Origin of the sequence: Rhodonellum sp. (assembly GCF_030656585.1) — a bacterium.
GTDB lineage: Bacteria > Bacteroidota > Bacteroidia > Cytophagales > Cyclobacteriaceae > Rhodonellum > Rhodonellum psychrophilum.
The window spans coordinates 57672-141489 of record NZ_JAUSPP010000042.1 but is presented as its reverse complement, the minus strand read 5'-3'; the positions used below and the strand labels follow the sequence as shown (position 1 = coordinate 141489).

At 40.5% G+C, this 83818-nt stretch carries 80 protein-coding genes (1 of these 80 running past the window's edge); 44 read left to right on the top strand and 36 right to left on the bottom strand.

Annotated features, from left to right (window positions below; translation table 11 throughout):
* From Q7J63_RS11370 to mgrA, 4 genes are all read left to right on the top strand, one after another.
* Positions 1 to 1202, top strand: a 1202-nt coding sequence (locus Q7J63_RS11370; RefSeq protein ID WP_304886214.1) for a topoisomerase C-terminal repeat-containing protein, incomplete at its 5' end; no start/stop codon positions are given.
* Positions 1203 to 1428: 226 nt separating this feature from the next.
* Entirely contained in the window at positions 1429 to 2121 is a 693-nt protein-coding gene (locus Q7J63_RS11365; protein WP_304886212.1) for an NAD-dependent deacylase, read from the top strand.
* A 102-nt stretch (positions 2122 to 2223) separates the two neighbouring features.
* Positions 2224 to 3555, top strand: coding sequence for a YfcC family protein (locus Q7J63_RS11360; RefSeq protein ID WP_304886210.1), 1332 nt, complete (start codon positions 2224 to 2226; stop codon positions 3553 to 3555).
* A 78-nt stretch (positions 3556 to 3633) separates the two neighbouring features.
* The gene (gene mgrA, locus Q7J63_RS11355) at positions 3634 to 4653 is read left to right on the top strand and encodes an L-glyceraldehyde 3-phosphate reductase (protein WP_304886208.1); all 1020 of its coding nucleotides are present in this window, start codon (positions 3634 to 3636) and stop codon (positions 4651 to 4653) included.
* A 79-nt stretch (positions 4654 to 4732) separates the two neighbouring features.
* Here mgrA and Q7J63_RS11350 read toward each other — a convergent pair whose 3' ends face one another.
* Positions 4733 to 5524 carry a hypothetical protein gene (locus Q7J63_RS11350; RefSeq protein ID WP_304886206.1) on the bottom strand — a complete coding sequence of 264 codons (792 nt, stop codon included), beginning with the start codon at positions 5522 to 5524 and terminating at the stop codon, positions 4733 to 4735.
* Positions 5525 to 5752: 228 nt separating this feature from the next.
* On the opposite strand from Q7J63_RS11350, the gene Q7J63_RS11345 reads away from it, so the two are divergent.
* Entirely contained in the window at positions 5753 to 6877 is a 1125-nt protein-coding gene (locus Q7J63_RS11345; protein WP_304886205.1) for a histidinol-phosphate transaminase, read from the top strand.
* A 54-nt stretch (positions 6878 to 6931) separates the two neighbouring features.
* On the top strand, positions 6932 to 7450 hold the full coding sequence (locus tag Q7J63_RS11340; protein WP_304886204.1) for a GNAT family N-acetyltransferase: 519 nt from the start codon (positions 6932 to 6934) through the stop codon (positions 7448 to 7450).
* A gap of 106 nt (positions 7451 to 7556) precedes the next feature.
* On the opposite strand, the gene Q7J63_RS11335 is transcribed toward Q7J63_RS11340, so the two are convergent.
* Positions 7557 to 8897: a Gfo/Idh/MocA family protein gene (locus Q7J63_RS11335; protein ID WP_304886202.1), complete on the bottom strand. Its 1341-nt coding sequence runs from the start codon at positions 8895 to 8897 to the stop codon at positions 7557 to 7559.
* Between the two features lie 279 nt (positions 8898 to 9176).
* Here Q7J63_RS11335 and Q7J63_RS11330 point away from each other — a divergent pair, with 279 nt between their 5' ends.
* Together Q7J63_RS11330 and Q7J63_RS11325 are read left to right on the top strand one after the other, a co-directional pair.
* Entirely contained in the window at positions 9177 to 9725 is a 549-nt protein-coding gene (locus Q7J63_RS11330; RefSeq protein ID WP_019598719.1) for a ferritin, read from the top strand.
* 204 nt (positions 9726 to 9929) lie between these two features.
* Complete coding sequence (locus Q7J63_RS11325) at positions 9930 to 10499, top strand: hypothetical protein (protein ID WP_304886200.1); 570 nt, start codon at positions 9930 to 9932, stop codon at positions 10497 to 10499.
* Between the two features lie 399 nt (positions 10500 to 10898).
* Here Q7J63_RS11325 and Q7J63_RS11320 read toward each other — a convergent pair whose 3' ends face one another.
* The gene (locus Q7J63_RS11320) at positions 10899 to 11837 is read right to left on the bottom strand and encodes a succinylglutamate desuccinylase/aspartoacylase family protein (protein ID WP_304886216.1); all 939 of its coding nucleotides are present in this window, start codon (positions 11835 to 11837) and stop codon (positions 10899 to 10901) included.
* Between the two features lie 87 nt (positions 11838 to 11924).
* Here Q7J63_RS11320 and murB point away from each other — a divergent pair, with 87 nt between their 5' ends.
* The gene (gene murB / locus Q7J63_RS11315; protein ID WP_304886198.1) at positions 11925 to 12938 is read left to right on the top strand and encodes a UDP-N-acetylmuramate dehydrogenase; all 1014 of its coding nucleotides are present in this window, start codon (positions 11925 to 11927) and stop codon (positions 12936 to 12938) included.
* On the opposite strand, the gene Q7J63_RS11310 is transcribed toward murB, so the two are convergent.
* On the bottom strand, positions 12935 to 13417 hold the full coding sequence (locus Q7J63_RS11310) for a dCMP deaminase family protein (RefSeq protein WP_019598723.1): 483 nt from the start codon (positions 13415 to 13417) through the stop codon (positions 12935 to 12937). The genes murB and Q7J63_RS11310 overlap by 4 nt on opposite strands.
* Positions 13418 to 13652: 235 nt before the next feature.
* On the opposite strand from Q7J63_RS11310, the gene Q7J63_RS11305 reads away from it, so the two are divergent.
* The 4 genes from Q7J63_RS11305 (at position 13653) to Q7J63_RS11290 (ending at position 16282) form a co-directional block, all read left to right on the top strand.
* Positions 13653 to 13934, top strand: a complete 282-nt coding sequence (locus Q7J63_RS11305; protein ID WP_019598724.1) for a YidH family protein — start codon at positions 13653 to 13655, stop codon at positions 13932 to 13934.
* 139 nt (positions 13935 to 14073) lie between these two features.
* Entirely contained in the window at positions 14074 to 15063 is a 990-nt protein-coding gene (locus tag Q7J63_RS11300) for a TerC family protein (RefSeq protein ID WP_304886195.1), read from the top strand.
* Positions 15064 to 15107: 44 nt separating this feature from the next.
* A complete protein-coding gene (locus Q7J63_RS11295) occupies positions 15108 to 15317 on the top strand; it encodes a hypothetical protein (protein ID WP_304886193.1) in 210 nt (69 codons plus the stop codon).
* Between the two features lie 77 nt (positions 15318 to 15394).
* Positions 15395 to 16282, top strand: coding sequence for a Ppx/GppA phosphatase family protein (locus tag Q7J63_RS11290; protein ID WP_304886191.1), 888 nt, complete (start codon positions 15395 to 15397; stop codon positions 16280 to 16282).
* A 20-nt stretch (positions 16283 to 16302) separates the two neighbouring features.
* Here Q7J63_RS11290 and ppk1 read toward each other — a convergent pair whose 3' ends face one another.
* Together ppk1 and gyrB are read right to left on the bottom strand one after the other, a co-directional pair.
* Positions 16303 to 18423 (bottom strand): polyphosphate kinase 1, encoded by a 2121-nt coding sequence (gene ppk1 / locus Q7J63_RS11285; protein ID WP_019598728.1) that lies wholly within the window; start codon positions 18421 to 18423, stop codon positions 16303 to 16305.
* Positions 18424 to 18549: 126 nt separating this feature from the next.
* Positions 18550 to 20508 carry a DNA topoisomerase (ATP-hydrolyzing) subunit B gene (gyrB, locus tag Q7J63_RS11280; RefSeq protein ID WP_019598729.1) on the bottom strand — a complete coding sequence of 653 codons (1959 nt, stop codon included), beginning with the start codon at positions 20506 to 20508 and terminating at the stop codon, positions 18550 to 18552.
* A gap of 377 nt (positions 20509 to 20885) precedes the next feature.
* Here gyrB and Q7J63_RS11275 point away from each other — a divergent pair, with 377 nt between their 5' ends.
* From Q7J63_RS11275 to Q7J63_RS11265, 3 genes are all read left to right on the top strand, one after another.
* Complete coding sequence (locus tag Q7J63_RS11275; protein WP_019598730.1) at positions 20886 to 21632, top strand: bacteriorhodopsin; 747 nt, start codon at positions 20886 to 20888, stop codon at positions 21630 to 21632.
* 65 nt (positions 21633 to 21697) lie between these two features.
* On the top strand, positions 21698 to 22846 hold the full coding sequence (locus Q7J63_RS11270) for a lycopene cyclase family protein (protein WP_304886186.1): 1149 nt from the start codon (positions 21698 to 21700) through the stop codon (positions 22844 to 22846).
* The gene (locus Q7J63_RS11265; protein ID WP_304886184.1) at positions 22833 to 23705 is read left to right on the top strand and encodes a Brp/Blh family beta-carotene 15,15'-dioxygenase; all 873 of its coding nucleotides are present in this window, start codon (positions 22833 to 22835) and stop codon (positions 23703 to 23705) included. The genes Q7J63_RS11270 and Q7J63_RS11265 overlap by 14 nt, the downstream gene beginning before the upstream one ends.
* Here Q7J63_RS11265 and Q7J63_RS11260 read toward each other — a convergent pair.
* The 3 genes from Q7J63_RS11260 to Q7J63_RS11250 are packed head-to-tail and all read right to left on the bottom strand — an operon-like array spanning position 23702 to position 25858.
* Positions 23702 to 24067, bottom strand: a complete 366-nt coding sequence (locus Q7J63_RS11260) for a CoA-binding protein (protein ID WP_304886182.1) — start codon at positions 24065 to 24067, stop codon at positions 23702 to 23704. The genes Q7J63_RS11265 and Q7J63_RS11260 overlap by 4 nt on opposite strands.
* Before the next feature lie 9 nt (positions 24068 to 24076).
* Complete coding sequence (locus tag Q7J63_RS11255) at positions 24077 to 25030, bottom strand: GNAT family N-acetyltransferase (protein ID WP_304886180.1); 954 nt, start codon at positions 25028 to 25030, stop codon at positions 24077 to 24079.
* Between the two features lie 12 nt (positions 25031 to 25042).
* Positions 25043 to 25858 carry a 1-acyl-sn-glycerol-3-phosphate acyltransferase gene (locus Q7J63_RS11250; RefSeq protein WP_304886178.1) on the bottom strand — a complete coding sequence of 272 codons (816 nt, stop codon included), beginning with the start codon at positions 25856 to 25858 and terminating at the stop codon, positions 25043 to 25045.
* Between the two features lie 251 nt (positions 25859 to 26109).
* On the opposite strand from Q7J63_RS11250, the gene Q7J63_RS11245 reads away from it, so the two are divergent.
* Positions 26110 to 26952: an SDR family NAD(P)-dependent oxidoreductase gene (locus Q7J63_RS11245; protein WP_304886176.1), complete on the top strand. Its 843-nt coding sequence runs from the start codon at positions 26110 to 26112 to the stop codon at positions 26950 to 26952.
* A 17-nt stretch (positions 26953 to 26969) separates the two neighbouring features.
* Here the strand turns inward: Q7J63_RS11245 and Q7J63_RS11240 are convergent, their stop codons facing one another.
* Positions 26970 to 27635: a hypothetical protein gene (locus Q7J63_RS11240; protein ID WP_304886174.1), complete on the bottom strand. Its 666-nt coding sequence runs from the start codon at positions 27633 to 27635 to the stop codon at positions 26970 to 26972.
* Between the two features lie 130 nt (positions 27636 to 27765).
* Between Q7J63_RS11240 and Q7J63_RS11235 the strand changes: the two genes are divergently transcribed.
* From Q7J63_RS11235 to msrB, 4 genes are all read left to right on the top strand, one after another.
* On the top strand, positions 27766 to 28662 hold the full coding sequence (locus Q7J63_RS11235; RefSeq protein WP_019598777.1) for a class I SAM-dependent methyltransferase: 897 nt from the start codon (positions 27766 to 27768) through the stop codon (positions 28660 to 28662).
* 31 nt (positions 28663 to 28693) lie between these two features.
* The gene (locus tag Q7J63_RS11230; RefSeq protein ID WP_304886171.1) at positions 28694 to 29872 is read left to right on the top strand and encodes an aspartate aminotransferase family protein; all 1179 of its coding nucleotides are present in this window, start codon (positions 28694 to 28696) and stop codon (positions 29870 to 29872) included.
* 261 nt (positions 29873 to 30133) lie between these two features.
* A complete protein-coding gene (locus Q7J63_RS11225) occupies positions 30134 to 32524 on the top strand; it encodes a penicillin acylase family protein (protein ID WP_304886169.1) in 2391 nt (796 codons plus the stop codon).
* A 146-nt stretch (positions 32525 to 32670) separates the two neighbouring features.
* A complete protein-coding gene (msrB, locus tag Q7J63_RS11220; RefSeq protein WP_019598780.1) occupies positions 32671 to 33087 on the top strand; it encodes a peptide-methionine (R)-S-oxide reductase MsrB in 417 nt (138 codons plus the stop codon).
* A 154-nt stretch (positions 33088 to 33241) separates the two neighbouring features.
* On the opposite strand, the gene Q7J63_RS11215 is transcribed toward msrB, so the two are convergent.
* The 4 genes from Q7J63_RS11215 to Q7J63_RS11200 all read right to left on the bottom strand — a co-directional run bounded on the left by Q7J63_RS11215 (position 33242) and on the right by Q7J63_RS11200 (position 36058).
* The gene (locus Q7J63_RS11215; protein WP_304886167.1) at positions 33242 to 34186 is read right to left on the bottom strand and encodes a DUF4097 family beta strand repeat-containing protein; all 945 of its coding nucleotides are present in this window, start codon (positions 34184 to 34186) and stop codon (positions 33242 to 33244) included.
* Positions 34179 to 34568 (bottom strand): TM2 domain-containing protein, encoded by a 390-nt coding sequence (locus tag Q7J63_RS11210; RefSeq protein WP_019598782.1) that lies wholly within the window; start codon positions 34566 to 34568, stop codon positions 34179 to 34181. The genes Q7J63_RS11215 and Q7J63_RS11210 overlap by 8 nt, the downstream gene beginning before the upstream one ends.
* Positions 34561 to 34866 (bottom strand): DUF2752 domain-containing protein, encoded by a 306-nt coding sequence (locus Q7J63_RS11205; RefSeq protein ID WP_304886165.1) that lies wholly within the window; start codon positions 34864 to 34866, stop codon positions 34561 to 34563. Before Q7J63_RS11205 ends, Q7J63_RS11210 begins: the two co-directional genes overlap by 8 nt.
* Positions 34867 to 34975: 109 nt before the next feature.
* Positions 34976 to 36058: an oxygenase MpaB family protein gene (locus Q7J63_RS11200; RefSeq protein WP_304886163.1), complete on the bottom strand. Its 1083-nt coding sequence runs from the start codon at positions 36056 to 36058 to the stop codon at positions 34976 to 34978.
* A gap of 52 nt (positions 36059 to 36110) precedes the next feature.
* Here Q7J63_RS11200 and Q7J63_RS11195 point away from each other — a divergent pair, with 52 nt between their 5' ends.
* Positions 36111 to 37004 carry a hypothetical protein gene (locus Q7J63_RS11195; RefSeq protein ID WP_304886161.1) on the top strand — a complete coding sequence of 298 codons (894 nt, stop codon included), beginning with the start codon at positions 36111 to 36113 and terminating at the stop codon, positions 37002 to 37004.
* A gap of 236 nt (positions 37005 to 37240) precedes the next feature.
* On the top strand, positions 37241 to 38098 hold the full coding sequence (locus tag Q7J63_RS11190; protein ID WP_304886160.1) for an SMP-30/gluconolactonase/LRE family protein: 858 nt from the start codon (positions 37241 to 37243) through the stop codon (positions 38096 to 38098).
* 129 nt (positions 38099 to 38227) lie between these two features.
* Here Q7J63_RS11190 and Q7J63_RS11185 read toward each other — a convergent pair whose 3' ends face one another.
* Entirely contained in the window at positions 38228 to 38866 is a 639-nt protein-coding gene (locus tag Q7J63_RS11185) for a DsbA family protein (protein WP_370691894.1), read from the bottom strand.
* 304 nt (positions 38867 to 39170) lie between these two features.
* On the opposite strand from Q7J63_RS11185, the gene Q7J63_RS11180 reads away from it, so the two are divergent.
* The 10 genes from Q7J63_RS11180 to argH all read left to right on the top strand — a co-directional run bounded on the left by Q7J63_RS11180 (position 39171) and on the right by argH (position 49361).
* Positions 39171 to 40436, top strand: coding sequence for an aminotransferase class V-fold PLP-dependent enzyme (locus Q7J63_RS11180; protein WP_304886158.1), 1266 nt, complete (start codon positions 39171 to 39173; stop codon positions 40434 to 40436).
* Positions 40437 to 40596: 160 nt separating this feature from the next.
* The gene (locus tag Q7J63_RS11175; RefSeq protein WP_019598791.1) at positions 40597 to 40728 is read left to right on the top strand and encodes a hypothetical protein; all 132 of its coding nucleotides are present in this window, start codon (positions 40597 to 40599) and stop codon (positions 40726 to 40728) included.
* Positions 40729 to 40846: 118 nt separating this feature from the next.
* Positions 40847 to 41527 (top strand): N-acetyltransferase, encoded by a 681-nt coding sequence (locus Q7J63_RS11170; protein WP_019598792.1) that lies wholly within the window; start codon positions 40847 to 40849, stop codon positions 41525 to 41527.
* Positions 41528 to 41563: 36 nt separating this feature from the next.
* Positions 41564 to 42763, top strand: coding sequence for an argininosuccinate synthase (locus Q7J63_RS11165; RefSeq protein WP_019598793.1), 1200 nt, complete (start codon positions 41564 to 41566; stop codon positions 42761 to 42763).
* Positions 42750 to 43718 carry an N-acetyl-gamma-glutamyl-phosphate reductase gene (argC, locus tag Q7J63_RS11160; protein ID WP_019598794.1) on the top strand — a complete coding sequence of 323 codons (969 nt, stop codon included), beginning with the start codon at positions 42750 to 42752 and terminating at the stop codon, positions 43716 to 43718. Before Q7J63_RS11165 ends, argC begins: the two co-directional genes overlap by 14 nt.
* A 10-nt stretch (positions 43719 to 43728) precedes the next feature.
* Entirely contained in the window at positions 43729 to 44859 is a 1131-nt protein-coding gene (locus Q7J63_RS11155; protein ID WP_304886154.1) for an aspartate aminotransferase family protein, read from the top strand.
* Between the two features lie 162 nt (positions 44860 to 45021).
* Positions 45022 to 45966: an acetylornithine carbamoyltransferase gene (locus Q7J63_RS11150; RefSeq protein WP_022582221.1), complete on the top strand. Its 945-nt coding sequence runs from the start codon at positions 45022 to 45024 to the stop codon at positions 45964 to 45966.
* Positions 45967 to 45993: 27 nt separating this feature from the next.
* Entirely contained in the window at positions 45994 to 46794 is an 801-nt protein-coding gene (gene argB, locus Q7J63_RS11145) for an acetylglutamate kinase (protein WP_019598797.1), read from the top strand.
* 90 nt (positions 46795 to 46884) lie between these two features.
* A complete protein-coding gene (locus Q7J63_RS11140; RefSeq protein ID WP_304886151.1) occupies positions 46885 to 47976 on the top strand; it encodes a M20 family metallo-hydrolase in 1092 nt (363 codons plus the stop codon).
* Between the two features lie 47 nt (positions 47977 to 48023).
* On the top strand, positions 48024 to 49361 hold the full coding sequence (argH, locus tag Q7J63_RS11135; protein ID WP_304886149.1) for an argininosuccinate lyase: 1338 nt from the start codon (positions 48024 to 48026) through the stop codon (positions 49359 to 49361).
* A 127-nt stretch (positions 49362 to 49488) separates the two neighbouring features.
* Here the strand turns inward: argH and Q7J63_RS11130 are convergent, their stop codons facing one another.
* From Q7J63_RS11130 to Q7J63_RS11120, 3 genes are all read right to left on the bottom strand, one after another.
* The gene (locus tag Q7J63_RS11130; RefSeq protein ID WP_304886147.1) at positions 49489 to 49773 is read right to left on the bottom strand and encodes a hypothetical protein; all 285 of its coding nucleotides are present in this window, start codon (positions 49771 to 49773) and stop codon (positions 49489 to 49491) included.
* 10 nt (positions 49774 to 49783) lie between these two features.
* On the bottom strand, positions 49784 to 50299 hold the full coding sequence (locus Q7J63_RS11125; RefSeq protein WP_304886145.1) for a hypothetical protein: 516 nt from the start codon (positions 50297 to 50299) through the stop codon (positions 49784 to 49786).
* A 129-nt stretch (positions 50300 to 50428) separates the two neighbouring features.
* Positions 50429 to 50794: a hypothetical protein gene (locus Q7J63_RS11120; RefSeq protein ID WP_019598803.1), complete on the bottom strand. Its 366-nt coding sequence runs from the start codon at positions 50792 to 50794 to the stop codon at positions 50429 to 50431.
* Between the two features lie 295 nt (positions 50795 to 51089).
* On the opposite strand from Q7J63_RS11120, the gene Q7J63_RS11115 reads away from it, so the two are divergent.
* A complete protein-coding gene (locus tag Q7J63_RS11115) occupies positions 51090 to 51704 on the top strand; it encodes a sigma factor-like helix-turn-helix DNA-binding protein (protein ID WP_304886143.1) in 615 nt (204 codons plus the stop codon).
* Positions 51701 to 52420, top strand: a complete 720-nt coding sequence (locus Q7J63_RS11110) for a DUF3307 domain-containing protein (protein WP_304886141.1) — start codon at positions 51701 to 51703, stop codon at positions 52418 to 52420. The genes Q7J63_RS11115 and Q7J63_RS11110 overlap by 4 nt, the downstream gene beginning before the upstream one ends.
* A 13-nt stretch (positions 52421 to 52433) precedes the next feature.
* Here the strand turns inward: Q7J63_RS11110 and Q7J63_RS11105 are convergent, their stop codons facing one another.
* From Q7J63_RS11105 to Q7J63_RS11085, 5 genes are all read right to left on the bottom strand, one after another.
* Positions 52434 to 52955: a hypothetical protein gene (locus Q7J63_RS11105; RefSeq protein WP_026333738.1), complete on the bottom strand. Its 522-nt coding sequence runs from the start codon at positions 52953 to 52955 to the stop codon at positions 52434 to 52436.
* A gap of 11 nt (positions 52956 to 52966) precedes the next feature.
* Positions 52967 to 54265 carry a hypothetical protein gene (locus Q7J63_RS11100; protein ID WP_304886138.1) on the bottom strand — a complete coding sequence of 433 codons (1299 nt, stop codon included), beginning with the start codon at positions 54263 to 54265 and terminating at the stop codon, positions 52967 to 52969.
* A gap of 9 nt (positions 54266 to 54274) precedes the next feature.
* Complete coding sequence (locus Q7J63_RS11095; RefSeq protein ID WP_019598809.1) at positions 54275 to 54850, bottom strand: YceI family protein; 576 nt, start codon at positions 54848 to 54850, stop codon at positions 54275 to 54277.
* Positions 54851 to 55037: 187 nt separating this feature from the next.
* Complete coding sequence (locus Q7J63_RS11090) at positions 55038 to 56705, bottom strand: hypothetical protein (protein WP_304886135.1); 1668 nt, start codon at positions 56703 to 56705, stop codon at positions 55038 to 55040.
* A gap of 232 nt (positions 56706 to 56937) precedes the next feature.
* A complete protein-coding gene (locus Q7J63_RS11085) occupies positions 56938 to 57462 on the bottom strand; it encodes a DinB family protein (RefSeq protein ID WP_304886133.1) in 525 nt (174 codons plus the stop codon).
* A gap of 68 nt (positions 57463 to 57530) precedes the next feature.
* Here Q7J63_RS11085 and Q7J63_RS11080 point away from each other — a divergent pair, with 68 nt between their 5' ends.
* Positions 57531 to 58880 (top strand): M28 family metallopeptidase, encoded by a 1350-nt coding sequence (locus Q7J63_RS11080; protein WP_304886131.1) that lies wholly within the window; start codon positions 57531 to 57533, stop codon positions 58878 to 58880.
* 494 nt (positions 58881 to 59374) lie between these two features.
* Here Q7J63_RS11080 and Q7J63_RS11075 read toward each other — a convergent pair whose 3' ends face one another.
* The 10 genes from Q7J63_RS11075 to Q7J63_RS11030 all read right to left on the bottom strand — a co-directional run bounded on the left by Q7J63_RS11075 (position 59375) and on the right by Q7J63_RS11030 (position 74509).
* Positions 59375 to 61096: a sodium:solute symporter gene (locus Q7J63_RS11075; protein ID WP_304886130.1), complete on the bottom strand. Its 1722-nt coding sequence runs from the start codon at positions 61094 to 61096 to the stop codon at positions 59375 to 59377.
* Positions 61097 to 61183: 87 nt separating this feature from the next.
* Complete coding sequence (locus Q7J63_RS11070) at positions 61184 to 63646, bottom strand: PIG-L family deacetylase (RefSeq protein WP_304886128.1); 2463 nt, start codon at positions 63644 to 63646, stop codon at positions 61184 to 61186.
* A gap of 424 nt (positions 63647 to 64070) precedes the next feature.
* Positions 64071 to 65696, bottom strand: a complete 1626-nt coding sequence (locus tag Q7J63_RS11065; RefSeq protein ID WP_304886126.1) for an NADP-dependent glyceraldehyde-3-phosphate dehydrogenase — start codon at positions 65694 to 65696, stop codon at positions 64071 to 64073.
* Positions 65697 to 65892: 196 nt separating this feature from the next.
* Entirely contained in the window at positions 65893 to 67107 is a 1215-nt protein-coding gene (locus Q7J63_RS11060) for a lipopolysaccharide assembly protein LapB (RefSeq protein WP_026333741.1), read from the bottom strand.
* An 18-nt stretch (positions 67108 to 67125) separates the two neighbouring features.
* Positions 67126 to 69681, bottom strand: a complete 2556-nt coding sequence (gyrA, locus tag Q7J63_RS11055) for a DNA gyrase subunit A (protein ID WP_304886124.1) — start codon at positions 69679 to 69681, stop codon at positions 67126 to 67128.
* A 93-nt stretch (positions 69682 to 69774) separates the two neighbouring features.
* Positions 69775 to 70752, bottom strand: a complete 978-nt coding sequence (locus tag Q7J63_RS11050; protein ID WP_304886123.1) for a hypothetical protein — start codon at positions 70750 to 70752, stop codon at positions 69775 to 69777.
* Positions 70753 to 70853: 101 nt separating this feature from the next.
* Positions 70854 to 71369, bottom strand: a complete 516-nt coding sequence (locus Q7J63_RS11045) for a hypothetical protein (protein ID WP_019598821.1) — start codon at positions 71367 to 71369, stop codon at positions 70854 to 70856.
* A gap of 147 nt (positions 71370 to 71516) precedes the next feature.
* The gene (gene rpe / locus Q7J63_RS11040) at positions 71517 to 72173 is read right to left on the bottom strand and encodes a ribulose-phosphate 3-epimerase (protein WP_304886120.1); all 657 of its coding nucleotides are present in this window, start codon (positions 72171 to 72173) and stop codon (positions 71517 to 71519) included.
* Positions 72174 to 72228: 55 nt separating this feature from the next.
* Positions 72229 to 73875, bottom strand: a complete 1647-nt coding sequence (locus Q7J63_RS11035) for a S8 family serine peptidase (protein WP_304886118.1) — start codon at positions 73873 to 73875, stop codon at positions 72229 to 72231.
* On the bottom strand, positions 73862 to 74509 hold the full coding sequence (locus Q7J63_RS11030) for a hypothetical protein (protein ID WP_304886117.1): 648 nt from the start codon (positions 74507 to 74509) through the stop codon (positions 73862 to 73864). The genes Q7J63_RS11035 and Q7J63_RS11030 overlap by 14 nt, the downstream gene beginning before the upstream one ends.
* 122 nt (positions 74510 to 74631) lie before the next feature.
* Here Q7J63_RS11030 and Q7J63_RS11025 point away from each other — a divergent pair, with 122 nt between their 5' ends.
* From Q7J63_RS11025 to Q7J63_RS11015, 3 genes are all read left to right on the top strand, one after another.
* Positions 74632 to 75258, top strand: coding sequence for a phosphoribosylanthranilate isomerase (locus Q7J63_RS11025; protein ID WP_304886115.1), 627 nt, complete (start codon positions 74632 to 74634; stop codon positions 75256 to 75258).
* An 86-nt stretch (positions 75259 to 75344) separates the two neighbouring features.
* The gene (gene hemF, locus Q7J63_RS11020; RefSeq protein WP_019598826.1) at positions 75345 to 76250 is read left to right on the top strand and encodes an oxygen-dependent coproporphyrinogen oxidase; all 906 of its coding nucleotides are present in this window, start codon (positions 75345 to 75347) and stop codon (positions 76248 to 76250) included.
* A gap of 5 nt (positions 76251 to 76255) precedes the next feature.
* A complete protein-coding gene (locus tag Q7J63_RS11015) occupies positions 76256 to 76861 on the top strand; it encodes a phosphatase PAP2 family protein (protein ID WP_304886113.1) in 606 nt (201 codons plus the stop codon).
* Here the strand turns inward: Q7J63_RS11015 and Q7J63_RS11010 are convergent.
* Positions 76849 to 77442 (bottom strand): riboflavin synthase, encoded by a 594-nt coding sequence (locus Q7J63_RS11010; protein WP_019598828.1) that lies wholly within the window; start codon positions 77440 to 77442, stop codon positions 76849 to 76851. The genes Q7J63_RS11015 and Q7J63_RS11010 overlap by 13 nt on opposite strands.
* A gap of 132 nt (positions 77443 to 77574) precedes the next feature.
* Here Q7J63_RS11010 and Q7J63_RS11005 point away from each other — a divergent pair, with 132 nt between their 5' ends.
* The 5 genes from Q7J63_RS11005 to Q7J63_RS10985 all read left to right on the top strand — a co-directional run bounded on the left by Q7J63_RS11005 (position 77575) and on the right by Q7J63_RS10985 (position 81012).
* Positions 77575 to 78231, top strand: coding sequence for a protein-L-isoaspartate(D-aspartate) O-methyltransferase (locus Q7J63_RS11005; protein WP_304886111.1), 657 nt, complete (start codon positions 77575 to 77577; stop codon positions 78229 to 78231).
* An 82-nt stretch (positions 78232 to 78313) separates the two neighbouring features.
* Positions 78314 to 78850: an acyl-CoA thioesterase gene (locus tag Q7J63_RS11000; RefSeq protein WP_019598830.1), complete on the top strand. Its 537-nt coding sequence runs from the start codon at positions 78314 to 78316 to the stop codon at positions 78848 to 78850.
* A gap of 183 nt (positions 78851 to 79033) precedes the next feature.
* On the top strand, positions 79034 to 79591 hold the full coding sequence (locus tag Q7J63_RS10995; protein ID WP_304886108.1) for a hypothetical protein: 558 nt from the start codon (positions 79034 to 79036) through the stop codon (positions 79589 to 79591).
* Positions 79592 to 79655: 64 nt separating this feature from the next.
* Positions 79656 to 79979, top strand: a complete 324-nt coding sequence (locus Q7J63_RS10990) for a DUF3817 domain-containing protein (protein WP_304886106.1) — start codon at positions 79656 to 79658, stop codon at positions 79977 to 79979.
* A gap of 10 nt (positions 79980 to 79989) precedes the next feature.
* Positions 79990 to 81012, top strand: a complete 1023-nt coding sequence (locus Q7J63_RS10985; RefSeq protein ID WP_304886104.1) for a hypothetical protein — start codon at positions 79990 to 79992, stop codon at positions 81010 to 81012.
* Between the two features lie 94 nt (positions 81013 to 81106).
* Here Q7J63_RS10985 and Q7J63_RS10980 read toward each other — a convergent pair whose 3' ends face one another.
* Positions 81107 to 83554, bottom strand: coding sequence for a leucine-rich repeat domain-containing protein (locus Q7J63_RS10980; RefSeq protein WP_304886102.1), 2448 nt, complete (start codon positions 83552 to 83554; stop codon positions 81107 to 81109).
* On the bottom strand, positions 83541 to 83818 hold the 3' end of the coding sequence (locus Q7J63_RS10975; RefSeq protein ID WP_304886101.1) for a hypothetical protein. 562 nt of this gene lie beyond the right edge of the window; the window shows 278 of its 840 coding nt (coding positions 563-840); its start codon lies beyond the right edge, outside the window; its stop codon occupies positions 83541 to 83543. Before Q7J63_RS10975 ends, Q7J63_RS10980 begins: the two co-directional genes overlap by 14 nt.

Below are 83818 nucleotides of genomic sequence, written 5' to 3'. Positions count from 1 at the left end.
CCATTGGGATTTCAACCATTCCCCAAACCCTATCTGCAAGTGGGGAAGTCATCAAATTCGAGGGTTTTTTGAAGGTGTATATCGAAAGTACGGATGATGAACCAGAGGATGAGGAAAACGGAAACAAGGGATTGCTTCCTCCGTTGACTATAGGTCAAATGTTGGACTTGATCGAGATGAAGGCCAAGGAAACTTTCACCAGACCTGCCCCGAGATATACTGAGGCATCTTTGGTGAAAAAACTGGAAGAAATGGGCATAGGAAGACCTTCTACCTATGCACCAACCATTTCCACCATTCAAAAAAGAGATTACGTAGTCAAAGAGTCCAGGGACGGTAAAGACAGAAAATACGTGGAGATGAAAATTGTCGATGGACAATTCAACAAAGAATCCAAAACTGAAATTGCGGGAGCGGATAAGAATAAATTGTTTCCCACCAACGTGGCCATGGTGGTCAATGATTTCCTTGTGGAGCATTTCCCCAATGTGATTGACTTTACTTTCACTGCCCGAGTGGAGAAAGAATTTGATCAGATCGCACAGGGAACCCAAAATTGGGAAGATATGCTCGAAAATTTCTACGGAAAATTCCATGCAAGGGTAGAAGAAACAGCAAATGTCTCCCGCGCAGATGTGAACAGCTCCAGGGAATTGGGAATTGATCCCAAGACCAATAAACCCGTTATCGTCAGATTGGGAAAATTTGGTCCTTTGGTTCAGATCGGAGATCAGGAAGACGAGGAGAAGAAATTTGCAAGTCTTAAAAAAGGACAGTTTATAGAAAATATCACCATGGAGGATGCCATGGAGTTATTCAAACTGCCAAGGGAAGTCGGACTTTTTGAAGAAAAAAGTATAGTCGCAGCTCTTGGTCGATTTGGACCTTACATCAAACACGATGATAAATTTGTGTCATTGGGTAAGGAACAGGATCCCTTAAGTATCACAGAAGAAGAAGCCATTCAACTGATCAAGGATAAGAGAGAGGCGGATGAAAAGAAGTATATCAAAGCTTTTGATGAAAACCCAGAAATCCAACTTTTAAACGGACGTTGGGGGCCTTACATTAAATTCGGTAAAAACAATTTCAAGATTCCAAAAGACAAAATCGCAGAAGACTTAACGTATGCGGAGACATTGGAAATCATTGAAAATCAACCCGAAAAGAAAAGAGGTAAATTCACTAAAAAGAAAGCCTAATCAGAAGCCAGAGATCAATTCTCTGGCTTTTTTTATGCTGTGAAACCAATATATTATACGCAAAACCAAAATTCGAAAAGATAAGCAAACGTTTTCTTATCCAAAGACCTATCAATGCTTCCAATGTCCAATCATACAATATGATGTATTCAAATTTTTGGGTAATCAAGCGTTGGATTTGAAATAATGGGTGATTGCATTTAAATTACCTTCTTATTAGACTTGGATGAAAAAACTAGTTGTATTGACAGGAGCGGGAATTTCTGCAGAGAGTGGAATTCGTACTTTTAGAGACAGTGATGGACTTTGGGAAGGACATGATGTGATGGAAGTTGCATCACCTGAGGGTTGGAGGAAAAACAAAACCTTGGTTTTGGATTTTTATAACCAAAGAAGGAAGCAAGCATTGGCGGTAAAACCCAATGCCGGGCATTTGGAATTGGCTAGATTGGAAAAATACTTTGATGTCAGCATCGTGACCCAAAATGTAGACAACCTCCATGAGCGGGCTGGGTCAAGTAAGGTCATCCACCTTCACGGTGAATTGTTTAAATCACAAAGCACTTTAGACCCTTCCCTAGTTTATGAAATGACTTCATGGGAAATCAAATTAGGTGATACCTGTAAAAAAGGAAGTCAATTAAGACCATTTATTGTGTGGTTCGGAGAAATGGTCCCCATGATGGATAAAGCGATAGAAATTTGCAGCAATGCGGATATCTTTGCGGTCGTAGGGACTTCACTTATGGTCTATCCTGCTGCCGGATTATTGCAATACGCCCCAAAAGAAATCCCAAAATACATCGTGGATGTATCCATTCCAGCTACTGGAGGGATTGAAAACCTCCATGCAATCCAAGCTCCCGCTACCATTGGTGTTGCCCAAATGGCTAAAGAAATTCTTTCCCAATTCACCTAAAATATCTGATAGGAGTAAAATGGGATTGATTCCCTTTCATGCCATTCTTTGACAAAAACCCTTCACCATTTTAAGCCAATCACCCCAAATCTAACCTCTTTTATGAAAATCGCTTTTCCCCATCCTATGATCATTATGCTGGCCTTTGTTGGCTTGGCCACTATTATGACTTATTTGATTCCTGCCGGATTGTTTGACAGGAAATTGGATGAAAGTACGGGAAGGGAGGTCGTGATTCAGGGCAGTTATAAAACGATTGAAAATCGGCCTGTCAGCATCGGCAATATGTTCCTGAGTGTTCCCCAGGGAATCGTTGAAGGCGCTGAAGTGGTGGTTTTGATTTTGATCATTGGTGGTGCCTTCTATGTTGTGGACAAAACCGGGGCATTCCAATCTGGCCTGGAAAGCCTAATTCATAAATTCAAAAATGCCAAGGCCTTTTTGTTGGTCATTGTGGGGCTCCTATTTGCCACTGCAGGAGCATTGAATGGGTTACAGGAAGAGATAATTGCCATGGTCCCCTTGCTGATGTTGTTGAGCAATAAGATTGGTTATAAGAAAACCGCAGTTGTTGCCATCAGTTTGGGTTCTGCCTTGATAGGTGGTTCCTTTGGTCCGACAAATCCATTTTCAGTAATCATTGCCCAGAATATTGCGGAGGTGCCGCTATTCTCGGGAGGTGTTTTTAGGATGGTATTTCTAGGAATCGCCTTGATTTTTTGGATTGTCTATGTGATCCGAACCGGAAAAGACCAAGAGAACCAAGAAGAAATCCATCCTGAAATTCCCGGTAAAATATCCGTTTCCCATACGTTTATTTTACTTTTGGTAGCCTTGACTTTTGTCATCATGATCTATGGACTCACCAATTGGTCTTGGGATTACAATGAGATGTCCGCAATCTTCTTTGCCATGGGTTTGTTGGCTGGAATTATTGGAAAGTTAGGAATAAATGGAACCGCTAAAGCCTATTCAGAAGGATTTTCCGAAATGGTTTTTGCAGGGATCATCGTTGGTTTGGCAAGGAGCATTTACCTCATCCTTCAAGAAGGATTGGTTATCGACACCATTATTTACGCTTTGTTTAATCCTTTGGAAAATCTCCCTCTGGGCTTATCGGCCGTTGGCATGATGCTCTCACAAGCCATATTGCATATACCTGTTCCCAGCACATCTGGCCAAGCTGTCTTGACTATGCCCCTACTGACGCCCATTGCTGACCTGATCGGGATGTCCCGGCAAGTGGTCGTGCTTGCGTATCAGTATGGGGCGGGCATTATGGATTTGGTCACACCGAGCAATGGTGGTTTGATGGCAATACTGGCAGCAGCACGGATTTCATACAAAGAATGGATCCAATATGCATGGAAACCCATATTGGTAGTTTTTATCATTGCAGCCGTTTCTGTTGTTTCAGGTATATTCTTTCTCTAAAAAGATGGAGCCTTGTGAATGAAATTATTATAAGACCAAAAAAATCCAGTTATTTGAATACAACAAACCTAAAAAACCATGCAAATCAACGATCACAATCCTTTACCTCCGTATTTACCCAATCCTTCTCGGTACAGTGAGATGCCTTTCCGAAGATGTGGAAACAGCGGAATATTATTGCCATTGATCTCTCTGGGATTATGGCATAATTTCGGACACAATGCCGACTTCAAAAATGCCAGAACCATCCTTCGAAAAGCCTTTGATTCTGGAATTACACATTTCGATCTTGCCAATAATTACGGACCGCCATTTGGTTCTGCAGAAGAGACTTTTGGACGCATCATGGAGAAGGATTTTGAATCCTACAGAGACGAATTGATTATTTCCACAAAAGCCGGATGGGATATGTGGCCTGGTCCATACGGCAATCATGGATCAAAAAAATACCTGATTGCGTCTCTTGACCAGAGTTTAAAAAGAATGGGTTTGGAGTATGTGGATATATTTTATCACCACAGGCCTGATCCAGATACCCCGATGGAAGAAACCATGGGCGCTTTGGACCAAATCGTAAGACAGGGAAAAGCATTGTATGTGGGCATCTCGCAATACAGCGCTGAGGAAACTTTCAAAGCATCAAAAATCCTCAAGGAATTGGGTACTCCTTGCCTGATCCATCAACCTCGATACAGCATGTTTGACAGATGGGTGGAAAATGGATTGCTTGATGTGATTGAAAAAGAGGGAATCGGATCTATTGCTTTCTCTCCTTTGGAGCAAGGAATGCTCACGGATAAATACATAAAAGGGATACCGGAAGACAGCCGCATTGCCAAAGATGGAAGATACCTGAAAGAAGGAAACATCACCGAAGAGATACTCAAGAAAGTAAAAGCCTTGAATCTGATTGCTTTGGGCCGCGGTCAATCCTTAGCACAGATGGCCATCTCTTGGTTGTTGAAAGACCCGAGAATAACCACTGTTTTGGTTGGTGTAAGCAAACCAGAACAGTTGGAAGACAATATTAAAGCTGTTCAAAATTTTGTTTTTTCAAAGGACGAACTAAATGATATTGAAAAAATTCTTCAGGGTTAATCTGGAATTTATCTAAATCAGAAAAGCCACGGCATTATAAAACTGTGGCTTTTCTGATTCTAAATAAAAATTGCCAGTATTATCTAATCAAGTTCTCCAGCGTGGCGAGATATACCCATTTTTGATCTCTGGATTTCAATCCTTTTTCTTCCGCAGCCCTTTGTTCTGCGGTGGACTCCAAATCCTCAAATTCCTGTGCATTGAAAAACTGCAGATAATCCTTGTATAGATTTATTGTCAAATGTGTCGATTTGGCTTCACTGCCGAAAGGCAGTGCGGTTCGCAATAAGCTCCAGCTTCCCATCAATCCTCTATTGATACGCTTTTGATGAATTGGAAGAAAAACTTCCCTCTCGGCCTTTTCATATTCATCGAAGCGTCCTTCCACCGCCTTCATCAGGTCGAATGAAGCCAAGACACCTTTGCTCATTTTAAAATTATCCTTTGTGGTCGCGATTTCTGCCATGTACGATCGTTGGGCAAGGTCCCTGCTGAGCAATGACCGGCCATACAAATCCCGGATTTGCTTGTCTCCGAGATGTGGATAGGCAATCATGGCATATTTTACCAGATCATCATCAGAAATCCCATTCATCATCGATACTGGATCTTTGTAATATGTGATGGTAATGTATTGAAACTCTCCACTGTCTGCCCCGGATTGCAAAGACCAAAAATCCCAACCGGTAATTTTTTTGTCGTTTACAGCAACTTGATAGACTTTTCCCATAAAGTCCTTGTGCTCAATAAAATCATACATTTGACCAGTCTCCACCTTGATGAATTCAATGACCAAATATCGTGGTTCTTGAGCCTGAGCCCAACTGAGCATGAACAACACAATAATCAAAGTAATCGATAACTTTTTCATGGCTTATTTTTTCTGGGTCTAAGATTAATAAATAAGTATATCATAAAATTTAAGAATTTAATTTTTAAATTGATAATTATACAGTATTTATTTTGCGATAATTTATTGATTTGACAAAACATGCCGTCAAACCTAGGTTTTTATGGGTTTAAATTCCAAACAGAATAAATTGTTTGGATAGAATTCTTAAACTTATTACCTTTTCTAGGTCAAAATAAACCACAACCTATGACGATTTCAAGAAGACAATGGCTCAAAAATGCCTCGATTACTAGTGGTTTTGCAATGCTTGCTGGAGTTGGAGGGATCTCTGGCCTTTCAGCAGCAGAAAAAAATAAATTTAATCCAAGACCTTTTGATGGACAGATCAGGTTGGGATCCAATGAAAACCCCTACGGGCCTTCACAAAAAGTTAGATTGGCCATGGAAGCTGCTTTCGATCTTGGCTGTCGCTACCCTTGGTCCTACAACGGGGAACTTCAGGAGATGATTGCCAAAAAAGAAGGAGTTCCAGCAGACCACATCGTTTTGGTTGCAGGATCCACTGAAGGATTGAAAATAGCGGGAATCACTTTCGCTGGACCCGGTGATGAGATACTCTCCGGTTTGCCGACATTTTTGTCCATGATGACCTACGCTGAAATTTGGGGTGCGGATATCAATTGGGTCCCTTTGGATAGGGAAATGAATTATGATCTGAATGAAATTGAAAAAAGAGTGAGCGCCAAAACCAAATTGGTCTTCCTATGCAATCCAAATAACCCAACCGGGAAATTGCTCCCTGCCAAGCAGGTGCTGGACTTTTGTGACTCGGTTAGCCAAAAAGCAATTGTATTCAGTGACGAAGCCTATTGTGATTATATTGAAGAGCCCAATTATCCCTCAATGGTACAATTGGTGAAACAAGGCAAAAATGTGATTGTGTCCAAAACTTTGTCCAAGGTTTATGGTTTAGCAGGCATCAGGTTGGGATACTTGGTGGCAAAGCCTGAATTGGCAGCAAAATTATCGGAACGGGTAGTGGCCAATACCAATATCATGGCAATCGAGGCTGGAAAAGCAGCCTTAAAAGATGTGGAATTTTACAATTTTAGCCTTCAAAAAAACAAAGAAGCCAGAAATTTAATCACAAATACACTTGATCAATTGAAACTTGAGCATTTACCATCCCAAGCGAATTTTGTGTTTTTCCATGCAAATAGGGATGTGAAAATACTTGCCAATCAAATGCTTGAAAAAAACATCATTATCGGCAGACCCTTTCCGCCTTTTCAGGATTGGTGCAGGGTAAGTACTGGCACGATAGAAGAAGTACAATTTTTCAACAAAGCACTTTTAGAAATAATGGGCTAGTCCCCTACGACCTTGATAGATTTTAATTTAACTATTGAAAATGATAATGTCCTCTTGCGCCCGCTGGTACAGGAAGATCTTGTTGAACTGCTACCTTTGACAGGCGCACCCAATATGTGGATGTTTTATACCCATGATCTTTCCACCATCACGGGGATAACCGAATGGGCCCAGCCGGCTTTTCGAAAGGAAAGACTACAATTTGTGATCATCGATAAGAACACGGATTTATTGATAGGATCTTCAGCCTTTGGCAATATTTCTTCGAGGGATTCAAGACTGGAAATCGGATGGACATGGCTGGGACAGCAGTTTCAGGGTATCGGAATCAATCACCAAATCAAGCAACTCATGTTGAGCCATTGTTTTGAAGTGTTGGACTTGGAAAGAGTGGAATTCAAAACCGATGTTTTGAATAGACAGGCAAGAAAAGCCCTGCGGAATATCGGAGCCATTGAAGAAGGGGTGCTGAGAAGCCATACGCTGATGACCAAAAACAGAAGGAGAGATACGCTTTATTTCAGTATTTTGAAAAATGAATGGCCACAATTGAAAAGAGAAAATGATTGGTAATCAGGAATATCCGATTTTACGGAAAGTGGATTAAAAAAGCCACCAAATCACGATGCACATACGCATGGGATTTGGTGGTTTTTAGTTAACTCAATCTCTATGAATCTTAAACAACGGGTAGCTTCCAGCCATTTTGGTAATTGGCTTTGATCAGTTCATTGGCTTGAGGATCTGTGAAAAGACCTTTATCGGCATCCCAATATATCTTTTTACCCAATTTATAAGCAATGTTTCCCATTTGCGCATTGATGGCAGCGATACTTCCGGTTTCAATACCACAGGTAAGCAATGAAGCATCATTCTGGGTGATTGCATTTACGAAACCAACGGTATGCAACTCTAGGGCATTCCCATTTGGTCCTCTATGCGGTACCTCCTCAACTTTCGGTGATCTTTGGCCATCTTTTGTCTCGGTTTCAGGAATCACTTTCCATCCTCCCCTATTGACCACCAAAGTCCCATTGTTTCCAATGAATGCAATTCCTTCAGTCGTACCATAATTTCCTCCATCTATACCCGTAGCATGTTCCCAGAGCAAGTTGAATCCTTCAAATTCGTAGACTGTTTGGAGGGTATCTGGTGTTTCGGATGCATCATCTGGATATGCGAGTTTTCCTCCTGAGGCCATGACGGATTTTGGAGCGGTCACTCCCATGGCATAAAGAGCGATATCAATTTCATGGACGCCCCAATCCGTCATCAGCCCACCAGCATAATCCCAAAACCACCTGAAGTTGAAATGAAAACGATTTGGATTGAAAGGTCTTTTTGGTGCAGGTCCCAGCCACATGTCATAATCCACACCTGCTGGTACAGGCCCATCTGGCAAGACAGGTACAGGTTTCATCCATCCTTGATAGGCCCAGCATTTGACCAGTCTGATTTGTCCCAGTTTTCCGGATTTAACATAATCAATGGCTTCGGCATATTGAGAACCACTTCGCTGCCATTGGCCCACTTGGACCATCTTTCCGTAGCGTTGTTGGGCCTTGACCATCAGATTGCATTCTTCAATGGTATTGGCAATGGGCTTTTCCACGTAAACGTGTTTCCCAGCAGACAAACTATCGATCATGTTTAGACAATGCCAATGGTCAGGTGTACCGATGATAATGACGTCTATATCTTTGTCTTCAAGCATTTTCCTGTAATCTGAATATAGTTTTGGCTTTTTGCCTCTCAGCTTGAAAACATCCTCTGCCCTTTGGTTCAAGACGCTCTGATCAATATCCGCAAGCGCCACACAATTTACTTGGGGTATTTTAAGATGGGCGCTCATATCAGACCAACCCATTCCTTTGCAGCCAATCAATCCAAAATTAAGTTGATCGGAAGGCGATATTTTCCTTGCCATTGTGTGCAATTCTTCCGCCGAAACGAAGGTGGGAATACTTAGCCCAGCTGTCGCCAGCAGGCTATTTTGAATAAATCTTCTTCTTGAGTTCATGGTAAAATGATTTGGTTAATGGGTTTGGTTTTTTATTGATTCCACTGGAAATTCAAAATCCCAATATAACCCCTATTTCAGGCAAAATAAATAGAAAAGGAAAATATGAGGGGAATTGAATTCAAATCAAACAGCATGAGTCAATTTGACTCCTGTCCTTGATTTCGGATGGGAGGGATCAAAACTGTATCTTTTGTCTTTACTTAATTCAATTCTAAATTTCAGAAAAACAAAATTTTAATGAAGTGATCGATTTTAAATTTGGTTAAGTTTGTATATATGAAAAAGGATATGAAACCAAAAGAAATAGTAACGCTTAGACGTTCATTATTGCACGATACAGAAAAACTACTGAACCAGCAGATCGAAATGGAGGGACAGTCTTCAGCTTATTATCTTTCAATGGCATCTTGGTGCCACATGATGGGTTATGCAAATGCTGCACAATACCTCTACACCCATGCCGATGAAGAAAGGATGCATATGTTGAAAATCTTTCATTATATCAATGAGGCTGGAGGGCATTCCATTCAACCCGAAATCACAGGGATCCGACAACACTTCAATTCCCTAAGAGAGATTTTTGAGTTGATCTTAGAGCATGAAATCAAGGTGACCAAGTCCATCAACGCCATTGTGGACCATTCTTTTGGTGTGAAGGATTTTGCTACTTTTAGTTTCATGCAATGGTATGTGACCGAACAAAGAGAGGAAGAAACTTTGGCAAGAAGAGCGCTGGAGTTATTTGAAATCATTGGGGAAGAAGGTATTGGCCTTTGGACAATCGATATGGAATTGGGAAAACTTCATGATTCCACCAAGGCTTGATTTTTCAGAAATTTCTTTGAGAATTGAATCTTTTAAAACAGAAAACCGATGGTCCACTCATCGGTTTTCTGTTTTACATACCTCTTGGCAAACGTTCTCCGTTTTTGGGTGGGTATTCAAAAATCTATTTTCTTGATTTTTCAGAAACACCATTCCGAAATTCACGTAAAATCAGCATCTTTCGGGCTAAATCAAATCCATGAAATGAAGATCATTAAAAATATTCTATTGCTTGCCATTCTCTTGATTGTTTTGACATCCTGTAAAGACGATGATCCAAGACCTGATTATTATTACAGATTCAAGGTCAATGGTGTACAAAAAGAATTTAGGGCAAATAAGGATTCTGGTATTGTTTTCCTTGATGCACCCAATAGCATCAACAAAATCATATTTTTCACGATGGTGACCGGGGCTGATCCAGAAAAAAATGCGATCGTAATTTCTCTAAGAAGCACAGAGGAAGCGGAATCCGGTATTGAATACAAAATGCAGGAACCACTCACTGTTAACAATACAATAGTACCCAGAATCAGTATTGTTTATTTTGATGAAAATGGCAAGACCTTTGGGGCCACTTTACTCCAAAGTTTAAATCCCGGAGCACGTGATGACGCTAGATTGAAATTTACTCAAATAACCACCGAAGGCAGTTATGGCGAATTTCAGGCCATTGCTTTCGATATGTCTGCAACGGGTGATTTGGGTTCTCGACAGGAGTTGTTGATTACCGATGGGGAATTTTTCATGCCCAATTTCGTGTCGCTGCTCTAAAAATTCAGCAATATTGAACCAAAATAAACGAGGCGGAATCTGATGGTTCCGCCTCGTTTATTTTACAATACGAATATCCATAATATTTACAGTAACTACCAAATTTCAGAAGTTCCCTGCCAGAAATCCTAATGGAACCCGAAATATGCATTAGATGGCGCTACAACTAAAAGAAAATCAGACTTTTTGGAGAACAATGTATATTCCAAAATGGTGGAGTCAAAAACAGTAAACAACCAACTGATCATTAGGTGATTTCAGAACGGAATAGAATTGGTAATGCATAAAACGGGTTGAAGGATTCTTCCCGAAAGCCATAATGTCTATCAGGGGTATCCCACTCTTTTCATTGAAATATATTTTCCTGGCGCAATATCAGATCACTATATTTAATTGAGATTAAGTCCTTCCTACATGGATCAAAGCGTCCCCTGCATTCACAACCGGATTGTTGTTTAGCCCAACCACAAATCCATTCGTGGTGCTTTTGACCGGTACTTTAACTTGTCCGTATGGATCTGATATTTTTGCCAAAATCTGTCCTTTCCTAACGGCATCCCCCAATTGAATAGAGGAATTAAAAATACCTGATACTTTGGCTCTTATCCAAGAACTTTCCTTGATCACGGTACTTTCTTTTTGAGAGGATTCTCCTTCCATCATTCCAAGATGAACCAAAAGCCTTTTTGTACCCGCAACAGCTTCTTCTACCGCATAGTCATCGAGTCTCATGGATTCTCCACCCTCGTAAACCAAGATATGCTTTCTTCTTTTGTAAGCTTCCTTTCGGAAGGACCTATCGATATGGGGTGCATTCAAGATAAATTGAGATCCAAAAGCATGTGCGAGCTCCATTCCTTTTTTATCCTTGAAATCCACCCTGATTTGCGGGTAATTGGAAAGCATCCTTCCCCCTGTATGAATATCGACGCCATAGTCTATCAAGGGAATGATTTCATTGCTGAGAATAAATGCAATTTGGGATGCCAATGAACCTTTTCTGCTACCCGGAAAAGTTCTATTCAAATCCCTACCATCCGGAAAAGTCCTCGAACTGCTCAAAAATCCATAAATATTGACCAACGGAATAAAAATGAGGGTTCCTTTCAGTGGTGTGAATTGATCTTCTTCCAACATTCGTCTCACTGCTACGATGCCATTGATCTCATCCCCGTGGACTCCGCCAGAAAGAAGAACCACAGGCCCTTCTTCTTTTGCTCTTTTGATAAAAATAGGCAAATCGATCAACGTGTGGGAAGGAAGACGGGCAATCGCAATCGCTATATTCAAAGACTGCCCAGGCCTAATCCTGATGCCATTAATGACCATTTCTACCATAACTTTCCTTATCGCAATTTTACTCAATTGCTATCCTGTTTTCTTATTGTTTAAAATCTTGCTTACTTCGCATTCCATTTCTACGACATGAAGATACAAGAAAACATTTCTTTAAAAGCATTCAATACCTTTGGAATAGACAAAAAAGCCTATTTTTTCGGAATTGCAAAATCCATTGATGATTTGAAAGAAGGTATTCAAAAAGCCAAAGAAAAGGGAATTCCTTTGGTAATTTTGGGAGGGGGAAGCAATATTCTTCTGACAAAAGACCTCAATGCACTGGTTTTGAAAATTGAAATCAAAGGGATTAAATTAATTAAAGAAAGTGAAACTGAAGTCATCGTAGAAGTAGGAGCTGGAGAAGACTGGCATTCTTTGGTCCTTCATTGTATTGCAAAAGGCTGGGGTGGAGTAGAAAATCTATCCCTCATTCCAGGTACAGTGGGTGCCTCCCCTATGCAAAACATCGGCGCTTATGGGGTGGAAATAAAGGATGTTTTTCAGGAATTGAAAGCAATCCACCGAGAAAGTCTGGAAAAAAAAATCTTTCAATGGCAAGATTGTAAGTTTGGGTACAGAGAAAGTGTATTTAAAAACGACTTGAAAGGTCAATTTATCATCACACACGTTGTTTTTAAATTCCAAAAAAAACCAATCTTTCATGTCGAGTACGGCGCAATTGGTAAGACACTTTCAGAAATGGGCATAACGGATCTAAGCTTGGAAGCCATCAGCAATGCAGTGATGCATATCCGAAAAAGTAAACTCCCTGACCCTAAAATAATCGGGAATGCCGGTAGTTTTTTTAAAAATCCAACCATTTCCAAGGTTCAGTTTGAAATAATAAAAAGTAAACACCCCGAAATCCCAGGTTTCCCAACGGAATCGGGTGTCAAAATCCCAGCAGCCTGGTTGATTGAACAAGCAGGTTGGAAAGGAAAAACTTTTGGAAACATTGGCGTCCACAAATTACAACCCTTGGTGTTGGTCAATTATGGTGATGGTGATGGCAAGCAGATAAAGGAATTAAGCCAAAAAATTCAGGATTCCATTCTGGAGAAATTCAACATACTGCTTCAGCCTGAAGTCAATTTTCTTTAAATCAAATTGTCCTCAAATTGGATTTTATTTCCGTATTTGGCCACTTCCACGCCGAATTTGGTCAGGAAATCCAAACCTTCATCCGAAGGCAAACCTTTATATTCTGCATAGGAATACATATAAATCACTTTTACGATCCCAAGGGAGAAAATAATCCGCGCACAAGCCAAACAAGGGGCCAAAGTGACATAAAGGGTAGATCCCTCTACCCCAGTGTTGTTTTTCACTGCGTATAGAATCGCATTTTGTTCTGCATGAAGTGCTAAACTACAACTCCCCTTGCTGTCTCTAGCACAGCCTTTTTCCGCAAATTCTTCATCACAGTTGTGCGTTCCGGAAGGCGGTCCGTTGTATCCAATGGAAATAATCCTGGTTTCTTTTGTCAACACGGCGCCGACATGTTTTTTGATGCAGTGGGATCGTTTGGCAAGGTTAACCGCCAACTCCATGAAAATATCGTCAAAATTAGGTTTGCTCATTGATGCTTATCTTCCTTAGGATTGAAATTTATGTCTAGCCTTTTAACTTTCCGAAAACTCCCTATTCGGAAATTCCATTATTGGAAAAGGAAGGCGGCCTCTTCAGGCCACAAAAGTAATGAAACTCGATATTTAAATGGGATAATTCTAAAAAATTGTATTGGCAGCAGCTTTTTATTCTCTTTTAATTTGTGAAATTTGATCTTTTATTAAATGAACTTTAATTTTGCCAACAATGAACAAAGAGAACTTTTCCGAAGATCAACTTATTGTCAGGGATTTTTTGGCCAGGCAAAGAACAACATTGGCCAATGAGCGAACTTTGCTTTCATATATCCGAACGGCCTTATACTTCCTGGTGAGTGGGACAGCATTGATGGAAGTCAACGTATTGAGTCATATCAGGGAATTGGGATACCTGGGATTTGGGCTAAGCATTTTACTGGTCGTCTTGGGATTTTTCAATTATTTCAAAATAAGAAGATTGCTCCGAAAAGGATTTTACCAAAACATGTAATCCGAAACAATCCTTCGCCCCAAACTTCACAAATTAGCATTGCTTCTCATTGCCATACTCGAAAAATGTTTCCTTTATGGGTTTTGAATAATCGTTTGGAAAGCATTGCAGAACTACAAATTTAAATATCCTATACACATTGAATTATTTACAAGAAGAGGGCTATATCCTTATTGGCTTTGCGATACTTATTTTTGGGCTTTTGGCCGTTGATTTATATGTTTTCAACAAAGAAGCCCACAAAGTTTCGACGAAAGAAGCCCTTATTTGGTCAGTGATTTGGATTGGTCTAGGCGTTCTTTTTGGGGTGTATATTTATATAGATTTTGGGGTTGAAAAGGCTTCTCAGTATTATTCCGCTTTTTTGATTGAAAAAGCCCTGAGCGTTGACAATCTATTTGTCTTCATCCTCGTTTTTAAATATTTTAAAGTCCCTGATAAATTCCAACACAAGGTTCTTTTTTATGGGATTTTAGGCGCGATCATAATGCGCGCGATCTTTATCTTTTCCGGTGTCACCTTGATCGAAAAGACTTACCTGCCTGAATTTTTCTGGATGGAAAGGGCATTCAACATCAATGTCGTCATGACGCTTTTTGGCTTGTTTCTACTGTATGCAGGAATCAAGGCTTGGTCAAGCCACGATTCGGATGGAGATGAAGGGAAAGATTTTTCCAAATCGCTTGGCACACGTTTGATTCATAAATTATTCAGGGTGGATGCCAACTACCACGGCGGGGATTTTTTCACGATAATCAATGGCAAGAAATATGCAACCCAGCTTTTGGTTGTGGTCGCGGTGATAGAGTTTACGGATTTATTGTTTGCTGTTGATTCCATTCCCGCTATTTTTGCCATCTCAAACGACCCAATAATTCTCTACACTTCCAATATATTTGCTATTTTGGGACTCAGGGCACTCTATTTTCTTCTGGCCAATAGTTTTGATATGTTTTATTATCTTCAGCATGGCCTGTCCTTTATCCTGGTTTTCATCGGGATAAAGATGATTGTTTCTTCGACATGGCATATTCCCTCAACCTTTTCACTTCTGATCGTCTTTGGCATTTTAGCGATAAGTATTTTAAGTTCTCTAAAAAGATTTAAGTCAATTGACTCCACAAAATGAAATTTGGCAAGTATCTTGTATCTTGATTTTTAAACCCCACACATATGAAAGCATTAGGAATTATATTGATAGTAGTAGGAATCGCCATGTTCTTCTTTTCCGGATTCAGTTTCAATACCCAAAAGAACATAATAGATGCGGGTCCCATTCAAGTCAACAAGACTGAAAAAAATGTTGTCAATTGGCCAACCTATGCCGGAGGAATCAGCGTGGTTGCTGGTTTGATTATTTTGGTAATGGACAGGAAGAAGTAATTTCCGATGTAAAAGGTCAAACCAATTTTGATTTTTTCGGAAGCATTTAAAATTCGTTCTTATTTAAAAGTAAAGCGTTGAAATTAGCTGCAGTTGACATTGGATCCAATGCGATAAGATTACAGATTACCAATGTGACCCTTTACGAAGGAATGGTCAATTTCAAAAAATTGGAATATCTCCGTTTTCCGCTAAGATTGGGAAAGGATGTTTTTCACGATCAGAAAATCAGTGAAAAAAACCGTCGAAAATTTTTAAAGCTGATGAAGGCTTTCAAACTTTTGATTGATCTCTATGAGGTAGATGATTTTATGGTTGTGGCAACTTCAGCCATGCGGGAATCCTTAAATGGAAAGGAAATCGTGGAAGAAGTCAGGCAGGATGTTGGATTGAAAATCCATGTGATCGATGGAAATCGGGAAGCGGAATTGATCAATTTGGCCCTGTGGAACTTCATCGATGACAAGTCCTATTTGCACATTGATGTAGGAGGCGGAAGCACCGAGTTGAATATCTACTTGAAAAAGGTGAAGGTGGCCTCCAGAAGCTTCAAAATAGGCTCTGTTAGATCCTTGGACGATGACAAAACTCCAGCGACGGTTTGGAAAAGTATGAACAAATTCATTACCGATCACATCTCGAAAAAAGACCTCATTACCTGTATCGGAACTGGTGGCAACATCAACAAAATCTTTGAAATGTCGAAGCCCAGCAAGACTAAGAGATACCTTGATATTGCCAAGATAAAGGAAATTCAACTGTATTTGGAATCTTTTTCCTATGAGGATCGGGTGAACAAATTGAATCTGAATCCTGACAGGGCCGATGTTATCATTCCCGCTTCAAGGATATACCTTGCAGCAATGATTGCGGCGGAATCCAAGAAAATGATCGTGCCGGACGTTGGTCTCAAAGATGGATTGATGAATGTATTGTACGAAAGGAATAAATCAAAAAAGCCCTGAATCCAGGGCTTTTTTTGATTTTAAACGAGCTTAACTTTCATCACATCCTCAATATGAAGATTGAAAAATTCTTTGTGAATGTTGAATTCTTCTGCTCCTTCTTCTGGTATTTTCGGAACATAGGTACCATCCTCTTGCATCCTATAAGTGTTCACATTGTCTTTTAAGTTGAAAGCAAGGATATTCATCAGTTGCTTTTCCAAAAGTGGATCTTCTACTCTAAACAAAGATTCCAATCGCTTGTCAAAGCTCCTGACCATTAGATCCGCACTTCCAGCGTATGTCCTGGTCTGACCGTTATTGTGAAAATGATAAATTCTTGAATGTTCAAGAAAATCACCCACGATGGAAAGCACTTCAATGTTTTCACTCAAACCCGCACGACCCGGTCTCAAGCAGCAAATCCCTCTGATGATCAACTTGATGGTCACATTGGACTGTGATGCCCGGTACAATGCAAAAATCACCTCAGAATCTTCCAATGAATTCACCTTGATGAAAATACCGCTGGGTAAACCATTTCGTGCATTTTCGGCTTCCTGCTCGATGAATTCTATCAATTGGTTTCTCATGTCCCGGGGGGCAGTAAGTAGATTTTGATAGGTTGTCGGCATGCTGTGACCGGTGATGACATTGAAAAACTCCGAAACGTCGTTGGCCAAAACCTCGTTGGTGGTCAATAATCCGATATCTGTGTAAAGCCTTGCTGTGTCTTCATTGTAATTACCCGTTCCCAAATGAACATATCGCGTGACCTTGTTGTCATCTTTTTTGACGATCAACATCAATTTTGTATGGGTTTTCACATTACTGATGCCATAAATCACAAAACAACCTGCCTTTTGGAGTTTTTTGGCCTCCCTTATATTGTTCTCCTCATCAAACCTCGCCTTGACTTCAAACAAGACCGAAACGTGTTTTCCGTTTTCTGCGGCTCTCAACAAAGCTTTGGTAATCCTTGAATCCTTGGCCAACCTGTAAATGGTCATTTTAATCGCCATCACGTTGGGATCCTCAGATGCCTTTTCGATCAATTCCAAAATGGGATCGATATTGTTGTAGGGATGGTGCAGCAATATATCCCTGGTTTTCAAGACCTGGAAGATATCATCCGTTCCTTCGACAGGATAAGAAATCGGCAGGACCGGCGCCGGGATTTGAGGGATTTTATCCTTGAAACGTCTGTTGCCAATCACTTGCCATAAACCAGTGAAATCCAACATACTAGATCTCTCCACCTTGAAAATACTATCATCTTGGATGGTCCAACGCTCCTTGAGCAAATTGATCATCCATTTGCTGTAGCCTTCCTCTATTTCCAAACGAACTACCCGGCCTGTTTTCCTCTCATTCAATTTTCGTTTTACCTCTTCCAAAAAATTGGCATCCATGTCCTCACTTTCTTCCAAAGTAAAATCTCCGTTCCTGGTAATCCTAAAAAGGTTGATGGATTCAATGCCTACGTTCCTGAAAAGAGAAACGATGTTTTCACGAATGACCTCTTCTATAGGAATATAGATGACAACATCTTCCCGCTCAATCTCGAAAAAACGAGGGATATTGGAAGGTATCTGAACAAATGAAAGTTTTCTGTTTTCTTTTTTTTCACCATGTGCCAGTGTCACCACCCCGAACACCAACAATTTGTTCATTAGGATTGGAAAAGTACGGTAACCGTCATAGACCATCGGCGTCAACATTGGGTAGACTGCCTTGATGAAATATGATTTGATATATTCCTGCTCGTCTGGCTCCAAATTTTTGACATTGCTCAAAATAAATCCCGAGTCCGACATGTTGGGAAGCAGGTTTTTGAGGAAATGCTCTTGCTGGTCTTTGTGGAATTTCTGGCATTCGAGTAGTAACCTCAACTTGAAGGGGTCTTCTCTTAATCCAGAATAATCCACACGTTCCTTGTCATAATCGAGATAATTATAGAGCGATCCAACCCTGATCATAAAAAATTCATCCAAATTGGATGCAGTGATGGCTAGGAATTTCAGTTTTTCAAAAATCGTTCGCGTTTCTTTTTTGGATTGATCCAAAACCCTTTCATTGAATTTAAGCCAACTCAGATCCCTACTGATCAGATCGCTGCTGTAAATGATATTCTCGAACTTGTCTTTTGTTGCTACTTTCATGAGATTCTAATAACTAACAAATCTAATAACTTGGGCAATAATATTATACATTCCAAAATTAACAATTCATTAAATGAAAAAAAAAGGGGCGAAATGCCCCCTTTATAATAGTGGTTTAACTTGAAATTAGATGTCTATTTTCGCGTATTTGGCATTTTTCTCAATAAAATCCCTTCTCGGTGGAACTTCATCACCCATCAACATACTGAACAGGTGATCTGCTTCTGCTGCTGATTCTATCTGAACCAATTTAAGGGTTCTTGTATTTGGATCCATGGTAGTACTCCAAAGTTGCTCAGGATTCATTTCTCCAAGACCTTTATATCTTTGGATATTGATGCTGTCTTCTTTTCCTTCTCCAGCCATTTCCCGCATCAAAATCTTCCTTTCTGCCTCAGTCCAGCAGTATCTTTCGTCTTTCCCTTTCTTCAAAAGGTACAATGGTGGTTGAGCGATATATACATATCCTTTTTCAATCAGCGCTCTCATGTACCTGAAAAACAATGTCAAAATCAATGTCCTAATGTGGGATCCATCGATGTCAGCATCCGTCATGATGATGATTTTGTGGTATCTCAAATGGGAAAGATCAAGTTCCTTGTCATCATGGGCAGTACCGAACTTCACACCGAGTGCTGTCAGGATATTCTTTATTTCTTCGTTGTCGTAGATTTTATGCTCATGGGCTTTTTCCACATTCAGGATTTTACCTTTCAAAGGCAAAATTGCCTGGAAATCCCTTTCTCTTCCCTGCTTGGCTGATCCACCAGCAGAATCCCCTTCGACAAGATACAATTCACAAACCGCAGGATCCGAATTGGCACAATCGGCCAACTTTCCAGGAAGTCCTCCTCCTCCGAGTACGTTCTTCCTCTGAACCATCTCTCTCGCTTTCCTCGCCGCATGGCGCGCCTGGGCTGCAAGAATCACTTTTCCGACGATGATCTTCGCTTCTTTTGGATGTTCTTCCAACCAAACCTGAAGGGTTTCCGAAACCGAGCTGTCAACTGCACCGACAACATCGGAGTTTCCCAGCTTTGTCTTGGTCTGCCCCTCAAATTGAGGTTCCTGGACTTTTACGGAAATTACCGCAGTTAATCCTTCCCTAAAGTCATCACCTGAAACCTCTAGTTTCAACTTATCAAGCATACCGGACTTGTCCGCATAACTTTTTAAAGTTCTCGTCAATGCCCTTCTGAAACCGGAAACGTGAGTACCCCCCTCATAGGTATTGATGGTATTCACATAAGAAACCACATTTTCAGAATAGGAAGAATTGTAGCTCATGGCCACCTGAACAGGCACGCCATTTTTTTCAGATTCTATATAAATTGGTTCAGAGATTATTTTTTCTTTGGTTTCATCCAAATATTGAACGAATTCGACCAATCCACCCTCAGAATAAAACTCATCTGATTTTGGTTTGCCATCATCCTCCAAATCCCTCATGTCAGAGAGATATATGCGAATGCCGGCATTAAGAAATGACATTTCTCTCATGCGGTTGGCAATCGTTTCGTATTTAAATTCTGTGTGAGTGAAAATACTGGCGTCAGGCCTGAAAAATATCGTTGTCCCTCTTTTGTCAGTGGTTCCGATTTCTCTCACATCATACTGCGGAATACCAATTGCATATTCCTGCTCATATACTTTTCCATCTCGATGAACTGTTGCTCTCAATGTGGTAGACAGGGCGTTCACACAAGAAACCCCTACCCCGTGAAGTCCACCGGAAACTTTATAGGTATCCTTATCAAATTTTCCTCCGGCATGCAGGACAGTCATTACAACCTCCAAAGCAGATTTCTGCTCTTTTTCGTGCATGTCGATCGGGATACCCCTACCGTTATCCGATACCGTTACAGAATTGTCTTCGTGGATGGTCACATAAATTGTATCACAATGACCCGCTAATGCTTCATCAATTGAGTTATCGACCACCTCCCATATCAGGTGATGCAATCCCCTTGTTCCAATATCCCCGATATACATCGCGGGTCTTTTTCTTACTGCTTCTAATCCTTCTAAAACCTGGATATTAACTGCTGAATAATTCTTCAGATCTACTTCTTTTTTTTCGCTCATAACTGGTTCAAAACGCCTTCTTTTTATCAAAAAAAGAGATTTTTTAATCTTTCAATCAAGCCGTAATAATACGAAAAAAAACTGACAGTACATATTCCAAAACTACCTTTAATTCAACTCTTCAAAGGCAAAAATGAAATGAACACATTCCTGAATACGAATACTGAAACTCCTTGAAATGTGTGTTTTATCTTGGCGATTGCAATTTCCAGAAGTACCAATTTAAAGTCAATTGACTTGTTTTTTAAGTAGTTTATGTACGTTTGTTTAATTTGTTTAACGATAGGTTAAACAAACTATAAGTTTTTCATCTTATGGATGCATATCTTAAACAATACATTTTATTCCAAACCCTTACCAACTTAAATTAATATTTCATGAAAACCCTCCTAGCCGCAGATCTTATAGGTCTTGACAAAATTATCAACAGTGATCCTGTTGCCATCACATTCTTTATTGGATATATGGCAATGTTTGCATCGGCTGTTTTCTTTTTCGCAGAAAGAAGCAGTGTAGATGGAAAATGGAAAACCTCCTTATTGGTTTCAGGTCTGATCACAGGTATTGCCGCAGTCCATTATTACTACATGAGGGATTTTTACCTCCAGACAGGTACCAGCCCAACAGCATTCAGGTATGTTGACTGGACTTTAACGGTTCCTTTGATGTGCGTGGAATTTTATTTACTCACAAAACCATTTGGTGCGAAAGGTAGTACTTTAACGAAATTGATCATCGCTTCCTTGGTCATGTTGATTACAGGTTATATCGGTGAGACTTCTGGTATTGATAACAATGTGATGTGGGGAATATTTTCTACCCTAGGTTATCTGTACATCGTGTATGAAGTATTTGCTGGTGATATTGCTAAACTTTCCAAGTCGTCAAACAGCCCTGCTTTGGCAAGTGCAATGTTCTTGTTGAAGATCTTCATCACCTTGGGATGGTCTATCTATCCACTTGGTTACATGGTATTGCCAGGAAACCTATTGTCTGGCATGTTTGAAGTAAGCAGTATTGACTTGTTCTACAACCTTGCTGATGCGATCAACAAAATAGGTTTTGGTTTGGTGATCTACTCTGTAGCAATTGCTGAAACTGCAAAAAGTAGAAAAGTAGCATAACCCCAATAAAAATACAAAGGCTATCTGCACATGCAGGTGGCCTTTTGTTTTCTAATCCACCCAAGATGACTTACGATTTCATTGTTACTGGACTTGGTTGTGCTGGAATGAGTTTTATGTATTATTTGCTGGACAGTGAATTGAAACATAAAAAAATCCTTCTGATTGACAATTCCAAAAAAATTGAAAATGACAGAACATGGTGTTATTGGGCAGAAAATCCACTGGAAATTCACCCTAAAAATTCCCCTCTTATTTTTTGGGATCTCATCAACATCATCCATAAAAATGAGGTCTGTCAAAAGTCTCTTGGCCCCTTGAAATATTACCACATACAATCCTCTGACTTTTATTTTGAGGTTCTGGAAAAAATAAAGGGTTTCACCAATGTAACCATCGTGCAGGATAAAGTGGTGGAATTTGAGGAAAATGAGAAGGACCAGGTCACTGTTAAAACCTTAAATTCAGGTAATTTTATTGGCAAGAAAATTCTGAATTCAATTCTTCCTTTCTCCGAAAATAAGGGCGAGTTGATGCTAAAACAAGTTTTTTTGGGTTGGAAAATTAAAAGCCCAAAGAATGCTTTTGACCATCGGTCAGCTACCTTAATGGATTTTCCTGCCAGTGATTCCAGTCAAACAGAATTCTTCTATATTCTACCGTTCAGTGAAACCGAGGCGCTCGTAGAATACACAATTTATACACAAAATAGCATTGAGACTTCTGTAATGGAAGCAAAACTTACCCAGTATATTCAGCAGCATTTGGGAATCGATCAATTTGAGACTGTTTTCAAGGAACAGGGAATAATCCCCATGACGACGAATAAACTTTCCAAAGCAAAATTCCAAAACATCATTCCCATTGGAACCCTCGCGGGATGTACAAAGCCTTCCACAGGATTTACTTTCTATGACATCCAAAAGCACTGTAAGGATATCGTACTGCAGTTGGTAAGAAATCAATCGAATTTAAAGTTTGATTGGAAGAGAAAAAACCGATTTACATTCTACGACAATATTCTACTCAACATCGCTGTGAAATGGCCGAAAGAGTTACCTTCTATTTTCAAGGAAATGTTCGAAAAGAACAATGGGGAATCAATCCTCTACTTTTTGAATGAGGAAAGTACTTTTTTGAATGAAGTTAAAATCTTGGGTAGCTTGAAATTCAAAATATTCATCAAATCAGTGCTGCAATATGAAAGACATTGAAAATCTTGGGAAAATATTGGGGTTATTGATTTCAATCCTCTATTTGGTGTTTTTCCAAGGCAACCTTACCTACCAGTGGGTTTGTTTTTTATTGATTTTGGTGACCATTGGAATTCCTCATGGCGCGATTGACCATCTTTTGGAAAGACCAAGATTAGATCCGAAATTCTTGACTTTTTTTATATTGAAGTATTTATTGATCATAGGCTCCTATCTCATTCTTTGGGTTTTTGTCCCCCTGTTCTCCTTGATCGCTTTTATTTTGATGTCAGCGTACCATTTTGGTCAAAGCCATTTTATTCACTCTCCCATAGAAAAACACAAAACCTTCACCTATCTAGCCATAGGCGGATTTTACCTGAGCGTTATCCTTTGGGGTGATTTTGAGGCGACCTCCAGCATTGTGGGAAGTGTCATCTCCTTAGAAAATTTTGAGATTTTTGGAAAGTACCTCATCGGTTCCCTTTTTGTTTTGACCGGAATTTTGATTTGGATAAACAAAAAAAATACTTTTTGGATATGGGTCACCGAAATGTTGGTTATTGGTGGCGTCCTTTTTTCCCTTCCACTGTTGTTGGGATTTATCCTTTATTTTGGTTTTTGGCATGCCCTTCCAAGCATGGCTTTTGAATTCAAAACGCTAAAAATCCGCCTTGGAATCTCAGGATTCAAACCCTTCATTAAAATGCTCCTCCCCTTTAGTACCATCAGCATTTTGGGTATATTTTTGATACTTTGGTTTGTACAAGGCAAAATGGGACAAGAGCAATTGATATTGTTGTTTTTTGTGCTTGTATCCTTGATTTCAGCTCCCCATATTTGGTTTATGAACCGTTTTATTGAACGGTCCCAAAACTAAAATTGACCTGTACTCAACATGACCAAGTTGCATGCTTGCATGACGGCAATATTCTTTTTCCGAGCAAGGTCCATTAATTCCGGATTTTCAGTACCCGGATTGAAAATGATACGCTTTGGATTCAGGGATAAAATATAATCCACCCACTCTTTTTGATTTTCGGGTCCAATGTACAGTGTGATCGTATCCACATCATCAATGACAGGCTTTTCTCTCAAATCCAGTATGGGTTGACCAAACAGAACCCCTTTTTTGATCCCTACGGGCACGAAGGGAAATCCTCTTTCATAAAACATTGATGCTGCCGAATAGGCATATCTGGATGGATTGGTGGATGCTCCTAAAATCACTGTCTTTTTCATGAAATTTTCTTATCTACTTCCAAAAACCCTGTCTCTTTCAAAGCTTTCCATGTGCCTGTGTTTTTTACTTTCGTAAATATCCGCAATGGTAATCAGTATTCCAGTTTCCTCAACAGCCCCGAATTCATTGTTCAGCGCTGTACCGAAGTTCTTCATGGTCGGGGAAAGGTTCATATAGGTATTGATCAATGGTGGAATGTTTTCACCATAAGCCCTGATCTTACTGTTCAGCACCTTATATCCCTCTTTGTAATCCAAGTCCTTAAAAAGCATTTTGTACTCGGAAATATCCGTCACATAATCCAAGGCCAATTTGTCCAAGGGCCTCACCAGTTCCTCTGGATCCGGAAAATAATGATTCATAAAATACAGCAATAAGTCCCTTGCTTCACGGTTGTAATGGGGATACATCGTAACCTTACCAAAAAGATATTTGACATCAGGGTTCAGCATGACAATGGCTCCAAGACCGTCCCAGAGATTGTCCAAGGAAAACAGTCCTTTTCGATTGTCAACATTCGGTTGATATTTTGGCTGAACGAAAGACCTTCCCAATTCAATGGTAAAAGGTATAAACTCTTTGATAAATTTATCTGAAAACCTGAATAAGTGCGCCGTGGAAAGGTTGATTTCCCCATCCACGCTAAATCCAGCGCTTTTGCAATGGATAAGTCTGTATCCGGCTACGATTTCCTCATCTTCTGGATTCCAAGTGATCAACTGCTGATAACAGTTTTCACTAGTATCATTCTCATCGATATCAGTGGGGAGACCGGTTCCGCCGCCCGCACCTCTAAAAGTCAGTTCTCTCAACCTGCCGATTTCAGATACGACATTTGGGGCATTATGGTAATCAACCAAATAAATATGGTTGTTCCCATTATTGGTATATCTCAAGAAACGATCCTTTGTCAATTCACTTTTCAGGAGCCCTCTGTCTACTGCAGGTATTATTTCTTGCATAAATAACTTCTTTTAGACCAATTGGTAAACCATTTGTTTAACTTCATCGGCCCACTGTTTTTCATTTTTCGTTCGGTCAAAATACTGGTAAGAAATTGGTTTTCCTATATGAACTGTGACTTTTTTGCCCTTTTGGGAAAACATTTCATCAGCGAGGTAAAACATCTCCAGATTTGCCTTGATACCCAGTTTTTCACGGATTTGCGCAAAATTGTAAAAGAAGTTCGAGTTACGACCTTCTATATACACAGGGACAATATCTTTTTTATATTTTTTGGATTTTGAAATAAAACTCTTCTTCCATTCCAAATCCATAATGCCATGGGCTTGTTTGCGGGAAACCAATCCTGCCGGAAATACCAAAACTGCGTGTTCTCCGGAATAGGTTTGTTCGATTAATTGGGTGACTTCCCTACTGTTTGCGCCGTGCTTGTTCACAGGAACGAACATGGGTTCAAAGTTTTTGATATTGGTTAGGATATCATTGACCAAAAACCTGATATCTGTCCGGTATTTTCCCAATGCATACATAAAGGCGATTCCGTCCAATCCTCCTAGGGGATGGTTGGATGCAAAAATCACCGGCCGATCCATGGGGATATTCTCTGCACCTTTTAACTCCACCTCGACGCCAAATTCCTTAATCAAGGCATTCACAAAATCAATCCCTTGCAGGTGACCATTGTTTCGCATCACCTGGTTGATATCCTTTTCGTGCGCAATTCTTTTGATGTAGGCCAACACAAAACCAGGCAACCAGCGCTGCAACTTTGGATTTTTGTCTTTTATGACTTTTTCTATATCGATGAATGGCTCCTTGGCTTCCAATTTTAACTTTCGCGAAGAGCCTTCTTGCTTTGCCTTTGGTGATAATCCTCTGATTTACATAGTCATTGGATTCCCAAAAAGATGCAATAGTTCCTCTTTTATTAATATTTTAAAATTTTTGAAGCCTAAAAATACAAATTTTAAATTATATGTAAGCTATTTTTGCCTTAACAGAATATTATTTTTGGAGGATCCATAAATTGCTTTTAACAAAGCTTGGTTTTTCTGGGTTAATTTAAAAAAAAATGAAAATGAAGAGTATAGCGATCACAGGACCCACCTCTGGAATAGGTGCAGAGACAGTTAAAGGACTGGTTTTAAGCTTTGATAAAATCTACTTAATGGCGCGGAGCGAAGCAAAGGCAAAAGCAATGATCGATACTTTTCCTGAAAAGGACAGGTCAAAATTTTCCTTTATCCATTTAGACCTTGCAGATATGGACTCTGTGAAATTAGCCGCACAAACCTTGAGTGGAATGGAGACGGCTCTGGATGTTCTGATCAACAATGCCGGAGGAATTTTCGGGGAAAAAATCGTCACCAAAGATGGTTTTGAACTGACCTTTTCGGCCAATCACCTGGGACATTTTCTCCTTACCGAACTACTTTTGCCCATTTTGCTGAAAAGTGGACATTCAAGGATTATCAATGTGAGTTCAGAAGCCCATCGCACAGCCAAAGTCAATTTTGAAGATCTGCAATATCAACAAAAATCTTACAATTCATTTATCGCTTACTCCAATGCCAAGTTGTTCAATATTCTTTTCACAAAATCCCTTGTGGAAAAATATGAAGAAAAGGGATTGAAAAGTTTTTCCCTACACCCAGGCGTTGTCAAGACCAATTTTGCCAAGGAGAATGCCGGAATATTTGGTTTTTTCTGGATTTTGGGATCTCCATTTATGATTACGCCAGCACAGGGTGCGCAAACGTCCATCTTTTTGGCGAAAATAAATTCCAAGGAAATTCCCAATGGTGGCTATTTCAAAAAATCCAAGGCAGTGAAACCTTCTACGGCTGGCAATTCCAAAAGAATGAGAGATATTTTGTGGCAAAAAAGTGAGGAGTTGCTGAAACCTTGGCTGAAAATCTGATCTTGAATCCAGGTCAACTACTTTGCGGTTTCAAGAAAGATAAAAATGCGCCGGAGATCTTGAGGTTCCTCCGGCTTCAATTTCTCCAGCTTTATAAATTCCTTTAATTCTTCAAAACGATTCCCCGCAATGGATTTTAATCCAGCATTATTCAGCTTGAGCTCCTCTGATCGAACAGCTTCCATCTTGTAAAATTGAACGTTGTGCCGATAGGTATCGTATTGCGGTCCTGAATAACCATCCCTGACAATTTCATTTTTGACGAGGGTTTTGCTGTGTATGGCGATGATTTTGACCTTGTCCTTTTCATAGATCAGTTCCACTACCCTGGCTTGCCCGCCTACTGTTTCCGTTTTGAAGGTTCTTGGATTATCTTCCAGAGTTTCTATCCAATCCCATTTTTTAACCACCATTGGAGGGTTGTCCTCCCCTCCCATTTGGATGTAAACTTCATTTTTTTCCAACAGGATATTGAAGGGAATCTCTTCATACACTTTTCCTCCCGGCAATGAAATCTTTCCCAATCGGGTGACCTCAAAAAGAAAAGGAGTGCCTTTAACCCCATCGCTTTTTGCATTGAGCCGGAAGGAACCCGGTAAAGAGTATATTTTATTCTGGTTTTGAAGATCCTGAGCCATTGACCAATAAAAACTGCCAAAGACAATGGCAAAACAAAGGAGCATTTTATGGATTTTGGATGGCATTTGGGTTTTTATGGGATTCGAAGAGATAATTTACCCAAAAAATACTGATTTATGAAACCTTCCCCTTCAGGATTTATCGGTCCTAAAATTATATGTTTACTTTTGCATCATGAATGAAACGATTTTGTCATTATCCCCACAGCATTGGGAAGATTATGAATTGATTGACACCGGTGGTTTTGAGAAATTGGAACGCTTTGGTGCATTTATTTTGAGCCGACCTGAGCCACAGGCAATCTGGGACAAAAGCATGAGCGACCAGGAATGGAAAGATTTGGCTTCAGCGCATTTCTCCAAAGAAAAAAACAATCCTGAAAAAGGCCAATGGAATGAGTACAAAAAAATCCCACACAATTGGCAGATCAAGTATCAGAATCCAGATGGATTGAAGATGACGCTTAATCTCGCCATGACCTCTTTCAAACACATCGGGCTGTTTCCCGAACAGGCAGTCAATTGGGATTACATCACGGATACGCTGAAAAAGCTTCCGGTCAAAAACCCAAAAGTCTTGAACCTTTTTGCCTATACGGGAGCATCCAGTGTTGCGGCAAAAGCCGCCGGAGCGGAGGTTTCCCATCTTGACTCGGTTAAGCAGGTAGTCACTTGGTCCAAGCACAACATGGAATCTTCGGGCCAGGATGGCATCAGATGGATCGTGGACGATGCCATGAAATTCATCAAGAGAGAAGTAAGGAGAGGCAATAAATACCATGGAATCATCTTGGATCCACCTGCTTACGGAAGAGGTCCTGAAGGCGAAAAATGGATATTGGAAGAACAAATCAATGAAATGTTGAAACTTTGTGCGGAACTATTGGAGCCGGAACATCATTTTCTTATTCTCAATATGTATTCTTTGAGCTTCAGCTCTCTGATTGCTGCCAATTTGATCAATTCCAGTTTCAAGGAAGTAAACAATGCAGAGCATGGTGAGCTTTATCTAATCGATCGGTTCAAGAAGAAATTACCCTTGGGAATATTCTTTCGATTCAGAAAATTATAAAACTCACCCAAATGTTCTTTAGGAATCAAAAATGAACAACAGACAGATTTTTCTTACCCATCAAGCCCAAACTACCGACTTTCCTTTGATGATTGAAATCGAGCGGGCAGAAGGGGTTTATATGTATGGGCCTGAAGGGAAATCTTACATCGATTTGATCTCCGGCATCGGTGTGAGCAACGTGGGCCACAGACATCCCAAAGTAATAGAGGCCATCCAAAATCAGTTGGACAAGTATCTTCATCTGATGGTGTATGGAGAATATATCCAAAGTCCCCAAACCCAATTGGCCAAGGCAATTGTGGAAACCCTCCCTCCCTCTTTGGACAATGTGTATTTCGTCAATAGTGGTAGTGAGGCTGTTGAAGGCGCTTTGAAATTGGCAAAAAGATACACGAACAGAGCCCAAATTATTTCATGTGTCAATGCCTATCATGGCTCTTCCCAAGGAGCACTTTCAGTGGGTGGAAATGAGATTTTCAAAAGAGCCTACCGTCCTCTTCTTCCTGGGATCACCAATGTTGTATATGGAAGTTTCACCCAGCTTTCGCTAATAACTGAAAATACCGCAGCGGTGATCATGGAAACCATTCAGGGTGAAGCGGGCATCATGGTGGCTTGTAAAGAATATTTTAAGGCACTCCGAAACCGCTGTGATGAAACCGGAACCTTGCTCATTTTGGACGAAATTCAAGCGGGTTTTGGTAGGACTGGAAAATTCTGGGCCTTTGAGCATTTTGGAATCGTACCTGATATCCTCGTTTGTGCAAAAGGAATGGGTGGTGGCATGCCAATAGGTGCTTTTATCGCAAACAAAGAAGTGATGGGCGTTTTCAAAGACAATCCACTTTTGGGACATATCACCACTTTTGGTGGACATCCTGTGAGTGCTGTGGCTTCGTTGGCCACCATTCGGGTGATTCAGGAAGAAAATCTCCTTGAAAAAGTGGAACAAAAAGCAGATTTGATCAAAAAACTTTTGGTACATCCCAAGATCAAGGGTATCCGAAACAAAGGCTTGATGATGGCCGTCCAGTTTGAGTCTTTTGAGGTTCTGAAACCAATCATCGACAAAGCCATTGAATTGGGCGTGATTACCGATTGGTTTTTGTTTTGCGACGATTCCATGCGCATAGCCCCTCCATTGGTTATTTCGGAAGCTGAGATTGAACAAGCCTGCGAAATTATATTGGAAGCAATCAACAGTTGATACAACCCGTTTTACGCATTACCATTTCTAGACCATCCTGTAATTGCTTCATAATCAGTCTTTGTTCATTACTTTTGACTTCCCCATATCGAAACGATCTCTTGCCCTTCAAATAGTCTGATTTTCTCACAGTTTCAATCCCAAATAGGTAGCCGAATGCACAATTCGGGTTTAAGGATTGATTTAGGTATATTTTGGATTATTACTTATTTTTCAAGATTCTTTTAAGAGAAATTCATTCCAAAATAACCCGAAAAAATCATGAAAAAACTGGTATTGGTTTTACTTTTTATGCTTATCCTTGGAACGGTAGGCTATCAAATCGTCAAATTTAATTTTGGCCCCAAATACAATGGAGAAATCAATTTGGAAGGATTGAATGCTGAGACGGAGGTCTTTTTCGATGATTTTGGTGTACCCCACATCTATGCCTCCTCAGCCGAAGATGCCTACCAAACTTTGGGCTATGTCCACGCCCAAGATCGACTTTTCCAGATGGAAATGATGAGACGGGTGGGGACCGGCACTTTGGCCGAACTCCTCGGAGAAGATCTATTGGACGTGGACAAATTCTTCCGGACTTTGGGAATCCCCCAACATGCGCAAATGAGTACTGCCACTTGGCATTCCGAAGGCGATTCCGAATGGAAATCAGCTACTGAAGCTTATATAAAAGGCGTCAATCAATTTATCCTTGAGGGCAAAATACCGATTGAATATACCCTACTGGGAAGTAAACCGAGGGATTTCACCATCAATGACGTCCATGCAGTCGTCGGATATATGTCCTTTACTTTTGCCATGGCTGTCAAGACTGATCCCTTGATCACGAAAATGTCCAGACAACTTGGGCCGGACTATATGAAGGCATTGTCTGTCCACACGCTGCCCGAGCACCATATCATCCCAAACAATTACCCAAAAAGAGATTCCGTTTCACTTCAAATTAAAACCAATAACAGTTTGGTTAGCTTGTTGGAAAAACTTCCCGTCCCCCTTTTTATGGGCAGTAATGCCTGGGTAATCGCACCCAGTAGGACAGCATCCGGTGAGGTGATTTTCTGCAATGACACCCATATTGGCTTTTCCCAACCCTCTGTTTGGTACGAAGCCCATTTGGAATATCCCGGATTCAGTTATTATGGCAATCACTTGGCAGGAGTTCCTTTCGGTTTGGTCGGTCACACACGTACGCACAGCATTGGATTGACCATGTTCGAAAATGATGATCAGGATTTTTTTGAAGAAAAACTCAATCCCAACAATCCCAATGAAACCATTTATGGAACCGGTTTCTCTCCGATCAAATCTCGGATGGATACCATAAAAATAAAGGATAAAGATCCTGTTCTATTTGAAATCCGGGAAACCAACCATGGACCGATCCTGAATGCTGTTGTCCCGGAAATCGCAGGCATGACCGATAATCCAGTCGCTTCCTGGTGGGTTTATGTACTGGAACCCACGCGTGCAATTGAGGCCACTTGGAAGATGGGGCATGCCAAAAACATACAGGAAGTTGAAGATGGTGCACGACTAATCCATGCGCCTGGCATGAATATTATGTACGGTGACAAAACCGGCAATATCGCCTGGTGGGCCAGCGCCAAGCTTCCGATCAGGCCTGCACATGTCAATAGCAAGATTTTCCTCGATGGTACCAATCCACTGGATGAGCATACTGGTTGGATTCCCTTTGAGGAAAACCCCATGAGCATCAACCCCGAATCCGGATTTGTGGCAACGTCCAATAACCAACCCGATACCTTGAGCAATGGCATGTACTATCCTGGATATTATTATCCGGGAGACCGATGGGATAGGATCTCCAAAACCATCATGTCCAGAAATGATTGGACACAAGAAGGCATCAAAACTCTTCAGTTGGAATCCATAAACGAAACCCAACCCAAAAATGCAAAACTCCTTTTGAGTGAAATTTCAAAAACCGATTTTCCAGAGGATGAGGCCATTCTAAATGCTTTGGGAGATTGGTCGGGTGAACATGGCTTGGAGGAAATAGCCCCAACACTTTACTACAAATGGATTTACCATATCCTTTATGAAATGATGGTGGATGAGTTGGGCGAAGAGGATTTTGAAAATTACCTTGGAACGTTCATGGCTGTCAGGAGCACACCCCTACTCCTTCAGTCAGAAAATTCCCCTTGGTGGGACAACAAAAACACGCTTAAAATCGAAAACCGAAAAGAAATCATCAACAAAGCATTGTCAAAATCCCTCACAGAACTCCATGCTCAACATGGTTCCAACTCCCGCAAATGGCAATGGAGAAAATCGATCCTTTCAGAACATCCCCATCCTTTGGGTGCAAAAAAACCATTGGACAGAATTTTCAACGTATCCACCAAACCTATGGCAGCCAATGAGGAATCCGTCAATAAACTTGCCTTTACGCTCAACGGAGAAGGGATTTACAAAGTGAACAGTGGCCCAGCCATGCGCATCATCTTGGATTTTGCCAATGTGGATGCCTCAGAGAGCATTTTACCAACCGGTCAGAGTGGAAACCTATTCAGCCCTTGGTACAAAGACCAAGCAGCCATGTTTGTGGAAGGACACTATAGGCAGCAATTGATGAAAGAAGAAGTCATCAAAGGAACTTATAGGAAGAAATTGGTTTTCAAGTAAAAAGATTGAATCCGGCTCTTCATTGGGTCAGAAAGAAAAAAACAGAATTGGGAGAAGACAGTTAACTATTCGAGGATATTTTGTGAAAATATCTTTCTTTGTTCAACCCCAATTGCAACTTGAATGATTGATTAAAAATTGAAATTATGAAATCCAAAGACGAAAAGGCATACGAAGTACAGAAGAACGAGGAAGAGTGGAAGGAAAAACTCGACGCGGATTCCTACCATGTATTGAGAAAAAAGGGAACTGAGAGACCCTTTACGGGAAAATACAATCTCAATAAAGAAACCGGAATATACGAATGCAAGGCTTGCGGAAATGAAATCTTCCATTCTTCGGCGAAATATGACAGTGGTTGTGGATGGCCGTCCTTCACCGAACCTGTCCGACCTGAAGCCATTGACGTCCATATGGACTATTCGGCATTTATGGTCCGAGAAGAAATCCTTTGTGGCAAATGCGGAGGACATCTTGGCCATCGCTTTCCCGATGGTCCAAAAGCAAAGGGCGGCATCCGTTATTGCATCAATTCTGTAAGTATGGATTTTAAAGAGGGATGATATTGAGTTGCTTGGGACAATCTCACGATTTTCTCCCCTAAAATATCCCCAATGAAAAAAGGAAGGTATGACCAAAGCGAGCTTGCTTTTCTGTCATTGCCTTCCTTTATTTTTGATAATCCTTTTAGGTTATCCCGTCTGTAATTTTGTTACATCAATTCCAGATTTTGATACTGCCGCTACTCGCTTTTCCAGTGATCGTATGGGCTGAATTGTTGTCGATATTCAAACTTTTGCTGGAGGAATTCTCCCCTACTTTGACGGAACCGCTGTTGGCGCTGAGGTCGTAGTTGAATGCACTTAAGTCCGAGTTGGTTTGAATATTGATGCTGCCGGAATTGGCCTTAAGCGTTGTCTTGGCACTCAAACCTGAATTTTCTGCCTTGATGCTTCCTGAACTTGCACTCAATTCTCCCAGCTGGGAAACGTTTATGAATTTGAGGGATCCAGAATTCACTTGGGCGTTGACCAAGCCTTCTATGTTTTCAAATTTCAGGCTGCCCGAAGATGCTTTGGCGCTAATATTCCCTTCCACTTCCAGAAAGCTGGCTGAACCTGAGTTTACCTGAGCATTTACCATCCCTGTCAATCCCTCTCCCTTGATGCTGCCCGAAGAAGCTGTCAAATTGATCTGATCTGCAATTATTCCCAATGACTTGATACTTCCCGAATTGACTTTCAAGTCTATCACGTCGTGAACAACATGCATCACATCGATGGAACCTGAGCCATTGACCAAATTCAATTTGATGTTTTCTGGCCCTGTCAGGCTAATATAGCCGGTAACCTGATTTCCAAAATTCCAGCCACCAACCAAATCCCCTACTACCTCAATCCGGAGTGTGGAGCCTGATTTGCGGTAAGTGATTTCCATACCTGAGCTTTCGGGAGCTTCCAAGAAACCATTGAGGAATACTTCGGTATCCTTTTCATTTCCTTCATAGGAAACCTCCAGGAACTTCCCTTCCAAAACGATCTCCTTGATCCCGGTAAACGTTTCCTCATAGTCCTTGGTGATGGTTTTCTCGGGTGCAAAACAAGAGGCAAAGACAAAACCGCTCCCAAAAAGCAAGGTCATAAGCAAAGTGATTTTACGCATTGTCATTGGTGTTGATGGTTGGGAAGAAATTCGAATTGTTGGACATCATGGACAAAGTCTCATGTGCTACCTTGATGTTGTACTCATAGGCCAAGCTTTTGTAATTGACCAGATCCACAATGGTTCCGATAAAACAAAGTCCAAGGGTGAGAACATAAAGGATTCCGAGCCCAATCTGTCCCAGAATAAAACGATGCAGGCCTGCAAATCCAAAGAATCCCAACAGGCAAAGGATCAACACCATTTGATTGTCTTTTCTTCGGGCACGGTACACCTGTGCAAAAAGATTTGCTTGTTCATCATCCATGTTTTTCAAGATTCCCTGAATGTAACCCAATTCCATTCCTTCCAATTCCGGAAGATGTCTCAATACATTAGCCATAGTTTTTGATAGTTTTTATGTTTCGAATCAATTCAACAATACGATAAGCAATCACGGCAAAAGCGAACATGGCCAAAGGATGCATGGACCAAGAAGCCTGAATATCACCTTTGGTCAGAAGGCTCATGGCCCTTCCCAATCCACATCCAGAGCACCAGGTAAACCCAAGATTGTCCAAGGGACAAAGGGTAAAGTGCTGTTGTCCGTAGGGATCGATCAGAAGGATGCCAATCATGGCTCCTATCCAAAATACCAGTTCCAAAGGAATACGTCTGATTTGTGAGATTATCTTATTCATTTGAACAGTAAAGTACGAAAACAATGCCATACACAAAATAGGCTCTAAAACGAGCATAACGGCTATTTTCGGTTTTATACTGACCGCTGACGAAACAAAAAGTGTACGATTATGGACGTTTTATTGCCGGAATATTTAGGGCTACAGGTGAACCGAATTGGACTTTGTTTTGCTCCAAGAAGATTTTACGGATTTTGGCATAGCTGCTGTTGATTCCGTTTTGTTTCAAAAAATTCAATTTGAGGATCAGTCCAACTGCATTATCTGGTAAAGCTATCGTTTCTTTAATACCCAAAACATCCGCAATTTCTTTCCCCACAAAAAAGGCGACCAATGTTTCCGTAAGCTTGGACATGGAAGGATCCGGAATGACCGATATATAATAATTCAACAAGGACTGTATCAATATTCGTCCAGCCTCTGATGATTTTGCGTGCCGCTTTCTGATCAATTTTTCCAGTTCGAATGCTTCTTTTGAAGTATCCGGTAATACATCGGCCTCAATACCCAGGTAATGCCCAACTATTTTCCAATAATGAAGCACTGATTCATGGATCTCTTTCCCTGGAAATTGATTCATTTTTTCCATGCCTCTCATCACCATAAGACTGAAGGCCAAATTCGTGCCGATCAAATCTTCCTGATTGACTGGGATTCCCCAATCGTCATTCCAGTCTTTCGCATATTTCCGCACGAAAAACCTACTGAAAGCATGGATCAACCTCACTTTGGCGATACTGAGCAAGGCCCGATCGTCGGTCAAAAACGTTCCTGGACGATAGGTATCCAAGAGAAAGAGTGCTGTTTCGGAAAGCCTTTTGCCAGCTTCTTCGGTAATCCTTTTGGATCGGACCAGTACCTGGGCACCATCTGCAAATGCATAACTATATGGCAAGGAGTAAAACCCAAGCATGGCCATGTATAGATTCCCTTCCTTCTCGAAATAATCTTGGGAAATCTTGACCCTCTTGTTGTTGATAAAAGAAGGTCTCTGGTGGAAAAAAGAAAAAAATTGTACAAGCGAATCAGGAAAGGATTCTGGCAGTTCCAATGGTATTTCGGACCAAGAATTGATTTGTGTTGTTAGCCCTGGATTTTCAATAAGATCAGCAATCACCCTATCGGCCAAAGGATCACCTTTTTGCCTTAAGGCTTGAAATTGTTCACCGGTATATAAATTTAATTTTCCCACCTATTTCTAACTTGCATTATGTAATTTAGTTTTTGGCTTTCAAATAATAAACATGATCCTTAAGAAAATCATCCTGTTAATTTACATTTCGATTGTTTCGCATGCGGTAGAATCCCAAACATCTTATGATCTGATTGCTGTCGATATCAAGAAATCCGGGTCCAAGATAGCGATTATCGAAGGCACCGAATTGAAAATCACGGATAGAAAAGAATATGACAACCAACCTGATTTTATCAATGAAAAACAATTGGCATTCTCTGCAGCGGATGAAAATGGAAACCATGACATCATCATTTATAATTTTGAATCGGGAAAATTCACCAACCTGACCAAAACTCCCAACCAAAGCGAATATTCCCCTTCCATTACAGATTGTGGTTTGTTTGTCTCGGCGATCACTGTGGAGCAAGATGGAAAACAACGGCTCTGGCTCTATCCGACCAACTTCGGCGAACCGGAATTGTTGTATGACGATATTTTACCGGTTGGCTATTATGATTGGTATGACAACAAAGCCGCCATGTTTGTCCTAGGCCAACCCAATCAATTTGTCTATCCGTATAGCAAATCAGAGATATTGACTATCAGTCAAAACATTGGTAGATCTATTCAAAAAAGGCCAAAAAGCAGTATTGTGGCCTTCGTGGATAAAAACGACACCAAGGAGATCGCTGGAGAAAAAGCATTTGCAATCAAGGGTTTTGACCTCGAAAAAAGAATCTTCGAAAATTACGGGTATACTTTACCCGGAGCCGAGGACTTTATTTGGTTGGACAAAAATCTGCTGCTTATGGGAAAAGGAAATGCGCTGTTTGTCAGAAAAGCGAACCAAGAGGATTGGGAATCCAGCGGTTTTCTCCAAATCAAGGATTACCAAAATATCAGTCGTATGGCATTTTCCGCAAAACTGAAAAAACTGGTGGTCGTGATGGAAAGGAAATGATAAAACTTAAGGTTTTATCCAATCTTGGTAAACAAGAAATTAAACCCTTTAAATTTTAAAAGATCTGCATTTTCAGAAATGTGGTCTTTTCCCAAAGAAACAATATCTTTGGTCAACTTAGCCCATTGAAAATCATTGAAATTCCATGGTGAATATGGAAATATCATCTTAAATAATCAAAACCCATGAAGAAATCAGTATTCATTGCTTTCATTTTAATCTTTAATTCCACCCTTATGAGCCAGGCACAAATCGTTGATAAAAGAGGGATTGTCGCAAAAAAAGCTACTTTGGAAAAAGTTGCAGATGGTTTTTCCTTCACTGAGGGACCGGCTGTGAACAGGGCCGGGGATGTTTATTTCACGGATCAGCCCAATGATCGTATTATCAAATGGTCTTTTTTCACAGGAGAAACCAGCGTGTTTATGGAGAATGCAGGAAGATCCAATGGAATGTTTTTTGACCGAATGGGAAATCTCATTAGCTGTGCAGATATGGAAAATGAGCTTTGGGAAATCGATGCCAAAGGAAACAAAAAAGTTCTGATTGAGAATTATCAAGGAAAAAAACTGAACGGACCTAATGATCTTTGGGTAGCCCCAAACGGCGGGATTTACATCACTGATCCTTTGTACAAAAGAGATTATTGGACAAGAAACCCGGAAATGCTACAGGATGGAGAACATCTATATTACCTCAGCCCGGACAGAGTACAGTTCTTCAGGGTAGATGAAAAACTTGTCAAACCCAATGGGATCATTGGCACACCAGATGGCAAAAAATTATATGTCGCAGACATTGGGGACAATAAAACCTATGTGTATGACATTGAAGAAGACGGATATCTTCGCAACAGGAAACTGTTTGTGGAAATGGGATCAGACGGAATGACAATTGATCACCGCGGAAATCTCTACCTCACCGGAAAAGGAGTGACTGTTTTCAACCAAAAAGGGGAACAAATCGCCCATATCCCAATAGATGCGAATTGGACTGCAAATGTGACTTTTGGAGGTCCCCAACGCAAAACCCTTTTCATCACCGCAATGGATGCTTTTTATTCTCTTGAAATGAATGTAAGGGGAACACATTGATCCTCTTCAATTAAAACAGAAAGACGCTCGCCAAAATCATTGAATTCTTTTGGGAAATTTTATCCAAACAGAAATCTTGATTTCGGCGAGCGTTTATTTTTTGTGTGGTTAAGGAAATTTCAAATTTGATCAATCACAATTTCCATCCACATCGCAAGCGGTACCCTCTTGATTTTTTGCCACCTGAAGAATCGGGTTTTCCATTACAAAACCCTCCCAAGCCTTTTGAATGTTTTGGTCAAACATTGATTTGGGTTGCGCGCCTGAAATCCCGAATTTTCTATCGAGCACAAAAAAGGGCACTCCCCTCACGCCCAGCTGTCTGGATTCTTCTATATCCCGATCAACTTTGTCCATAAATTCGTTGGATTCAAGAGTGGCCAAAACCCGATCTTTCTCAAGACCAACCTCCAATGCCAATTTCAACAATGCAGATGTATCGTCGATGTTGGCGCCTTCCGTGAAGTAGGCTTTCAGCAAACGTTCCTTCATTAGATCTCCCTTGCCCAAGGTTTTTGACAATTGAAGCAATCTGTGGGCATTCTTTGCATTGGCAACCACTGTTTTGTCCATGTGGTAAGTCAATCCTTCTTCTTTTGCCATTTCTTCAACCTGGGAAATCATCTGTTGGGTTTGTTCCATACTCCAACCCTTGGTTTCGGAAAGGTATTCCACTGTACTCTTGGATGTATCCGTAACCATGTCTGGATTCAGAAGGAAACTCTTCCATTCAATTTGGACACGATCCGAATATTCAAAATCGGCCAAAGCGGATTCTAACCTTCACTTGCCGATATAACAAAATGGACACATGATGTCCGACCAGATTTCTATTTTCATGATTTTAAATTTAACTTACCACAACAATCAATTTTGACCCTTTTGAGTTCTAAAAAAGCCGTGAAATTAAAAGAATGTCCCTCCTGCGCCATGAATGTGGATGAAAAAGCCGTAAAATGTCCCATTTGTGCCTTTGATTTTCCAAAACGAAACCCAATTTATCAATGGGTCGCCATCTTGCTGGCAATTGTATTTATTCTGTCTTTCATTCTGTAATTGAAAATCCAAGCCCATGAATAAAAGGAGTTTTCTGAAAAATCTGGCAGTTACGGGAATCGCTGCATCAACCCCCTTTCGCTCAATTTCCGAAATTTTGGCACCTTACCAGCATTTGGCTCCCGAAGAGTTGGCCAGTGAAGATGTATTCTGGAACCAAATTAGAGAAGGGTATCGGCTAAAGCCGGATTACATCAATCTTGAAAATGGGTATTACTGTTTTTTACCCCAGGATACCTTGGAGCAATATATCCAACACATCCGCGAAATCAATTATCAAGGATCCTATTATATGCGCACGGTTCAATGGGAAAACAGAGCCAAAAATGCATCTCGGTTGGCTGATTTTTTTGGAGCAAGTCCCGAAGAATTGGCCATCACCCGAAATACCACTGAATCTTTGGATCTTATCATCGCAGGTTTTCCATGGCAAAAAGGGGACGAAGCCATCATGGCCGAACAGGATTATGGAAGCATGCTCAACATGTTCACATTGGTTGCCAGACGGCATGGCATCGTCAATAAAATTATTTCTGTCCCAAACCATCCCACTTCGGATGAGGAAATCGTTAAATTGTATGAGGCTGCGATCACGCCAAAAACCAAACTAATAATGGTCAGCCACATGATAAATATCACAGGCCAAATTCTTCCCATTAAAAAAATATGCCAAATGGCACACCGCCACGGTGTAGAAGTAATGGTAGACGGAGCCCATGCAATCGCACATTTCAAATTCAGAATTGACGATTTGGAATGTGATTATTATGGATCCAGTTTGCACAAATGGCTCAGCGTACCCTTGGGAGCAGGATTGCTTTATGTAAACAAAAATAAAATCAATAAAATAGAACCGCTGTTGGCTCCTTTTGAATTAGATCAGGGAACGATTTCAAACCTTAACCAAATTGGTACACATCCAGTCGCTACTGATTTGGCGATTTCAAATGCCTTGGATTTTTATGAAAAAATAGGTGTGGAAAGAAAGGAAGCAAGGTTGCGGTATTTGCAGCGGTATTGGAGCGATGCTGTAAGGAATGTTCCAGGAATACAGATGAATACGCCAGAAGCACCCAAGCGCTCCTGTGCCATTGCGAATGTCGGAATCAAAGGGATGGACCCCTCGGTTATGGCAAAGACATTGATGGAAAAATATAAAATCTTTACTGTAGCCATCGATGGTGCAAATGTTCGTGGCTGTCGCATCACTCCGAATGTGTATACCACTACAAATGAATTGAATGTATTTATTGAAGCACTGAAACAAATGGCGAAAGTTTAATTGTTATTATTTCAAAATTCCATATAATTTATTGAATTTAAAATAATTTACCCTTGACTTCTTTTCCATTTGATCTTTAATGTGTTTTTTTATTGCATTTAATGAAACGATTGCTTGGATTTTATTTCAATACTTGTAACCTTTGTGTATAAATTAAAAAATGACAAAGATTATCGACATATCCATGCTTACAACCGAAGCCAAACCAATGGTTTTGGGAGGATTGGCTATGTTTTATTTTTCTTCCTTGAGGAGTTTTAGGAACAGTTTTAGGGCAAAGTCCCTCTACTAATTTTTAGTTTCCTACGTGGACAACTGCCAACAGCCATTCAAAACTCTTGTTCAATCCCCCAAAGCGCTTAATTTCAATTTGTTAAGTGCTTCCAATTTATTTCCCCAATTTGATAATAATGGATAATATTTCATTTATCATTCAGCCAGCCACCGAGCAGCACAGTAAGTTTGCCGAAACCATCACTGATGAAATGGAGCAATCTGCCAAGGCGCGTGGGACCGGTATCGCTAAAAGATCTCCCGAATACATCAAAATGAAAATGATGGAAGGAAAGGCAGTAATCGCCTTGACCAAGGAGGGAGAATGGGCAGGGTTTTGCTATATAGAGGCTTGGGGTCACGGTAAATTTGTCGCAAACTCGGGGCTGATCGTAGCGCCAAAATTCAGAAAATTTGGACTTGCCCGACTGATCAAAAAAGAAATTTTCAAATTGAGCAGAGCCAAATACCCGGATTCCAAAATCTTCGGACTCACCACCGGTGCTGCAGTCATGAAAATCAATTCCGAATTGGGCTATATACCCGTTTCTTATGGGGACCTCACCGATGATGAGCAATTTTGGAAGGGATGCCAAAGCTGTATCAATTACGAAATCCTGAAAAGCAAAGAAAAACAGAATTGCTTATGTACAGCGATGTTGTATGAACCAAAAGCGATAAAGGACACTCACGAGGATTTGGCTTTGAGAACGGATTTCAAGAAAAATATCAAGCTGTTTGAGCGATGGACGAGACTGAAAAAATTCGTCATGCTCAATCTCAAAAAGACAAAGAACAAAACGTTTGGCTTATTTTAAACTTAAGAACCTAACTGTTAATTAAAACCCATAAAAATGAAAAAAGTAGTATTGGCATATAGCGGAGGATTGGACACCACTTTTTGTGCATTGCATTTATCCAAAGATTTGGGATATGAAGTGCATGCTGTTTTGATCAATACCGGTGGATTTTCCCAAGCCGAACTTGAAGAAACCGAAGAAAGAGCAAATAGCCTTGGAATCGCTTCCTTTACGGTCTTGGAAGTGACAAAAGCGTATTACGAGGAAGTTATCAAATTTTTGGTTTTTGGGAACGTGTTGAAAAATCAGACCTATCCCCTATCCGTGAGTGCCGAGAGGATTCTCCAAGCAAAAACCTTAGCGGAATACGCAAAAAAAATAGGCGCAAAAAGTGTCGCCCATGGCAGTACCGGAGCTGGGAATGACCAGGTTCGATTTGACATGATTTTTCAGACGATCGTTCCGGACATTGAAATCATCACGCCCATCCGTGACCTCAAACTCAGCAGACAGGACGAGATTCTGTACTTACAAAAACATGGGGTATCGATGAATTTCGAAAAAGCCGCCTATTCCATCAACAAAGGAATATGGGGAACATCGGTAGGAGGAAAAGAAACCTTGACTTCAAGTCAAACCCTACCAGAAGAAGCTTGGCCTACTCAGATTAGCAAAGTTGGTTCAGAAGAAATAAGCATCACCTTCGAAAAGGGGGAAATTAAGGCCGTCAACGAAATTGAATATGATAACCCAGTGGACGCCATCCTGAAAATTCAAGAAATTGCTGCCCCTTACGGAATTGGCAGGGATATCCACGTCGGAGATACCATTATAGGAATCAAGGGTAGAGTCGGCTTTGAAGCTGCCGCACCTTTGGTTATCATCAAAAGCCATCAGCTTTTGGAAAAACATACCTTGACCAAATGGCAAACCTTCTGGAAAAACCAATTGTCCGAATTTTATGGCACCCATTTGCATGAAGGTCATTATTTGGATCCCGTGATGCGGAATTTGGAAGCCTTCTTGGCTGACACGCAGGATTTCGTTTCCGGCACGGTAAAAGTAGCTTTGTTTCCGTACCGATTCCAGTTGATAGGCATTGAATCCGAACATGATTTGATGGCTTCCAAATTTGGGAGTTATGGGGAAATAAACAAGGGCTACACGGCAGAAGATGTAAAAGGGTTCACCCGAATCCTCGGGAATCAAACTGCCATCTTCCACCAAGTAAACCACGCTGATGAAGAAAATTAAAACCGCCATTATCGGGGCCGCTGGCTATACTGGAGGAGAATTGATCAGGATTTTGGTCAATCATCCCAACTGTGAATTGGTCTATGTGCACAGCAATAGCCAAAAAGGAAAAAAAGTCAGCCAGGTTCACCCCGATTTGATTGGAGATACCGATTTGGTATTTACCGACGTCGTGAGTGGAGAAGGTATTGAAGCAATATTCCTTGGATTGCCACATGGAGAAACGAAAGGCTTCTTGGAAAAACATGATTTTGATACCGATACCGTAATCATTGATTTGAGCACCGATTTTCGGGACGAAAGCAATGGATTCGTGTATGGCTTGCCTGAAGTGAACAGAGAGAGAATCCAGCATGCCAAAAAAATTGCAAACCCTGGTTGTTTCGCAACCACCATCCAATTGGCACTTGCCCCGGCCGTCGCAAAAGGTTGGGTCAAAGATGCTGTCCATATTTCTGGGATCACAGGAAGCACAGGTGCAGGTAAAAAGCTAAGTGACACTTCCCATTTCAGTTACAGGACAAATAATCTTTCTGTCTATAAATTATTCACACACCAGCATCTTCAGGAGATCAAAAAGACTTTTGCTGAACTCCAACCAGGATTTGATGAAGCTCTCCATTTTGTACCCTATAGAGGGAATTTTTCCAGGGGTATTTGGGTGACCGCTTATTTCCCATTTGAGGGAAGCATCGAAGAGGCTGTCAAATCCTATCAAGAATTCTATAAAAATGCAGCCTTCACCCATGTTTCGGAAGCAGATATCGACCTGAAGCAAGTCGTCAACACCAATAAATGCATCCTACATCTCCAGAAGGAAATGGGTCAGTTGGTCATTTATTCTGCGATAGACAATCTGGTCAAAGGAGCTTCCGGACAAGCCGTTCAGAACTTCAATCTGGCTTTTGGCTTGGAAGAGACTACAGGATTGAAACTCAAAAGTATTGCCTTTTAACTTCATGAAAATGAACATATTTGATGTATATCCTTTGATCAACGTGACGCCGGTAAAGGCTTTGGGATCAAATCTTTGGGATGATCAAGGTATCGAATACCTAGATCTTTACGGTGGTCATGCAGTGATCTCTGTGGGACACAGTCATCCGCATTTCAACGAAAGGCTAAAAACACAACTGGATCAAATCACCTTTTACTCCAATTCGGTTCAGATTCCGATCCAAAAAGAATTGGCGGAAAAACTGGGAGAAATGTCTGGTTATCCTAATTTCCAATTATTCCTTTGCAACTCCGGCGCAGAAGCGAATGAAAATGCTTTGAAATTGGCCTCTTTTGTCACTGGAAAATCAGGTTTCATTTCCTTTTCAGGTGCTTTTCACGGAAGAACTTCAGGAGCAGTAGTCCTTACCGACAATCCCAAAATCATTGCTCCCTTCAATCAAAGGAATGATGTACATATTCTTCCTTGGGGAAATATCCAAGCTGTGGAGGACAAATTGAAAGAAGGAAACATCGCAGGAATCATTATTGAAGGAATCCAGGGTGTTGGCGGGATTCACGTTCCCGACCCTAGATTTCTGAAGGAGATTTCAAATTTGACAAAAAAACACGGATCAAAACTAATCCTTGACGAAGTACAATCGGGCTATGGAAGAACCGGCAGATTCTTTGCCCATCAATGGGTGGAGGGGTTAGTACCCGATCTGATCACCATGGCCAAAGGAATGGGAAATGGATTTCCCATCGGTGGGGTTTTGATTCATCCAGACATCAAAGCCTCCCATGGTTTGTTGGGAACCACTTTTGGAGGAAATCATCTGGCCTGCGCAGCTGGTTTGGCCGTATTGGAAATTCTGGAATCCGAAAACCTCATGAAGCATGCCGAAAAAATGGGCACATTTCTGTTGGAGGAATTGCCAAAGATCCAAGGGGTTAAAGAGGTTCGTGGAAAAGGCTTGATGATTGGGTTGGATTTGGATCGTGAAGCAGGTCCCGTTCGTTCTGAATTGGTTGCGAAATACAAAATATTCACAGGCAGTTCAGCAGGAAAACATACCATTCGTTTGCTTCCTCCTTTAAATATTAAAATAAATCAGCTAACTTCGTTTTTGGATAGTTTAAAGAAAATTTTGATTTAAGCCTTACAAAAGAGGATAAATAAGGCTTAAGACCAGATATGCCTTGCTCATAGAAAAAGAATGTGGAGAGAAAAGTCTCCTTATTCATTTTCACAATGGATTCGATACAACTACGAATAAAATTACAGAGAGATCTTAAGATCCACTTTGGAGAAAAACAACATGATGCATTTTACAAATTTCGAAAATAAGGAAATTGCTGACCAGCTTATTCAAAAGGCTTTGTTCTATAAAGCTGACCCAAGGAAAGATCTTTCCAAAGGTTTGGGAAAAAGAGTGGGTTGTATTTTCCTGAATCCGTCCCTAAGAACAAGGGCCAGCACGCAAATTGCGGCCCAGAATCTGGGAATGGAATCCATCGTACTCAACATGGACAAGGAAGGTTGGGCTTTGGAAATGCAAGACGGTGCGGTAATGAACAAAGGCACAGTAGAACACATCAAAGATGCAGCTGCAGTTTTGGGAACGTACTTTGATGTTTTGGCCATTCGGGCATTCCCCTCCCTTTCAAACAAACAAGAAGATACAGAGGATTTTGTTTTCAATCAGTTTGTGAAGTATTCAGGAAAACCAGTTATCAGTCTAGAGAGTGCCATTCGGCATCCCTTGCAAAGCCTAGCCGACATGATTACCATTCAGGAAAATCAAATTGCCGGAAAAAGCCCAAAAATTGTCCTTACTTGGGCGCCACACATCAAAGCCATTCCTCATGCCGTAGCCAATTCTTTTGCAGAATGGGCAATTGGTTGTGGACATGACTTGACGATTGCACACCCGGAAGGATACGAACTGGATGTTGAATTTACCAAAGGGGCAAAAATAGAATATGACCAGAAAACAGCCCTTGAAGGCGCAGATTTTGTTTATGTCAAAAACTGGTCTGGATTCAACGAGTATGGAAAAATCCTGAGTACGGACGATTCATGGATGTTGACAGAAAAGCATTTTGAATTTGCCAATAACGCTAAAGTCATGCATTGCCTCCCTGTCAGAAGAAACGTGGAACTTTCGGATGAAATCCTGGATGGGCCCAGAAGCTTGATTCAACAGCAAGCTGCCAACAGGATATATGCTGCTCAGGCGGTTTTGAGTAAGATTATTGAATAAAGAAATTCAGCCAAATCCATATCACCCATGAATATCAGCATCATTAAAATCGGAGGAAATGTCATTGATTATCCCGAAAAATTGAATGAATTTCTTTATCTTTTTTCAAGGTTTCCAGGGAATAAGATATTGATCCACGGAGGAGGCATCATGGCTTCCAAATTTGGCGAAAGCTTGGGTGTTATGCCCGAAATGGTAGATGGAAGAAGGATCACCGACAAAGATACCCTGGACGTTGTCACCATGGTGTATGCGGGATTGATCAACAAACAGATTGTGGCCAAACTTCAACATCTCAAGCAAAACGCCTTGGGAATGACTGGTGCCGACGGCAATTTGATAAGGTCCATCAAAAGACCCGTGAAGACCATAGACTATGGATTTGTTGGGGATATCAAGGAGATCAACATTGATTTGTTGGAAACTATGTTATCGGGAAACTTGCTCCCCGTTGTGTGTGCGATCACCCATGATAAAAAGGGCCAATTGCTGAATACCAATGCGGATACCATCGCCTCAGTCATGGCTACGTCTTTGGCCACAAAACACAATGTCAACCTTTATTTTTGTTTTGACAAAGCAGGCGTTTTGATCGATGAAAAAAACGACAATTCCATTATTCCTTTGATCAATGAAGAGATTTATTCCGAACTCAAAAAGGAAAATGTAATCCATTCAGGAATGATCCCCAAACTGGACAATGCTTTTTCGGCTCTCAATAAGGGGGTAAACCATGTTTGGATAGGAAAAGCGGAAAACCTATTGCTCGCTGCCAAAGGAAAACTCTCTGGCACGACGATTGAAAAACATAAATACGATCTTTATTAGAAGCAATTCATTGGAAGTATCGCTTCCAATGAATTGTGTGAAATCCGTACGTTTTCATCCGTTCGGAAAAAAAATACAGGTATCCAAAAAATGAATTCATCAAACAATTTAACATTTTCAAATTTGGGTGAAGAAGCCATAGCCTTACTGAAATCATTGATTGAGACCGTTTCTTTCAGTAAGGAAGAAGAAAAATCCGCAGACTTGATACAGGATTTTTTTGAGCAGAGAGGAATCATTACCAAGCGAGAAAACAACAATGTGATCGTTTTCAATAAGTTTTTTGATCCGTTAAAACCCTCCATCCTACTCAATTCCCACCACGACACCGTGAAGCCAAATGCCGGCTATACAAAAGATCCTTTCAAAGCGATTGTTGAAGATGGTAAATTATTCGGTTTGGGCAGCAATGATGCTAGCGGTTGTCTTGTCAGTTTGATAGCCGCATTTTTAGTTTATTATGACCAAGATTTGCCTTACAACTTGGTGATGGCAGCAACAGCGGAGGAAGAAATTTCAGGACAAAATGGAATCGAATCCATCTTGTCCCAACTGCCTGAATTTGAACTTGCCATCGTAGGGGAACCTACTTTGCTACAAATGGCTGTGGCCGAAAAGGGACTTATGGTGATTGATGCCGAAGTAAAGGGCATGGCGGGCCATGCCGCAAGAAATGAAGGTGACAATGCCATATACAAGGCCTTGGATGATTTGAATTTGATCAGATCCTACAAATTCCAAAAGATTTCCCCGTATTTGGGAGAAACCAAAGTCACTGCCACCATCCTTCAGGCAGGTAGCCAACACAATGTTGTTCCGGATATTTGCCGCTATACATTGGATGTTAGGATTACGGACAGCTACACGCTTGAAGAAATATTGGCTGAATTGAAACAAAATCTAAGCGCCACATTGACACCCAGGTCCATGCGGTTAAAATCCTCTCACATTCCTGAGAATCACCCCATTTTAGCCGTTGGGAAATCCATGAACATGGACCAGTATGGAAGCCCTACCCTTTCCGATCAAGCGCTTATCCCTTACCCATCTGTCAAAATAGGACCAGGTGATTCCGCCCGGTCGCATAGTCCGGACGAATTTATTTTTTTGGAGGAAATCCAAAATGGGATCAAAGTCTATGTGGAATTATTGGATAGGTACATGCATACCGAAAAATCATAAATCAAATCACCATTTAGGGTACAGATTACCTTATTAATATCAAAAAAATGAAACTCTGGCAAAAAGACACCAACAGCAAAAAAGAAGTTGAAGCATTCACCATCGGGCGTGATCCTGAATTTGACATTATTTTGGCACCCTTCGATGTTTTGGGATCGGTTGCCCACGCGGTCATGTTGGAAGAAATCGGCCTGTTGACTTCCGATGAATTGGCCACACTTAAAAAAGGGCTGAAGGAAATTTACCTCGAAATCGAAAAAGGCCAATTCCGAATCGAAGAGGGTGTGGAAGACGTCCATTCACAAGTGGAATTTTTGCTTACCCAGCGCTTCGGAGATGTGGGCAAAAAACTGCACAGTGGCCGATCCAGAAACGATCAGGTTTTGGTGGATCTCAAACTGTATTACAGGGCTGCACTGCGGGAACTGGTAGAAGCTACGGAAGAACTTTTCAGCTTGCTTCAAGACCTTTCGGAAAAACACAATAAGGACTTGATGCCAGGTTACACGCATACACAATTGGCCATGCCTTCCTCCTTCGGGCTTTGGTTTGGCTCCTTTGCGGAAAGCTTGACGGAAGACATGGATCTTTTGCTAGCCGCTTACCAATTGTCAAACAAAAATCCTTTGGGATCTGCGGCGGGATACGGCTCTTCCTTTCCACTGAACCGAAGTTTGACTACCCAATTATTGGGATTTGCTGACCTTCATCACAATGTCATCAATGCCCAGAACAGCCGTGGAAAAACAGAGAAATACATTTCATTTGCCTTGTCTGGTTTGTCCGGTACGCTGAATAAATTGGCAGCAGATATTTGCCTTTTCATGAACCAACATTTTGGATTCATCACTTTTCCCGATGAACTCACCACGGGAAGCAGCATCATGCCACACAAGAAAAACCCCGATGTATTTGAGCTTATCCGGGCCAAGACCAATCAGATTCAGGCACTTCCACAAACCATTGCCTTGCTGCTGACAAATATGACCACCGGTTACCATCGTGATTTACAGTTGCTGAAAGAATCGATCTTCCCTGGGATGGAATCCACTTTGGATTGCATCAAGATGACCATTTTCATGTTGAAGGAAATCAAGGTGAAAGAAAACATCCTGAAGGATCCATTCTACAAGCACGTATTTAGTGTTGAGGAAGTCAATCATTTGGTCCTGCAGGGAGTTCCTTTTCGCGATGCCTATAAAAAGGTGGGATATGCAATTGAGGCAGATGATTTTAAGCCCGATCAGGAAAAATTAAAACATAGCCATGAGGGAAGCATTGGTAATCTTTGCACAAAAGAAATCAAGGCCAAAATGGATCGAAAGCTTGCTGCTTTTGAGTTTGAGAAAATGAATAAGGCCTTAGAGCAATTGATCCTGAATTGACATCAATTGATTTGTTCACAGCATCAGTGAACAAATTAAATTGAGAGATTATCATCCAAGAGAGGTGCCTTGATCCTCGGATTTTGGGTATTGAAAAAGAGGCCTGAAAATTCAGGCCTCTTTTTGATTAGAATGCAATTTGAAGGATTGCGATGATGGGGATAAACAAGGCACCTTTGAGACAGATGCTTTCTTCTGTCACCGCCCAGATGGTTGTTTCCACCATTGCGGGATTACCCAATTCGTTTACAAAGATAATCTTCACTTTGGTGTGGTCTACATTGCCCAAAACCCGAGCATGATTGAGGTCGGTCAATCGGAGCTTTTGTTGTGCTGCTCCCTGTATAACATCCACCTTGGAAAAATGAAAATCAGAAAGTTGCTCTTTGTTGATGATTTTGACGGTTTCCATATTTTTTGATTTAAACTGCGCTAACCAATTCTTTTATTTTCAAGTTGGACTGAAGAAGGGATTGCCAGTTTCTGATCAATGGCAATTCCCCGTTCAAATCCGAGAATTTTTCAGCATCATAAAACTCCAATGTGACCTGCCTCCTTTGAGGATTTCTTGTGTGAAAAGTCAAATCCAGGTTATCAGTGACCTTTCTTTTTTCCTTTTCACCACCAATTTCATGGGTTTTTTCATGAATTTCGATCGATTGAATTTGATCAAGGTCAATTTCTATTACCACGGGAACTTCCTCAAAATGTACATACACCAGCTTTTTAAGCTGGGTATCCAAACCCAACATATAGCGATTCCTCCAGATTTCTTTGTGGGAGAAATGAAGTCCTTTTTCTTTGGCCAGAGCGGCAAGAAATTGATTTTCAGTTTCCTCTATTTTTTTGTTTTTTCTGTGATTCAGGTACAGAGGGGTCATAAATGCCACGGATAAAACCACGGCAAAGCCAATTGTGATATAATCTATTTCGAACATTTTGTTTCAGATTGATAAGCAGGCCGCTAATGGAATGAATGGTGACATTCGCATTTTTCAACCCGCGGATTTATATATTGATTTGGTAATGAGGCATATAGCCTCCTTGCATTCTAAAAAATATACGTATTACCAAAAATAGGCAAAAGGAAAAATAAGGGTAGAAATGGTTAAATTGACTGACACCAGTCTGGACAAAGCAAGTATTTTTGATACTTCTCCGTCGTGTTTCCATTGGATTGTAAAGGAACTGAAATAATAAAACAGAGTGTTTTTTACATCAATTCTTATGGTATTGAAATCATTTTTGTCTGCATCCAACAAATAAGCCAATCCATCTGCAAGATCTAAACTCGAATTTTGAAAAGTTGATTTAATCTCCGAATCTGCCTGCTTGTCAATTTTACTCGATTCAAAAAAAGGCAAACCCGTACTGATAAAAGCCATGATGGCTATCAGTAGTATGGAGATTGCTTTTTTAGGACTTTTATTCACAATACAAATCTAAATAGAATACCAGTTCGATTTACAAATTTAACCATCAATATTTTTCCCTTTTCAATGATTTTTTTTGAAATCTATAAAGCCAAAATAAACTTCCATTTGGATCTCAACGTGACCAAATGGATTCGGGTTTTTGGGGAGGCAGTTTAGCGATTTTCATATCTGTCCGGAAACAGATATTTTAATTTATCTGCTCATAGGCAGATAATACAATATATCTGGTTATAGGCGGATATTTTTGCATATCTGCTAAAAAACAGATATTTTTGATCAAACATGTTTATTTATGGTCAGCATCATTACAGGTGATATCATCAATTCCAGAAAAATCGAGCCAACCCTTTGGATGGTTCCTCTTAAGGAGATTTTAAATGGACAAGGAAACGAACCCAAAGCCTGGGAGATTTTCAGGGGAGATCATTTCCAATTGGAAGTAAAGCCACCCGAGGAAAGTCTTTTGACTGCCATCAAGATCAAAGCAAATATCAGATCCATCAAAGGAGTCGATGTCCGGATGGCCATTGGAATAGGCGAGAAAACGCATGACGCCCCAAAAATCAGTGAATCCAATGGTAGTGCCTTCATCCACTCTGGAGAATCCTTTGAAAAACTCAAGGACCAAACCCTGTCGCTCAAAACACCATGGTCAGAGATCGATGAGGAAATGAATCTTGCCATCAGCTTGGCATTGATGACCATGGATGGTTGGACCCCTGCAGGTGCCGAAATCGTAAAAATGAGGTTAGAGCATCCAAAAGCCAATCAAAATGAGTTGGCGGAAATCTTGAATATTAGCCAAGGGAGAGTAAGCGAGCGGCTAAAAAGAGCGGGTTGGGAGCAAATCCAAAAATTGGAGACACGTTTCAGACAATTAATCAACAATCAAATTAAGCTTAAATGATACTGTTTTTTAAATTTTTACTGGCGCATTTACTTGGGGATTTTGTATTTCAACCTTATTCTTGGGTTAAAGACAAAGAGAAAAAAGGCTACAAATCCCGAAAGCTATATTTTCATTTGGGGGTTCACGCTTTATTACTTGCCACGGTCTTGTTTTTTGACATTTCTTTTTGGTTGGGATTTTTATTGATCTTGATCAGTCATTATGGAATTGACTTGATCAAAATCTATTGGACCAACGAGAAAAATGAACGTTTGCTGTTTTTTTTGGACCAAATGCTCCATTTGGTTTCATTGGCTTTGATCAGCCAAATGTATGAACCCATGAAGATCGACTGGCAATTTCTAGGCTCGGCAGAACTGGGCTATTTTTTATTGGCATTGGTGATGGTGACCTTTGTCGGGGCCATTTTGATCAAGGTAATCATCTCTCCCTGGAGTCCGAAAACAGAAGAGAAGGATGGGGATTCCTTGGCAAAGGCGGGAAGATACATCGGGATGTTGGAACGTTTGTTCATCTTTGGATTTGTTCTGCTGGACTTTTTGGGTGGAATAGGATTTTTGCTTGCTGCAAAATCAATTTTCAGATTTGGGGACCTGAGGTTGGCAAGGGATAGAAAATTGACAGAATATATATTGATAGGAACTTTGCTGAGCTTTGGGCTCGCGATTCTGATTGGTTTCCTGTTTAAAAAATTGGTACTGGGGCAAGTTTGAAATTGGAGAGATTCTAATATCCCAGTTTGATTTCAAGGGCAAGTGACTCATCAACTTTAATGAGTCCACCCATTTTTTTTGGAGCTTCCAATTCAAGTTGGTCAAAGCTCAAAATTAAATCAGCCTTGAGTTCTCTGTTTTTGTTTTGGAGCGCGAGTGCTTTGAATTCCAATTTTTTTCCTGCTAAGTCAACCGACAAGTCGCAGGTATAATGCATTCCTCTGGATTTTAAGTTACTGACCCTTATTCTTGCATAGGGATAATGCTCTGCTTTGATGGTTTTTCTGAAATCTTTGTTCAAAATAAAATTGCCACAGGAAAACTCTTTCACCAAAATATCAAAAATCAAATCTCCATTTTTTTGGACACCATTAATAACAAGCGTGTCCCCTATACTTTTATCGCAATAATCACAAGTGAAGCCACCCAGTGAAGTATTTCCTGTCACAGAGATTGTTTTCTCGTTGACGATCAAATCCTTTTCTTTGGGACCCAAATGGATCATAAGAACGATAAAAGCAAGTAGGACACGCATGTTTTTATGATTTAGAAACCGATTACACCTTCAATCATCAAGCCATTGAATTTACCACCATTTCTGATGTCAGATGCGGCAAAGTCGTTGTAATTTTGGCTTACATATTCAATTTTAGCAAGGATGTTTTTGGTTACAAACCATCCCCCACCAATCTGAACCCTATCAATGCTTACGTCTATAGCTGGACCAGTTTGAGTAGGAGCCAAAGGTCCACTGACTTTGTTATATCTGGCCGCCAAGTAGAATTTTTCCTGTAACCCAAATCTGTAAACTCCATCAAGACCTACCTGATTCCAAGTTCTCTCATCTGCTTCATTTGCAGCTTTCCCCTTGGATCTTTCCAGATTACCAAAGAACTCAAATCCATGTATTTTAACGAATGGATTGAGGACCATGGCCGTAATATTATCCGTTTGTCCAGGATTGATTCTTCCTGAAGTGAAAGCGGAAGCAGCTGCAATATTTTCCATAACTGTGTAATATCTTGAACCTGCTCTGTCACCGCCATAAAGCGTATTTCTTGAGGAACCTTCTGTAGTATACACAGAGCCGGTCAATCTAACACGGACATTTTCGTTCAGATTCCTATCGAAACCCAATTTACCAATAAAACTTGGTTTTCTTCTGGAAGGATTCGTGACACCTCCTTGGATTTCACCGCCTGTGACAGAACCCATTGCCAAGAAGCCATTGCTTTGGAAATAAAGCTCACCACCTACTTCGGTTGTAAAAGCATCCATGATGTAATTTCCTATGAAAGGATTGTACATGGCATTTCCATTGTCGGATCTTCTATAGTGTGCATCACCGTAATTGATCTCCATGTGTCCGACTCTTAAAGTCACTTTTTCAAATATTTTATCCATAATTGGACTATTTAGGAAGGCGACTTTGTCCACTTGAATATATCCACCTTTTACCCAAGACTCGGAGTGGTGTCTGGAAGAAAGATAAGTAACAAGGTTCAATCGAATACCATCTGCCAAAGCGACGTCAATGTTCAGGTTGGCTGTGGCAAGGTTAGTCCCAGCTCCGATTTCAATCAATTGATTCGCATTAGCACCATTTACCAATCTTTCGGTTGCGGTATTGCTGTGGCTGAGGTTTTGCCACTGTTGAGTGAAATGCCCTCCAATTCTGACTTTCATCCCTTCGAACCCGACGGAATCTATTTTCCCGGTTTCGAAAACATTCAAGCCTCTTTGATCATAGGATCTCCAATATTGCATATCGCGTTGGAGACCTTGGGCCATTAGGGACATAGATATGCCTCCCAAGGCAACCATAGTTAAGATGTACTTTTTCATAATGTTAATTTATTTTGTAGGTTGGAATGTTACATTGAAATGGATACTTACTTCATTTCCGGTTTTGACTGTACCAAACAGGGCTGTTGGAGGATCAATATTGAAATCAGTAAGTTTAAAGGGATGTGAGCCTTTGAAATTGATTTTATCTCCGGTTTTGGAAAAGGTAACAGGTAAACTCACTGTTTTTGTCACGCCAGATATCGTGAAATCACCAACAGCTTCGTATCCGTTGCCTTTTTGGACAAAGCTTTTTAACGCAAATTTGACCTGCTTGTGATCCTTGGTTTTCAAAGCAGCATAGGCATTTTTATCCATCGCGCTCTTTCCGCTTTTTATACTTTCTGCGGGCATCTCAATGGTCGCCATTTTAACATCTGACAGTTTTCCGCCTTCAAGAACAAACTCGGCTTTTCCCGAAGCGGTATTCGAGACCATATCCCAATCATGAAGACTCGACGTCCCTGATATTTTCAGTTCTGCTCCAGGAGCCATGGTATAATTTACTTGAGCGAAAGCTGGGAGACTAAGCGCTATCAATCCGATCAGGATTATTTGTAACCTGCAAAATTTTAGAATATTCATAACAATCTGTGATTTGATTATGAATCAAAGGTAGATCGCTAATAATGGGGAAAACATGAGGAAAATCATACAATCGCATGATAGTATTCACTCTTGGGATTGTTGAAAAAAAACCAATCCCCATAAAAAAATGAATCTCTGCATGTTACGTGCAGAGATTCTGATAATCAAATAAATGGCTCTTTTTTCAAGAAAAGATTCTTTCAAGGATTCTATGCGTAATCAGGTAAGTGGGTCTAACGCCATCCATCCCCAAAGCACCTGATGCAAGTGTACCCCCTGTTTCCAAAGGATTGTCTGATGCATAATAAGCATAAAACACCTTGACATTTTTACGGATACTGTGGCGAATTTTACTTGCTGCCTGAATGGCTTTTTGGTAATGGGCACCTTCCATTTCCAATCCTATGGCTTTCCAAGAAGAATCCATGAAGTAGGCCAAAACATCCTTGTTTTGAAGCGAGGTTCCCAAGACCGTGATCATTGGACCTTCATACACTCCCAATCCAAATCCTTCAAAGTCTTCTTTTTTAAATTCATTCTTGAAGGGATAATTGTCCGCAGTTCCTTCAAAAACATGGCTTGTTGGAATCATCAAATCACCTTTGGTTCCTTTGAGGATTCCTGCTTTGCCCATAATAGAAGCAGTGACAATATCCAAAGGGGTGGAAATGGATCCTTTTTCATAAGGCTTGAGCAGCTCATCAAAACATTCATAGGCTTGCTCTCCAAAGGCATAATCCATCACCAATATGACTGGCTTCTTTTTATCTTCTTTAGGGAGCATTATGCCCGGCAAAATCGAATCCTTTGACATCTTGGCCGTGTCAAAAATCTGCACCCCGATGTTCGTTCCCGAAAGATCAGGCAGATCTATAAACCCATTTTTTGAAGCATAGTTATGGATGTCCTTCGCCTTGTTGCTTTTTGAACCCACACTGATATCCAAAGCGATTTGTTCTATTTCCTCAAATGAATTCAAACCAAAAGCTTGGAATCCATAAATGGTATTGAGTACACTATGGAGATTCGCAGAGATCACATGGATCGGCCTTTCCAAAAGCCCTTCTTCATCCAAAACTGCCTTTATCCTATTGGCCCAAAGTTCACCGTAAACGTGATGTCCTACCCTTTCTCTTAAAGTGGCAGAAAATGATATTTCCCTGTCTTTTTCCTCATAAAACTCATCCATTGCCAATTTTCCAAGGTGATAGACGATGGAGAAAAGGCTATTTGAATTGGATGACGCTTTGAATTTATCGACCGACTGTTGTGTCTCATCAAATGTCCTTCCGGTAATGTGGCTCAGATAAGAACAGGCTGCTTGTTGGTCAAATTCTTCACCCAAGGATTCCTTTTTAACTATTTTTGCCAGCATTTCCCAATTCAAGTTGATTTTCCCTTTGTGGTCAGTGCTGTTCAACCTTATTTTCTCAGCTTCCATGTAGAGGAAAGTAAGGTGGGTAAGAATATCATAGATATCAGATTTGCCACGGGTCATTTCCACAAACATTTGGTCTTGGTCCACACGGTAACAATTTCTTTTTCTTCTGTTGGGTACCAAAGTCGGGAAATTGGCACTTTCATACCCTTCCCTACTGATCAATTGGACATATCTGCATTCCTCTATCCCTCTTGGAAGTCTTTCCATTACATAAAGCAAACCCTCCAGTTCAATTTTTTCAGTGTCTGTCACCAAGCCATATATTTCCGGACTCAATACCAAGAGTGAACTCACCAAGGACTCACCAGAAACTCCCATGGGTTTATATGAACCTCTCATAAAGAGGTGACGCATGGTAATATAAAGCCTCTCAATGGCCGCGCGTGATTCCTGTGCTCTTGTTCTTTTCATTTTTATACTATTTTTCTAATGGATAAATTCAACAAATTTACTATTTTTTTCTTAATCTCAATCTAATTTTTTAGTACAATTGGTTTTTTATTTCTTTTTCCATTATATATTTTTCTGATTCCAAAGGTGGCTTACCCTCTCGACAAAAAACACCCATTTAAAATCAATATCAAAAGCAGGCTCTTAATTTGATTTTTTTTTAATCTCAATCGGTGAAAAAAAAACCATGGTGCTATCCACGTGCATAAAGCGTCTTCAAAATATGCAAATGGTGCTCGGCATGTCCTGGGATAATATTGAACAAAGCGCGAACGCTTACGCCGAATCCATTGGCGTTTCCAATGTTGAGCATTGCGTCATTCGGAATGGTTTTCATCAACGCAACCAGAGCATGCCTCGATTTCTCGAAATCATCCAAGAGCTCTACCAAAGGAACGGCATTGAATTTTGCCCGAACCACATATTCATCTTGGTCAAAACCTGGCATCAATGCTTTTTCACCCCTTGCAAAACACAATGCCCTAAAGGTCATGATCCTATCAGTGTCTGTAACGTGTCCCAAAACCTCCTTTTGAGACCATTTACCGGATGCGTAAGCAAGCTTGGAATTCTCCTCTCCGACTTTTTCGAAATGTTCTTTTATTGCATTGATTTGTCCAAGCAAAATTTTCGGTAGGTCTTGGCCAATGACCAAAGAAATATATCCGGCATAAAAAGGTGCATATTCACCTTCTTTGGGTCTCATAAGATCGTTCATGTAATTATTATTTGGAAGTAAACTATAGATAGGTAAATTTAATTGTTTAACATTCATCCTATTGCAAAATGAAAAAAATATTAATCCTGATCGCTTATTTCACCGTCCATTTGACCATCGGCCAAACACAAATCATCCATAGGAATGCTGAAATCCAACAGATGGTCTCGGAAATTTCCGCCGAAAGCCTTGAGGGATATGTCAGAGCCCTGGCTGCTTTTCGGACCAGGCATACCTTGAGCAAAAATGATCCTAAGGAAGGAATTCTTGCTTCCCAAAACTATGTTTTGGATCATTTTAAATCCTTTGAGGCGGCTTCAGGTGGAAGGTTGACTTCTGAATTAGACATCTTTACCATTCCTGCTGATGGAAGAAGGATTCCTTCGGACAGCCAATTGGGAAATGTAATGGCCACATTAAAAGGTACAGATCCGAACGATGATCGGATTTTTATTATTTCTGCTCATATCGACAGTCGAGCATTGGACATCATGAATACTGAAATAGATGCTCCGGGCGCCAATGATGACGGCTCAGGAGTCGCTGCCATCATAGAATTGACGAAAATCATGTCCAAAAAAGCATTCCAGGCTACAATTGTATTTGTTGTAGTCAGTGGAGAAGAACAAGGACTTAAGGGTGCCGAATACCTCGCCAAAAAAGCAAAAAGTGAGAATTGGAACTTGGTTGCCATGCTCAACAATGACATGATCGGCAACAGCAATTCCTCCCAAACCAATATCAATGACAATACCCGTGTCAGGATTTTTTCTGAAGGTGTGCCAGCTGTGGAAACAGAGCAAATGACCGCCATTCGCCGGTATACCAATGCCGAAAACGACAGCAAATCCAGGCAATTGGCCCGTTTTATCAAAGAAACCGGTGAGCGCTATGTAGACCAATTGGAAGTGAAATTGGTGTATAGAAATGACCGATTCCTCCGTGGTGGCGACCATACACCCTTCGCCAAAGAAGGGTTTACTGCCATCCGGGTATGCGAGATGAACGAAAATTATTACCACCAACATGAAAATGTGCGTGTGGAAGACGGTATCCAATACGGGGATCTCCCGGAATTTGTGGATTTTGAATACATGCGAAAAATCACGGGAATCAACCTGGCTTCCTTGGCTGTATTGGCCGCTGCACCATCGGAGCCTCAAAGCGTGGGAATAGATGTCCGTAAGCTAAGCAATACCTCGACACTCAGATGGGATGCTCCCAAAACCGGTAAGGCAAAGGGCTATTATGTCCTGATGCGTGAAACGGATTCTTCCATGTGGGAAAAGAAGTTTTATACGGAGGAGAATACGCTGACCATCCCCTATTCAAAGGATAATTTTTTCTTTGGCGTTCAGGCCGTTGGTCAAAATGGGCATGAAAGCATGGCAGTCTTTCCCCAGCCGATTACCCGATAATCACGCGATTTTCTATCCGATACATCCACATCCAACTTATGATATAAATTAAAATAAAGGGCAATACGTACAAAATTTGTGCGTATTGCCCTTTATTGTTTTTAAAACTACCTTGTTAAACCCGAATTCCAAGACATTGAGAAAGCAAAGTAAAGCAGCTAACTTGAGGTAAGGTAGATGGAATATTCATCAGGCTTCCTGAAGTAGTTGAAACCATGCGAAAATCATATTACTTTGAGAACAAGGCATGTTACAGATAGGGTTAAGTCAAAAATCTCATGCAAAGATTGATTATTTTTTGATTTCAGACTGAAATAGAATTCGCAATGTAACATTAGGGACAGTATTCACAGGATCCGTAAGAATCGAGATTAAGTGTTTTGGATGATCGTGAAATATTAATGGCTGTAAGAAGTCCGAATATTAATTTTCCAAAAATCAATCAAATCCAATTTACAAATCAGGTTTTTCCCCAAAATGAATCGCTAAAACAATTATTTAACTTCCTCCAACTTTTTACCGAAAATTCCCTGAATGACCATGGCAAAAAACATCACCAACAAACATCCAATGGCATTGTACCAAAGAAACCCGATGTTGATGTCTATTTCAAATACAGTCTCCCCATTTTTCCAATGAATCAATAGAATAACGGCCTCTGCCATTAAAGCAGCCAGAAAGACAGCATTTCCCCTGATCCATTTCATGTAAAATCCCACCAGGAAAATCCCCAAAATGGTACCGTAAAAAAGAGATCCCAAAAGATTTACAGCTTGGATCAAATTTTCAAATAAGGTCGCATAAGTGGCAAAGAGAATGGCAAAGACTCCCCAAATGGCCGTAAACCACTTCGAAGAGTGCATATAGTGGACTTTACTCGCTTTGGTATTCACTGACCTCTTGTAGAGATCTATCGTTGTCGTGGATCCCAAAGCGTTCAATTCGGAGGCGGTAGAAGACATGGCCGCACTGAAAATCACCGCAAACAACAAGCCTATGATTCCTTGGGGCAGATAGTCCATCACAAATCTCATGAATACATAATCCGTGTCACGGGTTTCTGCATTCGCATTGTTTTTCACAATCAACCCTTTCACTTCTTCTCGAATGGATTCTTGTTTGGCATCCTGTTCCTGGATTTTTCCTTTGGCCACAGCAATGCCGTTTTCGTCATCTTTTTCTACTGCGGCCAAAAGTGCGGTGATCTCCACAGATTTTTGTGCAAAGGCAGTAGAAAATTTTTCCTGAAGCAAACCATATTCTTCCTTGTAGGCACTGTTTTCCAATTGCTCGGTCTGCACTTTATTGAAGACCACGGGAGGTTGGAAAAACTGATAGAATACAAATACCATCACGCCAATAAAAAGAATGACAAATTGCATCGGTACTTTCAAAAGCCCATTCATAATCAAGCCCTTCCTGCTTTGTGCCAATGATTTGCCATTAAGGTAGCGCTGTACTTGTGATTGATCCGTTCCAAAATAAGAAAGAAACAAAAAGACCGCAGCGGTCATTCCTGACCAAAAATTATAACGATCTGCAAAGTCAAATTCAAAGTTGACAATATTCAATTTCTCCATTTTACCGGCAACATGGAGGGCTTCCGTAAACTTTACCGGCAACATATAAATCACCAAGATTCCAGCCAGAATCATCCCCCCCATCATTACGCCCATCTGTTGTTTTTGGGTAATTGACACTGCTTTGGTTCCTCCGGACACGGTGTAAATGATGACCAAAATCCCAATGAAAATACAGGTCCAATTAAGGTTCCAACCCAAAAGTGTCGAAAGAATAATTGCCGGGGCGTAAATGGTAATCCCGGCTGCCAATCCCCTTTGGACCAAAAAAAGCAGTGCTGCCAAGGTCCGCGTTTTCATGTCAAAGCGATTTTCCAAATACTCATATGCCGTAAAAACCTTGAGTTTGTAGAAAATTGGAATGAAAGTGACGGAAAGAATAATCATGGCCACGGGTAAACCAAAATAAAACTGGATAAACCGCATTCCATCTTCATAGGCTTGGCCAGGCGTACTCAAAAAGGTAATGGCCGAAGCTTGCGTAGCCATTATGGACAAGCCAATCGTCCACCAATTCATATCGCTGTCTCCCCTTAGATAGCTGTCCATGTCCTTTGGACCATAGGTTTTATAAACCCCATAGGCCACTATCAAAAACAAGGTACCAAACAGGACAACCCAATCCAGAATACTCATGAGAAATGATTAGAGAGCCAGTAGAACAAGAGAATCAGGATACCCAATACGGCTATCAGTGCAAAATACCATCTATTCCAGTTGATTTTATCTTCCACTTCCCTGTTCGATTAGGTTTACAAATATCTTTACTGCTCCAGGCACCCCTGCCGGCAATTGTCTAAACCAAGAAATTCCCGAATACGTATAGGTTCCTTTTCCATATTGGGTAAAAAGCAAACTTCCTTGGGATGGATCTTCACCCGGATCCTGTAGGGTAAGTGGTGAACTATAATTCTTATCCCAATCTGTCAAAAAATAGAGCCCTCTTTCCTGTACCCAACCTTTAAAATCAGACATTTTGATTTGGTTTGGAGAACTGAATATTGGATGAGTAAAATCTGCTTTTACGGGAGAATCTTCCACGGCGACTCGATCTCGAGAGATGGAAAATGGATAGGGTCCCAGGTTTTTGGTCAACAATGGTGAGTTTGTATTGTATTGAACAATCAAATTCCCACCCTGTTTCACATACTCCATCAAAAGTGAATGATTGTCCGCAAGGGCTTGATTGACATTAAATGCCCTGATCCCAACGATTATCGTTGCAAATTCAGATAACTTACCCTGATTGAAATCACCATTTTCTATTAAGGAAACCTGGTAACCAAGGTTTTTCAAAACCCCCGGGACATCATCCCCAGCACCATTGATATAACCAATTTTCTGACCGGAAATTTTTAAATCCATTTTAACCAAGCCTACTGTAGATGTCGTGAAATAGGTCAAGTTTGGGATGTGCTTATAAAGAATTCGTTTCATGTTTTGATTAAAGGTCCTGCCATCTTCCGTGATGTAAGAAATCAAAACAGTTTTCTTTTCCATGTCAGATTTTTCAAAAACCAGATCATAGACTATCCTTTTCCTTAAATCATCTTTTTGTTCCCCAACAATTTTATAATCCCCTGCATTCAAACCTTTTAAACTTAGGTTTCCGGCTAAAATTTGGTTTCTGAATGAAACTTCTACTTTAAGGCTATGGTCAGCTCCCGGCACCAAAAAAACATCATTTTTATCCAAGCTCACATTTACCTCTGGTACAAGGGTGAATGGTTGTTTAATTTCCCCGTCTACTTGGTCATTGTATTTGTACATCAATGGCAGTTCAAGCAATATTTTTTGGCCTGAAATGGAGAGAGACAAATTCCCTTTTATACTGTAACCATTGATGGCAGGGCCGATTTTATGCTGCTCTCTAATATCAAAAAGGCTATTGTCCAATGGGTTTTCAAGCCAAAAGGGTTGCGAAACAGGATAATCTTTCGGAATGCTGATTTCCACGTTTTTGGTGATGGTTTGATTACTTTTTGCCTCTTGATTCAATTCCATATTCATCAAGGGACTTTCAAAAGCCAAAACCTGAATTGGAATTCTACTCGGATTATTGAAAACCAAATCACCGGTAATTTTTTCTCCTGGATAGGCGATTTCCTTCCGGACTGTAAATTCGGATTGGACACCCAAATTTCCTAAAATGATTTTGTCGATAAGCTCCTTTTTTTCTTGGAACCAAACCGCATCGGATTTTTCCTCTGCCATCATTTTTTTGATTTCAATCAGCCTTGGTAGGTTGTTTTCCGTGTTGGTAAAATCAAAATTGTCCATGGCTTTTTGAATCTCCGATTCAATTTGCTTTCCATTCCCTATTTGCTCCCATCTGTTTGGGATATTCTCAAAAGGATTTTTTTCAAATGCTTCTCCCTTGATCAATTCCACAAAATCATTTCCGGAGCCAATCTGGGCAGTAGAGCCAAACCCTTGAGACTTGTGCATGGTTCTGCTATCCGCCGCAATCTTGGAGTAAGTTGCGCCCAAAAGCGGGTTATATTCCCCTACCGAAAATTGGTAATAGACTTTCCCTTCTTCTGGCTCATATTGGCCACCCCAATTGTAGGCATTCCAAAAAATCCGCTTTGCTTGCCAAATCCCAGTATTTTTAAGTTGCTCGGGAAAAGCTTTTTTATCAGCTGCTTTTGAAAAAGCCTCCGTTGAAAGTATCGCAGAAGTGGTATGTTGACCGTGAGTGGTTCCAGGAATGGAATTGAATCGGTTGATGATGATATCAGGTTGGAAGCTTCGAATGATCCAAACCACATCGGAAAGGAGTTTTTCCTTGTCCCAATTATTGAGAGTTTCATCTGGGTCCTTGCTGTACCCAAAATCCAAAGCCCTTGAGAAAAATTGTCTTCCCCCATCTGTTTCTCTAGCCTTAAGCAATTCATGTGTCCTGATAAGGCCAAGTTCTATCCCCAATTCTTTCCCAATGAGATTTTGACCTCCATCCCCTCTTGTTAAGGATAAATAGGCGACTTCTGCGTGTTCTCCATTTGCCAGATAGGAAATCAATCTTGTGTTTTCATCATCTGGATGAGCCGCTACAAAGAGAATCCTCTTGGTTTCCTTTAACTTAAGAAGCTCGTGGTATAGCTTTGAAGAAGGCTGGTTTTGGGCAAAGTTGGGATGAACGATTAAACTGAAAAGGCAAATCAATATCCAATTGGATCTTGTCATATTTTTTTGGGCTTTAATCCGAAAATTTAGCTGAACCTTTCATTAAATAAAAACAGTTTTTTATCAAAGGCCCCAGCAGTATGTTAAAATTACTTAATTCCTGATTTTTGAAGTTAAAAAACCAAAAGTAGTTTACCGAAAGTCCTTTGGAATCCTTTGGGTTTTTCCAAATCAGATAAATCTTAAGAAATAAACTGAAATAGGAAGAAGCGGACGGGAGTCCCTAGTTCCACTTCTAAACCTACACCGATCAAAATTTTGAAAAATCCATTTGAATTTTTGTGAAAAAAATGTTTAAAAATCGTTTTGATCCAAAGCCCAACCGATTTGTTGAAACTTTCTTGCTTTCAAATCCACCCAATTGTTTTTCAACAAGACATAAAAAGGAAAAAGGCAACCAGATGGCTGCCTTTTTCCTTTTTATTTAGAAAATGAATTTAGTGCTAAGGAAATTCGATTGTTGACCGTTGATGATTTCATTGAGCAGATACTTGTTTTGGTCAGTGAGTTTGGCTGCTACCAATGACCGAATGCTAAAGGAACGAAGTGCATCCGATACGGACAAAGTCCCCTCTGCGCTGTCTTTTCTTCCTGTGAAAGGGAAAACATCCGGGCCTCTTTGACACTGTGAGTTGACATTCACCCTGCTGACCTCATTGACCAAGGGATCTATCAATCTCCCCAATTCTTCCGGATCGTTACTGAAAAGACTTACTTGTTGTCCATGTGGAGAATCGATCAAATATTGGATAGGTTCTTCAATGTCTTTAAAGGACAAGACCGGGATCACGGGTCCAAATTGCTCTTCCCTGTATAGCTTCATTTTTTCATTGACTGGAAAAACAACAGCTGGAAAGAAAAACGATTCATTGATTTGACCTGCATTTTCATTGATGATCCTCGCACCGTGAAAGACTGCATCATCCAAACATTCCCTAAGGTACGCAGGCTTATCCGGCTCAGGAAGTGGGGTGATATTGACACCAGGCTCCCAAGGCATACCCAACTTCAATTTGCCTACTGCATCGGAAAGTTTTTCAAGGAACTTTTCAGTCAAACTTTCATGGACAAAGACAATTTTGATTGCAGTGCACCTTTGACCGTTGAATGACAAAGCTCCAGCGATAGTCTCCTTTACAGCAAGGTCCAAATCGGCATTTGCCGTAATGATGGCTGCATTTTTTGCATCCAATCCCAGAATCGCCCTTAGACGGTTGATCTTTGGATGGAGTTTTTTGAGTTTATCGGCAACTTTGCTTGATCCGATCAGCGTCAACACATTGATTCTACCGGATTGCATCAGTGGCGGAATGATATCCGCGCCCCTGCCGTATATGGTATTGACAACACCTTTGGGAAAGCAGGTTGAAAATGCCTCCAACAAAGGGTAATGCAACAAAGAACCGTGTTTCGGCGGTTTGAAAAGTATGGTATTCCCCATGATCAATGCAGGAATCAAGGTGGTGAAGGTCTCATTCAAGGGGTAATTGAAAGGCCCCATACAAAGCACCACGCCGAGTGGCGATCGTCTGATTTGGGCTGCAATACCATCTACGATTTGGAATCCAGAGGATTGACGATCAAGATCCTTCAAGGCATCAACCGTGGCACTGATATATTCGACTGTTCTGTCAAATTCCTTAACGGATTCGGTGTAGGCTTTTCCAATTTCCCACATAATGAGCTTGGTCACCAGATCTTTTTTGGCTAACATTTCGTGTACAAATTTCTCCACACACTTGATTCTGTCAGCGACACTCATGGTTGGCCATTCGCCTCTTCCATTGTCATAGGCAATTTCTGCTGCATTGAGTGCATCAAAGGCTTCCTTTTCGGTGCATACCGGATAGGATCCTATATACACTCTTTTTGGTCCATCCTCAGTCTCAATGCAAACCGGAGAATAGACATCATGTGATTTTCCATTCCAAGGAAGCATTTGCCCGTCACAGAGAAATTCTTTCTGATGGATTTCCTCTTTTAACTTAAAGTTTTCTGGAATTTCTGCCTCCCGAGGAAATTTCATGGAAGCTAATGTTTCTACTTTCATTTAAATTGGCGTTAATAGGTTTTCAAAGTATTTTATTTTACTTATTAAACGCCAAAATTATGATTAATTCTTACAAAAGCCATTTATTAAATGGATTCATGTTCCAAAATAAAGAAATAAAAAATGGGATTTCCTTAAAAGCAAAAAGCTACCCTTTTGGGGTAGCTTTTTTATCAAATCGACAAAACTTCAATTTTTATCTTTCTCTTTCCATCCAGTTTTCACCAAGAAGAGCGGTTAGTTTTTGGTTGTAATTTTCAGCGTCAGCTGTATTTTTCAATCTTGAATGAATCTGAAAAAGAATTTCCATTATGTCTGTGTTTTCAGGTTTCAATTCAGATGCCTTGGTGAAGTAAGGGATTGCTTCTTTGTACAAACCATCTGCTTCTTTTGCCATGGATTCAGATTTTTTCTCCCACTCATCATCAGAGAGGTTGTTTACATCGGCAAGGATTGCTCTTGCTCTATCCAAATATATGGCTCCTGTGTAATAATTTCCTTCATAAAATTCAGGATCAGCTTCCACAGATTTTCTATATTGAACCAAAGCTCCATCTATATCACCTGATTGCTCTTTTAAATAACCATATCTTAAAAGAATACCAGCATTATTCGGATCACTTTTCAGCGCTTCTTCAATCGAAGCCATTGCTTCATCCATCTTGTTCAATTGTAGCAACAATTGAATTTCGAATTCCGCCAAGGTTTTATCATCAGCATAATCTTTTCTTGCCTTATTGACAATTTCGTAAGCTGCTTCAGGATCCTGATCAACACCACTTGCAATTTGAATCAAGAAATAATAAGTGTTTAGCTTATCATAACCATCAATTTCCAATAACCTATTGAAATACATTTTCGCTTCCTCTGTCTTACCCAAGTCATTGGCCAAGAAACCAGCATTAAAGTTTAATGTGGTATCTTTTGGATCGATGTCTGAGGCTAGAGCAAAGAATTGATAAGCCATCTCAAAATCATCTTCTTCATAGGTTGTGATCGCCTTGTTAAAAGCTGAACCTTTTAAAGCCATTAAGGAATATGGTTTTAGATTTTCAGGCATACCTGGAAGATCTTCTTTATAAATTTCCTTGCCAATTTTGCTGTTCGCATCATTACCAACCATTTCCAAGGTTTTGGTAAATGTGCCAAAAGCTTGGCGTCCTTTTTCAACTGTTGAAGCAGCAAAGTCTTCATCCAAGTCAAACATTTTGGTTTGAATTTGTGCCTTCAGCAAATAAGTCGCAGGATCCTCCATTGTTTCAGGATCCGAAGTAGCGCCTTCAACCTCAGTAAGCGCTATCTCAAGGTCTCCTTTTTTGAAGTTTTTCTCCGCAGATTTTACAACTTTTTTTTGTGCAAAAGCCATGGTCGTAAAACCGACTAAAGCTAATGATAAGATCAACTTTTTCATTTGTTTTCGTTTGTTTTCTTAAGGGTTTGGTTCTTCAGTATTTGTATTTTCTGAGTCTTCATCTGGAATTGAATTGTCTGTTCCAAGATCTAGATCGTCAGTTGCCTCAATTTCAAGAACGATTGATTCTTCATTTTTGATTTTCTCAACAGAGGATATTTCATCGTTCTCTCCAAGTTTGATCAATCTCACTCCTTGTGTTGCACGTCCCATAATCCTCAATTCCGAAACTGGAGTCCTTATGGTAATGCCGGATTTGTTGATGATCATCAGATCGTCTGAATCCATCACTTGTTTGATTGCAACAAGACTTCCTGTTTTTTCAGTAACGTTCATGGCTTTGACACCTTTTCCTCCCCGGTTGGTAATTCTATATTCTCCGAGCGGCGATCTTTTGCCATAACCTTTTTCAGAAACGACCAAAAGGCTTGTTTCATGGCTATCAGCACATACCATGCCAATTACATAATCATTAACATCACTTAATTTTATTGCTTTTACGCCTGTCGCGGTACGACCCATTGGTCTTACTTTGGATTCATGAAAATGGATGGCACGACCAGATTTGGCGGCAATCAATATGTGTGAATCGCCGTTGGTCATCTCTACTTGGATCAGTTGATCATCCTCTCTGATATTGAGTGCAATAATGCCATTTGATCTAGGTCTTGAGTATTGCTCAAGCGTGGTTTTTTTGATAATCCCTTGTTTGGTGACCATCACCAAGAAATTATTATTGATATAATCCGCATCATTTAGATTCCCGACCTGTATGATAGAACGGATTTTATCGTTCGATTCAATTTGTATCAGGTTTTGGATTGGTCTTCCCCTAGATGCCTTGGCTCCTTCAGGAATAGCATAGGTTTTTAACCAGAATAATTTCCCAAGATCCGTGAAGATCAACAGATAATTGTGGGTAGATGCAGTAAAAAGATACTCAGTCCAATCATCAAGTTTGGTTGTAGCTCCTTTTGAACCAACGCCTCCCCTGCCCTGGGTTTTGTATTCTGTCAAGGCAGTTCTCTTCACATAACCTTCATGCGAAACGGTGATGACGACTTCCTCATTTGGAATCATGTCTTCATAATTAAAATCTTCTGCATTGTGCTCGATTTCCGTTCTACGGGCATCTGCATAACGCGTCCTGATTTCAGTCAATTCATCCTTGATGATCTGCATTCTTTTTTCTTCACTGGCGAGAATGGCGTTATACTCCTCGATCATGGACATGATCTCGTTGTATTCGTCCTGGATTTTATCCCTCTCCATTCCAGTCAATCGCTGCAACCTCATGTCGAGGATCGCACGAGCCTGAATTTCGCTCAATTCAAAACGCTCCATCAAGCCATTCCTGGCAGTTTCTGGATCTTTTGAACTTCTGATCAAGGAAATCACTTCATCCAAATGATCCAACGCGATAAGATATCCTTCAAGGATATGCGCCCTTTTTTGGGCTTCCCTGAGTTCGTATTCGGTTCTTCTGATGACTACCTCATGTCTGTGATTGACATAATGGAAGATCATGTCCTTCAGGTTGAGTGTGTATGGTCTTCCCTTTACCAGAGCGACGTTGTTGACACTGAAGGAGGTTTGAAGTTGTGTTTGCCTGTAAAGATTATTCAGGATAACACTTGGCATTGCATCTTTTTTCAATTCGTAAACGATGCGCATTCCCGTCCTATCGGATTCATCCCGAATCGCGGATATTCCGTCAATTTTCTTTTCAGTGATAAGTTGGGCGGTCTTCTCGATCATATTGGCCTTATTGACCAAATAAGGAATTTCGGTGATGATAATCATCTCCCTGCCATTCTCTTTCACTTCGATATTGGACTTTCCTCTTATGATCACACGGCCTCGGCCGGTTTCGAAAGCAGCCTTGACCCCATTGTAACCATAGATGGTACCGCCTGTTGGGAAATCAGGAGCAATTATAAATTGCATCAGTTCTTCTACAGTGATATCTCTGTTGTCAATGAAGGCATGAATCCCGTCCACGATCTCTCCTAGATTATGGGGAGCCATGTTTGTCGCCATTCCCACAGCAATACCAGAGGCACCGTTAAGCAACAAGGCTGGGATTTTTGCAGGTAAGACTATGGGCTCCTTGAGGGAGTCATCAAAGTTCAACTGAAAATCAACAGTTTCTTTGTTGATATCAATCAACAATTCCTCTGCTATTCTTTTAAGTCTTGCTTCGGTATAACGCATCGCAGCTGGATTATCTCCATCCACAGATCCAAAGTTACCTTGTCCGTCAACCAATGGGTATCTCAGGGACCAGGGTTGGGCCATTCTAACCATCGTCTCATAGACGGCAGAATCACCATGGGGATGGTACTTACCCAAGACTTCACCGACGATTCTGGCAGATTTCTTGTGGGATTTGTTGTGCAGTACCCCCAGTTCTTGCATTCCAAAAAGGATTCTTCTGTGAACTGGTTTTAGTCCATCTCGGACATCTGGAAGTGCTCTGGAAACAATAACCGACATCGAATAATCGATGTAGGCGCCACGCATTTCGTCCTCAATGTTAATCGGTATGATATTCTCGTTTTCTCCTTGAGCCATAATTGTAATTTCTCAATCAAGCTTGCAAGATAGTAAAAAGATAACGGTTTTAAAATTTAATAAACTTGACAAAACACGATATTTGGGCTTGGTTTAGTACCATTGGCCGACTTTCCTGTTTTGGAAATTGAAGATGGAACTCCCTCTATGTTCAACACCATTGTGTAAGTGCTTCATTACCACGCCGCAGCCTTGGATTCTGCACCTTTTGGTCCCAGGAAGCCTAAGTGCAAATCCGATTTGAGCTCCAAACAGCGTTTGTTTAATGTTTTGAAAATCTGTGATTTCAGAAGATTGATAGATAAAACTCCTGACTTCCGCCCCTGTTTTGATAAAAAGCTTGGTGTATTCCGACAAATCCCTTTCCATTCTTAGAGCGATTCCATAATAAGGATCTTGACTTACCAATAAATTGGAGTCGTAGGATTTCCTTATTTTCATTGTTCCATACTCTCCTTCCAAAATAAACCTCCAAGGATATTGTTGCCTGATTCTTTGATTTTTTTCGGATTGCATATAGATATTTTGCGATCCATATTTTCGGTATTTCCAAGAAAGATACTTTGCCCTTTTCTTCGCATCATACAACACAATCCCTACCGTTCCATAGAATTTGTCAAAGGTATATTTACCGCTTTCAAAACTGAGTTCTTGGTCTTCACCTCTCATGCTGGACATGTTCCCAAATTCTCTTCCATATCCGCCCCCAATAGTAAGTAGGCTAAATAAATTGATCCGAACACCCAAATTGACTGGATAAGCATAGTTGTTCCCCTTCAAACTCAAAGTATCTTCTAGACTGAGTTCCCGAGGGTTTTCAAAATTTTGAAATTGTGCAATGGGATATCGAGAAGGCATTTGGGAAGAAAAGTCTGTTTCATTCAAATGGTAATTTCCCCCGGCAGAAAACTCAAAACTGAAGTTGCTCACTGCATTTCGAAAAGCATTTCCCACAGCACTTTCACTTTTTTGGGATTTGGATTTGGTGGAGAGACCGAAAATATCTTCCTGTGCAATTGCAGCATGAAAAGTAAAGAAGACAAGCAGTAAGATTGGAATAAGTTTTTTCATATTGTCATTAACGAATTCAAATTTAAAAAATATACAGCATTAAAAATAAAAAGACCTCCAACTAGGAGGCCTTTTTATCATTAAGAAACAAAAACAATTTTTTATTCTGTCACATCACCATCGCCAGACTTCCTTTTTTCTTTCAAGTCAGCAATAAGTGTATCGATTTTCTCTTTTACTGAAGGATCCGCATCCATGGCTTTTTTCACTTTATTGTACGTGGCAGCACCAAGTAGTTCAGCATCCATAATGATTTCGGTTTTATACTTCACTACCTCTTTTCCCAAGGAATCAACAAAGTCCTGGATTTTCTGAAAGGCTGCAGTTTCTTCTTCTGTAATATTGATAGCTGCTAACTTTTCTGCGTCACCCCAGGCCCCTTTGATTTCGTTGTATCTTGCGGCACCACCAAGGGCTTCATCCGTTTTGATCATTTCCACCAAATTGTCCTGCTTTTCCTGAAGAAAAGCCGCTGTGGACTCTTCCATCACTGCGTATTTCATCAACTCTTCTTCCGTTATCTCCTCTTTTGCAGCATCTCCTACCTCTTGGGCACTCAATTGAATACCAAATAACCCTAACATCAAGAAAGTTGAAAACAATATTTTCTTTACCATTGTAATAATATTTTAAATGAACATTCAATAACAATTAATTCCCAATAAAAAGGTTTAAAGCCGATTTCCCAAGAAACACCCCTAAAAATTGGTCTTAAAAATTGTTAAATGGCAAATGCTCCTTATCAAAGGAAAAACCAAAAAGGCCTAATTTTTTAAGGATTTAAGCCTTTTGATGGTTTCAATTGGGTCATTGGAAGAAAAAACAAAATTTCCCGCAACCAACACGTCCGCTCCCGCTGCGATTAACAATGGGGCATTGTTTTCATTCACACCCCCATCAATTTCTATCATGGTAGAAGTTCCTTTTCGTTCGATAAGCGCTTTAAGTTGCCGCACCTTGGAATAGGTGTTCTCGATAAACTTCTGACCCCCAAAACCGGGATTCACCGACATTAGGCATACCAAATCAATGTCTTGAATGACATCCTCAAGTAAGGAAACCGATGTATGTGGGTTTAGGGCTACCCCTGTTTTGCATCCTAAATTTCTGATGGCCTGAAGTGTTCTGTGAAGATGATCACAAGCTTCATAATGTACAGAAATAATTTCAGCCCCTGCTTTATGGAAGGCTTCCAGGTACTGGTCGGGATTCACAATCATCAGATGGACATCCAATGGCTTCTTTGAGTGCCGATTTACCGCTTCAGTCACTGGGATTCCGAAGGAAATATTCGGTACAAAAACACCATCCATAATGTCCACATGGATATAATCTGCCTCTGAGGCATTGAGCATCTCTATTTCTGATTGGAGATTTGCGAAATCGGAAGCTAAAATGGAAGGCGCTATTTTTACGGACATGGGATTGAATTTTTTGGTTTTTTTTTGCAAAGGAATAAAAAAACAACAAAATCCTTTACCTTTTGATCAACTTTGTGTTTTTTAAATCTCTTCCCGATTGCATTTCCACAACATAAATGCCTGAAATCAATCCTGGCAAATTGACCTGAAAGGCTTCCCGGTTACTCAACCTCTGAACTTGACGCTTATATATGTTTCTTCCACTCAGATCATACAAAGCAAACTCTCCGACCAATTGATCACCAAATAGAATCGACAGATCATGTCCTTCCAAAGGATTTGGGTAAACTTTCCATTCCAATTCCTTTTCCACGTTGACGATCTCTAAGATTTCCCCATAGTACGATTTGGTGAAATTGGGGATTCCATAACCAACAAAATTATCGGGTTGATCAGACATCGTGGCACCCTTGATAAGATTATCGATCAATTCGTCCTTAGACCACTCAGGACGGGCTCCCCATAAACCTGCCGCCAAAGCTGCTATCTGTGGCGCGGAAAAAGAAGTCCCATTGGACCTACTTAAAGATCCATCCGGTCTTAATAAATAAACCCCAACACCGTAAGTGGAAAGTTCCGGTTTTATCCTTCCGTCGGCTGTAGGCCCTTGAGAGCTAAAACCCGCCATTTGAAGATTTTCTTGCACAGCTCCTATGGACAAAATCCCTTTGGCGTCTGCCGGAGCAGTAAGAGATGACATCCCTTTTGAGCCATAATTTCCTGCACTCGTAATTACCAGAATTCCTTTGTTGGCAGCGATCGTAGCCCCTTTTGTAATGATGGCGGTTGCACCATCCAGACTGTCTGCGGTATAGTCCATCGTTTTGTCATCGAAATCGAGGTAACCCAATGAACTATTGATGATATCCACTCCAAGACTGTCAGCGTATTCTGCGGCTTTGACCCAATTGTATTCCTCTATCCGGTATTCAGTAGAAACTTCTTCGGTTATACAAAGAATATAATTTGCCTCTGGGGCTCCGGCAAGTAACAATTGGGGATCGTCCGAAGCAATCAAAGAAAGTACATTGGTTCCATGCTGGTTTTTGGTGAATACATTGTCATTCCAAGTATGCACAAAATCCTTTGAGCCTTTGATTTGATTGTTGGTGAAAAGATGGCTTAATGCAGGGATATTGTCCACCCCTGGGAATCCTGCATCGAAAACGGCCACAGTGATGCCTTTTCCCTTGAAGCCCATTTCATGCATGTTTTGAATACCCAAAAGTTCATTTTGAAAATCAAAAGGAGTATTCACTTTTTTTGACCTGAATTTCAAACTCAGCTTTAATCCCGTTCTATCATTTGATCGATTGTCCATTCTCCCGCTTGGATTAAAACCGGGTGCCGCAAGTACAACTTTATCGACAAACGGTAGCGATTGGATATTTCCCACTTCAATTTCATTGGCCACAACGATGGCCGCATTCATCCATTGACTTTTAAAGAGGATTTCCTGGGTGAATGGCTTTATTCCATCAATATATTTTTGTGAAACGGGAAGGTCTAGGCTATCAATGGGAATGTTTTGATTTGTTCTTCTGTCTATCGCGCCAGCTGTGAGGTATTCAAAGGGATTGGAGAGGGTGAAACTATCCTGTGGTTTGAATTTGAAATGTACTGCATACCGGTTCTGTCCAAAAGCTGTTTGAGACAATAAGATCAACACGAAAAAGAATAAGACAACTTTAATTTTTCCCATATTCAATAATTTTTAAATGTGTAAAACGGCCGGATTCAATAATTTGTTGGCCGAGGCAGTCGTTTCTTGAACAATAAGTGAAAACCTCATCGTATTGTTCTATCATGCCAATTCCTTTTGAAAAGACCTCATAGCGGTTGTCTATATAGGTGATTTTATCGTCTCCCTCTTCTTTCAAAACCCTAACAGAGTTTGAAAAACCCTGACCTTCAAGTTCGTACTTCCCCAATAAATTAATCGTAAACAAGTCTTCTTGCTGAGTACCGTAAATATTGGCATCCCAGCTCAATCCAATTTTTGGAGGAAAAACCAAATTGACTGTTCTCTTGTTTTCCATTGTTCTTACAAGCGCATTGTTTCGAATTTCTAGAGCAAAGTTGCCTTGAAGTTTCCAAAAAATTCCATCACTTGATTTTTCGCGGGTGAGCACAAAGACCTCTTTATTCTCTGCATTCTGATACCTGTAATCAATTCGATCCCGATAAAAAAAATTTTCTGTTTCTGTATCGTCTTGTCCAAAAACACGGGTTTCCAGCACCTTGTATTTCCAATATGAACCTACTACAAGAGGTTGATAATCCAATCCAAAATCAGTTTGGGGTGGTTCATTTTCAGAACAGGCAGTAAAAGCCATGGATACAATTATTATACCTATTAGTAAGGGATTTCGCATAAGCAAAGCTATCAGTCGCTAAAAATACGTTTTTCGACCGAAAACTTTTACCTTAGCGCCTGCAATAATAAGAATATCCAACAATGTCTTTAAAAACTTTCGTCAAAATCAGTTCGGTCAATAACCTCAGCGACGCCAGATACTGCGCCGGGATGTATGTTAACCTTTTGGGATTCAGTCTTGAAAACACAAGTGATAATTTCGTTTCTCCCGAAAAATACAAGGAAATTACAGACTGGCTTTCAGGATTGGAATATGTGGCCGAATTCCATTCTTCCCATCCCGAAAGCATGCTCGCCCAAATACAGCACTATCCTGGGATTCGATACATAGAATTTAATGAAGAAATTCACTTGGGAATGTTGGCGAACACTGAATATGGGCTTATTTTGAGAAAACAAGTCAATCACTTGAAGGAATTGGAGGAGTTGATTTCCAAAGCGGCAACCTACAAGGAACATGATATCACGCTCCTATTGGTATCGGATTCTCTTCAACTGGATCCAAACATGCTTTCCAAAGTCAAGTCCTTGGCCCAAGACTGTCAGGTCTTGTTGGGATTTGGGCTGGAGGCTTCCTCCATTGAGAAAATAGTTGAATTGACAGGCGTAAAAGGAATTGCCCTTCAGGGTGGAGTCGAGATCAAACCCGGTCTCAAGGATTTTGATGAACTTGCAGATATTTTGGAAGTCCTAGAAGAAGAAGACTAATCCCAATTGACGTTTTCCCAAAGTGACCTCATAAATCATTTTCAAATTGAGCTGACATTGCCCAAATCAAAACCTCTCGAACCCCAATGAACAAAGAATCAATATCGCAGGAATTCAAAAAAATCCAAGATCATATTTGTATGGAATTGGAAATGGCAGATGGAAAGGCTGTTTTTAAAGAAGACATTTGGACAAGGGCTGAGGGCGGCGGTGGAAGAACACGGATCTTGCAAAATGGTAATGTGATCGAGAAAGGTGGTGTTGCCTTTTCTGCGGTTCAGGGGCCTACTCCAGAAAAGATCCTGAAAAAACTAGGCTTGGAAAAATCCGATTTTTTTGCAACCGGAGTATCTATCGTGATCCATCCAGAAAGCCCGATGGTCCCCATCATCCATATGAATATTCGGTATTTTGAAATGGATAACGGCGTGAAATGGTTTGGAGGCGGAATTGACCTGACCCCGCATTATGTTGACTTGACAGATGCAAAATACTTCCACGACCAAGTAAAGGAAACCTGCGATCGTTTCAGTCCGGGATACTATCCGAAATTCAAAAATTGGGCAGACGATTACTTTTTCATCAAACACCGAAACGAAACCCGTGGCATTGGTGGGATTTTCTTTGACAGATTAGTAGATGACGATCCCGATTCAATGCAATCCATCTTTGAATTCGTGAAATCGATTGGCTACCTTTTCCCAAAGGTTTACACCCACTTCATGAACAAAAACAAAAATCTTCCTTTTGGACCTGAAGAGAAAAAATGGCAAGCCTTGCGCAGGGGAAGATATGTTGAATTCAATTTGGTTTGGGATGCCGGCACCAAATTCGGCTTAGACACAAATGGCAGGACCGAAAGTATCTTGATGAGCATGCCTCCTCAGGCAAATTGGGAATACATGCACGAAATCCTCCCTGGATCCAAAGAGGCATTGACACAGGAGTATCTTAAGAAAGGAATTGACTGGGTGGGAATGGATAGACTTTAATCAATATGCGCGCAACCCTTCAGGCTTGGGATGAAAGTTTATTTCTGTTCTTGAACAGTTTGCATTCGGACTTTTGGGATCCATTTATTTTTCAAGCCACACAAACAATTACCTGGATTCCTTTTTATGCTTTTTTGGCATTCCTGATTGTAAGGAAATTCAAAGTGGAAAGCCTATGGATTTTTGCAGCAATAGGATTGTCGATTCTTTTTGCGGATCAGTTCACATCTGCATTCATGAAACCCTTTTTTGAAAGACTCAGGCCCTGCCATGATCCTCGTTGGGAAGGAATTGTCCATAATTTCGGGAAATGTGGGGGACTATATGGCTTTGCTTCCTCCCACGCTTCCAACAGCTTCGCAATTGCCATGCTGATAAATCTTGCCCTTAAGGGCAAATACAAATTCCTTCCCTGGCTTTTCCTCTGGGCTACGCTGTTTTCGTATACCAGAATTTATTTAGGCGTCCATTATCCTGCCGATGTATTTATCGGCGCTTTGGTTGGAATAATTTCCGCTTGTCTGGCATTCTGGATTGTAATGGGATTTCGTTTGGTTTTAATCCAAAGGCTTCATTCAAAAGCTCAAAAATCAGAAAATCATTCCGAATAACCCCTTATAATTCGATTGATGTATTTCCCAATGATGTCAAATTCAAGATTTACCTCATCACCCACTTTCAGGTCATGGAAGTTTGTATATTCATAGGTATAGGGAATAATGGCCACTGAAAACCTGCCTTTTTTCGAATTGAAACAGGTGAGGCTGGTTCCGTTGACAGTAATGGAACCCTTTTCAACAGTGAGGTTTCCCAAAGAAGAATCGAAGGAAAAATCAAATAGCCAAGAACCATCCTTTTCCTCTATCCGCTCCACATGCCCAATTTGATCTACATGTCCTTGGACAATGTGACCATCAAATCTTCCATTGGCCGGCATGCATCGTTCCAAATTGATGTGCTTTCCGACGCTCCAGGATTTCAGATTGGTTTTTTGCAGGGTTTCATCAATGGCGGTTACCTTGTAAGAATCGTTTTCTATGGCCACCACTGTAAGACAAGTTCCATTGTGTGCCACCGATTGGTCTATTTTCAATTCATGGGCAATCGGTGCGCTGATTTCAAAATGAACGTTAGTTCCTTCTTTTTCTATGCCTTTGACGACTCCTAAGGTCTCTATAATCCCTGTAAACATTTTTCTTCGGTATTTAACTTTCAATTATTCAGACAATAAGCTTTATTGGCGAAATGAAGTTCAAATTAAGCCATTTTATCACTTAACTTTGCCCTTCACTTAAAGTTTTCAATTAAAATATTATTTGCTTTCATGTTACAATTAGAGGATACTTATCGGCACAAGGGCCAGCGCAAAGCATTGGTAAAACTCCTAAAACAGAAAGGTATTCAGGATGATGCCATTTTAAATGCCATCAACACACTCCCACGTCATTTTTTCTTTGATTCAGCACTGGATTCACATGCGTATGAAGACAAGGCCTTTCCGATAGGAGAAGGACAGACGATCTCCCAACCCTACACCGTTGCATTTCAAACCGAGCTATTGCAGCTCAAACCAGGGGACAAGGTCTTGGAAATCGGGACGGGGTCTGGTTACCAAGGAGCAATTTTACACCTTTTGGGAGCAGATGTCCATTCGATTGAATATCAAAAAAAATTATTTACCCACACTAAAAAATTCTTGACAAAATTGGGTATTCACCTTCATTTTTATTTTGGAGATGGCTCAAAAGGGATCGTAGAGCAAGCGCCTTTCGATAAGATTTTGGTGACGGCAGGTGCACCAGTGGTCCCCAATTCCCTTTTGAAACAACTTAAAATCGGCGGGGTTTTGGTTATTCCCGTTGGTGATCGGGTCACCCAGAAAATGCTCCGGCTCACAAAGAAATCAGCTACCAAAATCGTAAAAGAGGAGTTCGATAATTTTGCATTTGTTCCGCTACTTGGAGAGGAAGGCTGGAAATAACGGAATATAATTTTGATTTTAGACTGAATTTTCCTTCCTAAAAAATATTAATTCTGTATTTTTACAAAAAAACATCAATTATATGCCAAAAAAGAAACTTGTAAAAGAATCGGAAGTTATCATGACCGAGATGGTTCTTCCGAATGACACCAATACGTTGAACAACTTAATGGGTGGAAAACTCATGCATTGGATGGATGTGGTATCTGCAATATCTGCACAGCGGCATTGCAACCGGATCGTCGTGACTGCATCAGCGGACAATATTTCTTTTCAACATCCCATCGCTTTGGGAAATGTAGTTACCCTTAAGGCCCATGTAACCAGAGCATTCAATTCCTCCATGGAGGTTTTCATTGAAGTCTGGGCAGAAGACATTCCAGCCAACAAAAAAATCAAGACCCACCGTGCATTTTTCACTTTTGTGGCCGTGGATCAAAACGGAAAACCTATCGAAATCCCTGAGGTGGAACCACAAACTCCGGAAGAAATCGAGTTATACGAAGGCGCTTTAAGAAGAAGACAGCTCAGACTAGTCCTGGCCAAAAGAATGGATCCCAAAGATGCAGTAGAGCTAAAGTCAATCTTTGGATTTGAGGAAGAAAAAAACAACAAATAATTTTATACTGAATCCCCAAAATCCCGTTTCCTAAGACTGGATTCAGGAATGCGTTCAATATTTATAAATTCAAAATTCATTTCAGATGCATTTTGTTCCATCATTTCAGAACCTTATCAAAAGTAAATTTAAGGTGGAAAGTTTCAACTTGGATTGCTTTAAAAATTTGCCCAATTTAGGCCTATGGAAGAGTTGAGTTTATTTGAATTGGGCTTGTTTTTGGACAATGAAATTGTTGTTTTGAAAGAAGAAGGAACGTTCTCAAAATCCAAAGGTCACCCCGCTTCTGACTCCTCATTAAAAGGAACAAATGTGGCTCATGCATCTCAACCGGAAGAGGTGGAAATAGAAAGGGAAATGGAACTTGTCCATGAGGGTAATTTCGAAAAAGGGATCTTAATCGTCTACCAAGGAGACCACTTGGAGAGCACACATCGAGAATTTTTGTTTAAAATCCTTCAAGCTGTCAATTGTTCTTTGAAAGATATTGCTTTGAGTTCTTCCGAAATGGTGGAAGAAACCAAATTATCTTCCATTCAACAAATGAATCCAAACAAGATTCTGATATTTGGGAAGCTGAGGCATGACTTGATGAAAATCATGCAGCACAAATATGAAATCCTGAATGAAGATGGCGTTGAATATTTCTTCGCAGACGACTTAAGGGAGATTTCTGAAAATGTTGAACTGAAAAGATCGCTCTGGAATAAACTCCAAATCCTATTTGGAATAAAAAAATAAGGTAAAAATTCAAATTCAAAATACGCTTCCGAAATTGATTTCTGAAGTCTAAAAACATCTTTTAATGATTCAAAAAGAAGAAAAAATAAAATGGTTGAAGCGGTTCAGAACCATTAGTTTTATAGAGGGAATATCCTTTTTGGTACTTTTATTCATCGCCATGCCACTAAAATACACGATGGATTTACCCATGGCGGTGACAGTGGTTGGCTGGATTCATGGAGCCCTATTTATGATTTACATCTATGTGATTTTTCCAACCGCCTATAAATTGAAATGGAATTTCAGCAAAACCTTTTTAGGTTTGATTTGCTCAATTTTACCATTCGGCCCTTTTATTTTTGACAGAAACCTCAAGAAGGAAGAGAAACAAATGGCGGAACTCTAAGCAATCATCCATGGCCCTGATCAGTAAAAAGAAAATCATTTATCCCATCAGTTCAGGATTGAGAAAATACCTGAACAAATATGATCGGGAATCGGATTTCCCCATTCACTACAGTGATTTGATCAGATACAATGGTTCTATTCCCCTCTATGACTTCAAAGGAAATGACACGCTATGGGAAACTGTATTGTTCAATGAATATGATCGGGAAGAAATCCATTACAGTGTCAAAAAAATATATGCCCTTCTGAAAGCAGAAGGAGATTTGTCGGTGATGAAGCATCTTTATGTGGACAGGATTGACCTTTGTGTTTATGGAAATACCCAACCTTTTCGTGTTCGGATCGTCAATCGGATCAATGACAACTTTGATTATTTTTATGTCAAGAATGCGGATGCTTCAAGGGTCTATGGTCTGGAATTGGAGCACCTGCTTTCCCCAAACCGGATCAGCTACCTGGTCCATCAAAACACGTTGATAGAGGAGCATATTGCTGGAATTCCAGGTGAACAGTTTATGCGGCAGCAGATCAATGATCCACTGCTCAATCCCATTCGGCTTGCAAAGGAATTCGTGAAGTTCAATGAGCGGTGTTTTGTCAGACTTTTGGGGGATATGCATTCCTCAAATTTTGTGGTGGATGTGACTCCGGATTTTGAGGAAACCCATTATAGAATCAGGGCGATCGATTTTGACCAACAATCTTATGAAGGCAAAAAATCCATCTATCTTCCGCAATATTTCAAGCAAAACAATGCTTTGATCCAAATGGGAATCACACATATCACTCCGGAGTCAATGGTTCAATACCAAAGAGAGGAACGTGCCTTGATCGCGACGAGACTTAAATCTTCGCACAGGGAAATTGAAGATTTACTCAGAAGCATGGAGCACGATACGATCTCCACAAAAGAAAACATTGCATTGCTGAAAAAGGAACTTGCCTACCATTATAAAAACGAAAAATTTCTTTCCTGCAGAAACATGGGGGCCATCCTTAGGGAAAGTTTAGAGCAGGTGATCAAAAGATAGCCTACAATTTTTAGAATGGGTTTTCAAAAAAAATTGATTTTAACCAAAAAAACCGACGAAAGCCGGTTTTTTTGGTTAAAATGGTTTTGATTACTCAATAGTATCGAACATCACATTCCGGATTTACTTTCTTAAAGCTGGCCACTGCCCTACTGTTCAATCTGGTATTGAAGCAAGCCAGTTTTTTCAGATTGGACAATCCCTGAACTGGTCTAAGAGACCTTACATTGGTACTGGCTACATCGAGATCTTTCAATGCATTCAAAGTTTCCAATCCTCTCAAAACCTTGATATTGGTTCCGGATAGATTGAGCACCTCAATTTTAGTCAAACCTCCCAAAGGCCTAAGATCCTCAATGCCAGTATTGGAAAGATCTAGAGAAACGAGCTCCTTCAAATTGGAAAACATGGACAAATCACCAATCGGAGCTTGTGAGATTTTCAATTCTTCCAAAAGAACCAATTCATTGATTGCCGAAACATCCATGAGTGGGACATCGAATACTGACAGTTTCCTCAGGTTTACAAAAACCAAAAGCGGTTGCAAATTGGATATGGATACTTTTTCGATTTTTAATTCAGGACTTGCTGCTAGCTTATGTAGCATTTCGGTGTTCGGATCACTCTCCATATCGAATTGATCCATAAATATCTTTTTCCAAGTATTGTCCAGCATTCCCCACCAGCTTTCAAGCGCTGCTGTTCTATAAATGATGTTTATTTCTCGATTGGCGTGAAGAAAGCCAGGGATTTCAGTGGCATTCATTTCGGAAGAATCAACATTGAGATACGCTAATGCTTTCAGATCCTGGAGCATTTCAATTCCAGAGATAGGGCTTCTCTCAAAATTCAAATGCGTGATTCCTTGAAGATTTGACAAAGGTTGCAGCGATTTGACTTGCGTATTCACTCCAGAAATTGAGGTCAAGGTGTTCATCTCTGTAAGAGGAATAAGGTCTTGAACCCCAGTATTATCGAAGGAAATATGGTTAATTTTCTTAAACTTCAAAAGCGGACCCAATGAATTGATTTTGCTGTTGGAAAGATCAAGGGAATCGACGCTTACCAAGCTGGAAAGATCCTCAATATTTGGGTTGATAGGGTCAAGCGATGGACTTTTGGTAATCAAAACCTCTTTCCATGTTTCGGGTAATTCGGTCCACCATGTCTGAAGATTTTCTACATGGTGAATCAACAAAACCCTACGGTTTTTTCTGGAAAATTCGTTTGCATTGTCCTCCGATATTTCAGTTCTATCTGCATAGACACGTTGGAGCATTGATTTACCATTCAAAGGCAAAAGATTCTCTACCGTAGTTTGGTTGATAGAAACAACTTTGAGACTGTTCAATGTAGCCAAGGGTGAAAGATCAGAGATATTGGTTTCATTCAAATTGATTTCCTCCAAAGCCTCAAGCTTGCCAAGCAAATCAAAATTGATAAGGAAATTCTTACTGATGTCCAAGCGTATCAAGCCTTTCAATTCCTGAATGTTTTCAAGGTTATTGAATCCGCTTTCACTCAAGTTAATAGACTTCAATGCCGAGAAAGAATTCAAAACTTCAAAACTCATCACCGGTGTTTTCACTGCTTTCAGTGTATGCAATTGCTTGAGATTGCCCAACTCACTGAGATCTTGAATATTTGTTCCTGAAATATCCAAGTATGTCAATCTATCGGAATATTTGATAAATTGAATATCCTGCGTCGGCGTATTGGCGATGTTCAAATAAGTCAGAAATGTCACATTGCTGATAGGGTTCAGTTCTACTATTTGCGTATTGCTGATATCCATATATTTCAAATCCCGCAAAACTTCAATGGGTTCCAGGTTTTGAATGATTTGGTTTCCAGAGATATTGATGGAATCCAATGTGCTGATTTTATAGAGTTGATCAGCAGTCAAAGTGTCATTTGTGAAGCCGAATTTCCCTCTAAAATACGATGCCCATTCCAAGGAAATTGAACTCCACCATTCAGCCAATTCTTCGTCTCTGCTCAATTTGGTCGTATAAATACTGGCAATTTTCAACTCATTGGTTTTTTTATCCATGTTGATTTCCACGAATCGAGGCTTGGTATTGGAGATTTTCTCCTTATTCAAACCTGTAGCCGTAATCGTTCTGTCCATGGATACGACAAAGGACAACTCTCCATTATCTCTTAGAAAGGGTTTAACTTCTCTTACCTTGAATTTAAACCCCGCTTCTTTGAAGAAGAATTCAATATCTTTCAAATAAGCTGTAACATCCTTATTGGTGATTACTTTTCTATCTAGCAACAGGTCATCTTCTACTTGGACCTTATCATCTCGAAAAATCTTTTTATAGCTTTCCCTGATGATTACATCTTTGTCTCTTGCGGAAGTTTCCGTACTGCCCAGTGTGTTTAGAAAATACTCCAAAAACCGGATTTGATCATCAACTTTTTGAGATAGTTCTTTGATCTCTTGTTTGGAATAATCGCCAATATTTTGAGAATATCCTTCAGAGGAAATACCCAACATCACGAAAAAAAGAAAGAAGTATTTATTTCTGGTCATAGATATATTTCAAAATTGCGTTTTTGTCACCAGGCTTCAGTCTCACCAAGTTACTGATCAACCAGCCTGTATTGTTGCCAGGTCTGTTAAATTGATTAAGCTCAAAATACCAATTGTTAATTTGGAAGAAATGGAATTTGACATTTTTAATCGTTTCAAACTTGAGAGAACCTTTCTTCATTTCGTAAAGAAAAATCGTCAGGTAATCCGGTTCATACTCTTTTGCTGTATAGGCTTCAGGCGTATTGGAATCCTGAAAAGCTC

Coding starts and splice junctions, on each gene's coding strand:
- Q7J63_RS11365 (WP_304886212.1), top strand. CDS start 1,429: ATGAAAAAACTAGTTGTATTGACAGGAGCGGGAATTTCTGCAGAGAGT.
- Q7J63_RS11360 (WP_304886210.1), top strand. CDS start 2,224: ATGAAAATCGCTTTTCCCCATCCTATGATCATTATGCTGGCCTTTGTT.
- mgrA (WP_304886208.1), top strand. CDS start 3,634: ATGCAAATCAACGATCACAATCCTTTACCTCCGTATTTACCCAATCCT.
- Q7J63_RS11350 (WP_304886206.1), bottom strand. CDS start 5,524: ATGAAAAAGTTATCGATTACTTTGATTATTGTGTTGTTCATGCTCAGT.
- Q7J63_RS11345 (WP_304886205.1), top strand. CDS start 5,753: ATGACGATTTCAAGAAGACAATGGCTCAAAAATGCCTCGATTACTAGT.
- Q7J63_RS11335 (WP_304886202.1), bottom strand. CDS start 8,897: ATGAACTCAAGAAGAAGATTTATTCAAAATAGCCTGCTGGCGACAGCT.
- Q7J63_RS11330 (WP_019598719.1), top strand. CDS start 9,177: ATGAAAAAGGATATGAAACCAAAAGAAATAGTAACGCTTAGACGTTCA.
- Q7J63_RS11325 (WP_304886200.1), top strand. CDS start 9,930: ATGAAGATCATTAAAAATATTCTATTGCTTGCCATTCTCTTGATTGTT.
- Q7J63_RS11320 (WP_304886216.1), bottom strand. CDS start 11,837: ATGGTAGAAATGGTCATTAATGGCATCAGGATTAGGCCTGGGCAGTCT.
- murB (WP_304886198.1), top strand. CDS start 11,925: ATGAAGATACAAGAAAACATTTCTTTAAAAGCATTCAATACCTTTGGA.
- Q7J63_RS11310 (WP_019598723.1), bottom strand. CDS start 13,417: ATGAGCAAACCTAATTTTGACGATATTTTCATGGAGTTGGCGGTTAAC.
- Q7J63_RS11305 (WP_019598724.1), top strand. CDS start 13,653: ATGAACAAAGAGAACTTTTCCGAAGATCAACTTATTGTCAGGGATTTT.
- Q7J63_RS11295 (WP_304886193.1), top strand. CDS start 15,108: ATGAAAGCATTAGGAATTATATTGATAGTAGTAGGAATCGCCATGTTC.
- ppk1 (WP_019598728.1), bottom strand. CDS start 18,423: ATGAAAGTAGCAACAAAAGACAAGTTCGAGAATATCATTTACAGCAGC.
- gyrB (WP_019598729.1), bottom strand. CDS start 20,508: ATGAGCGAAAAAAAAGAAGTAGATCTGAAGAATTATTCAGCAGTTAAT.
- Q7J63_RS11275 (WP_019598730.1), top strand. CDS start 20,886: ATGAAAACCCTCCTAGCCGCAGATCTTATAGGTCTTGACAAAATTATC.
- Q7J63_RS11270 (WP_304886186.1), top strand. CDS start 21,698: ATGACTTACGATTTCATTGTTACTGGACTTGGTTGTGCTGGAATGAGT.
- Q7J63_RS11265 (WP_304886184.1), top strand. CDS start 22,833: ATGAAAGACATTGAAAATCTTGGGAAAATATTGGGGTTATTGATTTCA.
- Q7J63_RS11260 (WP_304886182.1), bottom strand. CDS start 24,067: ATGAAAAAGACAGTGATTTTAGGAGCATCCACCAATCCATCCAGATAT.
- Q7J63_RS11255 (WP_304886180.1), bottom strand. CDS start 25,030: ATGCAAGAAATAATACCTGCAGTAGACAGAGGGCTCCTGAAAAGTGAA.
- Q7J63_RS11245 (WP_304886176.1), top strand. CDS start 26,110: ATGAAGAGTATAGCGATCACAGGACCCACCTCTGGAATAGGTGCAGAG.
- Q7J63_RS11240 (WP_304886174.1), bottom strand. CDS start 27,635: ATGCTCCTTTGTTTTGCCATTGTCTTTGGCAGTTTTTATTGGTCAATG.
- Q7J63_RS11235 (WP_019598777.1), top strand. CDS start 27,766: ATGAATGAAACGATTTTGTCATTATCCCCACAGCATTGGGAAGATTAT.
- Q7J63_RS11230 (WP_304886171.1), top strand. CDS start 28,694: ATGAACAACAGACAGATTTTTCTTACCCATCAAGCCCAAACTACCGAC.
- Q7J63_RS11225 (WP_304886169.1), top strand. CDS start 30,134: ATGAAAAAACTGGTATTGGTTTTACTTTTTATGCTTATCCTTGGAACG.
- msrB (WP_019598780.1), top strand. CDS start 32,671: ATGAAATCCAAAGACGAAAAGGCATACGAAGTACAGAAGAACGAGGAA.
- Q7J63_RS11215 (WP_304886167.1), bottom strand. CDS start 34,186: ATGCGTAAAATCACTTTGCTTATGACCTTGCTTTTTGGGAGCGGTTTT.
- Q7J63_RS11210 (WP_019598782.1), bottom strand. CDS start 34,568: ATGGCTAATGTATTGAGACATCTTCCGGAATTGGAAGGAATGGAATTG.
- Q7J63_RS11205 (WP_304886165.1), bottom strand. CDS start 34,866: ATGAATAAGATAATCTCACAAATCAGACGTATTCCTTTGGAACTGGTA.
- Q7J63_RS11195 (WP_304886161.1), top strand. CDS start 36,111: ATGATCCTTAAGAAAATCATCCTGTTAATTTACATTTCGATTGTTTCG.
- Q7J63_RS11190 (WP_304886160.1), top strand. CDS start 37,241: ATGAGCCAGGCACAAATCGTTGATAAAAGAGGGATTGTCGCAAAAAAA.
- Q7J63_RS11180 (WP_304886158.1), top strand. CDS start 39,171: ATGAATAAAAGGAGTTTTCTGAAAAATCTGGCAGTTACGGGAATCGCT.
- Q7J63_RS11175 (WP_019598791.1), top strand. CDS start 40,597: ATGACAAAGATTATCGACATATCCATGCTTACAACCGAAGCCAAACCA.
- Q7J63_RS11170 (WP_019598792.1), top strand. CDS start 40,847: ATGGATAATATTTCATTTATCATTCAGCCAGCCACCGAGCAGCACAGT.
- Q7J63_RS11165 (WP_019598793.1), top strand. CDS start 41,564: ATGAAAAAAGTAGTATTGGCATATAGCGGAGGATTGGACACCACTTTT.
- argC (WP_019598794.1), top strand. CDS start 42,750: ATGAAGAAAATTAAAACCGCCATTATCGGGGCCGCTGGCTATACTGGA.
- Q7J63_RS11155 (WP_304886154.1), top strand. CDS start 43,729: ATGAACATATTTGATGTATATCCTTTGATCAACGTGACGCCGGTAAAG.
- Q7J63_RS11150 (WP_022582221.1), top strand. CDS start 45,022: ATGATGCATTTTACAAATTTCGAAAATAAGGAAATTGCTGACCAGCTT.
- argB (WP_019598797.1), top strand. CDS start 45,994: ATGAATATCAGCATCATTAAAATCGGAGGAAATGTCATTGATTATCCC.
- Q7J63_RS11140 (WP_304886151.1), top strand. CDS start 46,885: ATGAATTCATCAAACAATTTAACATTTTCAAATTTGGGTGAAGAAGCC.
- argH (WP_304886149.1), top strand. CDS start 48,024: ATGAAACTCTGGCAAAAAGACACCAACAGCAAAAAAGAAGTTGAAGCA.
- Q7J63_RS11130 (WP_304886147.1), bottom strand. CDS start 49,773: ATGGAAACCGTCAAAATCATCAACAAAGAGCAACTTTCTGATTTTCAT.
- Q7J63_RS11125 (WP_304886145.1), bottom strand. CDS start 50,299: ATGTTCGAAATAGATTATATCACAATTGGCTTTGCCGTGGTTTTATCC.
- Q7J63_RS11115 (WP_304886143.1), top strand. CDS start 51,090: ATGGTCAGCATCATTACAGGTGATATCATCAATTCCAGAAAAATCGAG.
- Q7J63_RS11110 (WP_304886141.1), top strand. CDS start 51,701: ATGATACTGTTTTTTAAATTTTTACTGGCGCATTTACTTGGGGATTTT.
- Q7J63_RS11105 (WP_026333738.1), bottom strand. CDS start 52,955: ATGCGTGTCCTACTTGCTTTTATCGTTCTTATGATCCATTTGGGTCCC.
- Q7J63_RS11100 (WP_304886138.1), bottom strand. CDS start 54,265: ATGAAAAAGTACATCTTAACTATGGTTGCCTTGGGAGGCATATCTATG.
- Q7J63_RS11095 (WP_019598809.1), bottom strand. CDS start 54,850: ATGAATATTCTAAAATTTTGCAGGTTACAAATAATCCTGATCGGATTG.
- Q7J63_RS11090 (WP_304886135.1), bottom strand. CDS start 56,705: ATGAAAAGAACAAGAGCACAGGAATCACGCGCGGCCATTGAGAGGCTT.
- Q7J63_RS11085 (WP_304886133.1), bottom strand. CDS start 57,462: ATGAACGATCTTATGAGACCCAAAGAAGGTGAATATGCACCTTTTTAT.
- Q7J63_RS11080 (WP_304886131.1), top strand. CDS start 57,531: ATGAAAAAAATATTAATCCTGATCGCTTATTTCACCGTCCATTTGACC.
- Q7J63_RS11075 (WP_304886130.1), bottom strand. CDS start 61,096: ATGAGTATTCTGGATTGGGTTGTCCTGTTTGGTACCTTGTTTTTGATA.
- Q7J63_RS11070 (WP_304886128.1), bottom strand. CDS start 63,646: ATGACAAGATCCAATTGGATATTGATTTGCCTTTTCAGTTTAATCGTT.
- Q7J63_RS11065 (WP_304886126.1), bottom strand. CDS start 65,696: ATGAAAGTAGAAACATTAGCTTCCATGAAATTTCCTCGGGAGGCAGAA.
- Q7J63_RS11060 (WP_026333741.1), bottom strand. CDS start 67,107: ATGAAAAAGTTGATCTTATCATTAGCTTTAGTCGGTTTTACGACCATG.
- gyrA (WP_304886124.1), bottom strand. CDS start 69,681: ATGGCTCAAGGAGAAAACGAGAATATCATACCGATTAACATTGAGGAC.
- Q7J63_RS11050 (WP_304886123.1), bottom strand. CDS start 70,752: ATGAAAAAACTTATTCCAATCTTACTGCTTGTCTTCTTTACTTTTCAT.
- Q7J63_RS11045 (WP_019598821.1), bottom strand. CDS start 71,369: ATGGTAAAGAAAATATTGTTTTCAACTTTCTTGATGTTAGGGTTATTT.
- rpe (WP_304886120.1), bottom strand. CDS start 72,173: ATGTCCGTAAAAATAGCGCCTTCCATTTTAGCTTCCGATTTCGCAAAT.
- Q7J63_RS11035 (WP_304886118.1), bottom strand. CDS start 73,875: ATGGGAAAAATTAAAGTTGTCTTATTCTTTTTCGTGTTGATCTTATTG.
- Q7J63_RS11030 (WP_304886117.1), bottom strand. CDS start 74,509: ATGGCTTTTACTGCCTGTTCTGAAAATGAACCACCCCAAACTGATTTT.
- Q7J63_RS11025 (WP_304886115.1), top strand. CDS start 74,632: ATGTCTTTAAAAACTTTCGTCAAAATCAGTTCGGTCAATAACCTCAGC.
- hemF (WP_019598826.1), top strand. CDS start 75,345: ATGAACAAAGAATCAATATCGCAGGAATTCAAAAAAATCCAAGATCAT.
- Q7J63_RS11015 (WP_304886113.1), top strand. CDS start 76,256: ATGCGCGCAACCCTTCAGGCTTGGGATGAAAGTTTATTTCTGTTCTTG.
- Q7J63_RS11010 (WP_019598828.1), bottom strand. CDS start 77,442: ATGTTTACAGGGATTATAGAGACCTTAGGAGTCGTCAAAGGCATAGAA.
- Q7J63_RS11005 (WP_304886111.1), top strand. CDS start 77,575: ATGTTACAATTAGAGGATACTTATCGGCACAAGGGCCAGCGCAAAGCA.
- Q7J63_RS11000 (WP_019598830.1), top strand. CDS start 78,314: ATGCCAAAAAAGAAACTTGTAAAAGAATCGGAAGTTATCATGACCGAG.
- Q7J63_RS10995 (WP_304886108.1), top strand. CDS start 79,034: ATGGAAGAGTTGAGTTTATTTGAATTGGGCTTGTTTTTGGACAATGAA.
- Q7J63_RS10990 (WP_304886106.1), top strand. CDS start 79,656: ATGATTCAAAAAGAAGAAAAAATAAAATGGTTGAAGCGGTTCAGAACC.
- Q7J63_RS10985 (WP_304886104.1), top strand. CDS start 79,990: ATGGCCCTGATCAGTAAAAAGAAAATCATTTATCCCATCAGTTCAGGA.
- Q7J63_RS10980 (WP_304886102.1), bottom strand. CDS start 83,554: ATGACCAGAAATAAATACTTCTTTCTTTTTTTCGTGATGTTGGGTATT.